Source organism: Robertmurraya siralis, from assembly GCF_005502275.1.
In the GTDB taxonomy this organism is placed as follows: domain Bacteria; phylum Bacillota; class Bacilli; order Bacillales; family Cytobacillaceae; genus Robertmurraya; species Robertmurraya siralis.
Window position 1 is genome coordinate 1 of sequence record NZ_SWLZ01000014.1, and the last position, 115,343, is coordinate 115,343.

Genomic DNA, 115,343 nt, shown 5'->3' on the forward strand with positions numbered 1-115,343 from the left:
AGTAGAAATCATTCATTTAAATGAAGATAGTTATCGTATGAAGCATCGTTCTACCATATTTGGGGAACAAAGTGTTTCAAAATAACGAGCAAAAATTGTTTCATTCTACTTGACGGTCACAGGTGGGTTCAAATGCATTATTATCTTAGGACTTATCGGTTATCTTGATTTCATTGCGTATGTGGAGCAGGACAGCGGATTTGTTGACAGCGAAACTAAATGAGGATATTATAGACAAGTAAAGTCTCTTTTTAAAAGGTGGTGGAACAATGAAATATTCTCGGGCTACAGATTATGCGTTACATACTATGCTTTTCCTCGCTCAGGCTACTCCGAGAGAAACGATTAGTGTTCATAAATTAGCGGAGCGACAAAATGTTTCTCCTACCTATCTTTCGAAAATATTAACGAAACTTGTTAAGGCAGGAATGATTGAGTCCTTGCCAGGGGTGAATGGTGGCTATAAATTGAAAAGCAATTGGGAGAACATTTCGTTTCTAGATGTGATTCATGCTATTGAAGGTTCTGCTTCTTTGTTTGATTGCAGTTTCGACCATGGTCCGCAATGCCCAATTCAAAGGGTAGTTGAGCAAGCAGAAAAGAAGATGGAGGATTACTTAAAAAGTATGACGATAGCTGCTCTTGCAAAAGAAGCTCAATGCTGATAAATTTTTTTACTATCATTAAGGACAAAAGGAGTCTTTAAACTCTTTGAATGGATTAGTTAGATTGTTTGAAATAAAAGGAAGAGGTGTGTAGCAATGTTAAAAGATATTTATAATGAATTCGCTTGGGAAAAAGCTTGGAGAGAGGATCGATCGACAAGTGTAAATACGATGAAAGAAGGGGGGATAGAGCCGACACGCGCTTTTGATTCAATTGCTCAAAGGTACAATGAGCAATCATTTAGCGAAGAGGGTAAAATGCGAACAGAGCGAATTATCGGTTGGCTGGAAGACCAAGGAGTAGATTTTAATGGAGCCTCTGTATTGGACATAGGCGCAGCGTCCGGCGGATTTTCCATTCCCTTTGCGGAAAGGGGAGCGCAAGTGACAGCCGTTGAACCTTGTCTCCCATTTGTGAAACTGTTAGAGGAAAACAGCAAAAAGTGGGCTAAGGATAATGTAGAGATAGTTGAGGGTGCTTTTGAAAATATTGATATAAAACAGCAGGGATGGGAAGGGGCCTTTGATGTAGTATTCGTATCTATGTGTCCAGCGATAGTGGATTGGGAGAGCGTAGAGAAAGTATTGAGTTGCGCCAGGAAGTATTGTTATATTAGTCTGTCAGCAGGTCCAAAGGAGCATAGTCTTATCGATGAATTATTACCGCTTCTAAAAAGTCCTTACAACAAACCCAATAGTGCTGAGATGATGTATTTGATGCAGCTGCTTTTACTGAAAGGGTATGCATTTCATTCGCTTGTCACTCGAGAAATGAAAGTCACTGAGTTGTCTCGAGATGCCGCTATTCAAGAGGTTTTGAACTGGTTAAAAATTTATAAACTTCCTATAAATGAAGAAACACATCGTATCATTGAAGATTATTTGGATCAATATGATTCAAGTAACAAAATAACGATTTACCAGGGAGGACGATTCGGTAAGGTACTTATTAAATTGCAAGATCAAAGCATGAAATTCGCAAAAAAAGATTGAGAAGAAAAAACATGTTTTTTTAGCGAGGAGTTTTTGAGTACATTATAAATTATCTTCTAAATCTAATCGTTATACATTTAATCGCATTTTGGGCCAAGACAAGAAATGAAATGTTTAGAAAACACCTGGCTATGCCGGGGGTTCCAGAGAGCTTAAAGCGTGGTAACAAAAAACCTCACTTCATGGTAGGATAAAGTTGGTTTCTCGACCACTTTATCTCACGCATGAAGGAGGTATGCCCTGATGAAGGACATGAATAGTTTAGCACACACAATATGGAATTGTAAGCATCACATAGTATTTGCACCAAAATACAGAAGGCAAATGATCTATGGAAAATACAGAAAGGGTAACAGAAATACAATAATATGAGTATGAATGGCTTCCTCAAAAAAGGGATAATTAGAATGTGGTAAAATCCTAATTTGAGAAAAAATTTTAAGAACCGCTTTTAATTGTGGTTCTTTTTTTAATTGTTCTATAAGAGTTCATCATAAAGCTAGCAAACTAGACCAGCCCCAATTTATGCCGCTTTTCCATATTTAAGTGAGATGCAATTATATTAAAGAATTCGGGCTACGTGGACAAATTGCACAACATTTTAAAGGATTATTTGATGATTTGTCTAATGTTATGTAAGTGGTATCATTATACTATAAATTTAAAATATTCTGTATATTAAAAATTGAAAGTTCTTTTATTTGAGTTCAGTTGCTGGCAAAGGAGGTTGTGTAGTTTTAATAAGCACAGAAGGCTGTGGAGGAAAACTAATTAGTTTGATCTATTGAATTGAAGGGGGAGAAACGGGAATGAAGCATAGCCAGATTGATCAAAATGATCCAAGGTTTAAAATAGCTAACAAAGAAGCATTAATAGGGGTTGGTCTCGTTGTCATCAATTTTATATGGTGGTATGGCTTCGCATACGGGTTAGGTTCTGTTCCTCCTGAAGAATATACATATGTCTTCGGGTTGCCGGCATGGTTCTTTTACAGTTGTGTTGTGGGGACGCTGTTAATGATTGTCCTTGTAATCATTGTTGTAAAAGGGTTTTTAACGGAAGTAAGTTTTGAGGAAGAGGAGGAGAATAGATGAACTGGCAAGTAATGTTTCCATTAGTTATTTTTGTGATTTCAATATTTGTTGTCGGTTTTTGGTCCTCCCGTTATCTCAAGAATTCTACTAATTTTTTGCAGGAATATTTCCTTGGAAGCAGGGAGTTAGGTGGTTTTATTTTAGCGATGACGATGGTGGCTACATATGGTAGTGCGAGTAGTTTTATCGGTGGTCCGGGTACTGCGTATACTCAAGGATTGGGCTGGGTTTTGCTCGCTATGGCCCAAGTAGCGACAGGTTATTTTACGTTATTAATTCTTGGGAAAAAATTTGCCATATATGCTCGTAAATATAAGGCGATCACGCTTATTGATTTTTTAAGAAGTCGCTATAACAACAATAAATCTGTTTCAATTTTAGCTGCATTTAGCATTATTATCTTTATCTTTTCTGCAATGGCAGCCCAATGGGTTGGCGGGGCTAGATTAATTGAATCGATAACAGGTCTCTCGTATACCTCTGCTCTGTTTATTTTTGCAATCTGTGTCATTATCTATGTCATTATCGGTGGCTTTCGTGCTGTCGCTGTAACCGATACAATCCAAGGGATCGTAATGCTTGTAGGTACATTTATTATTTTAATTGGCACTATTATAGCGGGTGGTGGTATTTCGAATATTATGGCAGAACTTGTTTCGGAAAATCCAAATCTCGTAACTCCGTTCGGACATGATGGTGGTCTCACTCCAGCTTATGTATCTTCCTTCTGGATTTTAGTAGGTGTTGGGGTGGTTGCGTTGCCGCAGGTTACGGTTCGGGCAATGTCGTACAAAAGCTCAAAAGCTATGCATCGTGCACTTGTTACTGGAACGATTGTTGTTGGTTTTATCATGCTTGGGATGCATTTAATCGGGGTATTTGCAAGACCGATTCTTCCTGACATCGAAGTTGGGGATACCGTTATGCCTATGATTACGATGGAAGTACTACCACCATGGCTTGCTGGCGTCGTACTTGCGGCACCACTAGCAGCGATTATGTCCACGGTGGACTCCCTTTTGTTATTAGTAAGCTCCGCGGTAGTAAAGGATGTATATTTAAATTTCATCAAACCGGAAGCAACGAATAAACAAATAAAACAAGTTAGTTTCAGTGTGACCACGGTATTAGGAATCTTAGTGTTTGCGATCGCATTAAGTCCACCGGATTTATTAATTTGGTTGAACCTATTCGCATTTGGCGGCTTACAGTCTGCATTTATATGGCCGGTCATAATGGGGCTCTATTGGCAACGAGGAAATGAACATGGTGCACTTGCCTCAATGATTGTTGGTTCTTCCTCCTATATTATTATTCATAATTTTGCGCCGAATATGATGGGTGTTCATTCTGTTGTATTTCCAATATTATTTTCACTCATTGCATTTGTTCTTGTTAGTTTCTTGACCGAAAATGCCTCATTTAGCAGTACGAATAAATTACATGCTTAAAAATATAGAGGTGGAGAATCTAATTGATATGTGTGAAAAAAGGCATCATCTGTAGCGTGTATCCACCTTTCGAATTTTTTAAAAAGAAAGGAGCATAACATGCCGTCTATTAAACAATCTTATGTAAATAGAAGAGTAAGAGATCGAGAGGATGTGATTGAATTAACGAAAAAACTAGTGCAAATTCCGAGTGTGTACCGGCCCGGTATTGAAGGAGGAAACGAAGAAAAAGTTGCAAAGTTCGTTGCCCAATATTTAAGAGAATTAGGCATTGAAGTACATGTTGAAGAGGTTGAGCCTGGACGACCAAATGTAATTGGAATCGTTGATTCTGGTAAGCCAGGTCCGACGTTGTTATTTGAAGGTCATACAGATGTGGTTACCGAGGGAGATCGAAAGGCATGGTCATATGATCCGTTTGGAGCAGTTATGGAGAACGGGCGCATGTATGGCAGGGGAACGAATGATACGAAAGGAAATCTGGCTTGTATGATCACAGCAACTCATTCCCTTTTAAGAGATCGAGAGGAGTGGTCAGGGAAAATCATCCTTTGTATACCATGTGATGAAGAGGGAATGATGATTGGCATCAAGCATTTTATTAGGCGAGGTTGGGCGGAAAATGTAGATGGAGCGATCATTTGTGAACCGGAGGAAAATCAAGTATGCGTGACTCAGAAAGGTGCGATGCGCATCGTTATCCGTGTCTTTGGAAAAATGGCTCATGGTGCTATCCCACTCAGTGGAATTAATCCGAATACCCGAATGGCTAAGATCATTTGTGCATTGGAAGAGTTTGAACAACGTGAAAAAGAGAGATTAGGCTGTCATCCGCAACTTGGCTGGCCGAGCATTACCCCTACTATTCTCCAAGCACCAGTTAGAGGAGAAGCGCAAATCAATGTAGTTCCTGATCAGTGTATGACAACACTTGATGTCAGAACTGTTCCAGGGCAGGAACATGAAACCATCAAGAAAGAAATCCAAAGTATATTGGACCGGATTGCCAAGGAAGACGAGGACTTTAAGGCAGAGTTCGAGGTCATTGAGGATCGCCCTTGGACGGAAACGAGTAAGGACGAACCTGTAGTTCAGGCTGTTGCAAAAGCTTATGAAACCGTAACAGGGAAAAAACCAATTTACAATGGAGTCCCTGGTGCAACAGATGGAACTTTCCTGCATTTGGCCGGAGTCCCTATTGTGACAACCGGTGCTGGAGATCGGGAAGTTCCTCATCAAATTGATGAATATGTGGATATAGATGAACTGGTAGAAACCACTGAAATCTATCGGACAGCCGCATTGCTGTTTTTAAATCGAGAAGTGAGCAAGTGAGGAGAATATGGGTATGAAGGATTATAAAATTGCGGTTATTCCAGGAGACGGAATTGGACCCGAGGTGATGGAGGAAGCTTTGAAAGTGCTGGAAGTGCTAGAAAAGCAAGATTCCACGTTTACATGTCACACCGATATTTATCAATGGAATGCCGATTATTATTTGCAGCATGGCAGGATGATGCCGAAGGATGGCATTGAAACGTTGAAAAACTATGATGCCATACTATTTGGTGCCATTGGTGATGAACGTGTTCCTGATGAAATTACCATTTGGGATTTAATTATGCCGATTCGTAAACAATTCCAGCAATATATTAATCTTCGTCCAGTAAAAAAACTAGCTGGTATCCAAACAAGATACGATGATGTGAATATAGATTTTGTCATTGTTCGCGAAAATGCTGAAGGGGAATATTCGAACAGCGGTGGACGCCTTTATCAAAGAATGGACCAAGAAATGGCGATTCAAAACACGGTTATAACTCGGAAAGGGACAAAATTAGCTGCTCAGTTTGCCTTTGAATATGCTGTTAAACAAGGAAAGAAAAAGGTAACAAGTGGAACGAAATCAAACGCTGTTATTCACACAATGAAATTATGGGATGAAGCAGTCCAAGAGGTAGCACGGGAGTTTCCTGCAATTAAACTTGAAGAAAATTATATTGACGCTCTTGCCGCATACTTTGTTCAGCGTCCTCATACATTTGAAGTCGTGGTCGCCTCCAATTTATTTGGAGATATTTTATCTGATTTAGGAGCGGCACTCGTTGGTGGGTTAGGGATATCACCATCTGCAAATTTAAATCCAAACGGGGATTTCCCATCAATGTTTGAACCAGTACATGGTTCGGCTCCTGATATTGCTGGTACAGGTAAAGCGAATCCAATCGCTCAAATTTGGTCGACAGCAATGATGTTGGAACATCTAGGGCGTAAGGATCTTTCAGACACGATTATGAATGCTATCGAACAAGTGATAAGGAATGGAGAAGTATTGACTCCAGATTTAGGAGGAACAGCTACAACTGCTGAGATGGGTCAAGCGATTATAGAGAGGATTTCAGCAAATAAACATAGGCGTTCTAAGGAAAGGAGTCTGTGAAGTGGAATGAATATGAAACTTCCATGATCTTTGAACAATAGAATGAAAGGGTGATAGATAATGAGACTTGCTGGAAAAACATTTATGATTACCGGTGCAGCAGGAGGAATGGGGAAGGTAACGGTTGCACGTTTTTTAGAAGAAGGAGCTAATATAGTGGCTTGTGACCTTTCATTTTCTGAGCCTTTTAAGCAGAACAAACAACTTTTGACTGTAGAAGGGGATCTGACGAATGAGAAAGATGTAGACCATGTTACAGCTCAAACCATTGCTACATTTGGCAAATTGGACGGTCTCGTACATATGGCAGGGATTGCTCAAAAATCAACACCAGTTGAGGAAGTAACAATTGATGAGTGGAATCGCATAATCGCTATTAACACGACGGCGGTTTTTTTGATTAATCGTGCAGTGGTTCGAGCATTTGCCGAATGTGAAGGAGTTATCGTAAATGTAGCATCGATCTCAGCAGTCCGGCCCCGACCTGGTTTAAGTTCTTACATAGCATCTAAAGGAGCAACTGTTGCATTTTCTCAAGCATTAGCGATTGAATTGGCACCGAAAAATGTGAGAGTAAATGTTATCCATCCAGGACCAAGTGATACGCAAATGCTTGGACAGTTTGCTGCTGTGGGAGCAGATATAGAAAGAATGAAAGATGATGTATTTAAGCAAAGTGTTCCTTTAGGCAAGCTGATCGAACCTATTGATATTGCTAATGCAGCAGTATATTTATGCTCCGATGAAGCGCGGATGGTCACAGGAACCGTCTTGCATGTAGATGGTGGAAGGGGTCTTTAAACTTGCATGAAACAAAGCCTGATTGGACAAAGTGTTTTTGGAAGGGAGCATGTAGACGTGAAAATGTTAAAAATGTACGTAAATGGGGAGTGGGTAGACAGCATCTCTGGAAAGACGATCACGGTTATAAACCCTTCAACTGGTGATGAAATCGCTAAAGTACCAATGGGGAACAAAGAGGATATTGATCATGCGGTTCGTTCGGCTCGGATGGCTTTTGAATCAGAAGGATGGCTGCAAAACTTTCGTCCACATGAAAGAGGATACGTATTGTTAGAGGTGGCAGCTAAAATACGTGAAATTAAAGATGAATTGGCGCAGTTGGAAGCGATTGATGTGGGAAAACCCCTTTCTCAAGCATATGTGGATGTAGAGGCCGCTGCAAGGTATTTTGAATACTATTCGGGAATGGCAGACAAAATTTTAGGAGAAACGATCCCGATTGAATATGGGATCATCGATTATACAGTTCGGGAGCCAATAGGCGTGACGGCACATATCATCCCGTGGAATTATCCAATCCAGATTATTTCAAGAAGTGTTGCAGCAGCAATCGCAACGGGCAATGCTTGTGTTGTAAAGCCAGCAGAGGATACACCATTAACGGCCCTAAAGCTAGCAGAAATTTTCTCAGAAACGAAGCTGCCGAAAGGGATCTTGAACATTATTACAGGCTATGGATATGAGGCAGGAGCAGCATTGTGTAAACACCATGACATCAATCATATTACTTTTACAGGTTCTGTAGCAACAGGGATGACTGTGATGAAAGCTGCAGCAGAAAACATCGTTCCGGTAACGCTTGAACTTGGCGGAAAATCGCCCAATATCGTTTTTAGCGACTGTGACGAAGAAGCCGCGATTGAATGGGTAGTTAAGTCCATTATTCAAAATGCAGGCCAAACTTGTTCGGCTGGCTCAAGACTTTTGGTAGAAGCGTCAGTTAAAGATCAGTTTGTAGCTAAAGTGGCTCGTCGAATGAAAGAGCTAAAAGTCGGTCCAGGTGTGGCCGATCCAGATATCGGTCCAATCTTATCACAAAAGCAATTTGAGAGAATTGAATCTTTTATTGAAACTGCAAAAGCCGAAGGAATTACGATATTAACAGGGGGAACAGCAGTGGAGATAGAAGGTTGTGAAGGCGGATGGTACTTCGCTCCAACGGTATTGGATCATATCGATCCAGACTGTAAATTGGCTCAGGAAGAGATTTTCGGACCTGTATTATCTGTTTTTAGTTTTGAAACAGAGGAAGAAGCGCTTGAGCTTGCCAATAATACGGAATACGGATTGGTGACGGGGATCTGGACAAATGATGTGAAGCGAGCCCATAGACTAGCCAATAAAGTCCGCAGTGGCCAAGTCTTTATCAATAATTATGGTGCAGGCGGTGGCATCCAAATGCCATTTGGTGGATACAAAAAGAGTGGCTTTGGCAGAGAAAAAGGGCTTGAAGCATTAAGAAATTATACACAATTGAAAAATGTTGCTTTAAGGTATGACAAATAAACAGATGTTCTGTCTTAGATTCTGGCAGTATACCATTTATAAACGTGTTTTAGACGTGAGAAATGATTGAACGCATGCCTGTGGATAAATGGCATGCGTTTAGAGTCAGATTTGGTAGATTACGTCGCTTTACTATGTTGGAAGTAATGCGCTTTTATGGCAACTTCAATCGCTGAGCGACTTGCTGGCTCCAATAGGTCGTTGCCAAGTAATTGCTGAATTTTTTCTAACCGATGGTAAAGGGTTTGTCTAACAATGAATAATTGTTCGGCCGCTTCTTTTTTTGAACCGAGGCAATCTAAATAAGTTGAAAGAGTGCGGAGTAAATCACTGTCATTCTCTTTATCGTAATTAATTAAAGGACCAATATGTTGGTCTATAAAAGCTGTTAATTCGTCTTTATCCTTTAGCTGAAAGAAAAGATGATGAATGCCGATATCTTCATAAAATGGAGAAGAAATGAGGTTGGCCTCTTGCAACCTTATACTTTTCTTTGCGTCTGAAAAAGAGTTTTTAAGTAAGGAAATGTCTGTATCCAATCGGCTAATGCCAAAAGTGTTTCTCTGTTGTTGTTTTCCAGATAGTAGGGAAATGATTTTTTTACTTAGATGCCGTAATTTGTTTTTGTTTTCAGCAATGGTTTCTTTTGTTTGCGAAAAACAAATTATTACAATTTGATTTTTTCTAACAGAAATAATAGGCACGAAATTTTGTTGAGAGAACAACGTTCTAATCGAAAGAGATAATTGTAGTTTTAATTCTTCCCACTCATTTGTCGATGTAACCAACTTCTCGAAATCGGTTTGGATAACAATCGTTCTAAATTGATAATCATTTTTAAAATGATTGGGAAATGGAAAAAGAGTCATTAATTCTTCAATTGGATATTTTTTTTCTTGAATGCAGTTTTGAACCACTTCATCTTCTTGATTAAGTTTTCTTTCCTCTATCGTTCGATTTCGTAATAAAATTTGTGCGATTGCAGAAGCGCAACGATCTAGAACAGATAGGGTGAACTCATTATCATCTTTAGAAGCAACTTCAAGGCATAAATGACCCCATACTTGTCCTAAACCAATACAAGGGTAAATAAGAATATCTTGGTTTTCAATGGTTTTTATCTCAGGCTCTTTCACTTGTTGTAATTTATCATAGTTCGATTGTAAGAGATTGTTGAAATGTTTGGTTTCCGGCGGATAGTGAAAGCTTTGTTCATCTTTAGACATAAAGATGACCTTTTTGTGAAGGTAGTTTGATAATCTTTGCAAAATTTTCAGTGTTCCATTATGAGTGAGTGATAAATTTGTAAATTCTTTTGCGATTTCATTCAGTTGATTTAACATCTGGTAGTGTTGATTGATGATTAATGTATGTAAATCTAGTGTAATGTCGACAAACTTAACGACTTTCTCAAAAATGATAATTGGGAAATCATCTTGATCCGCTAACTGTTTAATTTCTGGAGAAAGGGTATGAAAGTAAGAGCCTTTTTCTATACAAAGACAGCTCACATTCTTTTTCATGAGTAGCTCGTATGTTTTATGATTGCTTGAGGAATCAAGTTCTAGTCCTAAACCGGTAGTAAGTATTAATTCTCCTCCATTTAATAAAGACTCAAAGTCTTTCGTTTCAAGTATATGGGCCCATTTGATTTGTTTATCCAAACCACCTTCCCCTGCAAGTAGCTTCGCATATCGGAATGTTTCTCTGTTTAGTACATCCCGAACAGTAAGACTAAAATTGTTTTTCAACAGCAATCCCTCCCGTTTGTCTAAGGAAAATGGATAAGATTTAACAATGTGTAAAGTGAAAAAAGTACAAATAGTCTGTAAATTTATTATTAAATAGACATTCCTTTGTGTCAATGGAAAGTAGACCGTGTCGTGATAAGAGTCAGTTCATAGAACGGGCGCTACTTAAACACATTACAAAGTGTAAAATCATTCGATTGGAGCTGAAAATGAGATGAGTGATATTGTGAAAGAGAATAGCATGTCATTGGAAGAGAAAGACAAGAAGAACATTTGGCATCATATTACTCCGTATACAGAAAATCATTCACCGCTAATTGCATATGAAGGGCAAGGGTCTTGGATTACCGATCATCATGGCCATAAATATTTAGACGGTATGTCAGGATTATGGTGTGTAAATGTAGGTTATGGAAGGGAAGAATTAGCAATTGCAGCATATGAACAATTAAAAAAAATGGCGTATTTTCCGATGACACAAAGTCATGTACCTGCCATTGAACTAGCTGAAAAATTGAATAAATATTTAGATGATGACTATGTATTCTTCTATGGTAATAGTGGATCGGATGCAAATGAAGTTGCATTTAAACTAGTGCGTCAATATCATGCTGAAAAAGGAACTCCTTCAAAATATAAGTTTATTTCACGGTATCGAGCCTATCATGGTAGTTCAATGGGGGCACTGTCCGCAACTGGTCAAGCGTTGAGAAAATATAAATACGAACCATTATCATCCGGTTTCCTTCACGTTGCTCCTCCCGATAATTTTAGAAGGCCTAAAGAGCTATCTGTAGAAGAATATAATTTGAAATGTGCGGAAGAACTCGAACAGAAAATCATATGGGAGCAAAAAGAGACCATCGCCGGGCTCATTATGGAGCCAATTATAACAGGAGGGGGGATGTTAATCCCACATAAGTGCTATGTTGAGAAAGTATATGAAATTTGCCAAAAGCACGATGTATTACTGATCATGGATGAGGTCATTTGTGGGTTTGGAAGAACAGGTAAAATGTTTGGGTTTATGCATTATGGTATAAAGCCGGATATTATTACGATGGCTAAAGGGATTACAAGTGCATATCTTCCATTGTCAGTCACAGCCGTAAGAAAGGAAATATATGAAGCTTTTAAGTCCAGTAATGAAACCAGCCATTTTAGACATATTAATACATTTGGAGGAAACCCAGCTGCCTGTGCGTTAGCAATAAAGAATATTGAAATTATGGAAAAAGAAAACTTAGTGGCAAGATCGGCAGTGCTTGGAGATAAATTATATAAAGGATTACAAGAGTTAGAGAACCATCCACATGTTGGAGACATTCGCCATAAAGGATTTTTAATGGGAATCGAAATAGTCGAGCATAAAGAAACGAAGGAGCCAGCAAACCCTACAAGGGTAAGTAAAATCATAAAAGAGTGCAGGGATTTAGGATTAATTATCGGAAAGAATGGAGATACCGTTGCAGGCTTTAACAATATTTTAACGATTTGTCCGCCATTATCCAGTACAGATGAGGATCTAAATTTCATCGTCAATGTGTTAAAAAAGGTATTTCAAGCAAACTCGTAATACTCAAGGAAAAGTAAAGAGGTGAAAGTAAATGACGGGTAAATTAAAGAATTTTATTAATGGGGAATGGAAAGAAAGCTGTGCTACACAGTATCTTTCTGTCCCTAACCCTGCAACAGGAGAAGAAATAGCACAAGTACCTATATTTACTAAAGAAGATGTCCATCATGCTGTATCAGCTGCAAAGGAAGCTTTTAAAATTTGGAGCAAGACACCGGTTCCGAAACGAGCAAGAATCCTCTTTAAGTATCAACAATTATTAATGGATAACTGGAGTAATCTTGCAAAACTAATCACTATAGAAAATGGGAAAACCTATAAAGATGCATATGGAGAAGTACAAAGAGGTATCGAATGTGTTGAATTTGCCGCAGGAGCACCGAGCCTGATGATGGGGAAGCAGTTACCTGATATTGCAACGAACATGGAATCTGGAATGTATCGCTATCCAGTTGGAGTGGTAGGAGGAATTACTCCTTTTAATTTTCCAATGATGGTACCATGTTGGATGTTCCCATTAGCGATTGCTTTAGGAAATACATTCGTATTAAAGCCTAGTGAACGTACACCACTATTAGCTAATCGATTAGCGGAATTATTTAAGGAGGCAGGTTTACCAGATGGTGTCCTCAATATTGTACATGGTGCCCATGATGTGGTAAATAGTCTATTACAACATGAAGATGTCCCGGCTATTTCATTTGTAGGGTCACAACCAGTAGCGGAATATGTATATAAAGAAGCAAGTGCGAACGGAAAGAGAGTTCAAGCATTAGCAGGAGCAAAAAATCATTCAATCGTGTTACCTGATGCAGATTTAGATGCAGCTGTGAAGGAGATTATAGGCGCCGCTTATGGATCAGCAGGAGAAAGATGTATGGCTTGTTCAGTCGTTGTAGCGGTAGGTGAAGTGGTGGAGCCACTCGTGAAAAAATTAAAGGATTGTGCAGATGAAATTAGAATAGGTGATGGTTTAGAGGAGGATGTATTTTTAGGACCAGTGATTCGTCCTGAGCATAAAAATCGAACAGAAAATTATATACGATTAGGTGTTTCTGAAGGGGCACAATTAGTCCGCGATGGAAGTAAAGATGAAGCGTACCATCATGATGGCTATTTTATAGGACCAACGATCTTTGATCATGTAACGACTGATATGACTATTTGGAAGGAAGAAATATTTGCACCAGTCCTATCAATTGTTAGAGTGGAAAGTCTAGAGGCAGCCATTGCCTTAACAAACAAATCTGATTTCGGCAATGGGGCATGTATTTTTACGCAAAGTGGTCATAATGTTCGGTATTTTAGGGAGAATATTGAGGTGGGAATGCTCGGAGTAAATATTGGAGTACCTGCACCGATGGCATTCTTCCCATTCTCTGGCTGGAAAAACTCTTTCTATGGAGACCTACATGCTAACGGATCGGATGGGGTAGAATTTTACACAAGAAGAAAAATGGTAACGGCAAGATGGTAATTGCGAGGTGTAGTAGGTTTATATTTAACTAACTTTAGAAATGATTAGGCGATGATGAAAATAATGGCTAATCTTGAAGCGGGTAAAGGGGAGATTCGTAATCTCCTTTTTTTAGTTTGTCATAGTTTCGATTCTACTGATCCATGGAGAACAAGCTGGGGCAGAATAGGATATCGTTTGTCCTCATAGAACGGTTCAAGAGAATAGGGGAAGCTGGTAATGAACGTAGTTTGAGTTCATGAGGACAGAGAAAGCTAAAAAAGAGCGAAGCGTGTCCGCATGAAGGGCTTATGAGGACAAACTCAGGTAGCAGCCGAGTAAAGAATTGCAGAAACTGTTAGCTATGGAGCTGATCAATTCCCATTACGAGTCTCGCCAAGGGCGATGTCGAGTTAGGAATTGTGGAATGAGTTCACAAGATTTTGAAAGTAGTAGCTATCCGCACGCTACTTACTGAATACCTATCAAAAATAATAAAGGAAGTAGAGCAAAACGAACTATTTTGTTCCACTTCCTTTATTTTAGGGGGAATGAGCACGCTGATCGCTAAGTTTAAATTCTTCAGTTTAAGTTCAGAAGGTCTGCGATCCAATTTTTGTAGCATATAAGGTACACATAAAAGTGTCTACTATCATTGTGAGAAAAGATAGAAATATAATTAAGAATAGTATGGCTTTATCGACTCTAGCACTTAAATAAAAGTTAAGAGAGTTCAGGAAAAAGGCTATTGAATGCGAGTGGGATGGTGTAGTTTTGTAGCGTGAAATATAAAAATAGAAAGGATTGATTAACAATATTTCCAGATGACAACTGATAAGAATGAACAAATCAAAAGGTTCAAGGCTGTTTTTATTTAGCGCTTGACTACATAAGGGGAGGGAGAAAAACCTTTTTGGTGTTAAATATCAGAAATTTCTGAGAGGGGTAAAACGTATGCAAGGTAAAGCAGGAAATCATTTTGTAAGTGGTTTTATTAGGTCGCTAGTCTTTTTCCTTATCTTTTTTAGTATGGTACCAGCGGGTTTTGCTACCGATAAGGGAGAGCGTTTTTTTATTGTTGACAGCATTGTGGGTGATGTCTTCATTCAGAAGGCGGCTGGGGTAAAGGAAATATTAGCATATCAAGGAACAGTTTTTCAAGAGGGGGATAGGCTCCGTACTGGTGAGGGTTCCTCGGTGGTAATCAGCAGTACGGATCGTGACGATTCCCTTGTTTTGATTGGAAATACGGAATTGTTTGCTGAAACGCTTTCTGAAAGAAATGGTGTAAAACAAACGAGGTTGCGTGTGCTGGCAGGAGCGGCTTATGCAGAGGTGGAACCGTTATATGAATCGGCCGATACATTTGAAATTGTCAACCCGGCAGCAGCTATTTCTGCGCGGGGAACTCATTTTTCAATCTCTATTGATCCGGTTACGGGGCTTCCATCTGTTTATGTTTATTCAGGAGTGGTTAATACGGGGTCGCCGCGCCAGTCTTCTACGCCACCGTTAAGAGTGCTGCCTGGGCAACAGGTTGACTTGTACACGGACGTTTCACAGGGGACGTCAGGAGTTGTTACACCACTGGATCTTAACGAGCTTACTGGCCAAATGAATGATGAAATTATTCACAAGATGTTAGAGAATAAGGAAAGAATTGAGCAGGAAAATGAACAGATGAGGCAGGAAATATTAAAAGGCTATGCTGCCCAGCAATGGTTTGAGATGAATGAAAACGGAGAGGACCCCGAGGATGTTGACAGAATCCTGCAAAATATAGATAACCTTATCGAGAATATCGTAAAACGAACATTGGAAAGTGGAACAGTAAATAGAGAACGTGCAGAGCAACTGATTGAGGAAATCAATAGGCAAGGAACTGTTCCCAGAATTGATCTCGGTAGCATTCCGCCATTGGAGGACCCTAGAGGCGAAGGGGCAAGGCAGGCGCTGGAAGAACGGGAGCGCCTGAATCAGCAAAAAAGGGAGCAGCAGGAACAACGGGAGCAACAGAAGGCACAGTATGAGCAGCAAAACAGAGAACTATTAGAAAGAGTGCAGGAGCAACTCCGTCAACAGGAGGAAGCAAACCGGCAGGCACTAGAGGAAGCGCAAAATAACGCAGTCAATCGTTACCTCGAACAGTTGTCAGAAGCAGAACGAATGCGCTTTGAAAACTCGCAGCGACAACGTACAGAGGAACGGGAGCAGGCTCAACAGGAGCGGGAGCAACGACAATCGCCAGTGCCACCGCCACCATCAAGCCCGCCAAGTGGTGGTTCAGGGGGAGGAAGCACTCCGCCATCTCCGCCCCCAACTATTGTTGATATTACCCAACCAGAGCCGGTGAAGATTGAAACGGGTGAAATTTTTACTCCTCCTGCGACTGTCGAGGTAAGAATGAGTAATGGCACGACACGTGAGGTATCAGTACAATGGGATGGCGATTTGGATACATCGAAGTATGGTCACTATACACTCAGCGGCACGATTGTTGGCGGAGGAGAAGTCGTACTTGATGTCTTCGTGTATGTCCCGTATGGGGAAGTGATTGAACTGAGTCTTGAGCAGACAGTGATTCCATTGCGTGACGGTTCAATTGAAGTGATAGGGCTCGAAGAGGTGCCGTATGGAAGTGAGACAAATGTTACAGTGTTTGATTTTACAGATGAGGAACGAACAGTGACTGGTCTTGAACCTGCAGGAGCAGTATTGACCTTCAGACAGTTTGAAATAGGAGGAGCGACTGTAAAGCTGAATTTCGATGTAACTGACGGAGCTAATGCAGGTGAAGTAGGGATCTTCCAACAAATTGATGATGGAGAATGGATATATATACCGACGACAGTTGAGAATGGAATAGCAAGTGCAGAGATTGAAGATTTTAACGGAACATATGGGGTTTTCTATGTTGAACAAGTGGAATCTTCTATGCAAGCTGCTCTTTTTCGGTATAAGTAGAGTTAGATGGCTGGGATGAAATGATTAGGGAAGAAAGAAGCTGAAAATGACTTTCACTTGTAAGAAGAGGGACATGACCGGTGAAGAGAGTAGACGAGTTGTGTCGACATTCTAGTCAATTTTCACTTGGACAAATATGACGTACAATTTACGTTTGCAATTAGGTTAATATGTGGCTGAAGAAATTCTATGGAAGTTGGGAGGGAGAACGATGGTAAAGAGAATAAAAATCTTTTTGCTTCTGGCAATCGTATGGCTGGGAAGCGGTGGAAGTGTAGTGGCTGCCCCTAAGGCAATTTATGGTGAGGATGGTGCTCTTCTTTCAGATGTTGCCACCTATCTTGGGAGTGGACAGTATACACATGAAAATGGGCAGTTGCTTGAGGCAGGAGTAAGAATGCCTCAAGGAATAGCTTTCTCGCCCGATGGAACACTGCTTGTTGCTGACACACGCAATCAGTTAATCAAGCGTGTAAAAGGAGAGCAGGTGACAACGTATGCTGGAATTGAAGGATTGCCAGTCGACGGTTTTGGTCTGCCAGTTGGGGCTTTGTTAGATGGGACAGCTAAGGAAGCGGCGTTCCAGCGTCCACAGGGAATCGCTGTCTCAGAAGATGGCTCTGTATATGTAGCTGATACAAATAATCATGCGATCCGGCGTATATCTCCAGAAGGAGAAGTGACGACGTTAGCCGGTGATGGCATTGCTGGTAGTCGTGATGGATCCGGTAAAAAGGCTCGTTTTAATCATCCTGCCGATGTTGCTGTTGCTAAGGATGGAACCATTTATGTAGCTGACAGTGGTAATCATCTCATTAGACGAATCGTCGCAGGAGAAGTGGAAACGTTGACTGCGGCTTCAGCGCGTTATATCGAAGCGGTAGAGGGTGTCCCTTTATTAGCAGGTGATTACGCAGATGGTGCGCTAACGAAGGCAAAATTTAATGAACCATCCGGCTTGGCGTTGGATGCAGCGGGAAATCTTTATGTTAGTGATACAGGTAACCATCTCATTCGTTATCTTAATTTTACAACCAATAAGGTGAGCACTGTTGCCGGTGATATTGCAGCGGTAAAGAAGGCACAAAGAGGACAAGAGCAGTTTGCTGAAGGTGCCTTTGTTGATGGAGCGTCACAGACAGCGCGTTTCAATGGACCAAAAGGGTTAGCAGTGACGGCTGAGGGAGGCGTTGTTATTGCAGATAGTCGCAATCATGCGATCCGCTATTTGTTTAAAGGTACTGTGATGACACTTGCCGGCAGCGAGCGAGGAGAAGCAGGAGATCGGGATGGTATAAATGGTCAGAACCGATTTTATGAGCCGACCGATGTTGCTGTTAATGAGAATGGTGAGGTTTACATTGCCGATTCAGGAAATAATCTTATTAAAAAATGGTCCCTGTATCAATTGCCTGAGCTTCCACGAAATAATGAGATCAAGGTTGTTTACGGTCAGAAGCTGATATTATTTGATACTCAGCCTGAACTGAAAAATAACAGCCGGACGATGGTCCCAGTTCGTGCTGTTGTTGAAGCTTTTGGTTATACGAGTAATTATCAAAAGCAAACTGTTACTCTGGAAAAAGGAAATACCTCAATTGAAATGAGGGTAGGAAGCCGAACGATGAAAGTTGTAAAGGGCAACGAGACATACACGAAAGAGCTTGATATTGCGCCATATATTAAAGATGAGCGTTTTATGGTTCCGATCCGTTTCTTTTCCGAAGAATTTGGGCTTGAAGTCCATTGGTATGGTCCGTTAAGAACAGTTATTTTACGGGATAAGTAACGAGTTGTAGAGAGCCTTTAACGATTATTCTTTGTCTAAAGCCTTTAAAGCGGCCTGTGATGTTTGCATGAGTATGATGCTAACTTCACTCGCCGTCTTTTTTGTTTAGGGAAGATAGCTTCGTTTTTCGACATTAAAGTCAAAGTGAACCATATGTAATGCCTGAAAAGGAAGAAACTATTAAACTAGCAACCGAGTTTTTTGGAACAGGATAATAAACGTTTCTCCTCGTATGATTGTTAACCAGAACCTCCAGCAATTAAAGTTTTCACTTTTATTTCATAAAAAGTATGAATTTTAAAGTAGTTCTTCTCTCACTTTTGTAATAGAATGAAGTTATTGAAAGGGTTTTCATAAAAATGGTAACTTAGCCTGCAGTTATCAAAGGAGAGGATAATAATGAAAAAGATTATTAATGACCCTAATTTGGTAGTACAAGATATGCTGAAAGGATTAGTATCTGCTTATCCAAACAGTTTCAAACAGGTGCCAAATACAACAGTAATTGTGAGGAAGGATGCTCCGACAACTGGAAAAGTTGGTTTGGTTAGTGGTGGAGGCAGTGGACATGAGCCTGCCCATGCAGGTTATGTTGGAAAAGGGATGTTAGATGCAGCGGTGTGTGGGGAAGTATTTACTTCACCGACTCCTGATCAAGTTTATGAAGCGATTAAAGCAGTAGATGGTGGTGCTGGTGTATTTTTAATCATTAAAAACTATACTGGCGACGTTATGAATTTTGAAATGGCTGCTGAATTAGCGCAAGCAGATGGAATTGAAGTGGAACAGGTGATTGTCAATGATGATGTTGCGGTAGAGGATAGTTCCTTTACTACTGGACGCAGAGGGATTGCTGGTACAATTTTTGTTCATAAAATTGCTGGTGCAAAAGCTGAGGCTGGTGGCTCACTGCAAGAGGTAAAGGCTATTGCTGAAAAGGTGGTTGCGAATGTTCGTTCAATGGGGATGGCGTTAAGTCCATGCACAGTTCCTGCCGCTGGAAAGCCAAGCTTTGAACTGGCTGACAATGAAATGGAAGTAGGAATGGGCATCCACGGAGAACCGGGAACAGAGCGAAAAGCGATCACGACAGCAGATGAGATTGCGACAGAGTTAACACAAAAGGTTTTAGATGATATGAACTTACACAGTGGTGATGAAGTAGCGGTGATGATCAATGGCCTTGGCTCAACACCTGAAATGGAGCTTTATATCGTGAACGGAAAAGTAAATGAAATCCTAAAGGAAAAAGGGATCGAAATTTATAAAACCTTTGTTGGTGAATATATGACTTCGTTGGAGATGGCTGGCTGCTCAGTGACCCTCTTAAAACTTGATGATGAATTAAAAGAGCTGCTTAATGCGGAATCACAAGCTCCAGCATTTCGCAACTAGTAAATGGGAGGAAGAGCGATGAAATTAGGCATTCAAGAAGTGATAAACTGGCTGGAAAAAACGAATGAAAAGATTCAAAAAAATAAAGAATACTTAACCTCACTAGATCAAGCAATTGGTGATGGTGATCACGGGATTAACATGTCCCGTGGTTTTCAGGAAGTAATCGGGAAAATCACGAGTACATCTTATAATTCTGTAGAGGATTTATTAAAGGATGTTGCCATGACGCTGTTATCAAAGGTAGGTGGAGCATCAGGTCCATTGTACGGTACCGCTTTCCTAAAAATGTCGGTGTCCGTAAAAGGAAAAGAAGCAATGGATAAACAAGCTTTAGAAAATGCTCTTGAAGATGCGCTTAACGGTATTTTGCAAAGAGGCAAAGCCCAACTAGGTGATAAAACGCTTGTTGACGTATGGACGCCAGTTGTTGAGCTTTTTAAGAATGAAAATGTTGTAGAAAGTTTCTCGTTAGAAGAAATATCCAGAAATGCGATGGAGTCGACAAAAGATGTAATGGCGAAAAAGGGACGTGCAGCATATTTAAAAGAGCGTTCCATCGGTCATCTTGATCCAGGTTCTGTCTCCTCCCATTATTTATTCGCTTCATTAGCAGAGGTCTTAAAAGAAGGGGAGGAATGAGATGGCAAATGTCGGAATTGTTCTTATTTCCCATAGCTCCAAAGTGGTAGCGGGTATACAAGAAATTATCCAGCAGGTCGTTCATAATGTTCCAATTGAAATAGCAGGTGGAACAGAAGATGATGAGATCGGCACTAGTGTAGAGAAGATAAACAATGCAATTGAGCGGGCATATAGTGAAAAAGGGGTACTCTTATTTTATGATTTGGGCAGTGCTAAGATGAATGCGGAGCTAGCGATAGAGCTGTGCGGATATGATCATGTAAAAGTCATTAATGCACCAATATTGGAAGGAGCCTATGTTGCAGCAGTTGAGTCTGGCATTGGCAGGACAATAGAAGAAATTGAAGAGGCAGTGCAAAAAATAACGAAGGAATGAGCGAAAAGAAAGAATCTTCCATTTAGCTTTGTTGATTTTTGGCTCATTTCGTGGGAAATCTTTGTTTCATGGAATAATCCAAAAAAAACTTAATTTAAGAACTGTCTAATAATGAACGAACACTATCATCAAACCATCAGTGTAAACTGGTGGTTTAAATTTTTTCTAACAAACCATTATTGCCAAATTGCTAAAATTTAAAACTGCAAAACGGTATTATTTAAACATATCTATACTTGTTAAAATGAAAAGTAAAACCGCTGTTCCTCACGATAATTAAGTGGCTTTCTATTATGTTCTAAAGAGAGGAAAAGTTGAGATTGAACAACGCTCAATTAGCATAAGTAACTAAAGCCAATCTAGTGCTTGTGATTACGTTAGATAAGCTTCAGTATTTGAATCTAAAAATAGTTAAAAGATGTAAAAAAATCACTGCGGTAATTTTACTTTTTTTTCATAACAATTGTGTTATTTTCGAGACAAAGGGAGCAGATTGATGCAAATTTGTCCTATATAAAAGATTCCTAAAATTTCACATTAATGAGGTGAGTGCTTTGCTGACTATTTATGAACAACTTAAAGAAGCTCTTAGAGAAAGAATGGGAGATACCTTTACGTTTGCAGAGATAAGAGATAGATTAATAACAAAATATAATACAAATCCGAGTAGCATTATTCTTTCAGATTATTGTTACAACCGTTATAACAAAGGGGCAATTTTTAATAAACATCTGTTTGTTTATATCAACAGAAGTACTTATAGGTATGTAGGTGAAAACTATCCATATACAGGACTCATCTTTCACAAGCCAAAAGGAGCAGATTATGAAGCGGTTGTGGGAGAATGGGACAATGGGAAACTAATTCTTTATCCAAACAAACAAATCAGTGAACAAAGAACAATAGGAATTTCGCAAATACAGAAGCTATATGAAAATTACATGGAAATGCTTCGATTTGAAATGAATGTTCTAGGATGCAAGGCAACTGAACTAAGGCATCTTATCGGTCGTTTAGGCGAATTTTACTGTGTTCTTTACACGAATGGTGAGCTTGCAAGAGTGACCAATCAACATGGCTTTGATGTCATTAAGGACGGACGAAGAATTAGTGTTAAAACAACTGCACAGGATAATAGTTTTATATCGATAAATAAAAATACATTTGACCAGTTCGATGATCTTTTTGTTATTCAGTATAAGGATGACGAGTTTAAACTGTTATATTATGGACCAAAGGAAGAAATTCCATCACCAAGAACATATGGAAATAAATATGAAGTTAAAATAAGTTCTTTAAAAAGATGATTTGATAAATCATGGAAGTTTATTTAAGAATTACAAATTTTGCTCTCATTTGCATCTAATAGAAAATCGTTTAATGAGCTTTCACCAATGACGGCGATTTGGTGAGAGATTGAAAGGAACATGAGGAAAGATAGAAGTCTTGATCTTGAACCTTTGCCCGTTTTTGTATAAAATGATATTGATAATCATTATCATTTATGGTTTTATGGAAAGAGGGAAACGTCGATGACAGAGCGAAAAAATGACGATGAGATCGCTTCGGGTGAAGTAGTGCGTCAAACCTTGGTTGAACGGCTTCAGGAAACGGTTGTTTTTATGGAGGAGCATTTTAATGAAGTCATTACTAGAGAACAGCTAGCGACGATAGCTGGATTGCATCCAGATTACTATACTAGAGCTTTTAAAAAGCAGTTTGCATGCAGTCCAATGCGTTATTTGACTAATATTAGGATTCGTTATGCTAAAAGCCGTTTGCTACGTGGAATAGAGCCTGCCAAAATGATTGCCTATGATTTAGGTTTTAGCGATGAATTTTATTTTAGCCGCAGATTTAAATCACAGGTGGGTTTGGCACCTTCTCTATATGTAAAACGTATAAGGAACACCGAAAAAATCGCTTCCTTAAATCATCTTACGACAGGTCATTTGCTAGCGCTCGGTATAACGCCATATGCGGCTGTGCTTAATTGTGCATTTCAAGTAAAAAGGCACTTGGATCAAGTTGTCCCGATTGGTCAATTTAATCCAGAAATGGACAAGCTGAACGACGCAAAGCCAGAGATCATCGTTACGAGAGGAAATCGTGATGAGAAACTGTCTCCGCGTCTGCGGCAATTAAATCAAATTGCCCCGACGCTCAAGCTGGACTTTGCGCAGGAATGGCGTCATCATTTTCAGGAAATTGCCCGTGCTGTGAATAAACAGCATGAAGCTAACAATTGGTTGGACCGTTATGAGGATAAGGCGCTGCAACTGCGCAGCGTGCTTCGCAACAAAGTGGGTTCAGAGCGTATTTTGCTTCTTGGTATAAATGCGGCTGGCGAATTGTACATTTATGGTCAACGTAATCTTGGTTCGGTCCTCTATCATGATTTGGGATTGCAGATGCCAGAAGGTGTAGAGAAGATTTCGCATTATCAACAAGTGTCCCTACAGCAACTTGTAACAACCTATGCTGCTGAACGAATTGTGTTGGTTAGCTTCCAATATGATGGAAAATCATTATCGAAGATTAAGCTTACAAATGAACTTGGAAGGTTGTTGGCAAGACAGCAATGGAGACAATTGCCAGCGGTGCGACAAGGAAAAACATTTAGTTTAATTGCCAGCGGTCATTTATATACGAGTTATAATCCTTGGTCGCATAATTTGCTACTGGATGCCATAAAACGCGGAATTATTTCTTAATTATATTGCTTATTTTGTGTAAACTTTTTTGGCCAACTTTTGCATTGACATAAGTTGGTTTTTTTTCGAAAAAAAATTGGAACATGCAGCATAATGGACCAAAATGTCAGAAATGTTCATGTATTTGAGCTTGACTATGTTTTATCATTAATAATGATTCTCGTTATCATTTAATTTAATGAGAGAAATTAATTAACAAAGGGAGAGTTACCAAAATGCAAAAAATAGGAACGGTATTCATTATGCTGCTAACCATAATCATGCTTGTCGCTTGTGGGGCAGGGGAAACGAATACATCTAAAAATCAGCAAGAAAAGGAAGAGCAAGCAACGGCCGTTAGCCAGGTTGAGGCTACTGAACAAAGTGGTTCACAGGATGGACAGATGCGTACAATCACTCATGCAATGGGGACAACCGATATTGAAGGAACACCACAGCGTGCTGTTACTTTATTTCAGGGAGCAACAGATGCGGCGTTGGCTCTCGGGGTCAAACCGGTTGCTGCCGTTGAATCATGGATTGAACAGCCTTGGTATGAGTACATTCGCGATCAAATGGACGGAGTTGTAAACTTGGGTGATGAAAATCAGCCTGATTTGGAGAAAATTGCTGAACTAAAGCCAGATGTTATCATTGCTTCAAAAACGCGACATGAAAAAATAAGTGAGCAGCTTTCAGCGATTGCCCCGACTGTGATGACCGAGGAGGTTCATATTTGGAAAGATACGCTGCAACTGACGGCTGAAGCACTTAACAAGCAGGAAGAAGAGGCAAGCTTCCTCCAGCAATGGGATGAGAAGGTTGCTGATTTTAAGAAGCAAGTGCGTGAACGTTTGAATGACACGGAGGTGGCTGTGATTGATTTTCGTACTGATCATGTCCGAATTGTTTATACCGGATTTGCCGCTCTCGTATTGGACGAACTGGGTATTCCTCGTCCCGATAATCAGAAGGGAGAGTCTTGGGGTGTAAAATTGACGACGAAGGAAAATATCCCGTCAATGGATGCAGATATATTATTTGACCAGACGAGTACATCACGCGATGATGGAAGACTGGATTTACGTGCATCATGGATGGAGCATCCATTGTGGCAAAATTTGCGTGCCGTAAAAAATAACAAAGTATATGAGGTCGATACGGCAGTTTGGAATAACGGTTCGGGTCCAATAGCCGCTACTTTAATGCTTGAGGATTTATATGAGTATTTTGAACTAGAAAAATAAGGATTTGGTTTGGAGTGGAGGAGAAGTTGTGATTCCGTTTTTGAATCGGTCAATCACGCGGTGGGCAGGTTTGCTGTTCTGTAGTATCCTGCTCATCGTTTCATTTGGTTTGAACTTGAAGCTCGGTACCACCCAAATTACTTGGGAAGCTGTTTGGGATGCCGTGTTTCATTACGATAGCACAGTGATAGAGCAAATGATTGTTCGTACAACGAGATTGCCACGGGCGGTCATTGCATTGCTTGTTGGGGCTGCTTTAGCTGTGGCAGGTGCGCTTATGCAGGGACTAACTCGCAATCCGCTTGCCTCGCCGAGCATTTTTGGGATCAATGCTGGCGCGGTCTTTTTTATTGTACTCGCGCTTCATTTTTTGCAGATCAATTCGATGAGTGCGCTAATTTGGATTGCCTTTCTTGGAGCTGCCGTTGCGGCAATGACCGTTTTTAGCCTTGGTTCCCTTGGTCGCGATGGTATGACGCCAGTAAAAATTGTGCTTGCAGGAGCTGCGGCTACTGCTTTGTTTTCATCGTTTACCCAAGGGATGCTCGTGCTTAATGAATCGGGGCTGCAGGATGTGCTTTTCTGGATGGCCGGCTCGATCGCTGGACGAGAGCTTCAGCATTTGCAGATTGTACTCCCATACTTGCTCGTTGCGTTCTTCGTTGCACAGTTTCTGGCGCGGCCGTTAACCATTCTTAATTCTGGCGATGATATTGCCAAAGGACTTGGTCAAAAAACGGTGCTCATTAAAGGAGTGACCGCAGCCGTGATTGTGGCATTGGCAGGTAGCGCCGTCTCGGTTGCCGGCTCGATCGGTTTTGTTGGCTTAGTTATGCCTCATATTGCCCGTTTTTTATCAGGGGTTGATTATCGCTGGGTTATTCCCTACAGTGCCTTCCTTGGTGCGATTTTATTGCTGCTTGCTGATATTGCGGTACGTTATATTGTAATGCCGGGGGAGGTACCTATCGGAATTATGACGGCATTGATTGGGGCACCTTTCTTTGTCTACATAGCTAGAAAAGGATTGCGTTCAAGGGAGGAAGGACCATGAACGAGAGAGTCTATCGAAGCAAACGAGAGAAAGTAAGCTTTTTGATCAATTTGAGCGAGCTCATGGTGATAGCGGTGCTTATCTTTCTGCTTCTTGTTAGTTTTATCATCAGTTTAAGCGCTGGCGGCAAATGGTTATCTCTTGCAGAACTTTCCAGTGTAGCAGCGGGTTTAGCAAATGCTGAAATGAATCTTGTCGTCTTTGAACTTAGACTACCGCGTATTATCGTAGCAATGCTTGCGGGCGCTTCGCTCAGTGTGGCAGGTTCCATCTTGCAAGGAATTATTAGAAATCCGCTCGCTTCGCCTGATATTATAGGAATTTCTGGAGGAGGATCGCTTGCAGCAATTGCTTATATTACCTTGTTGTCTGGTAAAGCGAGCATCCATTTTCTACCGATAGCTGCCTTTTGTGGAGCTGGACTAATTTCGCTGCTCATCTATATGCTTGCTTGGAAAAAAGGAATTAGTCCCGTGCGTTTAATCTTAATCGGCATCGGAATTTCAGCAATAACTGGAGCGCTAACGATGCTCATGATTACATTAAGCCCAAATGCTTCCGCGAGTCAGGCCTATATTTGGATGACAGGAAGTATTTATGGCTCTTCTTGGGTCAATGTTCTTTCGTTATTGCCGTGGTCATTGGTCTTTATTCCACTGGCATTTATGTACAGCAGGCACTTGAGATTACAAGAGCTAGGAGATGATGTGGCAGCAGCACTTGGTTCATCTGTACAGCAACAGCGGGCAGTGCTTCTTGTTATTAGTGTGGCTTTAGCAGGATCATCGGTTGCAGTAGCAGGGGCAGTAGGTTTTGTCGGGTTGATTGGGCCGCATTTAGCCCGGAAGCTTACGGGAGCATCGAACGGCAGCTTAATGGTATCTTCAGCATTAACGGGTTCGCTTATTGTTTTGTTGGCAGATACTTTGGCCAGAACTGTATTTTTGCCGAAGGACATACCAGTGGGCGTGTTCACCGCCGCAGTTGGAGCCCCTTTCTTTATCTATTTACTGTTTCGCAATCGCAACAATTAAGGAGGCGGTTACATATGACGATGTTGAAAACAAGGGCGTTAACACTTTCCTACGGACAATCACCTATTATTAATGAGTTGGATTTGAAAATTCCATCTCAGAAAATTACGGTGTTTGTTGGACGGAACGGTTGTGGTAAATCCACTTTGCTAAGAGCAATAAGCCGATTATTAAAACCAGACGGCGGAGCAGTCTTATTGGATGGAAAAGCAATATCGAAATGGTCAACAAAGGAGGTAGCCCAGCAGCTTGCGATTTTGCCACAAGCTCCTCTTGCTCCGGAAGGGCTTACTGTAAAGGATCTTGTACGTCAAGGGCGGTATCCTCACCAAAGTTTGTTGTCGCAATGGACGAAAGAGGATGAGCGTTTAGTGAATAAAGCATTAGCAGATACGGGCATGAGTGAGCTGGCGGAGCGCACAGTGGATTCCTTGTCAGGTGGCCAGCGACAACGGGCTTGGATCGCCATGATCCTTGCACAAAATACGAATATATTATTGCTTGATGAACCAACAACTTATTTGGATATGGCTCATCAAGTTGAAATACTTGATTTATTGTATGAATTGAATTTACGGGATCGTTGTACAATTGTTATGGTACTGCATGATTTGAATCTTGCTTGTCGCTATGCTCATCATATTGTCGCCTTAGCAGATCAAACTGTTGTCGCCGAAGGTGCGCCGGAAAAAGTGATGACGCTTAGCACGGTAGAAGCTGTATTTGATATGAAGTGTGAGCTGTTGCGCGATCCAATTTTTGGAACTCCGCTTTTTCTACCTTATGGCAAAGGACGTCATCTGTCGCATTCTATGAGTGGGAGCTGAGGAGGAACGTGATGTCAAATAATCTACTGACCAAACAGGAGTGCGATGAATTGGCCAGTCGTTTTCAGCTTATGGTAGAAAAGAAATCGGCTAGCTGCTTGGAACTCATGAAACAAACTCCTTCATCAAACCGACTTATATGCATAGAGGAATTATTGGAGCAAGAACACTGTACTCAATATTTGCAGTACTTATGTGCAGTTACCGGAGCGCCATCGCTTGCTGTCGCAGCCTCACAATTTGCAAAACGTTACGCAGCGCTTTTAGTTGTGCCAGCTCTATATGCAATGAGCGTCTATGACAAGGCGCTCGATATTTCATTGAAGCATGTGTGGCTTTATAATAATCAGCAGCAGAACTGGAAGCCGAGTCTTATATTGCAAACAAGTAATTTTACTCCTGCAATTGGCAACTCAGTTGAGGAACGGAGGGACTGGTATTTTTGTTCGCTCTCTCAGCTTTTTTTATTACATCTTGCTCCATTGTGGAGGAGTTTGTCATTGGCATCTTCTGTGCCACCTATTATCTTGTGGGAAAATACAGCAGTGCGCATTTATTCGTTATTTGAGAAAAAAATCGCTGAGCTTGAGCTGCCTAACTGTAAAAAGGAACAAGCGCAGGCCGATTATGCTGCACTACTTGCACTAAGTGACGGAGCTAATTTTGGAGAAGCTTATAACCCGGTGGCACGCTTTCATACTCCGCTGAGGCAGAGGAATGATAACAATGGAGCCACGAGAATGCGTCATACGTGCTGCTTTTACTATTTAACAACAGGGTTGCCTAAATATTGTGAAGTTTGTCCGCGCTCAATGAATTGAAAGTAAGAAGGAATGCTGATGCTGTGAACCTTGTTTTTATACAAAACAATCCCTAAATTAAAGACTATTAGCTTCTGTGGTCAGCTATAATACTTTTTTAAATGAAAGTGCTTTGCTAAACCGCATTTTGACCCAATCGTGTAAAGCTCTGGTTTCACACGTCTTTCAATTATGCTCTGTAAGGTTGAAGTAAAGATAACACCGACATATAACAAAGCCTGTGAAAACATTAAACAAATTTCTCGTAATATGAAAACTTAGTACGATTTTGACCAGATTACTAATATTAAATCAAACCTTCTACTGTATCGTAGAAGGTTTTTAAGTTTGGCAGGTATTGGTGATAAGGTTGGCGACAAAACAATATGGAGTTTTTTAAAACGGCTCGAGGGATTGATCCAATATTCAAATTATTTCACTAACGATAGGGAAGTAATTTTGTCTGTTCCCGATTAGAAAATGTCCTTATAATGGAGCTAATAATCGATTATGAAGCACGACTACTAGTAGAGTGGTGAAATGATGCTAAGCGCGAGAGAATTTCAGTTAACGAATAAGCTATTAAATATAAAAGCTCCGATTAGGATTAAAGATTTATCGACGGAGTTTGGAGTCAGTACGCGAACGATCAAGTATGATCTTGAAAATGTACGAAAGTGGTTTAAAATTCAGGGCTTGACCGTAAATTCCCAAACAAGCAAGGGTATTTGGATTCATTGCGATGAACGGAAGCGTGCAGAGCTAAGAAGGGTTTTGAGTCAATTTAAGCGTTTTCAAGTTTATCCGGATCAAGCGATGCGTGTGAAAAGGATTATTCTGTCCTTATTATTAACGAATGGTTATAAGACGGCAGCAGAGCTTTCAGAGTTGCTTCAAGTAAGCAGAAATACAATTTTGAGTGATTTGAACCATGTTGATGAATTTTTAACATCGTCAAATGTTGAATTAGAGCGAAAGCCAAGAATAGGTTACCGGCTGATCGGTAACGAGCTTCAACTGCGACTTGTGCTGGAGCATATTGTTTACAATAGTTTAGATGATTACCAAATTTATAAAATGACTACTCGAATTACAAAACAAGAGCGGCAAATGGAGATTGGTACCGTATTGGAGAGACCACTAAAACAAATTTATGAAACTGCTGAAAAACATATGAGTGGGTTATATTCCCCTTCCTTGGCTCCTTTGCTTCGTCTCTCTGATCTATTAAAGTTTCTGCTGCGCCTTACTTTTTCGGTTGCAAGGTTAAATTTGGGCCATACGATTAACAGCTATCGGGTATTAGAACGCACTCAATATAAAGATGAGCTATCTCTTTTTCTGGTATCTGTGATGGAAAAGCTCTATGCAGAAATGCAGTTGCCATTGCTTGAGGAAGAGTTTCTATATGTGTCTGGAAATATGGAAAAGGCATCGGAACAAACGGATGTAGTTGGGATCACAAAGAAGATCATTGAATATGTGAGCATCCGGGAAGGAATCGACTATAAAAAAGACCCGAAGCTCTATAGCAATTTGCTGTCACATTTGTCATTAAGGCTTCAAAATGGCTCATTATATTTGAACGAAATAAACCCGATGGAGGACGAAGTGAAAAGAAATCATGCTTCTCTTTTTCAAACCGTTCAAGAGGCATGTCGCAAATTTGTGAAGCAGCATACATTGATTGCCCAAGACTCTTTTAGCTCTTTAATCGTTTTGCACTTTCTCGTTTCCTATGAAAATACATTTAAACCGAAAAAGAAAGTAAAGGTTCTGTATGTATGCTCAACAGGCAGAGGTGTTGCCCGTCTGATCAAAAACAAGGTGGAAAAAGAAATCCCAGCGGTCGATATTGTATCATACTGCTCCCTCCTTGAAGTGGAAGAAATTTGTCAGACTGAAGAGGTAGACTTAATCATCAGTGTTTTTCCCGTTGAAGCTACAGTACCTGTTATTGTGGTCGAACCGCTGCCTGTCAAAAGAGATATTGAGGAAATCCGCAAACAAGTGCGGGCAATGATTGGTTCAGATGGTGATCAAATGAACCAGTTGCTTGAGAACAATGATTTTACGAACAGTGAAGATAGTGAAAGTCTCAGCCAAGAGATTATTTTGAAAGGCTTTGAAGTCGCACACGCATTATTGGAAGCCTTTCCAATTGAAAAAGAAGAAAACTGGAAAAACGCTTTTATGATGCATATTTTTCTAATGGTTCATCGCTATTATTTTGATAAGCAATATGACCAATACTTATATGCCCATTATCAAATGCTCGATAGTGATGAGGAAATGTTCCATCGTGTTCAGCAAATTTTAAAAGAGAAAGACTTACATGTGCACGAGGCTGAGATTATTACAGTGATACAGTACTTGAAAAAATGGAAGTGATGGTATGTGTAAGAGAATCATTATTCAAAATGGCTTAGTTGTCGATCCGGAGAGTTCGACAGTTAGCAAAAAAGAGATTGGCATATTAAACGGTGTCTTTGCCACAGTGGAAGAGGTCAGGGAGCAAGGAGAAGCAGGAATTGAATACATAGATGCAACGGATCACTATGTTGCACCTGGATTTATCGATCTGCATGCGCATGTTTTCAAAGATTACACTGAACTTGGAATTGAACCTGATTTAGTCGGCATTGAGCAAGGTGTTACCACTCTTGTCGATGCAGGTAGTGCAGGATACGATCATTACCACGTCTTTAAGGAGAGCATAATCGAAAAAAGTAGAACAGAAATATTGGCTTTTTTAAATATTTCACGGAAAGGTCTATGTAATGGGCTGTCCGAGCTTGCCAGATTAGAAGAGTTAATGACATTGGAAGAAGCAAAAGAGATATTTCAGAAGGAGAAAAGTCTTGTCGGTTTAAAAGCGCGCATGAGCGGTTCGGTAGTGAAGGATAGCGGAATAAAACCGTTAATCCATGCAAGAGAGCTTGCTGATGCACTTGGTAAACCGATTATGGTGCATATCGGAAACCCTCCACCTAATTTGCAAGAGATTTTTCCGCTTCTTCTAAAGGGAGATATCGTCACCCATGCTTTCCACGGAAAGCAGCATGGCATCCTGAATGAAGCGGGAGAATTGATACCGGAAGCAAGAAGTGCTGTTGACAGAGGTGTGCGTTTTGATGTTGGACATGGTACCTCGAGCTTTAGTTATAAAACGATGCGAAAGTTTAAGGGCAATTATAATCTCCCATTTACAATCAGCACAGATATTTATAAAAAGAACTACTCGAATCCAGTTGGCAGCCTGATGACGACGATGACCAAGCTTCTCGCCTTAGGGTATACATTGCCAGATATTGTCACCGCCGTAACGAAAAGAGCTGCTGATACGCTTCATTTAAAGGAGCAGGGGACTTTTAGGATTGGTTCAATCGCTGATGTGACGATATTTGCCCTTAAAGAAGAAGGAATGTCTACCCTTATTGATTCGGAAGGAGAAGAAATGAGTTATCATCAAGTGCTTACACCATATATCACCATCAAGACTGGAAAGGTGGCATACACGAAGGAAAATGGAAGGCAAAATGCTAGAGTTACACCAGAAAAGTGAAAATCCGCAATTATGTATGGAAGTGATGAAATATACGGAAAGGCTGTTATCGGAAGAAAGGATCAAAATGACAGATGCGCAAATGCTTTCATTATTATCGCATATTTCAGCAATGGTCTATCGTTCCAAGTATAAGGAAATGATTCAGCCAGTTGATAAAAATCTTTTTCAGGAAGTGTCAAAACAATCGATTGAAATGGCAGGAAAGGTGTGCAAGAAATTACCGCACTTGCACGAAGATGAGAAATATCTGCTTTCCATCCATTTTGAAACAGCAAAAATTGAAGGTTCAATGAAATAAGGGGGAATGTGAACATGAATCAAGTTGTAGTTGTAATTGGAGATCGCTTAGGAAAAGGACAAAATGTCGCAAAAGGCGTTGAAGCTGCAGGAGGGAGAGCCATTGTTATTTCTGGAGTCGGTGCTGATATGCGCCTCGGTGATGTCATGAAAACAGAGCAAGCAGACTTAGGAATTTCTTTCTGTGGAAGTGGTGGAGCTGGTGCTATCACTGCACAGACAAAATACGGCTATCCGGCACATTATGGCATGCGTTCTATTGAAGAAGGAGTCACAGCGATAAATGAAGGCAAAAAAGTTCTCGGTTTTGGGTTTATGGATACGGAAGAACTAGGCAAGAGGATTACGGAAGCCTATTTAAAGAAAGTGCAAGGGTAAACGAATGGAGAAGATCGTTCAGTTTAAGGTTTCGGTAGAAGGTAAGGGAAAGTCAAAAGAGCTCGCTATTAACACCGCACTCGGGAAAATTCAGAGAAAGGTGATGGACGAGTTTAAAGCAATGATTATCCGTATTGAACCTGTGAGCATCGATGTGATTGAAGCGATTGAACATACGTACACGGAACGCTTTTTGCTATTTTTCTTTCCGAGAAAAAGGAGTGTCTATAAGGTCGTTATCGATGTGGATGTGAAGATTACTCTATTAAAAGTTGAAGACATTGATTTTAAAAAAATCGAATCACCTGATGGTATTGTAAATAATATTTTCCGCAATGGGCAAGTAGCGGATAAATAGCGGAGGAGAAACATATGGAAATGATAGAAGTAGCAATAAAATCAATTATTATTGGTGCTCTTGTCGGTATTGGCGTCGGTGCTGGAGCTGCTCGAATGTTTCATGCACCGAAAGCGCAAGGAATGGGGGCATTTCGGACATTAGGGGAACTGAATGCCTGTGCTGGCGATGCCGCTTCCCACTTTTCTTTTGGGTTAGGTTTCTTTTTTAACGCATGGGCATCCTCTGTTGGGGCGGGTGCTTTTACGCAGGATGTGGACCACCGGATTATTCCGAACTGGGCAGCGGCAGTATTGATGAGAAAAGGCAGACGTCCTGAGGATACGCTTCATGATCCAAAAAAAATGGCGATCTCAGGCGGAATTATCGGAATTTTGGTTGTTTCTTTTTTAAATTTGACGGCGTCAGCCATTCCGGAATCATTGCAAGCAATTGCTGTCCATGTTCTTGTGCCGGCAGCGAATTTATTAATCAATCCAGTTATGCCGGTTATTTTCTGGCTGGCAGCATTAGACGCTGGTAAGCGCTCTGGCTTCTGGGGCACAATTTTCGGTGGTGCTGCCCATTTGATTATGGGGAATGCCGTACCAGGCGTTGTGCTTGGGATCTTAATCGGCAAGGGAGTCGATGATAGCGGCTGGAATAAAGTGACGAAGACATTGCTTATTTCAGTCATCGTTCTCTTCATTTTAAGCGCATTCTTCCGTGGCTTCGATATCCAACTATTGGAAAGCATGTACATCACTCCTCCAGAATGGCTGCTAGATTTCCACAAACTATTAGGACTAGAGGTGAAGTAAATTGACAACGCAAACAGAATCTTTAGAAAAAGATATGTATAAAACATTTTGGTATGCAGATTGGTCATTTCCAATCTTTGTAGCACTTCTATCGGCAGGTATTTTTGCCGGGACTCATATGTATTATGTGTATAAAATTGGCGCTTTTAATGATGTTGCGATTGTTGCCATGCTGGAAGCGGGAATTCAAGGAGCTGGCTACGGTGCAGCAGCAGCTTTTGGAGCAAGTTTTTTATTCGCCCGAGTGTTGGAAGGTGCGCTTGTAGGGATTCTTGATATTGGCGGATCACTGCAAACCGGTATTGGGATCGGTGTGCCTGCGATTTTGCTGGCATCGGGAATTACTGCTCCTGTTGAAAACTTTATTCTTTCTTTAATTACCGGCGCTCTATTAGGGGCACTGGTCGGTTATTCAATTTTAGCGATTCGTAAATTAACAGTCGGACAGTCCAACTCTACTTTTGGAGCAGACATCATGATGGGAGCAGGAAATGCATCGGGCCGCTTTCTTGGACCGCTCATCGTCATCTCAGCGGCAAGCGCGTCGATTCCAATTGGAATCGGTTCAACAATTGGCGCGGCGATCTTTTATATATGGAAAAAGCCGGTAGCAGGTGGAGCGATTTTAGGAGCCATGATTTTTGGTGCAATATTCCCAATATCTTTAGAATAGGAGGAGTAAGCAATGAGTATTTTTGCACAGTTCGGTCTTCGTAAAGTCATTAATGCTAGTGGAAAAATGACAGCGCTGGGGGCTTCTGCCGTCAGTGATGAAGTTGCAGATGCGCTTAAGCGAGCAGCTCAGGACTATGTCGATATTGAAGAAATGATGGAATTTGCCGGCCGAGTCATAGCTGAATATACAGGGGCGGAGGATGGATGTCCGACATGCGGCGCCGCCGCTGGAATCGCGATCTCCACAGCCGCTGTCATCACTGGGAAAAATCTTTCCTTAATTGAAAGAATGCCAGATTCAGAGGGACTCAGGAATGAGATCATTATTCAAAAGGGACAGCAGGTTCATTTTGGAGCAAGCATCGCACAAATGGTTCGACTTGGCGGTGGAAAAGTTGTTGAAATCGGCAATGCGAATAAGGTAGAGGCTGATCATATCAAGCAGGCAATCACAGATAAAACGGCTGCACTTCTTTATGTTAAATCGCATCATGCCGTGCAAAAAGGCATGCAGTCGATTGAAACGATGATGCGGATTGCGAAGGAGCACCAAATACCGTTCATTATCGATGCGGCGGCGGAAGAAGATTTTCAAAAATACATCCGCATGGGAGCAGACATCGTAATATACAGTGGAGGAAAGGCATTGGAAGGTCCAACTTCTGGTTTGATTTGCGGGAAGAAAGAGTGGATGGAAGCCTGCCGCATGCAATATAAAGGAATTGGCCGTCCAATGAAGGTTGGAAAAGAAGGGGTTGCCGGGCTTATCGCCGCTTTAAAACAATATCCGTTTAAAAAGGATAATGCAGAAGAACAAATTGAGCGCATGACGAGGTTGAACGCAGCTTTGGCAGATGTGAAAGGATTGTCTTGTTCCATCAAACAGGACGAAGCCGGAAGAGCAATTTATCGCGCACAAATTCAGGTGGATGCAAGTAAAGCGGGCATGACAGCTGCAGAGCTTCTCAGTCGACTTGAAACAGGAAACCCAGCCATTTTTTTAAGGCATCATTATGTAAACGTGGGGATTTTGGCAGTGGATCCGCGTCCTTTATTGGAGGGGCAGGAAGACATAATCGCAAGTGAAATTAAACGGATATTAAAAGAGGTGCAATCATCATGAAGCAAAAAGTTATTTTCAATGTATTAGCAAAAGATGTAGACAACGCGAAAGAGCTAGCAGATCTAGCTGGTGATCGTGTGCTTATCGGTATTATGGTAAAAAATTATCCTTCGGTCGAAGCGGCGATCGAACAAGTAGAACTCTACAAAGACAATAAAATCCCTGTTTCAGTAGGGCTTGGAGCAGGCGATCCGGCAATGTGGAAAATGGTTGCTGACGTTTCAGCCAAAACAATGCCGAATCATGTAAACCAAGTATTTCCTGCAGCAGGCTATACACTCGGTCGCATACACGAGCTTGGGGCAGTTAATACACTCGTAAATGCCCTTATTGAACCTTCTGGCTCTCCTGGTGAAGTCTACATTTCAACAGGACCAAGCAGTTCTCGTTTCAAAGAAAAGGTATCCTGTGAAATGGCTGCAACCATGCTTGCTGAGCTTGGCGTAGATTCTGTTAAGTTCTATCCGATTGACGGTGATAGACGGCTTGATGAAGTTGCAGCAATGGTGAAGGCTGCTGTCAATGCGGGACTAGCCATTTTTGAACCGACGGGTGGAATCGATGTGGAAAATGTCCAGCGAATTGTTCAGACCTGCCTTGATCATGGTGCGGAAACGGTAATTCCCCATTTGTATACATCATTAATTGATCAAGAAACCGGCAAAACAGAAGTGGAGAAAATGAAACAATTATTGAGGCTGGAATGGAATTAAAAAGATGAAAGTGGAAGACACATATGCAGTCATTTTTGATATGGACGGTGTTATTGTAGACAGTGAGCCAGTATATCGGATATGGAATCGGGAGTTATTTCAACGCTTAAATATTACCGTTCCTGAAGAAATAAGAGCACAGTTAATCGGTGGCAGCACAAAGCGAAAATGGCAGCTGATTAAGGAGCATTGTCGGCTTTCACAAACGGTGGAGGACCTGATTCAGTACCAATACGAATTCTTTCGCGCAAAACCATTTAATTTTAAGGATGTTCTTTTTTCAGGTGTTCTACCTTTAATAGTGGAACTGAAAAGCAATGGAATTAGCGTTGCTTTGGCATCTTCTTCGGATAAAGAACGAATCAATCGAGTGTTAACCGATTGTGGCTTACAGCATGTTTTTGATGCAATTGTGAGCGGTGAAGATTTTGCAGATAGCAAGCCGCACCCAGAAATTTTTCTGCACACGGCAAAACTGCTTGGCAAATCCCCGCAACAATGCATTGTCATTGAAGATTCAACAAACGGCTTATTAGCAGCGACCCGGGCAGCTATGAAAAAAGTGGCTGTAAGGCATCACTCGATCAAAATGGATTTATCACTGGCAGATTTAATTATTGATTCCTTGGAAGAAGTAAATCCAACCATACTAGCAAAAATGCTGTAAATAAACTTAAGGAGAAAGGGGGACAACCCCTTCTCCTTTTTGACTTTCTGCAAATATCTTACTGTCACAAATTGTCTCAGTCAATAAGAAAGCGATTAAAAAAAATAATTGATGATGAATCACTAATTTATAGAAGATTGTTCCTTTTTTACAATGAAAAATGCTTGAATGTTCTTTATTATATGGTATAGTATGGATTAATAACCGATTAAACTGATTGGAATTATAAAAATAGAGTGATTTTGTATATGGGCAAAGCTGGCCATTTCTTTTGATTTCGCTCATTTTCTCCCATCGTTCCATGCAATCAGGAGGCTTTTTAACGAAATTAAAAAGGCGTGTGAAACGAAAGTTTCATATAAGGATCAAAGCTTTTTATTTAGAAATCGATTTCTGAATATTTAAAGTAATGAGTAACCGCAGACGATTCAAAGAAAGAGGAGAAGTGCTTCAAATTTTAAAAGAAAAAATTGTATACAATTATACAAATATTTTAAACTTCATGATTCTCCATTTTACCTGCACCAAAGCATGATTAAAAATGGAAAAGGAAGAGGAGATGAATTTGGTACCAAAGCGCCGATTGACGAAGGATGTTGCTTATTACCAGATCAAGCAAAAAATTATATATGGCGAATTTAACCCGGATGAGGTGGTTCGTGAAGAGCAACTGTCTGAAATGTTGGAGATTAGTCGTACACCGCTGCGTCAGGCACTTCAGATGCTAGAAATGGAAGAATTCCTCATTCGCCAGCCGAATGGAAGATTAAAAGTGGCTTCCATTACGAAAGAGGAAGTGGAAGAAATTTTTCAGATTCGCAGCATGCTGGAAGGAAGTATTGCAAGAAATGCTGCAGCGAACGCTTCTAGTGACGATATTAAAGTTCTTACGGAAATATTGGAGAAATTGCGCCAAGCCTATCACTTTGGCTACACTCAAGAGTTTGTTGCGTATGGAAATGATTTTCATGACTATTTGGCGGAGATTAGTGGTTTAAAAACGTCGGTTAAGCTTCTTAGTATGATAAAAGATCATGCCAATCGCTATTGTCACTTCGTTTCGATGTATGGGAAATGGAGCAATCAGGTTGATGAACATGCTCTGATTCTAGAGGGAATCAAAAATAAGGATGGTGCATTCGCAGAGTTGGCAATGAAAAAACATATTTTAAGCACTTTAAAAGACGTGATTAATAGAATTGAAGATAAAGCAAGCTCTAAAATAGGAAACACTGTAGATTAGAGAAATTGCAGGGGGATATTAAGATGATTGAGATGAAGAGTGTCTATAAAACTTATAAAAGGAAAGATGTGACTACGGAAGCCCTTAAAGGGATTGATTTAAAGGTTGAAGAAGGGGATATTTTTGGGGTTATTGGTTACAGTGGTGCAGGGAAAAGTACATTAGTACGCCTTGTAAATTATTTAGAACGGCCAACAGATGGTGAGGTAATCGTTGATGGGCAGGTGCTCAATCACCTATCGGACAGTCAATTGCGTGCCATGAAGAAACAGATCGGGATGATCTTTCAGCATTTTAATTTACTAGAATCAAAGACTATTTTTGACAATGTCGCGATTCCGCTCGTATTAGCGAAAAAACCGAAAGAAGAGATTAAGCAACGAGTAATGGAACTACTTGACTTCGTTGGCTTACGTGAGAAGGCAAAGAGTTATCCGAGAGAACTGTCGGGAGGGCAGAAACAGCGTGTCGGAATTGCCCGTGCACTTGCATCAAACCCGAAAATATTACTTTGTGATGAGGCGACATCGGCGCTGGATCCGCAAACAACACAATCAATCTTGCAATTGCTGAAACGAGTCAATCAGGAATATAACATAACGATTATGATTATTACTCATGAAATGTCAGTAATTCAGGAAGTTTGTAATCGAGTTGCCGTCATGGAGGCGGGAGAAATCATTGAAGAAGGCTCAGTGCTGGACGTCTTTGGTCATCCGAAGCATCCAACGACGAAAAACTTTGTTAAAACAGTGATTCATAACAGCATTCCAGAGAGTGTCAAGCGTTCTTTGAAGAAGACAGGCGACAGCAAAGTGTTCCGAGTTGAGGTAAAAGGTGAGGTTGCTTCCGAGCCAATTGTTCATCAGGTTATGAAAGCTCATGATATCGAGGTAAATATTTTATTTGCCAATATGACGGAGATTCAGGAAACGACACTCGTTATTATGTACTTGCAAATTGCTGGAGAGGCATCTGCTATTGAAAAAGCAGTGCAATTTTTAAAAGATAAAGGTGCTGGCGTTGAGGAGGTTGTTGAATAATGTTTGAGACCGTCATTACACTAGAGCAATTTTTACAGGCAAGTATAGATACGCTGTATATGGTTGGAATGTCGCTTTTAATTGGTTCATTGGTTGGCATCCCGCTCGGAATAGCGCTCGTTGTAACACGGCCAGGTGGGATATTGGAAAATAAAATTTTCTATTCGATCTTGAATCCGCTTATAAATATCGTTCGTTCATTGCCTTTCATTATTTTAATGGTGGCGATCATTCCATTTACACGAATGATTGTGGGAACGTCGATTGGCACAAATGCAGCAATTGTCCCACTTATTATTTTTATATCGCCTTTTATTGCTAGATTAGTTGAAAATTCATTGCTCGAAGTAAATCCCGGTATTATTGAAGCGGCGGAATCAATGGGAGCGACACCATTTCAAATTATTTGGCATTTTTTATTACCGGAGGCATTTGGTTCACTCATTTTATCGATTACAACTGCAACGATAGGATTAATTGGTGCGACTGCGATGGCAGGAACTGTCGGTGGCGGTGGGGTTGGTGACTTGGCAATTGTCTATGGTTATCAACGTTTTGATACATTCGCCATGGTAACTACTGTTATTATTCTTGTTATTTTTGTACAAATCATTCAATCAACTGGTAATGCATTAGCTCGAAAAGCAAGGAAGGAATAGAGAGGGAGTGTAATGGTTTATGAGTTTTACGAAGAAACAGCGCTTTGAACAAATTTTAACGGGCAAAAAAGCAGATCGCCCCATAGTCAGCAGTTGGCATCATTTTTTAAATAAAGAGCAAACCGCAGTTGATTTAGCAGAAGCAACTATAACGTTTGCGAATAAGTACGATTGGGATTGGATTAAAATCAACCCAAGAGCTACATATTTAGCAGAAGCTTTTGGTAATAAGTATGATTTCGAAGATTATCGTTGGGTCTTTCCAAGACAAACTTATGCGGTTATTAATCAGCCTGCAGATGTTTGGCATGTGGAAGCTGTAGAAGTAGCGACATCCGCTCCCCTTCAGGAACAGCTAGAAGCAATGCGGTTGCTCCGAAAGGGTTTACCGGAAATGCCGCTCATTCAGACTATCTTTTCACCGTTAACGATTTTAATGTTTTTAACTGGAAATTCCTCGTATGTTAATCAGACTATGTATGGAAGTGATGAGCCTGTCGATTTTAAAGAACTTTTAAAATCAGAGCGTTCGGGTGTCCATCAAGCGTTACATGCGATTGCGATTACGATGGCACAATATGTGAAGGAATTGGCAGGTGTCGGGATTGACGGATTGTTTTATGCCGTAACGGGCACGGCACATCCGGATTTATTTGATGAATCGACCTTTAATGAGTTTTCTAGACCTTATGATCTACTCGTTTTAAATGCAATGAAAAAAGGAAAACGGATCCTTCATACGTGCGGCGCACATGCTCAGCCGGCAAGATTTGTTGATTATCCGGTTGAAGGGATTAGTTGGGATACTGAAGCAGAAGGAAACCCTGGTTTGGAGCTGAAAATAAACAAAACAAAGGTGGCAGGTGTTGATCATACCATTTTTGAAGGGGGTGACAATGGATTAATTGAGCAACAAGCAAAAAAAGCGCTAGACCTTATGCACGATGAACCTTTTGTATTGGTGCCGAACTGTGCAGTTTCAGTGAAAGCAGCAGAGGAGGCATTAAATACTTTACGGAAGAGCGTGATGTAATTTACATGTAAGGCTGATGGTTTAATAAAGGAGAAATATGGGGGGACTATTAAAAATGAAGAAATTATTATCCATACTTGTCTTGTTTACACTGTTTGTTTTAACTGCTTGTGGAAACGAGGAATCTCAAGGTGACAGCGGTGAAGAGAAAAAAGATCTCGTCTTTGGTTTTGGGGTAGGGACTTATGAGGAACAGTTCCGCAATGGGATCTTACCAATTTTAGAAGAAAAAGGCTACAATGTTGAAATTAAAGTGTTCTCGCAAAATATGCAAGTAAACCCGGCGATGGCTGAGGGAGCGATTGATGCCAGTGTCTTTCAAAGTACAGCCTACATGGAAGGCATTAATGAGGAATTAGGAATTAAGATGGTTCGCCTTGCATTTTCTCCAGGTGCACCGCAAAGCTTGCGTTCTGTTAACCATGACTCGCTTGATGCTGTTCAGGACGGCTCAACAGTGGCGGTGCCCAATGATCCGGTAAATCAGGAACGTGCTGTACGAATTTTGGAGGATCTTGGTTGGGTGAATGTGGCTGATGGAGCTGGAACGACCGATTTTAATTTAAATAGTGTAACACCGGCATCTTATGATGTTAAATTCCAAGTGCTAGATCCAGCACAAATTTTAGTATCATTGAAGGATGTTGATTTTGGCGTCGTAAACGGAAACTATATTGCTGATGCTGGTATGAAAATATCCGATGCATTAAAAATTGAAAATACACCAGAGGAACACCGCATTATCGTTTCGATATTAGAGGAAGATTTAAATACACAATGGGCGAAGGATGTAAAAGAAGCTTACGAGTCGCCTGAATTCGAGGAATATATTTTATCGCAAGAAAAGTATGATGGATTTATTTTACCAGAGGCTTGGGAGAACAATTAAATTTTACTGGATAAGTAGGGGCTAAGGTCTCTGCTTATTCCATTTACATCGTTGTTAAAAAAGTAATTAATCAGTAGGAGGTATGAGCATGATTCATTTTATTGGTGGCGGACAGATGGCAGAAGCAATCATACGCGCTGTTTTAGCAAATAAAACGGCACGTAAAGAGGAAATTACTGTTGCAGATATATCTGAACAAAGGAATACATATTTAACAAAAAACTATCAGGTTTCAGCTAATGTAGAGCAGTCTGCTGCGTTAAAGCAAGCGGATATTATTGTAATTGGCGTCAGGCCACAAGACGATTTGGCCTCTGTTGGAACACTGATTTGTGAGCATAGTCGCAAGGAGGCGGTTGTCGTTTCCATTGTTGCTGGTGTGACAATCGAAAAACTGACGAACTTTATTGGTGAGGACCGGGCTATTGCGCGAGTGATCCCTAATACGTTGACTGATACTGGATTGGGTTACAGCGGTGTTTCTTTAAATAAATACGCTAGAGAAGAACAAGTGGATCGCTTTTTAAGTGGATTTGGCAAGGTGATGTATGTAGAAGAGCGATTGATTGATATTTTTACTGGTTTTGGCGTTGCTGGACCTAATTATGTTTATTATTTTATCGAATCATTTGCTGATGCGGGTGTTTTGGCCGGATTGCCCCGTCAACAATCGTGGGAGATTGCTTTGGAAAATGTGCAGGGCGCGGTTGAAATGTTGAGGCAAACTGGAAAGCATCCTCGGCAGTTGTTAGATATTAATAATTCTGCTGGTGGGGTTGGCATTAACGCACTTCATGAGTTGAACAATTCAGATTTTGCTGCTGGTTTGCAGCGCAGCGTTTTAAAAGCAGTAAAGCGAACCACTGAATTAGGGCAAGAATAAGGAGGATTCAAATGGCTAGCATAAAATGGGATCATACGGTTCATTATGTCAATGATCTAGAAAAGGCAATGGCAAAATTTAGAGAAGTGGGTTTAAATGCATTTATGGGCGGATCACATAAACTATGGGGAACGTATAATGCGTTAAGTTATTTTGATCTTTGCTATATTGAATTTCTGGCTGTAGAGGATCGTTCATTGGTAGAGAGTGTTAAAGAGCCAAATGACGTGGTGAAGGATTCGATAAAATTGTTACCTCATCGGGAAGAATTGAGCCGAGCTGCTTTAAGGACAGATGATATTGAAGCGGTGAGAGAGCAGTTATCAGCGTTTCAGCTACAAATGTCACCAATTATGGTTGGGAAACGAGTGGATGCACAAGGAAATTTGATTGAGTGGAAGATGATGACGATTGCCGGTGACTTTCAAGGATTGCCATATCCCTTTGTGATTCAATGGACGGGATCTGAGCAAGAACGGAGAGAAAGATTAAAAGAGTCAGGAATCATTCAAGCGCATCCAGCTGGAGATGTGCAGATCGCTGAGGCTGTGTTTGATGTGGAAGACCCAGTTGCTGTGGCCAAGCACTGGCATGAGTTATTTGGGTTTGAATATGAAAAATCCGATTTGCCAGAAGTAAGATTAGCGGTTGAGAAGCAGGCGTTTGTTTTTAAAAAAGGTCCACTCAATCGTATGCAACAACTAGTTTTTCATACTGATGTTCTCGAGTTGAAAGGAAAAACGATGACGATCGGTGAAGGGCAATATAAATTTGATTGAAGGAAATTTAACCATTATCTCGGAATATGTTTATAATTTCTGTGTTTTTGCTTGGTGGAGCCCCTTTGTGTAGGAAGTAATCCTTTTACACAATGGGGTTTATTTTTTTTACAGTAATTTCAGCGTACCAGTGTCTGCATTTTTATGTATACGAGGGGTGTTATTACAAAGCGCAACTTTTGTTTTTGCGTGAAATGAACAAAAATCGTATTATCAATCATAGTGTTTAACAGCGTCTTTTAGTGATTAATAACTAAGTTCATCACAGTGTAAATTAAAGCGCTTTATTTAAATTGTGATTGATCATGATTTTACTCCTATTTTTGGGTGCTACAATTTTAAATGAAGATGAGGAGGAGAGAAAAATGGGAGGTGAGAAAAGAATACTGAAATACTTGATGCTAAAAGATAGTGTTCAAGTAACTGATTTGACATTGGAATTTGAATTAGAAAAATCTGAAGTAGAGGATGCAATTAAAAAGATCAACAGTTCTTTTAAGAAAGATGTCATTTTTTATCAACGAGACGGTGTTTACATGACCGAGAACTCTAAAATGTTATGCTACAAAACACTGTTAAAAGGTGAAAAATTATTTTCCCATTACGAGTTTAGAGAACGATATTATTTACTCATTATTGTATTAGCCGTTGAAAACAAATATTTATCTCTATTGGAATTGGCAGATATTTGTTTAGTTAGCAAAAATACAATTTTAAATGATCTCAAATGTATGAAGAGGGATATAAGCAAGAAAGGGATAGAGATAGATTACTCAAGGAAACATGGCTACTCTATCAAAGGTTCTGAGTTTACGATTAGAAATATACTTGTCTCAGCTGTTAAAAATATCCTTCACTCACAAGCCGGAAGAATTTTGTTGGAAGAAAATAGCCTTATCAAAGAGTCGGAGATTTTCCGCTTGCGCAAAAGGCTGGAGCGTTTAGAAACAAGAATCGGCTTTCGTTTGACTGATGAACAGTTGGATGAATTGCCTTATATCATACAACTTGTTTTAAGAAGAGCCAAAAAGTTTAATCAAAGCTGGTCCTTTAAAATTGAGAAGTATGACATAAAAAATACAATAGAGTTTCCGGAAATTCAAAAAATGTTTTGGGATTTTGATTATTTATCTCAAAGTGATTTATTATATTTATCCTTGCAAGTGTTAGCGTCGAACATGGTGGAGTCAGCTTTAGAAATAACAGACGGTGATCAAGTAGCGATTGCTGCGGAAGAATTTTTGCAGAATATTGAAACGAATTTAGTAATGAAAATTCATAGAAGAAATGAACTAAAAGAAAAAATTCTTTTACATGTAAGACCAGCCATTTATCGAAATTTACTAGGTTTTCAGATAAACAACCCATTAACAGAGGAATTTTTAAGCCAATACCAAGAAATATACGAGGTTGTCAAAAAGTCTGTCACACCTTTTCAAAAAATTACACAAAAGGAACTTTCGAAAGAAGAGATTGTATATTTGTCGATGATTGTTTTAGGGCTGATCTATGAAACTGAAGAAACAGAAGCCATTTATAAAGCAGTCGTACTTTGTCAAAGCGGTACATCGATTTCGAAATTGTTACTAGTAAATTTAAAATCCATGTTTCCGGAAATATACTTTATTGGTGCATATTCGGTTAGACAGTTTGAGCAAAACAATCTAGATGTAGATTTTATTTTTACAACTGTTCCTGTGAAGCATAAAACATCTACCTTTATTATTCCGCCTATACTGGATAAACAAGATCGCCTGGAGCTTAAGGAACGGGTTCAATGTGAAATGTTAGGAAATAACGATAAAATGGTTCAATCTGTAATGAGAGCGATCAAGCCATATATTTCTGAACAGCATATTGAAACCGTTTACAAAAAGGTTGGAGATTTATTATCAAATCCGTATACCTCTTCTTCCAATGAAGATTTGAATAACGAGAAAAAGCTATTTAGATTTTCTATTGACAATATCAGCATTATTAATGAAGAAATATCCTGGGAGCAATTGGTCGACATTTCCATGAAGCCTCTTCTAAGGAGAAAAAGTGTTACCGCAGCTTATATCGAAGAGACGAAAAAAGCGTTTTACGCAAATTATGACAAAATGATCATTGCACAAAATGTATACTTACCCCATTTCTCTCCCGAAAATGGAGTAAATAGGATGGACTTCCAGGTTTTAGTGTTCAAAAATCCAACCTTCACACCAAATGGAGAAAAAGTGAGTATCGTTGTCGCTCTAGCTCCTTCAGTAACAAATGAACATGTTCCAACTTTGATCAAGCTAAATAATATATTTTCAGATGAAAAGACTCTTGCTCAGATAATCAATGAAAAAAGTATCTTTGTCACCGAAAACATCTTGAATGAGAAAGGAGCTGAGCAGAACTGTGAGTTATGACAAGCTTTTCTATAAAGATTTAATGATGTTGAATGCTGATTTTTCAACATCGCAACAAATGTTTGAGTTCGTAAGCAATGAATTGGTCGCACGGGATTTTGTGGAAGAATCATTTAAAGCCTCGATTATTAATAGAGAAAAAAATTTTCCTACTGGTCTAGCAACTGAATATTTACAAATTGCCATCCCACATACAGATGTTGTTCATGTGAAAAAGCCGTTTATTTATGTAATAAAGTTGGAAAAATCTTTACCATTTCTGCAGATGGCAACGACTGATAAGTGGATTGATGTAAATACAGTTTTTATATTGGGCATCAAGAATCCTTCCAAACAGGTGGGATTACTGTCGACAATAATGGATAAATTCAGAGAGAAAATTTTTATAGATAATTTCAGCGCCATATCTAATCAAGATCAAATGATAGATTTCTTACAAAAACAGTTTAGGAGTGAAGAATAATGAAAAAAGTGATAGTGGCATGTGGCTCAGGGGTGGCAACAAGTCAAACAGTAGCATCAAAAGTTGCGAAATTATTAAAAGAAAAAAATGTTAAAGCGGAAGTCGAAGCGATTGATATTAAATCATTGGATAGGTTCATTAAAACCTGTGATGTGTATGTCGCACTGACAAACCCGCAAAAGGATTATGGAGTTCCTGTTGTACAAGGCATCCCTTTTTTAACAGGTATGGGCATGGAGCAAGAACTTGAGAAATTAATAAATGCTTTGAAATAAACCATTTAAGAGGTGATATTTATGGATGTTTTACAAAGTGTAGTCCAATATGTATTAGATATGGGAGCATCTGTATTTGTACCAATAATCATGTTAATGATCGCGTTAATGGCACGAATGAACTTTAAAGAAGCATTGAGTGCATCCATAACATTCGGAGTTGCTTTTGCCGGGATCAATTTGGTTGTCGGTTTTATGTTAGACACAATCAGCCCTGCGGCCCAATCCTTTACAGAACTTACTGGGATTTCATTAACAGCTGTTGATGGTGGTTGGACGACTGCAGCCTCAATTACTTGGGCTTGGCCGCTCGCGTTTCTAGCATTCCCTATTCAAATAGGCATTAATGCTCTTATGTTGATATTTAAAATGACTAAAACATTAAACGTCGATATGTGGAATGTTTGGGGAAAGATTTTCACTGCCGTGTTAGTAACGTATATCTCTGATAGTGTTATTCTTGGTTTTGTTGTAATTGCGATTCAAACGGTTATTGAGCTGAAGGCTGGGGATATTTGGGCTCGTGAAGTAGAAGATCTCACCGGGATTCCTGGTGTTACTGTACCTCATCATATGACGTTAATTGGAACATTACTATACCCAATTGATAAAGTGTTGGATAAAATTCCTTTTATGAATAAAAAAGCTGATGCAGAGGCGTTAAAAGAGAGGCTTGGTGTATTCGCAGAAAATCATGTAATGGGAGCTATTATCGGATTATTACTTGGATTTGCGGGTGGTTACGGAATTCAGGGCTCCTTAATTTTAGCGATTCAGGCAGGAACAGCATTAACTTTATTCCCAATGGTTTCTAAGTTATTTATGCAAGGTCTTGCTCCAATTTCTGATGCTATTTCCGAATTAATGCGAAAAAAATATGGGGGTCAAGAACTTTATATTGGTTTGGACTGGCCAATTCTTGCAGGGAAAAACGAATTATGGGTAACAGCGATTATATTAATCCCGATAGAATTATTATTTGCTATTATTCTACCAGGAAATATCGTATTGCCATTCGCAGGGATAGTGAATCTTTCGATAGTAGTTGCAGTTCTTTTATTGAGCCGTGGGAATTTAATCCGAATGATCTTTTATGGAATTATTACAACCCCGGTATTCTTCTATATTGCAACCTATTTCGCGCCACATATTACGAGGCTGGCAACGGAAACTGGAACTGTTAATGTTGCCCCAGGAACGATGCTTGCTTGGAGCACAATGGAAAATGGGGAATTTCGGTTTGCGTTTGCAAATGCTATGGCAGGTGAATGGTGGGGAATTATATTAGCGATTCTATGGATTGCAGTTTTTATCTGGTTCTACATTGGTCGAAAAAAAGACAATGCAGCTTACTTTCAAGAAAAAGCGAATTGAGGTGAGCAATGATGATTAACAGAATTATTTCCTCAAAATGGTTTTGGAGAGGTATGGTTGTCATTGGAGTACTACTTATGATCTTTGGTTTCTTAAGTAAAGATCTTACAATGTGGATGACAGCTTTTGTGATAGGTTTATTAATTAGATATAACGCATATGATCTTCTTTTCAAAGACTATGATGATCGTTTGAACAGCTTGAGAGAAAAGTACAGAAAAACAAAGGTGGGGAGTTCTTAAAATTGATATATACAGTAACCTTAAATCCTGCAATTGATCGTATAATGCGTGTTCAAGGACAATTGGTGAGAGGCAAAAATAATCGAGTATCCTGTAATATGTTGGATATTGGCGGGAAAGGTACTCATGTATCAGTAGTTTTATCTATTTTGAATACTCCCAATATTGCAACCGGATTTGCCGGTGAGGGGAAAAAGGATATTTTATACAAGTTATTAAAAGAGCAAAACGTAGACCCGCAATTTTATATATTGGAAGGGAAAGAAATTAGAGAAAATTATGTGTTAATGGACGAATCAAATACGGGTAGCTTCATGATTACACATACTGGTCCTGAAGTGACGAAAAAGCAAGTGGAATCTTTTGTTGACGACTTATCGAAAAAACTAACTAAGGATGACTTTGTGGTTTTTGCGGGCAACCCATCTAAGTATATGAGTGCAGGTGAATATTTATATATTCTGAAAGAAGTTAAAAAGACAGGTGCTAAAGTCATTGTTGATGCATCAGGGGATTATTTGAAAGCAGCTTTGAAAATCCAACCAACATTGATAAAACCTAATCAGTTTGAGTTATCTGAACTAACTGGAATGAAAATCCATTCAATAGATGATTGTTTAAAAGCATATCAGCAATTTGATGGTATCGACATGGAGTACTTAGTAGTCACGCTCGGGAAACAGGGAGCGATTCTATTTCATCAAAATGGTGCTTATCATGCCAAAGCACCTAGAGTAGAGACGGTGAATGATACTGGTTGCGGAGATGCTTTTGTAGGTGGTCTCGTTTATGGTCTTTACCACCACCACTCTATTGAAGATATTTTAGTCTTTGCTACTGCGATTAGTGCATCTAAAGCAATGCAAATCACGAGTTCTGGTTTTGAAGTAAAGCGAGCAAATGAATTAAGAAAGCAAGTGGTCCTTCATAAGATGATAGATTAAGCGAAGGATCTATCTATTCATTGCCTGGGGTTCAACGGCTCATTTAAGCTCAGACTAAAATATCTTTCTCTTAACGTTTCATTATAAGAGCAGTCTGTCAGCATAGCTGCAAAACATGAGAATAGAGTGTTCTTACGTTCAAAATTATTGACATGATCATTTTAATTAAAGGAGGATATTATGTTATATCGCAAAGAAAGAGAGGAACTTGTCCAGGTCGTTAAGACGATGTTTGACCGTTTTGAAACGAATACTGCTGGAGGAAATGTCAGTGTTCGTATGAATAAAGAACATATTATTATGACTCCAACTTTAATGTCACAAGAAAAACATTGTGTGTTAAAACCCTATGAAATCCTTGTTGTAGATATGGATGAAAATCTTGTGGAAGGTGAAGGGGAAATAACGCGCGAAATCAACATGCATATGGCATGCTATCGTGAAAGAGAGGACGTCCAATGTGTCATTCATGCTCATCCAAAAGAATCCCTTGTTTTTGCGACAGTCGGAGTAGATATGCCGAACTTAACAGAAGGGACACAAAAAGTTGGAGAAATTCCGGTTTTGCCTTTTGCTCCAGCAACCTCTGAGGAACTTGCTGAAACCGTAAGAGCACATGTGAGAGATTTAGAGGAAAATTTTTCATTGCCAAAAGTCATGCTTTTAAATAAACACGGTATTCTAGTTTTAGATAAAACGCTAAAAAAAGCATACGATATGCTCGAAAGAATTGAATATAATGCATATGTAGCACAAAAAGCATTATTATTTGATGCATTAAATATAAAAAAATTAACGATAGAGAATGAGCTTAAATATAATTTAGAAGAATAACGGCTGATAAAACAAGAATACGGGTTGTATTTGGTATGACTCGTATTCTTCTAGTTTGAAGCTCTTGCTGAGGTTTTTTGCGTATGTTTAAGGCTGGAGGAGAGAGTATGAACCTTATTGCAATAGATTTAGATGGTACGATGTTATCTGGCAAAGGAACGATTAGTCATAACAACAGGGAGGCTGTCCGCCGAGCACAGGCCGAAGGGAATATCGTAGTTATTGTTTCGGGGCGTGCCTTTCAAGATATAATAGAGATTTTAAAAGATGCCAAGCTTGAATGCCCAATCATTGCTGCAAATGGCGCACTAATATATCATGACGGAAGAGTAATCCAAAATCTTTATTTAGATGGTAACACCGTGAAAGACTTATTAAAAATATCAGAGAAGTTAGGAATATATTATGAACTTTATACGAACAAAGGAATCTATCAGTTAGAAAATGAAAAGATGAACATTATGAAGGAAATATCCTCTTTGAGAAAAAAGGACCCAGCATTTTCTGAGCATAAAGCAAATCAAATGATGGTGACTCAATATAAACAAAAAGGGATCATCAATGTGTTAGACAAGCAAGAAATTCTACTGGAAAAATCCCTGGCAGTAACAAAGTTTTTTATGATTTCTTTTGATCTGGAAAAGCATAAATGGCTGGAGAGGGAATTAGAGAAAAGAGCGGACTTAACTGTGATTAAATCGGACATTCAAAAATTTGAAATTGCTCATCCAAAAGTTAGTAAAGGCAATGCCTTACAAGCTTTTGCCAATTTCATAGGAATTCCGCTAAATCGTGTAACAGCGATCGGAGATAATCTAAATGATATTTCTATGTTTTGTGTATCAGGCACGAGTATTGCAATGGGCAATGCAGTGGAAGCAATTAAAAATATCGCAACTTATGTTACAAAATCATGCGATGAAGACGGTGTAGCTTATGGCATTCAACATTATATTATACAAAAAGATAAATAAAATGTATGGCATTAAATGTTTTTTTGTTGGTGGGCAAGGTTTAACTGGATGGACAAGGATGAGATAATAAAGGAGCGAACCGATATGACTTTATTAATGGATGAACGGAAACAACTGGTGAAGTACGGATTAAAATTAGTCGATTCAGGTCTTACTGTGGGAACGGGTGGCAATATAAGTATTTTTAATAAAAATTCCGGCTTTATGGCTATAACACCAAGTGGAATCGAATATGATCAATTGCAGGAAGAAGATATAGTTATTATGGATCTAGAAGGGAATGTAAAGGAGGGTTCGTTGAAACCTTCAAGTGAGCACCAAATGCATTCGATTGTGTATCGAAACAGGGACGATGTTTCTGCAATGATTCATACCCATGCACTTTATGCCACCACGATATCGTGTTTAAATATTGATCTACCGGCGATTGACTATTTAGTTGCACATGCAGGAGGAAAAAATGTAAGATGCGCCAAGTATGCAACATATGGCACAAAAGAGTTAGCTGAAAATGCTCTAGAGGCAATGAAAGATCGAAAAGCGGTACTACTAGCCAATCATGGAATTAATGTTGTTGGGGATAGTTTGGAAGAAACCTTCGCTGTTACAGAGCAAATAGAATTTTGCGCACGGCTATATTGGCAAGCCAGAGCATTTGGAGAACCGGTTATACTCCCTGATGAGGAAATGAATATGATGGTGGGGAGATTTGAGAATTATGGACAGCAGAAAAATTAATTGTTGGTGTTAGTGATTAGGCGGAAATTTGATAATTAGCTTCCATTAAATTAAAGTAAAGAAAATAATTTTTATTATACATCCGTTAAAAATATTTGGAATGGGGAATGTATAAATGTAAGATAGCGGGGCGCTTCCATCGGGAGCGTCTTTTTCTTCTTTATTTTGTAAGCGTAATGTTTAAGTTATGGAATAAGCACACTAATTTTCTACAGAATGATGCGCTTAATTATGGTATGTTTATATTGAAAGTTGTTTGAAAGGGGGAATAAATTATTTAGCAGATGAAAGCAGAATGAATCAGTTATTAAAAAGTAGTTAAGGCATTGATAAAAGTGGATGCACTAATTTATAGGAGGGAATAGAAATGAGTTCGAAGAATGATGACAGCTATTTTGTTGCCAATAATGCTGAAGAACTTCTTCGTGGATTAACGAACAAGGAATCTTATATTTTAATTACGAAGGATTATGTTAAAGAATTTGAAGATAATACAGAACTGCCATTATCTGAGAATGAACAATTAGGATTTAATTTAGGATTTCGTGGTAATGCAGGAATCTTGAGCGAGATTTTTTATCAACTAATTAATAAATTTAGTGATGGAAGTAAGCAACAAAAGCAAATTGACAGTAGGATCAGAAAATATACAGTGAAAAAATTAGCTGATGGTGAGCTTCTTTTGTACTTACGTCAATTAGACTATTAAGCTTGTTATTCCATGACATTGCTTTAAAAGTATTGTGAAACTAATTTTGTGAAGTTAAGCGGCTAATATTAGAAGGTGAATTAATATTAATATCACTGCACAGTAGTGTGCAAGCTCCCAATAATGAGCGTGAGCATTAATCATCGTTGTTATATTGATACCACTCCCATTTGCTCGATTGGCATTTCAAAGACATCAAATACAATAATTCACCATTTAAAAAGTGTGGGTGGGATGAAATCTTCCATTATATTGTATGAGATCATAGGGAAAAATTGGAGTAAATCATAAGAACATTCACAGAGTAATTTACAGTTTGTCTTTTGTACAATGTAATTGATTGAATGAAATTTTGGGCTTTTGAGAAGTCAGGTTATCTGCCTAATAAACTGTCTGATTGCGAAAAATTAATCGATGAGCTTGCATGTAATCTCAGTTACAGTAGATCAGCTTGTTAATAAAATTTAATATCAGAAAATGTTCTTTTTATCGCAAAGCTATATTTTACACTGGGATAACCAAAAATGATCATTAGCCCATTTTTATTTTTTAATGGAATACCATATTTTTTCTTTGTTCTTTTGCCAAAAAAATTTAATATAAATTGAGGCGTACCAATCATGCAACTTCCTAATCCTAATGTTTGAGCAGCCAACATAGCATATGTTGCAGGAATATAAGGATCAATAGGATCAGCATATGGGGATGAATGGAAATACATTGCTAATGGTGCCGAATATGTTAACCAGTTCTGCCCTTCTTCATATTTTTTTAAAAAGGTATCAATTGCAGTTGAAGCAAAACTTTCTATCGATTTATAAGTTTCCCTGCTCATAAAAGGCTTATAAGCTTTTAACATCAGTGGCGAGAAAATCCACTTATTTTTCTTTAAAAGATTAACTAAATCTAATGTGAATTCTTCAACTTTATCATTTCCATCTAAAATTAAAACTTCGACATCAGAACTTCCAAGTCCATTTGGTGCAGTTGCTGCTGCTTCTAAAATTTTTGCTATTTTCTCTCGCTCTATTCGTTGATTTTTAAAGTTTCGCACACTTCTGCGGGAGAGCATTAATGACATTAAATGCTCGTAATTAGCGATCTCTTCCATTTTCGGAAGCTCAATGACATCATCTGGGGTCATGCCCCTGCCGTTTATTTTAATTGCTTTCGTTGGGCAAACTGCCATACATTGACCGCAAGCAATACAGCCAAAGACACGATTTTGGTCAACTTTGATGATTTGATCTTCAACAAATAAAGGCGCCCCTTTACACACCTTTACACACCTTTACACAAAGCCCACAGGTAATGCATTTGTCTCTATCAATCACAACGTCAGCACTTTCATAGAATCGTCCAGTTTTTAATGGCATAATTTGAACTCCTTTAAGGTCCCACTTAAAATATGAAGAGAATGATAATGATGAGGTCCGTTAAGTGAGTGCTTCCAGTATTTAAAACGACAATACATACTTTTTTTTATTATAATCCATTTATTTTGCTACAAGCATTTTTAGAGATAATGTAACAAAAAATTCAAAATGATTCACTTATACTATTTAAAAGGCTCTCTAAAAAGAGAACATTTTTTTCGACGATCTGGTTAATGCGAGGATTTTGCAAAGAATAAAAGGAATTTACTAGTTGGGTGCGGGGATTTTCCAATTAATGTGGTATTTTTGAAGATATTCCGGATTTTCCTAAATCGGAAAACCCGTTTATTTCGTTTACACCCTATCAACGACCAACGATGTTCGTTGCTTTATTCTGCTTTTGAGAGATTAGGGTTTAGTTTTCCCCATGCCTGAAACGGTTAACGTCGATGCAGGATTGGGAAGTGGAAAAAACGAACTTGTTTTTCTCCACTTCCCTCGTTTTAGAGACTATATGCCTTAAAGATTATTCTCCTCTTTGTACATCTCCTCCATCGCCTCTCCGATAGCTGTCAAAAAAGCTTCTTCTTCTTCTGTGAAGAAGTTAGGAAACTTAAAGTCTAATTCTTCGGTTTCCATCGATTGCTGTGCTTTTTCGAGTTGCTCCGCGAATGCTTCATGATCATCGATATGTCGAGTGACCATCTCTGTCAATCTTGTGAGAACATCAAACGCTTCAGGGGATTGAGGAGATGCTCCATTTTTTATTAATTCTTTGATTGTGGATAGCAATTCTAACATTTCTAAATCAATCTGTTTTCGTTGCTCTTTTGAAAGTGAAAAGAAATGGTTTACGATATCCTCGGAAAAATATTCTCTAACCCATTGCTCCTGTTCTTGCTCATGCTCCATTTCATAAAGTAGTGAACGCAATAGTGCCCAAGTGATGGGCTTCCCTTCCGACATTAGCATTTGAATACGTTCTACCGCTTCAATTGCCCGATTTAACTCATTCCTTTTTTCAGTCAATAATTGATGTTGCCACGCTAAAGATTTTTCTAGTTGTGGTAATCCTTTAACATCATCTTCAAGTAAGTTTTTGATTTCCTGTAAAGAGTAGCCGATGAATTTTAATGATTGAATCAGCTGAAGCTTTGCCAATTCCTCCAGCCCATAGAGCCGATGTCCGGCACTATTTTTTTGCGCTGGAATGATTAAACCTAGTTCTTCGTAGAATCGCAGCGTCCGTACCGTAATTCGTGCTTTCTGTCCAAACTCACTAATCGTATAAACAGGTTCCTGTTTTTTCATAGTTAAAAGCCTCCTTTTCGTACTTACATATACAGCGTAGCATATGACGTAACGGCGGGGGCAAGGGGGAATCTGTATAGTGGTGAACTCCTTTAAAAAACCTGTGACTCCATTTAAACTAAGATAAAAATAAATGGGGATCGATTTTTTTGGAATCATGAAACTATGATGATTACTTATTGACAAGTACATCTAAAACTGTATATTCTGTATATGTTGATAGTAATACAGTTTTGGGGTGATAGGTTGAACATTGTTATTTCCAACAGTTCTGGTTTGCCGATTTATGAACAGATTAAAGATCAAATTAAAGATCAGATCTTATCAGGGGAATTAGAGGAAAATGAAATGCTTCCTTCTCTCCGTAAATTGGCCCGGGATTTGAAAATAAGCGTGTTAACAACTACGAGAGCATATAATGAACTTGAACAGGAGGGATACATCACAAGCCAGCACGGCAAGGGCTTCTTTGTAATGTCGAGCGGCTCTGAATTGATTCGTGAACAACTTATTAAGGAAGTGGAGCTTAATTTGAACAATGCTATTCAAGCAGCGCAACGAGCATCAATGACGAATGAAGAAATGCTCGAATTATTACAGCTTTTGCTGGAGGTTGAAAATGACTAATCATTATTTGGAGTTAAATGGTGTGAGTAAGACTTTTTCTGGTTTCAAGTTGGACAACATTAGTTTTTCCTTGCCTAAAGGCTATATCATGGGTCTCGTTGGAACTAATGGAGCTGGTAAGACAACTACAATACAGCTTATCCTTAATATGCTTAAAATGGATAGTGGACAAATACAGATATTTGGTCATGACCACGTGAAATATGAAAATGTTGCCAAACAATATATTGGTGTTGTATTTGACCATGTTTTCTATGTGGATAGTTGGACGGTTAAGGATACGGAAAGAGCTATTTCTTCCTTCTATCATAATTGGAGACATGATGTTTTCAACGAAATGTTAAGACGCTTCGATCTGCCTCTGGAAAAAAAAGTGGGCGAATTATCACGTGGTATGCAGATGAAATTAATGCTTGCTTGCGCGATGTCACATGATCCAAAACTGCTCATACTTGATGAGCCGACTAGTGGGCTAGACCCCGTTTCTCGGGATGAACTTTTGGAAATGCTGCAAGAATACATCCAGGATGGTGAGAGAAGTGTATTGTTTTCTACGCATATCACGTCAGATTTAGAAAGAATCGCCGATTATATTACCTTCATTCATCAAGGGCAGATCGTATGCTCCGGGAAAATGGATGACTTTCTGGGAAGATTTCGACTTATCAAAGGAAGGCATAAAGAGCTGACATCGGCTCTACAGGAAAGGATTATCGGTTTACGTATTACGGATATGGGTTTCGAAGGGCTTATCGATATTAAGGAAGCTACTAAATATAAACATTTGGTCCTTGATGCAGCATCGATTGACGATATTATGATACACATTGGCAAAAGGAAGTGACATGCATGGCAGGATATCTAAAAATGGCAAGACTTGATTATTATACGATGAAGTCTCAAGTCATTATCTATTTGACATTAGCAGCTATTGTCATGATATTTGGATTTATGGGTTCATCCTTTATGATTATGTGCATTACCGGTTCTTGGTTCACAGCTCTGCTATCGTCTAATATATTCGCTATACAGGAAAAGAATGGACTTCATCGTTTATATGGATCAGTGTCCATCAGTTTGAGCAATATTGTCATGGGGAGGTATATTTTTTATATTTTTAGTTTCGTCATATCTTTCATAACTATTTCGATTATATATGTCTTTATGATACTACTAGAAATCAAAGCTTTGGAATTGCTTGACATTCTATTGGGATTCAGCATGTCATTATTGGTCTATTCCCTTATTATAGGAATACAGGTTCCTATGTTTTTCAAGATGGGCTATACAAAAGCGAAAATATGGACAATGATTCCATTTGTAGGAATATTGGCTTTACTGATTATCCCATCTTTTACGTCCGTATTGTCGGGGGTTGTTGAAACGATACTGTCACATCAAGTTTTTCTTGTTATTGGTGGTTTTTTTATAAGTTGTGCAATCCTGTTTTTATCATATCGATTTTCCCTTTTCGCATATAGGAGACGAGAGTGATTGTTAATCAGAGTCACCTCTTTTTATATAGGCCATGTATATGATTTTGGCTCATTTCTCAAAAAAACATGGTTTCTCACGCCTTTCAGCTATGCTGATGGCTCTGTCTAAGATGAAATGAAAGAGAAAGCGAGCCTTCTCCTATCATTTCATCAAATCAGAGTTAAAATGAGCTTGAAAATAGCAGAACATCTATATTTCTTAGGAGCTTGCAGACAAGAAACAATTAAAGTTGAGGTACTAAAGTATTCTTTTTACTGATCTTTCCAAACAATTGAGAATTTGAGTTATACTTTGATTCATCATATAAATGGAAGACGAATTCAGTACCCCGACAAATAAAGCAATTTAATGGAAGAAGGGATTCTTGTATATATAATTCAGTCTAGAACCGAGTCTGCTTAATAGCTCATTCGTAATAGTACCACACTTATTGGCAACCTCTTCGGAAGTTATCCGTTCTGATCCGTCTTTTCCAATAATGGTAACGATGTCATTGGTCTGGACATTGGCTAGATCGGTTACGTCGACAATGAGCTGATCCATACAGATTCTTCCGATAATAGGCGCCTTTTGACCGTGAATGAGAACATGTCCATGATTTAAGTTTCTCGGCAGTCCATCTGCATAACCAATCGTGACAACTGCTGTTATCATCATTTCTTTAGTTTCATATGTTCTGCCATAACTGACAAACTCGCCAGGTGGGACGTGCTTTACCATCGCAACTCTTGCTTTGATAGCTAAAACGGGCTTCAGCTCCACTTTGGAAACGACCTCATCGTTATTGCTTAAGATACCATAAAGCGCGATGCCGGCACGAACATAATCATACTGCAAATCGGGATAATTCAATAAACCATAGCTAGCCTGAATATGTCGTCTGCCGATACGCAGCTGTTGGGATTGCAGCCATTCAATCGTCTGATTATATTTAGCAATCTGTTCGTTAGTTGAGTTAATATCTTCCGGCTCTAAGCTATCGGATACAGATAAATGCGAGTAAATCCCTTTAATTTTTAAATGCTGACAGCGATAAATTTTTTTTAGTTCGGTAAGCTGTGAGGCATCAACACCCAGTCGATGCATGCCCGTGTCCAGTTTCACCTGAACATCTAGCCCGATTCCATATTTGTTTAATTCTCTAGCGTAAGAAAGTCCGATGATTGTTTGCGTTAATCGGTACCTTTTAAGAAAGCGGATATCCTGTGGATTGGTATAACCAAGAACGAGGATTTCCCCTTTGACTCTATTTTTTCTTAACTGAATACCTTCAGCCAAAGTAGCGACTGCAAATGAGTTAATTCCGTTCTTGTTTAATTCTTTTGCTACTTTAACTGCGCCATGACCATAGGCATTCGCTTTTACTACTGCCATCAATTTTGTATTTCCCGGCAGGAGCTTTCTCAAAATCTCTATATTTTCTCGCAATGCCTGTAAATCAATTTCAATCCAAGCCCTACCGGTTGGGGATGGAGTTTGTTTTCTCCACTTAATGCCCCAACTTAAAAAGGCAGCCATAACAAAAGAAAGCACACTAACCGTCAAATAATGCACGAAACTATTAACAATAAATAAGTGCTCCAATTTAAAAAGATCAGCAGTGAATCGTACGACGACAATCATCCAAGGATGAATAATATACATAATAGTTGCAATGTTCCGCAGGTTTTTACTGCTTTTTCCATTTAATTGAAGCAGAATGAGAAATAAATAGTACATGGTTGGAACTAACATGATATACATACTATCATGCCGTTGCAAGGAATGAGCATGAAGCCAAAGCCCTTCAACTACTAACAGGACAAAAGATACAATGAACAATAATAAATTATTTTTTAATGATGAAGATTTGCGCCCTTGATAGATCAGCATTCCCATTGTTAGAAAGATTGGTACCATAAATAAACCGTTTCTTGTATAATCTGTGATAGAAAAAATGCCATCGTAAAACGTGTCAATGAACGTGATTTGTGTTGCTATGCCGTAGTAGCTATCTCCAAATAATCCGAGCAAATAAAGAAAAATTGACAATAGAAAGGTTAATTGGAGCCCAAGCCTTCTCATACATAAACGAACGATCAATATTCCGAGGATCAAGCCTGGGAAATACCACAAATGATAGAAAGTGCCGTCAATGAAAAGATCTTTTATGAAGGTGATCCACCAATTCTCTCCTTTGTAATGCCCAGCATATAGATTAAGCGGTAAAAATAATATAATGGAGAAAGCATATAACAGGGCCATTTTTTTACAAAAGGCAAGAATATACGAGTTGTCTCCATTTTTAATATATTTATAGAGAAAATATCCGCTCACCATAAGGAAAAATGGAACGGCTGTTCTAGCGATGATTCGCGTTAAAATAAAATCAGCATTCTCCCCAAATGAAAGAAGGGGGGAGGTATGGTTTGCGATCACTAGGAAAGCAGCGATTAATCTGAATGGATCCAATGCACCTGTGTCATTTTTCAATCTCATTGCGGTGCACTCCAAGTTGTTAATATAAAGCCATCAACATTATTGCCAGAGAGTTGGTATAAGCTGCGTTCCGGTATCTCTATGGTTGTAAATGGTTCAATTGCCCTAATATAAGAAATATCAAATTGTGTTTCTCTTTCTGAAAATGTATAAGGCTGCCCGCTGAATGGATAATCATAAAGAAACTGAATATATTCTTCAAGGCAAAAATCATGTTGCTTGATAATTTTTGCGTGTGGATAGCCGACATAGCGAAAATGCCACGGTTCGTGAGATATTCCTGTTATTGCTTCTTTTCCTTGTCCATACCTTTCTATAAATCCGTAATCTGGAGCAAGTGTTCGAAATTGCGCAAAAACTCCAGTATAAGGGAAAGAAGGGCGTATAAAATCAATGACATCTTGATTTTCTCCTAAATCAATCGCAAGCCCTGTTTGGTGTTCACTGCAATTCGGATAAGCAACATATTGTTCAGTAAATGTCCTGCCATTTTGTCTGAGAGAATTGGAGAATAGTGCTTCCTGTTCTTCTTTGCTTCTGAATCCGCTGACGGAAACGATTTGTTTTCGACAGCCTACCTCATCGATTAATTGGTTGAGGGAGGCGGCGGCTCTTCTTTCAAGCAAAACCTCATCGTTCATTGCGAGACAAGGTGCGAGAGTGTTTGCACTTTTTAGTCGTGAAGGTTTAATGGGGTGAGCGCGATTGACTAACACTAAATATCCGTTGAAGACATCAGCTTTATGCAATGTTAATGTTCTCATCGCTCTAACCCTAATTGGATCACTTTATCAATGATGGCTGAAAACGTTAATCCAATTCCTTTCATCATATTTGGATAGCGGCTATGGTCTGTGAAGCCAGGAAATGTATTGACCTCGTTAAAGACAATATCTTGATTTTTTGTAATAAACATATCTACCCGCGCTAATCCTCTACATCCAAGAGTGCGATAGATTTTTTTCGCTGTTCTTTTAACTTTTAATGCAGTATCAGCGTCAATGCGGGCGGGCATGTGAATACGGGAAGTTGCAAGCGAGTATTTTTCATTGAAATCAAAATAGCCTTTTTCTAATTCGATTTCATCGACTTCACCAATAAGCAGTTCATCATTTCCTAGGATCGCACACCCAACCTCAAACCCTTCAATCAATTCTTCAACAATAACACGTTCATCATGACAAAATGCGGCCGCGATCGCTTTAGGTAATTCTTTCTCTTCCTTCACAAGGGTGATCCCGATGGAGGAACCAGATTTTACTGGTTTAACAAAAAGTGGATAATGAAGCTTCTTAGTTGCTGTGGCGATCTGCTCTTTTATTTGCCTTTTTGTAAAAACGATGGAGGCTGGTGTGCGAATTCCTTCATGTTCCACTAATTTATGAGCGCTATCCTTGTCCATACATAATGCAGACGAGAAGGTATCACAACCAACGAACGGAATTCCAATTAATTCTAAATATCCTTGTAGTGTACCATCTTCGCCATTTTTACCATGCAGAACTGGAAAAACGATATCGATCGTTGTTTCTATCAATTGCCCTTGCTTATATTCGATTAATTTATTGTCATATCTGTTTGGTGAGAAGGAAACGGATATACAATTTTCTTTATCGCTCCACCATTTATCTTGCTGAATATTATCTAAGCTGCCGTTATATTTGTACCAAGCTCCAGCTTTCGTAATACCGATTAAAGTCAGTTCGTACTTATCAAGATCCATATGGGACAGGACCGAATAGGCAGATTGAAGGGATACTTCGTATTCATTTGAACAGCCGCCAAAAATAACTGCTACACTTATTTTTTCCATTGAATTCATTCCTCCTAATAAAATAAAAACACTTTATGTTTCGCACATTTATCGTACTAAAACATAAAGTGTTATTTTTTCGTTTATTATCAAGGAATTAATACGTTTTTCTGAAAAAAATCTTACGAATTTCTTACGATTCGATAGGCAGTTTTACCATAAATTCAACTTTTTCATCTTCACTGTTGGCCAGGATAGTGCCTCCGTGTAATTCAACAATTTCTTTAGCGATTGCAAGACCAAGCCCCGCTCCTCCCGTTTTTGTGGCGCGGGAAGTATCGAGGCGATAAAATTGTTCGAAGATGCGAGCGAGCTTATCTTGAGGAATTGTTCGCCCATGATTGATAAAATGGAGCTGGACGAACTTCTCATCCTTCGTTGAGCGGATCAAGATCGTGCTATGCTCATAGCTGTAGTTAATCGCATTACGGATTAAATTATCGAAGACCCGCTCCATTTTGTCGATATCACATGCAATTTCAAGATTTGCCTCAATTTCTAATTGATAAGTTAAGTTCTTCTCAGCAAAAAGTGGATTAAATTCATACGTTATTTGTTCAAGCATTCTTGTTAAATTAACTTGACTCATTTCTGGGCTAAGCTCAGTTAAATTGAACCTTGTAATTTCAAAAAACTCATTAATTAAATCTTCCAGTCGCTCAGCTTTGTTTAAAGAAATGGCTAAATATTTTTCTCGAAGCTCTGGAGAGATTTGCTGCTCATCCCTCAGCAATGTGATATAGCCAATAACAGAGGTCAACGGAGTCTTTAGATCATGTGCTAAGTATACAAGTAAATCATTTTTGCGCTGTTCTGCTTCTTTCGCCAATCTGGCATTGCGAATAGACTCCTGTTTAATCGAATTCATTCGTTCTTCAACTTGTCTTAACTCAGCAGGAAGATAGATGTATTCATCATTATTAGAAACGAGCATATTGCTCGCGTTGACAACGGTATCGATATAGGCTAATGTCTTTCTCCAATAATAAAGGAAAATGAACAGAAAACCAATCACCCAAACGGTTAAGATGAATGCAATTCGGTTCTGATTAATAAGGTTAAGAATACGATATAAAAAGTCGTCTTGATACCAAGTAAAGAAGCTTAATACATAAGCTGATCCAATAAAGAGTGAGATCAATCCTACTGTAAAAACGGTAATCGCAATGAAAAAACGCAAAAACATTTTTCCTGTTAATCCTGTGCTTACCTCTTGATTATTCAATGGTATAGCCAACCCCCCAAACAGTTTTAATAAACTTCGGCTTTCTTGATGGTTCTTTCATTTTCTCTCTCAGCCGAGCGATATGGGCCATCACGGTATTATTATTATCAATGTATTTTTCACCCCAAACGGCTTCGAATAGTTCTTCAGAGGATACGACCTTCCCTCTGTTTGCACATAAATACCAAAGAATAGAGAATTCAAGAGGAGTCAATGACAGCGATTCTCCATAGAGGGTGCATTTATGAGTATCTTGATTGATAATTAATCCTGAGAAATCGAATTCATTTGTACTTTCACTAGGCTGGCTCGTTGCAGCGTTGCTCGGGTTATAGCGTGTGTAACGGCGCAGTTGTGCCTTTACTCTAGCAACCATTTCTAGCGGATTAAACGGTTTTGTAATATAATCATCAGCCCCAAGGGTAAGGCCGGTAATTTTATCAATATCTTCAATTTTTGCAGTTAACATGATTACTGGATAATGATAGGTTTCGCGGATTTTTTGGCAAAGTGAAAACCCATCTACTCCTGGCAGCATCACATCTAATATTGCAAGTTCTAATTCATTCTTTTCAATAAATTCTAAAGCAGACTTGCCCTCATAAAAAACTTGAACATCGTATCCTTCATTTGTTAAATAAAACTGAACTAAATCGGCAATCTCTTTTTCGTCATCTACTACTAAAATAGGGTTCATTTTGTCACCTCATATGATTACAACATACTACTTATTATGATTATAGATTAAATCATCTTTAGTTGAATGAGAAGAGCTCATCATAAATAAGATTTTTGGCTCATTTTTTTCCTTGGATTCAGCATAGCTTCATTTCGTGAGAAACCTTGTATTCATACGAAATGAAGCAGAATCGCTTGATTGAACAAATGTTAAGATGGGGGATGGTCAAAGTTGAATTCCTTTGAATATAGTTTAAGAGTTGGCAAGGAATAAAAAAATCTTGACAGGGGGGAGAAATAAGTGCTACGGTATAAAACGTAATAATTACGATTTACATAAATGTTGAGAAAGGGGAAAAAAATGAAAAAACTACTTTTTAGCTTATTTGCCTTGTTGCTATTTAGCTTCCTTCTTACCGCTTGTCAAGGGACAGAAACGGAAAAAGTGGAGAAAGAATCGGAGGACCATGTTGAGGAGGAACATGATCATGATGAACATTCGAATGATCATGATGCTCCAGAGGGGATAAAAATTGAAGGTGTTGCGGATCACTATCATACTGGCGATAAGATTGAATTAACGGCCGTTTTAGATGAAGAATCTGATTCTGATCATTGGCATTGGTATAGTAGAGAAAGTGCTGATGCTCAATGGGAAGCTGTTTCAGGACAGGAAACAGAAACATTTACAGGTGAAGCAACGATAGATGGATTAGAAATAAAAGTTGTTTTATTCGACGACGATCACAAGCCTATTGTTCAATCTGCACCTATTAAAATCGTTATTGATGATCACCATGGACATGATGAAGAAAGTAAAAAAATATATCAAGGCTATTTTGAAGACAGTCAAGTAAAAGATCGTGAATTGTCTGATTGGGAGGGTGATTGGCAGTCCGTTTACCCATATCTATTATCAGGGGATTTAGATGAAGTATTTGAACATAAAGCAGAACATGGTGATATGACAGCAGAAGAATATAAGGAATATTATACAGTTGGATATGAAACAGATGTTGATCGGATCACAATTGAGGATAATATGGTAACCTTTTTCCAAAATAATCAGGAATATTCAGGAGAGTACGCAGAAGACGGCTATGAAATTCTTACGTATGAAAAAGGAAACAGAGGAGTACGCTTTATTTTTAAATTAGTAGATGGATCTGAGAAAATGCCACAATATATTCAGTTTAGTGATCACAATATTTTCCCAGTTAAATCGCATCATTTCCACTTATATTGGGGCGATGACCGTGAAAGATTGCTAGAGGAAGTAACCAATTGGCCAACCTATTACCCTTCCAATTTAGATGCAGAAGGTCTTGTGCGCGATATGTTAGCCCATTAATATCTGATATTTTGATAAGTGCATTATGTAAGTTAAATCGTAAACATTACGCTTTAAGTGGTGTTGATAAAGAGGGGACTAGAAATGAAAAAAAATAGGTTACTAGCCATTTCCTTAATTTTAATAGTGAGTACTTTTCTTTTTGGTTGTCAAAAGGAAGAGAACTCCTCAGATAAAAAGATTTCCGTGGTAACATCGTTTTACCCAATGTATGAATTTGCACAGCAAGTAGGAGGAGAGCGGGCGGACGTAACTTTAATGGTCTCTGCTGGAGAAGATGCCCATCATTATGAACCAAGTGCTAAAGATGTGGCGCGTGTTAATGAAGCAGATGTATTTGTTTATAGCAGTGAAGAAATGGAGCATTGGGTAGACAGTTTATTAAAAACGACTGAGAATGATAAACTTGTAGTTGCTCGTACAGCAGACGGAGTAGATTCCGGTGATGATCATGGTGCTCATGAACACGATGCCCAATTAGAGGGCGTAGAAAATGTGGAGATTCATGGTGTAGCTGACCATTATCATACTGGTGATATCGTTAAATTAACAGCGGAATTAGAGGGAAATGTTGATTACGAGCATTGGCATTGGTATACACGCGCTAACGCTGATGAGGAATGGGTAACGGTACCGAATCAGGGAGGACCTCAGTTTGAATATGAAGCAACAGGTGAAAGTTTCGAGGTTCAAGCGGTTTTATTTGATGATGCCCACAATGAATATGCAAAGTCAGCGCCAGTAGAAATTGTCATCAATGATCATGGTCATGATCATGACGATAAGGCTGATCACGAACATGGTAATGAAGCCGAACACGACGAAAGTCATGATCACGAACATGGCGAAGAAGATGGCCATGATCATGATCACGGTGCTGAAGATGAGCATCATGAGCATGGAAACGATGCTGCAGCTGGCACGATCGAAATTGTAGGCCGCGCTGATCACTATCATACAGGAGATGTTGTTACACTTGTTGCTGAGCTTAAGGAAGAAGTAGACTATGAACATTGGCATTGGTATACACGTACAAGCGAAAATGAAGAATGGGAAGTAGTGTCTGGCCAGGAAAGCGATCATTTTGAATATAAAACGACTGGCGAGAGCTTCGAAATAATGGCAGTTCTTTATGATGATGATCATCATACATTTGCAGAATCCGAACCGATTGCAATTGTCATTGATGACCATGAAAATCACGATCCACATATTTGGTTGGACCCAGTATTGGCACAAGAGCAAGTTAAAGTGATTCGTGATGCTTTCATTGAAGCTGATCCTGACGGAAAAGAAGTTTATGAAAAAAATGCAGAAGCATTTATTAATGAACTGCAAGCATTGCATGAAGAATATGAGGCTGCACTTAAAGATGCTAAAGAGCGTGTCTTTGTCGTGCAACACCAAGCATTTGGTTACCTTGCTAAACGATATGATTTAGAGCAGATTGCTGTTGGCGGCTTATCTACAGAAGTGGAACCAAGTCCATCCAGAATTGCAGAAATTGGAGAGCTGGTAAAAGAATATGGTGTACCAGTCATCTATTATCAACAAGGAGCCAATTCAGCAATTGCGGAAACTGTCGCGAACGAAACAGGTACAAAAACAGCTATTCTCTATGATTTAGAGGTGCTGTCGAAAGAGTTGCAAGAAAAAGACTTAGGCTACGTGGAAGCAATGCGTGAAAATCTGAAGTCTTTACAGTTAAGTGTTCAATAATTAGGGGTCGCTTTGAAAGAATAAAATAAGCAATATTTCCTTAATGAGTAAGTAAGGATTGATTAATAATAGAAGAAAGGTCGCATAATGGTGCATTATATCGAAGTAGAGAAACTTGCCTTTCATTATCAAGATGAGCCAGTATTAGAGAATATTTCGTTTGAGGTTGACCCGGAGGATTTTGTCATGCTGACAGGAGAAAACGGTGCAGCAAAAACAACTCTGTTAAGAAACATTTTGGGTCTACTGAAACCATCGAGAGGAAGCGTCAGGCTCTCACCGGTGAATTGCTCTGGTGAGAAACTGGTGGTTGGCTATGTTTCTCAGCAAATTGCTTCCTTTAATACCGGTTTCCCAAGCACTGTTCTGGAACTGGTGCAATCTGGTCGTTATCAAAGAGGCAAATGGTTTAAAAGATTGGATAAAGATGATAAAGAGCATGTACGTCGTTCGCTAGAATCAGTGGGGATGTGGGAGATGCGTAATAGAAAGATCGGAGAGCTGTCAGGTGGGCAAAAGCAACGCATTGCGATTGCCCGCGTATTTGCAGCAGATCCTGATTTATTTATTCTCGATGAACCTACAACAGGCATGGATGTGCAAGCCCGAGAGGAATTTTATAATTTATTAAGGCACAATTGTATGGAGCATGGTAAGGGAATCTTGATGGTTACACATGATCATGAAGAAATACGCCATTACGCTAGTAAACATATTGAGCTGGTACGGAAGGAGGACTCCCCTTGGAGATGTTTTTCTATGGATTCATGCAAAGAGCTTTCCAAGCCTCATTCCTGATTTCTTTAATAGCACCAATACTGGGCCTGTTTCTGATTTTACGCAGGCAATCTTTAATGGCCGATACATTATCCCATATTTCCTTAGCGGGTGTAGCACTGGGTTTGCTCATTGGTGTTAATCCGACATGGACCAATCTTTTAGTGGTAATCGTGATTGCAACATTGCTTGAATATTTACGGCAAATATATCGCACGTATTCAGAGATTTCAATTGCAATTTTAATGTCTGCTGGAATGGCATTAGCACTTGTATTGATGGGTATAAATGACGGTGGAGTGACACTGAGTATGACGCAGTTTTTATTCGGGTCCATTGTCACCATTAATGAACAACAGATTTGGTTATTGTTGGTATTAACTGCTATTGTTGGCTTACTATATTTGATTTTTCGAAAACCGATGTATGTTCTTACATTTGATGAAGAGACAGCTTTTACGGTAGGTTTACCAATTAAAACGATGTCGATTTTATTTAATGTCTTAACAGGAGTAACAATTGCGGTAATCATGCCAATAGTTGGCGCTTTGCTTGTATCAGCGATTATTATTTTGCCTGCTGCTATCTCGCTGCGATTAAGCAAAAGCTTCAATGGAGTTATTTTGATTGGTATTGTGATTGCACTAGTTGGGATGTTGAGTGGTTTAGCCGTTTCTTATGAAATAGGAACTCCTCCAGGAGCGACAATCACATTAATTTTAATGATCATTTTTGCTGTCATCACCCTTTTAAAATACAGCTTGCGTCATATTCAATTAGAGCGGCTATATAAGAAAACTGATATGTCATGATAGCAGAGATGCATCCTCAATTCATTTTGTAGATAAAACATAGATTTGGTTGCATAATTAACATCAATCGATATTAACAGCTTAATTTATTTATATAACAGTCCCTTTCATTCAGTCGTCCAACTGTAAATGGAGGGGATTTGTTGTGTTTTTAGGAAGAAGTCTGCATTAACTATGTGCCTCACAATTATAAGAGATAGGTGTTTTTTTTATGAAAGAAGGAAACTGTCAGTGGAAAAGGACTTTCTACTGAATAAGTCTTTAGAGAAATATCTTTTGCTTGAGATATTGCAGATTGCTTGAATGGAACTGTTCTTCTTTGACACAATATCACTAAGATGATAGGAAGGAGTGAAGGTACATGAACGTATTTTTAATTGGAGCAAATGGTCAAGTTGGTAAGCATATTGTCCAATTGTTATCAGATAGCAGCGATCATACGGTCAGAGCTATGGTTCGAAATGAGGAACAGGCGATTCAACTTAAGCAATCAGGTGTTGACACAGTTGTGGCAAGTTTGGAAGGCAGTGTTGATGAGCTTGCAGCGGCGATGAGTGGCTCAGATGCTGTCATCTTCACAGCAGGATCTGGAAGCAAGACAGGGTTTGACAAAACACTGCTTGTTGATTTGGACGGTGCAGTCAAATCAATGGAAGCTGCGGAGAAAGTAGGAGCAAAACGTTACATTATGGTCAGCGCCCTCCAAGCGCAGAACAGAGAAAGCTGGAAGAATAGTCCGATTAAGCCTTATATGGTGGCGAAGCATTATGCTGATCGCATGTTAATAGCCAGCGGTCTGAATTACACGATTGTAAAACCTGGCCTCCTAACGAACGATCCTGGTAATGGGAGGGTGCAGGCGAGTGCGACTTTATCTGGTGGCGCTATTCCACGAGAGGATGTGGCAAAGACAGTTGTGGCTACTTTAATTGAGAAAAATACATATCGCCGTTCATTTGATCTATTGTCTGGAGATATGGATGTCCATGAGGCTTTAAAGCTCCTTTAATGAATGATTTTTTTAATGGGTGTATATGTTTTATTTTTAATGGATGAGGCAGAAATTTTATTTGTTTCAAAAAGTGTGCAAGGTGAATTTGAGTATCTTTAAAATTTACCTTGCTTTATTGTTTTAGACTGTAGGCAAACTCTCGATGAAATCAAAGTTTGCCTACAGTTATTTTGATCTCTGGTATTTATTAAGTGTTACGTAGAGGTTATAGAACCATAATGCAAGAGTCACAGTAAGAACCAGTCCTTCAATCTTTACAATCTATGATGAGTAAAGTTCGGGGGGTAGTGCCTATAATTTTCCTAAATCGAAAGAAGAAGACTTTCTATTTGCTCTTCTAAAAGGATAGGAATTTAAAAAGTCTGTAAGAAAATTTAACAAAAATATTTACAATTTAAAAAATATTGATTATTCTATAAAAAGAATAATTTAATTCTCTTTTTTAAATAAAAGAATGATTACATCCTACTTATAAAGGGGGAATATAAATGCGGATAGAGGATTTACTTAGAGAAAATTATCAAAATCTATCAAAGGGACAAAAAAAAGTCGCTGACTTATTATTAAGAGATATAGTCGGGTTCAGTATGTCAACAGCTTCACAAATCGCAAAGCAGGCTGAAGTCAGTGAAACAACTGTCATTCGATTATCTTATGCCCTGGATTTTGAGAGTTTTTCTCAAATGCAAAAACAAATTCAAAAGGAGTATTTGCTGCGAATCGAACAGCACGGGAATTCCGTTGGAGAAGAACCGAAAGATCATCTGGATTTTATCGATACTTTGATAGAGCAAGAAATTGAAATTCTTACAACATTAAGGAGTAAATTGGATATAAGTCAATATTGGCAAGCAATTGATGAAATAATGACAGCGGATGAAGTTCATCTCGTTGGATATAGAGCATCATATCCTGCTGCTTATTGGTTGTACTTAAAATTGAATATGTTAAGAAAAAATGTATATATGATTTCTTCGAAAAATTGTTACCCCGAAGATTTATTAATTGAATCAAATAAAAAAATTGTCTTTATTTTTATCTCGTTTCCAAGATATGTGGCACAAAGTTTAGAAATTGCGGAGACAGTGAAGGAACAAGGGGCAAAACTCATCACGATTACGGATCATCCACTTTCTCCTATTTCCCGCATCTCAAATATTAGCTTCACAACTCAAATACATGCCAACTCAGAGAATTTTATCCCGATCAGCTCAGTTTTGAGTTTGTTGAATATCATTACAACTGGAATTGAAAAAAAGTATGAAAGGGAAGTGATGCAAAGAGTTGAGAATATACAAAACATCTACAAAGAAAAGGACTATTTTCTTGAGTAGTTCTAGAGGTAACTAAAAAGGCTCCACGGTTAGTACAATTACAGCAATTTATAGCTATTCCAGAAACTATAATAATAAAAAATGAAAGAGGGCAAAGAAAATCAAATGGAAGCGATTACAACAAAAAATGCACCACAAGCATTGGGACCTTATTCCCAAGCGATAAAAGTTGGGGAATATTTATTTCTATCTGGGCAAATACCAATTAATCCCGCGAGTAATAAAGTGGAAGCAGTTGGTATAAAAGAACAAACGAGACAAGTAATGGACAATATTCGCTCAATTCTAGAGAGTGACGAATTAGGATTGGAGAATATTGTGAAAACCACGATTTTTATAACCGACATGGAACAATTTTCAATTGTTAATGAGGAGTACGGCGCAATTCTTGGGTCACACCGCCCGGCAAGATCTACTATTGAGGTAAGTCGACTGCCAAAGGATGTATTAATTGAAATTGAAGCAATCGCAACTTATGCTGTTCGCTAGTTTGCTAACTTGATATTTAAAGAACATTTATTAATAGGGGGCGTAAAAATGAAGAAAAAATGGTCTTTTAAGTTAGGATTCATCCTGTTTATTTCCATAATTTTATTAATTGGTTGCAGCTCGGGTAAAGAAACACAATCTGGAGAAAACGATAGTGACAAGACCGCACATGGTGGAACGCTAAAGTTAGCTTGGAATTCTCAGCCGCCGACCCTTGATACACATACAACAAACACAAATGTAGTGCGTGACATTGCCAGACAAATATATGAAAACTTACTGACATTTGATGAAAACTATGAAATCATCCCGATGCTGGCTGAATCATTTGAAGAAAGTGAAGATAGAAAGACAATTACTTTTAAGTTAAGACAAGGCGTTTTATTTCATAATGGGAAAGAAATGAAGGCAGAGGATGTTGTTGCATCGATGACAAAATGGCAGCAAAACGGTACTGCGAAAGCGGAATTGGGGAATTCAAAATGGGAAGCTGTAGACGAATATACAGTTGTGCTACATGTAGAAAACCCTTCTTTATCCGTGCTGTACAGACTTGCTGATGTCACGCAAACTGCTTCTATTATGCCCAAAGAGGTCATAGATGCAGCGGATGCAACCGGTGTCAAAGAATTTATCGGTACTGGTCCTTTTAAATTGGAAGAATGGAAGCATGATTCATATATTAGATTGACTAAATTTGATGATTATAAATCAGTAGATACTCCAACAAGTGGTCTTGGAGGAAAGAAAGAAGCGTTAGTAGATGAAATTGTGATTAATTTTGTTCCAGATATTTCCACTCGAGTAAACGGAGTGATAAGTGGTGAGTATGACTACGCCTTTGAATTGCCTTTTGATAGCTATGAACAACTGAAAAATTCTCCAAATGTAGTGATAGATGTTTGGCCATATGGTTTTGAAACATTAGTGTTTAACAAAAAGGGAATTTTTCAAGATCTTAAACTGAGACAAGCGGTTAATCACGCGATAAATAATGAAGAATTATTATCATTGGCATTTACTGATAAGGAATTTTATGGGCTTGAACCAGCTTATATGCGTCCCGAACAAAAGAATTGGTACACAAAGGCCGGGGAAGAAAATTACAATGTACACGATATTGATAAGGCAAAAATATTATTAGAAGAGGCAGATTATAAAGGTGAAGAAGTGACTATCTTAACAAGCAGTGATTACAAGTATCATTATGATGCTGCTGTTATTGCACAACAATCGCTCGAAGAAATTGGAATGAAGGTAAAACTTGATGTAACGGATTGGGCAACATTACTAGAGCGCAGACAGGAGCCAGAAAGCTGGGACATCTTCTTTACTCAGTTTACGACAGTTGCGACGCCGCTTGCATATCCATTTTTAGAATCTAAAGTTGAATATCCAGGTTGGACGAACAGTCCAGAAATTGATCGATTAATCGGTGAGATTAGAAATGCTCCATCCCAAGAGGAAGCTACTGCAAAATTTGAACAATTGCAAGAGACTATTTGGACTGAATTACCGGTTATTAATATTGGTATGACGAACTTTATTTCAAGCTTTTCGAATAAAGTGAAGGGATACTCTGAATTTATGGGTCCGATTTTTTGGAATACAAGTATAGAATGATAAAAACATAGAATTTTTTGTAAAATTAGTACTCCTCTTATGTAGATGAAGAGGGGTACTAAATTTAGATTTTGAAGGAGGAGTTCCTTTGAAGGCGTATATCATCCAAAGGCTTTTATCTCTGATTCCGGTTATGTTAGTAGTAGCAGTTGTTGTTTTTTTTATCATTCATTTGACTCCTGGAGATCCCGCTGCCGTTATACTTGGGCCGGATGCATCTATCGAAGAAGTCAATCATTTAAGAGAAGAAATGGGCTTGAATTTACCCATTTATGAGCAATTTTTGATTTGGATTACAAAAGTGGTTCAAGGTGATTTAGGTTGGTCCATTTATATGGATAAGCCGGTATTACAAGCGTTTTTGGAAAATTTAGCTCCTACTCTCTCATTAGCCCTTATGGCGCAAATTATTGCTATTTTAATATCCATTCCGGCAGGCATCATCGCTGCGACTAAGAGAGGAACGTTTACGGATCAGACTTTTATGATTATTTCACTGTTAGGAATTTCCGTTCCAAACTTTCTCTTGGCACTTTTGCTAGTGTTGGTATTTGCTATAAACTTTGCTTTGCTTCCCGTAGCAGGATTTCAGCCGTTAAGCAGCGGAATTTTACCGCATATACAATATTTAATTTTGCCCGCATTTGCGCTTGGAGCGATTCAAGCTGCATTAATAGCTAGAGTCACACGCTCTTCTATGCTGGATGTCTTAAATGCTAATTACATTAAAACAGCTCGTTCAAAAGGAGTTAAAAAGAATGTCGTTATTTTTAAACACGCTCTAAAAAATGCTTTCATCCCTATTCTCACCGTAATAGGTCAAACCTTTGGCCAATTGATTGCAGGTGCTGTTGTGATTGAGACCGTGTTCAACATTCCGGGGATCGGCCAGTTAATTATAAATGCCATTATGAGGAGAGACTTTGAAGTAATTCAGGGAACCATCCTGCTTATCGCATTTTCCTACGTAATAATAAACTTAATTGTCGATTTATTGTATGGATTTTTTGATCCACGAGTTCGACTAAGTGCAAAGAATTGATTTCAAGGGGGGATGAAGATGAATGCTAAATCGATTTATAGTGATGAAAAGATAGTATCGAATCAACATCAATATAATAAAGAGCAGCGTTCTCTGCTTATTAAGAGAATTCTATCAAATAGATTAATGATGTTTGGAAGCATTATATTAATTTTGTTAACGATTGTTGCGTTCCTTGCTCCTGTTATCGCAACCCAAGATCCGCTTGCTATTGATGCTTCCTCCAGACTACAAGCTCCTTCATCTGAACATTATTTCGGTACAGATAATCTTGGTAGAGACCTGTTTAGCAGAGTGATTTATGGAACGCAGGCCTCGATGGTTGTTGGAATTTCCGTTGCTCTAATATCAGGTTTTTTTGGAATGGTGATTGGTTTGTATTCTGCCTATAACCGTTACTTGGATCATGTCTTAATGAGAATATGCGATGGACTAATGGCCTTTCCAGCAATTCTTTTAGCCATTGCCATTATGGCGGCACTTGGACCAAAAACTGTTAATGTTATTGCAGCATTAAGTTTTGTTATGATTCCAACGGTTGCCAGGGTTATTCGCTCGGCTGCGCTAGTGGTGAAAGAACAAACCTATATTGAAGCTCTGAAATCCCAAGGTGCAAGTGGAATAAGGATTATTTGGGTGCATATTGCACCAAATACAATATCTCAGTTAATCATCCAGCTTACTTATGTATTCGCGATATCTATTATTATCGAGGCAAGTCTCAGCTTTTTAGGCGTAGGTATTCCTGCTCCAGATCCCAGTTGGGGGAACATTATTTATGAGGGAAAAGCTGTTATATATAACGCATGGTGGATGACTGTTTTCCCAGGAATGTTTATTATTTTAGCTGTTTTAGCATTAAATTTATTCGGTGATGGACTAAGAGATATGTTAGATCCTCATAGCAAAAAATAATGTAAATAGGAGAGGGGGAGAGTGGTTTATATGGAGCCTCTTTTAAAGCTAAATCAATTAAAAACAATCTTTTCTACTGAAAAAGGAAAGGTGACCGCAGTAGATGATGTATCCTTTGAAATTCATGCTGGCGAAATGGTTGGACTTGTCGGCGAGTCAGGTTGCGGGAAAAGTGTTACATCCGAATCTATTCTGCAATTGTTAAATGAAAAGACAACAAATTATGAAGGCAAGATTTTATATAAAGGGAAGAATTTATTAGAGCTTTCTGAAGAACAAATGAGAGGAATACGTGGCAATGAGATCTCTATGATATTTCAGGATCCGATGAGTTCACTCAATCCTGTTTATACGATAGGAAATCAGATTGCAGAGGCAATCATGATTCATCAAAGGGTTGGAAAAAAAGAGGCAAACTTAAGAGCAATTGAAATGCTACGTCTAACAGGTATCCCGTCTCCGGAAAAAAGGATTCATGAATATCCGCATGAACTATCGGGTGGGATGAGACAGAGAGTTATGATCGCACTTGCTCTGTCTTGTAAACCACAGCTTTTAATTGCTGATGAACCGACGACGGCACTTGATGTGACTATCCAATCACAAATATTGGAGCTTATACAGGAATTGAGAGAAGAACTTGATATGGGAGTGATTTTAATTACTCATGATTTAGGCGTTGTCGCAGAAGTATGTACACGCGTCATCGTTATGTATCTGGGTCAAATTATTGAAGAAGCTGATGTAAAGACATTATTTAAGAGTCCTCTTCACCCATATACAAAAGGTCTACTTAAATCTATTCCACATTTGGATGGTGACCGCACACAGAAGCTGAATGTTATAAAGGGGGTTGTTCCTTCTTTACAGGACGTACCGAGCGGATGTCGATTTGCGCCAAGATGCGATTTTGCTACTGAACAGTGTCATGAGAATCCTCCAGAACTATTGGAGTTAGAAAATGGACAAAAGGTTAGATGTTGGAATTATGAACATATTTTGAGGGAGGCAAAAGATCATGCAGTCACTACTTCAGAAAACAAATGACGAACGTCCTCTTTTAGAAGTAAAAGGCCTTAAAAAGCATTTCCCAATTACATCTGCTTTAGGAAAGGTTCAAGGATATGTTCAAGCTGTCAACAATGTAGAATTCACACTAAATAAGAGGGAAACTTTAGGTTTAGTAGGTGAGTCAGGATGCGGGAAAAGTACTACTGGACGTACCATTCTTAGATTAATTGAACCAACATCAGGTCAAGCCTTGTATAAAGGAAAAGATCTTTTTCAGTTAAAGCAAAAAGACTTTCAGAAAATGCGCAGCAAGTTGCAAATGGTTTTTCAAGATCCTCATAGTTCAATCAATCCGAAGCAAAGGATTGGACGAGCTATTGAGGAACCGATGAAAATTCATAAATTATACGATTCAAAAGAACGTTCAGAACGTGCGATGGAGTTATTAAATAAAGTTGGGCTTAGAGGAGATCAATATTATCGATATCCTCATGAATTTTCGGGAGGACAGAGACAGAGAATTGGAATTGCGAGAGCATTGGCCTTAAATCCTGAAATTTTAATATGTGATGAGCCTGTTTCAGCATTGGATGTTTCGATTCAATCCCAAGTTATTAATTTAATGGAAGAACTACAGGAACAATTCGATCTTTCCTATATTTTTATTGCCCATGATTTAAGTGTAGTTAGACATATTTCTGATCAGATTGGAGTCATGTATCTCGGTGAATTGGTTGAGAAAGCGCCAACGGATGAACTGTTTTCTCATCCTCTTCATCCTTACACAAAAGCGCTTTTATCATCTATTCCCGTTGCAAATCCTGAATTTAAACGGGAAAAAATTGTCTTGAAGGGAGATATTCCATCACCTCTCAATCCTCCTGCAGGATGTAAATTCCATACTCGCTGTCCATATGCAATTAAGCGCTGCAAAAATGAAGAACCAGTATTTAAAGAGGTAGCAAAGAACCATTCAGTTGCATGTCATTTAATCGATTAAACTGTTTTTTAGCAGTTATTTCAAAAATAGGAGTGTTATTCAGATGCTTAAGTCATTATTTACTAGATTGGAAGAGATTTATCCAGAATTAGTAGCGATACGTAGAGATTTGCATATGTATCCTGAACTTTCATTTCAAGAAGTGAATACACCTAGAAAAATTGCGGATTTTTTAGAAAATCTCGGTTTAGAAGTTAGAACAGAAGTCGGAGGTAGAGGAGTTGTAGGGAAGTTACGCGGCGGAAAACCAGGAAGGACGATTGCTTTCCGTGCCGATTTTGACGCACTTCCGATTCAAGACGAAAAAGAAGTGGAATATAAATCACGAGTTCCGGGAGTTATGCATGCATGTGGACATGATGTACATACTGCCAGCTTATTAGGGGTGGCAAAAGTTTTAAGTGAGGTAAAAGAAGAAATTAGCGGAACCGTTATTTTTATCCATCAATTTGCAGAAGAGCAAATACCAGGTGGGGCGAAATCGATGATTGAGGATGGCTGCCTTGATGGAGTGGATGCTATTTATGGTGTTCATGTTTGGTCATCCCTTCCTATTGGTACAATTGGCATTATTGAAGGGGACGCTATGGCAGCAGGAGATAAATTCGAAATTGAAATTATTGGAAAAGGAGGGCATGGTGCCAAACCGCAAATCACTATTGATTCTTTAGTGGTCGGAGCCCAATTAGTTAATAATTTACAAAATATTGTAAGCAGAAGAATTGATCCATATAAGCCAGCAGTTGTAACAGTAGGGACATTTCAAGCCGGCCAAGCGTTTAATGTCATTGCTGACAGGGCCAGTTTAACAGGTACGGTTAGAACATTCGATGATGAGGTTCGAGATTCTATTGAAGCAAATATAAATCAAATTGCAAAATCAACATGTGAAAGCTCAGGAGCGAAAGCAAATGTGAATTATATAAGAGGGTATCCATCTTTATGGAATCATCCAGAGCATATTCAAAAAGCAGAAAATGTCGCTATTAATCTTTTAGGGAAGGAAAACATTAAATATCCATTACCTTCAATGGGAATGGAGGACTTTGCTTATTATTTAAAAGAGGTGCCTGGTGCTTTTGTATTTGTTGGAGGTGGAAATAGCGAATTAGAAGCGGAATATCCACAGCATCACCCAAAATTTAATGTTGATGAACGATCCATTTTGATTAGTGCGAAGTTTTTCTTATCCATTTTATTAGAGGAATAGCTATATCCCTGTTTTCTAAAAGGATATCAATATGTTGAGAATAATGTAAAATACTAGGAGGCCTTTTATGCGCTTAAAAAATAAAACGGCGATTATAACCGGTGCTGGCAATGGAATTGGAAAAGAAACAGCACTATTATTTGCAAAGGAAGGAGCAAATGTTGTTGTCACCGATATAAATGAAGAAGCAGTGAATCAGACTTCGGAAGAGATAAAAAAAAGCGGGGGTAAAGCCATTTCCATTTCTCATAATATTAGTTGTGAAAATGACTGGGAAAAGGTTGTTTTAAAAACATTAGATAACTATGCCGAAATCAATATTTTATTTAATAATGCCGGAACATTTTTAATAAAACCATTAATAGAGACGACACTTGAAGAATGGCAAAACCTTATGAATATTAATGTTGCAGGTACTTTTCTTGGCTTGAAGCATGTCATACCAGTGATGATGAAACAAAATGGTGGCTCAATTATCAACAACTCTTCAACTGCCGGCTTAGCAGGTTCAGTAGGGGTTTCTCTTTATGGAGCAAGTAAAGGGGCTATTCGCAGCCTGACCAAGCATGTTGCCATGGAATATGCATCCTATCATATTAGAGCAAATTCAATTTATCCGGGGTTTATTGACACGGATATGATGAAATATAGGGGAGAAATAGACCAATCAAATGAGCAGCAGCAATCAAAAGGGGTTCCATTAGGAAGAATCGGTTATCCGCAAGAGGTAGCTCGAACAGTTCTATTTCTAGCTTCTGAAGATTCAAGTTATACGACCGGAGCAGAATTTGTGATTGATGGGGGAAGATCCGCTGGCAGATCTCCATCGAAAGGTGAGATGTATGAATAAAGGAACCGTATGTTTAACTTTTGATTTTGATGCAATCTCGTTATGGCTTCAACGAGATATGACCACGATGACGTCAATATCTAGAGGAGAGTTTGGCGCTGTTGCAGTCCCAAGAATTCTGCATATGCTGGGAAAGAGAGATATTCAATCCACCTGGTTTGTTCCAGGACACACAATAGAAACCTACCCTGAAGTTTGCAAAGCTATTATAGAGCAGGGGCATGAGATCGCCTTGCATGGGTATGCCCATGAAAATTTTAATATTCTTTCTTTTGAAGAAGAGCGGGAGATTTTACAAAAGTCTATTGATGTAACAGAAAAGGTTCTTGGATTTAGACCAAAAGGATTTCGTTCCCCTTCTTGGGATGTTTCTTCAAGAACAATAAAAAATCTCGAAAGCTTGGGAGTTGTTTATGATAGCAGTCAAATGGGCAATGACTACTCTGTCTATTTTAGCAGATGTGAAGATCAACATTTTAAAGCTCAAGCTTCAAAGTTTGGAGAACAATCAAAAGTTGTTGAGATTCCCGTTTCATGGTCTCTTGATGACTATGTTTATTTTGAATATTTGAAAACATCGACTGCTGTTTTTCCGGGGTTGAAAACACCAGATGAGATGTTTGGAAACTGGAATGGAGATATCGATTATATGCTCCGTGATTTTCAAAACGGTGTTTTAGTTGTCACTTTTCATCCACAGGTATCAGGTCGTGGGCACCGATTATTAGGTATAGAAAATTGGATAGATGGTTTAATGGAAAAAGGGATTGGCTTTTCCAGAATGGATAGCATTGCAGATTCCTTTTTAAAAGGCACCGAATTTGGAATTTATGCTCCGGAGTGACTTTAAGATCTGACCTTAATGATTTACAATCGAATATTGCCAAATTTTTGATGAACTTTTCGAAAAGCGGCTTAATCCTATGAATACATAGGTTTAGGCCGCTTTTTCTATTTTTAAAAAATTTGGCTTTGTTATATGTCGGTGTTGATTTTTGGCTTATTTTCTCTCTGATTTCATGAAGCGATAGAGAACGCTTGTTTTCTCACATCGCTTCATGGAATCAGAAGACCTTTTTTGTATAACTGAAAGGCTAATAAGGTTTTAAGGAATGGGAATGATATTTATTTAGTGGGATGAAAATTGCGGTTATGATAACTGGCATTTTAAGAGAAGGAGTAGTCGGATGAAAGCAAGTTGGAACCTATTTTTAATGGATATGAAAAGTATTGGGAAAAACTGGGCAGCTATCATTGTCATTGTTGGACTAATTATCCTCCCTTCCCTTTATGCGTGGCTGAATATTGAAGCCTCGTGGGATCCGTATGCCAAAACGGATCAAATTCCGATAGGGATCGTTAATGAAGATAAAGGTGCGGCAGTACGTGATCAAGATATCCATGTTGGGGACGAAATAGTTCACACATTAAAAGAAAATAGATCAATGGATTGGCAATTTGTTAATCGTAAAAAGGCGATGAATAAATTAGAATACGGAGATTATTTTGCAGTTCTAATCATTCCAGAAAACTTTTCGGAAAAATTAGGAACAGTCATTAGCGCTCAACCTAAAAAGGCAAATGTTGAATATTATGTAAATGAAAAAATAAATGCGATTGCGCCGAAAATTACAGAAAAAGGGGCAAGTGTGATTGTTGAGCAAATTAGCAGCAATTTTATATCAACAGTTAATGGGATTATCTTTGAAATATTCAATGAGTTAGGAATTGAGATTGAAGAAAATATGCCTGACATTGAAAAATTTGAAGACTATATTTTTAGTTTGGAAGAGAAGCTGCCGGAAATTCATACAATATTGAATAACACAATCGTAGATGCAGATCGTGCAGATGGTTTAATCGATAAGGCACACAGGATGATCGCTAGAGCGGACCAGGCAGCTTCAAATGGATTACAATTAATCGATGAAACGACCCATTTTCTAGCAAATGCCGAGAAACGTTTGGACGAGATTTCACCAAAGGTTAAAGAGGATGTAGAGAAAATTCAGAGGATGTTATCGCAAGTAAAAGAATTTGAAGACAGACTTGATCGAGCAAAGGTGGAATTTACAGAAGAAAGAAACATGAGTGAATCGATAAATAGACAAATAAATGATATGCTTCAAACAATCGGAACGATTGAAGATGCACTTATTCAATTTCAGAAACAGGATGAAGAACCGTCGAATAATCAAGAAATTATTTCCAAATCATTAAGTAGGTTGAAGCAAGTAGAAGGAAATTTAGGTGAACTGCAGGACCAAGTAAATGCAATCGATTTGTTATTGGAAAATAAACAAGAAGAATTAAATAATTTTTTCGCTGACATAAAGAGTCGTACAGCTAACAATATTGGTGAGATCGGTTCATTAATCAAATATTACAATGTATCGATTGAGCCTACTGTGAGAAATGGGGTAACGAGTGCAAAAGAGACGTTAGCTGATGCGAAAGAAATATTATTAAATATTCAGTCAGCTATACCTGATGTGGAGAAAATGCTATCACGAACAGAAAGTAACTTGTCAGAGGCGAAAAAGATTCTTTATTATGTAAGTGGAGAATTTCCATACGTGAATGAAAAAGTAAGAGAATTGGCAAAAAAACTACGATCTATACATGGTGAAACAGATATCAACGAAATTATTGAGCTTTTGCAAAATAATCCAGAAGCAGAACGAGGTTTTTTTGCTGAACCGATTGTGCTTAAAGAGCATCGATTATTTTCTATACCGAACTACGGAACGGGAATGACTCCATTTTATACGGTTCTTGCCATATGGGTTGGGGGGTTGTTGTTGATTTCTCTAATATCAACCGAGAGCCACCAAAAAGAAGATTACACAGAGAGGCAAGTATATATTGGACGTTTGCTTACATTTGTGAGCATAGGATTTTTCCAAACATTGATTGTTACCTTAGGGAATATGTTATTACTTCAAGTTGAAGTAAAAGAACCAATGTGGTTTGTTCTTTTTGGAATACTTTGTAGTTTTGTTTTCATGACGATTGTGTACACGTTCGTATCTGTTTTCGGCAATGTAGGGAAGGCGCTTGCCATCATTCTACTAGTGCTTCAAATAGCTGGTTCAGGGGGCACGTATCCAGTTGTATTGCTGCCAGAATTCTTTCAAGTCATTCATCCATTCTTACCTTTCACCTATGCGATCGATCTTCTTCGTGAAGCTGTTGGAGGGATTGTTAGGGAGAGGGTATGGCATGACGTTTTATCCATTTTAATATTTGGCTTACTAGCACTTGTACTAGGAATATTCTTGAAAGAATCCATTAATAAGCATACAGAAAAATTTAAAAAGAAAACAAAGGAGTCAGGGCTGTTTCATTAAATCGATCCCAAAAAAGTTTTCTATATTCATATGTTTTTTATGGACAGCTTTATAACAACACTTCTTCCTGTTACTTTGAGTAAAAGAATATTTACATCGATAAACATTTCAAAACAAAGTGAGAAGCAGATCGCAGCGATTCCTTTTTTTACACTCATGTTTATAACCAAAAACGAATGCATTCCACACTAAAATACGTCAGTCCCAATTGCGTATAAATGGGCGTAACGTAAGGATGCTGATCATGGGCAGATTACCTCTACATAAAGGAACCATTGGTTTTTTGATAGTATTCCTTTATGCTGAGGCCATCAAGCGAAGCGCGGAAGTAAAAAAGATACTCCACAGCAAAGCGAATAAATATCTACTCTTTTGACAGAATTCCAAAACGTATTTCCAGATATTGTGTAATTATCTAAAGTTGTGTCTATTCTTAAATAAATTAAAAAGAACAGTAAGTATTGTCTAATGTGTTTTTATTATTTATATAAGTGAAATATTTTTTATAAGGTGATATGAAATGAAAAAAGGATTATTAGTATTAATGATCGGCTTTTCTTTGATTTACTTTTCAAGTTGTGGCTCCAAAGTAAACACCATTCCTTCTGAAGTGCACAAAGACTTTTTAATTCCGAGTAATGCAGTGAAATCATCAGATTATGTCTTTACTAATAAAAAATTGGCTAAAAGTGTGGAATATAAGATTTCAGGGGCAGCCAGTCCAAAAAGTTTTTTTAACTCTGCTGAATATATTGAGGACCTTGAAAAAAAAGGTTGGAAGGAAATTAATCAAGAAGGAAGTATGAAAATCTATAGCAATGGAAAAGAAACTGTTTGGTTAGAATTAAATGAAGAAGATGTGACCATTTCTTTATTAAAGTAGCCTTTGAATAAAATCTGTTAGATTTATAAAAAAAGAGGATAGGGTTTGTCAAGAAAAGTGTGTAAGTTATTCCAGATATTTCTTTACACGATCCTTCAGGTGGGCATGAACTAGCAGTTGATTCATGACCATAGCCCATTGTTGGATATGTCCGCTTTCCCATTTCTTTTCTAATTCTTTCGTTTAAAGCAGAGTCCATCTTCAAATACTTGGATTCTTTTGTTCAAAGAACCGACCTAAATCATTAATAACAAAGCTTCTCCAAGGTGTTCCTGGAAATATGGAATATTCCTCTAGTCTTTGAGAAATGTAATACTTTATTTCATTTCTCAAAGACTTTTATTTAAAAATTTGATAAAGTCGCTGGATGGAGGAGGCTTTCGCTTTTATGGTGGGAGTTTGAAGTTTATCTGCAGAATCTTTCTAAACGACTATAAATCAAAAAGAAAAGGGAAGTGAGCATTTTTCTCCCCCTGATTACTTTATCGACAAATAATATGAAGATTTATTATGGCCCTATTCTACATTAATGGAATTGTTACTCGAACCTCTCCTCCACCTTCTTCCGTGTTTCCGAGAGTTAGCTCTCCGTTATGAAGATTGACCGCACTTTTTGCAAAGGTTAGTCCCATTCCATAATGACCTTTAGAATGACGGCTTTTGTCATCCATGTAAAAAAGCTCAGTCGCTTTTTTTAATGCGGCTTCTGAAAATCCTATTCCTGTGTCTTTCACAACAAAAGAAAAGAATTCAGAGTCGCATTCAGCATGCACGGAGACAGTTCCGCCTTCCGGTGTATAATCAACCGCATTTGTTAAGATGTTCATGAATGCCCGATGCAGTAATTGCCAGTCTATCATTGCTTCATCTAGGAGATGTTCAATTGTAAACATAATATCGATTGTTTTATTTCCTTTGTAAGCAATGATGTCTTCTTGCAAGGTTTCAGTTAATGTAGCTATTGATTCTTTCTCGAAATGAACCGTTAAAGAATCCTCCATTTTTGATAAATGAATTAACTGATAAATATACTGTTCAATTTGAATTCCCGCACTGATAATGTATCTTGTATATTCAGCCTGTTCCTCATCTTGTGCAGATAAGCTAAGCAGTTCAGCGTTTCCTTTAATGATGGTAATGGGAATTTTGATGTCATGTGCTAAGGAGCCAATTTGTTCTTTTTTGTTTTTTTCTAAACGCCATTGTGCCTCAAGAGAAGATTGAAGTGCATCTCTCATTTCAATTAAAGAGTTTATGACATCATCGAACTCTTTTATATGTGTAAATGTAGGTGTGAATTGTAAATTTTGCTCCTTAATATTTCGGGTGATTAAACTCAGTGTTTCAAAGTTTTTTCTTAATTTATTGGCAAAATAAGTGGTAATCATGGCAATAGCGAATATGAGCAGAATGATTAAAATACAAATACTTGTTAATTCATAGTTAGGGAGATATTTCCTCAGTAAGGGTGAGCTAAATTCCGCCCGTAATGAATATTGCAAAACACAATATTCATCCCTTCTTTCTATAATCAAATAACCTTTTTGCTTGTAATTCACATATGGTTTCTTTTCAATCTTATTTTTTACCAACTGCAGGTCTTTATCTTTAATAGTCCCGGCTATCTTTTGTTTCGTATCCTTATCAAGGAGGGCATATGACATCGTATCTGGGATCATATCAGGTGTTATTTTTCGAGCAGTTTCAAGCATAGGTATTAGCTTTTCTGCTTCCCGTTCATGATAATTGGCTGGTTGGAAAAAACCAACATTTATGGCTATTGTATTTAAAATAAAATAGAGAACTGTAATAATAAACAAACATAAAGATAATGTAACAATATATTTTATTAATTCCCTGAGGAGGTTTTTTTTTCTTGCAAAAATTATTCCCATTTATATCCTACGCCCCATACTGTTTTAATAGGATCGACACCATGTTCTTTGCACTTCTTCCGAATTGTCCTGATAAATTCGGTAATGGTGGAATAAAGGGCGTCTCCATTTATACCATATACCTCCTCATAAATTTGTTCTCTTGAAAAAGTTCTCCCTTTATGCAGTGCTAAAAATTCACAAATTGTATATTCATTTTTTGTTAAATTGAGACTGTGGTTTTTGATGAAAACTTCCTTACTATCAAAGTGAAATACAAATCCGGAAATGACTCTTTTCGATTGATGCTTTTCTCTTCCTTCCCTTCTTAAATGTGCATTAACTCTGGCACTAAGCTCCTTTACGCCAAAGGGTTTTGTAATATAATCATCTCCACCGGTAATCAGACCTTTCACGATTGCTTCCTCTTCTGTTTTCGCCGTGAGAAAAAGGATCGGACAATCGACAAATGGCCGTATCTGTTTACACAATTCAAAACCGTCTATATCTGGCATCATCACATCAAGCAAAATTAAATCGTAGCCTTGAAATTTATCAGGGGGGTGTCCCTGAACAGTCTCTAATATGTCAATATGATGCTGGTCACGGCGTAGTATATTTTGTATAAGCACAAGAATAGCTTTGTCATCATCGACTGCAAGAATCTTTGCCATTTCTTAATTCTCCTTTCACTACTCGAATGTTCTGTTGCCCTCCCATTTGTGAAACCATATGAGGCAAGCAATAAATATCATTATAATACCAATGGTGGCAAGATATGTACCATTAGTCATTTCATGAATTAATAAAGGCCGTAGCTTTTCACTAAACTCTTTAAAGTGAATGATCCCATTTAATCCAGATAATCTGATTCCCCATGCCCAAGGATTATACTTCCATATAGCATCTCCTAATCCAGTATTCATAAGGGCAGTCATGAGCAAACCGGCACCGCCTAGTAAGACAGATGCTCCCATTCCAAACTTGCAGCTGATAAAAAAATAAAGTAAATAGAGAACGATACAGCTTGCAACAAGCCATGCTCCCCCTGTTATAAAAATACTATAAGATAAATTAGGAACTTCTAATACAAATGTTAGTCCAATTAAATATATGATCATAGCCAGACTTATGGAAAAAATATTTAAGATTATTAACATAAGCACTTTGCTGATAAATGCAGTGATTTTCGGAAACGTGCTCCCAAGCAATACTTGAAATTTCCCTGCACGTTCTTCCAGTGAAGCCGTCATCCCACAAAGAATTCCGATAAGAAATGGTAATGAGATGGCAATGACCTCGGTAAATGTTCTGTATAATTGGTATTGATTTTGCTCTCTTCCATTAAGATACAGGATTAAGATGATTGAACAAATAACTGGAATAAACAAGTGCAACCACATAAATGAAGTCCGTTTCATCTTCTGAAAATCGGCTTGTATGCTCCTAAAAAGTAAGATCAATTTACAGCACCTCCTGTTTTTTCATTTTGTCATTTGTAGAGGAGGCGAATAAGTGACTTGTCAGGAACGATAATATCATAAATAATAGGATAGCTATGATAACGGCAGGCGGTATAACCCACCAGCTGAGTAATGGATCATTAATTTCTAAATAAGTTCCATTAGGATGAATGCCGATTGTCGGACACATCATGCGTATTGGCCAGCTCCAAGGAGAAACCCACCAAAAGGAACTGGATGCAGGCATAATCCCTAAAACAAGTGTTCCAAAAAGATTTAGCATTACTGCAGCAGTACCCCCCAATTTCTTAGCCACCATTAAACAAAGGGGAATTTGCCAAAGACTTGTCACCCATAGCAGTAAACTTGCAGAAATGGTGGAAAGGCTAATAAAGGTAAAATTAGGAATAACGAAGCCCATGCCATACATGAATACTAAAAACGCAAGTTGAGATAGCAAAGAATAAGTCATAATAACCATTATTTTGGCAAACCAAAGCTTTCCTAGATCGATTGGCAATGAATACGTACTATTATAATTGGATGCTTTTTTTTCCTTTTGATGGGATAAAGAGCATAATAAAGCAATCATTACCGGTATGAAAATAATCGACCACCAATTAAAAGTACCCGGGACAAAATATTGAGTATTTAATAGAAAAGAGAGCCCAATATTTAATAGTGGGACGAAAACAATCATTTTTCTTGAAAATGTTCTTTTGAATTTTAGATTTTCTGCTTTAATATAATTTCTCATCTTTTCATTCCTTCTTTTTCTCGGCTTTTCTTGACAACTTCCATAAACAATTGTTCCAAATTCCCCGATTTGTTTATCTCTCCTTCATATCCAAGGTATCCGTCGCTAATAATGCCGATATAGTCGGCTATTTGCTCAACTTCTGAAAGAATATGACTTGATAAGATCACAGTAATCCCTTCTTGAGGAAAGGAACGAATAAGTTCTCTTAGCTCTTGTATACCAATGGGATCAAGTCCATTTGTAGGTTCATCCAGAATTAATAATTTGGGGTGATTTAACAAGGCAATTGCGATTCCAAGTCGTTGTTTCATCCCCATTGAGAATTGTCCTGCTCTTTTTTTACCAACATGCTGCATATCGACAATCTTTAAAACTGTGTGAATCCGTTCTTCTGGAAGGCCAAGCAAAGTGGCATGTACTTTTATATTTTCGAAAGCAGTTAAATTATCATAAAGAGGTGGAGACTCGATTAGTGAACCAATATTTTTTAAATCTGATCTTCTCCATTTGTGCCCATCAAAGAAAATTTCTCCAGACGTATTTCGCAAAATTCCGGTAATAATTTTAAGCGTAGTTGATTTCCCAGCACCATTTGGACCAAGCAAACCATAAATACTATTTTTATACACGGTTAACGAAACATCTGATACTGCTAATTCCTTGCCAAATTTTTTTGTAAGATTTTTTGTTTTTAACAAAACTGTTTCCATGTCAATCTCTCCTTTATTTCGTTATTTCTCTTTAAAGACCGCCTGAACATAGTGGGATTAAATGACCAAGCCACATCTGAAAAAACCTTCTAAATGCCAATTGCTGTTATTCTAAAATATAATTATCAAGTTTTTATCAAAATTTTTGTTTTGTCTTTAAATGACTTGGACTTAAGACGTTGTAGAATTCTGGATGAAAAGGTTGTTCGAAGAAATATTTGCTAATAAGTGAGAATAAAAACTTTAAACATTGGGAGGTTCACTTTAAAGACTTCCTCGGTAACATACAATCTCATCAATTTTTGGCACTCCCCTCGTTTTCTAAAAATGACATGTTATACTAAAAAAAAATGAGAAAGATATAAATTTTAGGGGGAGTATTTGATGGGCATCATTAAAGCAGCGTTAGATACTGTAAAAGGCAGTTTAGCAGATCAATGGTTGGAAGTGATTGTGCCTCAGGAGATGAGCGATACAACGGTTATGTCTGTTGGTGTTAAGATGAGAACGAAAGATAAAAGAAATTCGAATAAGAAAGGGACCGATACGACCATTTCCAACGGGTCGGTTATCCATGTACAGGCCAATCAATTCATGCTATTGGTTGATGGCGGAAGAATTATTGATTATACGGCGGAAGAAGGCTATTACGAAGTAGTTAATTCATCCATGCCATCTTTATTCAATGGTGAACTTGATGAAACGGTCAGAGAGACGTTTAATCGTTTTAAATTTGGCGGCATGCCTTCCTCTTCGCAAAAGGCGTACTTTATTAATCTTCAAGAAATCAAAGGAATTAAATTTGGAACACGAAATCCGATTAATTACTTTGATAATTTTTATAATGCGGAATTATTTTTGCGTACTCACGGCTCGTATTCGATTAAAATTGTTGATCCGTTAAAATTTTATGAAGAAGCGATCCCAAGAAATAAACATGTAGTGGATATTAACGAAATTAATACGCAATATTTATCTGAGTTTATGAATGCCTTGCAAACGGCGATTAACCAAATGTCGAGTGATGGCATTCGCATCTCATTTGTTGCTTCAAGAGGAATGGAATTGGCAAGATACATGTCAAGTGTACTCGACGAGGAATGGACGCGACTTCGTGGAATGCGTGTAGAGTCAGTAGGGATCAATAGCATTTCCTATGATGATCAGTCACAAAAATTGATCAATATGAGAAATCAGGGAGCGATGCTTCAAGACGCATCTGTTCGGGAAGGTTATGTTCAAGGCTCAATTGCTCGTGGACTTGAGGCGGCTGGTTCAAATGAAGGCGGGGCCATGAATGGATTCATCGGAATGGGAATGGGGATGCAGGGAGCCGGAAATTTTTCTCAAAGTGCTTCTGAAACGAATAGGTTTCAAATGCAGCAGCAAGCACAACAGCCTGTTACTCCCGGTAATTCAGCTACTTGGCAATGCGAGTGCGGACAAAAAAATGAAGGAAAGTTTTGTTCAGAATGTGGTTCACCGAAGCCGCAGGTAGATAGCTGGAAATGTCAATGTGGCAGTGAAAACAGCGGCAAGTTTTGCTCCAATTGTGGAAATAAAAAGCCTGAAGCGCTCACTTGCAGTCAATGTGGATTCACTGCTCCAGAAGGGGCAGCAATGAAATTTTGCCCAGAATGTGGAAGCAAATTTTAAGCGGTATAATGAGGTGATTTACGATGGGGGTTATCGTCTATAAATGTATTAATTGTGGCGGACCGCTTGCCTTTAAGGCTGATACGCAAAACTGGACATGCGATTATTGCTTAAGTGAATTTCATGAGCAGGAAGTGCGTTCCTTTATTAATAATGAGCAGGCCGAGGCAGAGAAAAATACAGAAATAGCACATGAGCTTGAACAGGAATTTCAGGAAAATGCTGTTGGGTACAGTTGCGAAAGTTGTGGGGCTGAAATTGTCACAGATGATACAACGGCTGCCACTTTTTGCTATTACTGTCATAACCCAACGATCATCCCAAGAAGACTTGAGGGGGAATATCGTCCAGAAAAAGTGATCCCATTTCAAATTAATCGTGAAAGGGCAACTGAATTATTTATTAACTGGTGTAAGAAAAAACCGCTTCTTTCAAAACAATTTACGGCAACTTCAGAACTTGAGAAGCTGTCGGGGATTTATGTGCCGTTTTGGCTCTTTCATTGCAGCCCGTTTGGAGAAATCAGCGGTGATGCTACAAAGGTTCGTTCCTATACGAGAGGGGATACTCGTTATACTGAAACAAAATATTATCGTGTTCTCCGAGAAGGAAAAGCGATTTTTCGAGATGTGCCTGCAGATGGTTCACGAAAAATGGACGATGAACTGATGAGTGTTTTGGAACCATATCATTACAAGGATTTAACCGATTTTTCCATGTCCTATTTATCGGGATACTTAGCAGAAAAATATGATATGGATCAAAATGATGTCTACCCGAGAGTATCAGAAATCATGAGAAAGAATATGAGTACGCTGCTACGGGAAACAATAAATGGCTACAGTTCAGTGAGCGTAAAAAGGACTGACGTAAAATTAAAAAACGTCGAAGCCACATATGTCCTGCTGCCGGTATGGATGTTTACTTACCAATTTAAGGGGAATACTTATATTTTTGCGATGAACGGGCAAACCGGAAAAATTGCTGGAAAACTGCCAATTAGTAAAGGAAGGGCAAGTGCGTGGTTTGGAGCGGTTTCCGCAGCTTCATTTGCAGCATTAATGATAGGAGGGCAATTTATATGGTGAAAAAAGTATTTTTTGTGCTGCCATTTATGCTCCTTCTTTTCAATTTAGGAACAAATGCACTTGCCGCTTATGAAAAAATTTTTGATCAGGCACAGTTGTTTACAGAGGCAGAAAGAACGGAACTTAATGACAGGGCAATGACACTAAGTGAACAAGCAGAGATGGACATTGTGATAGTAACAACTGATGATAGCGAAGGGAAGTCTTCAAGCGAATATGCCCGTGATTTCTATGAAGAACATGGATTCGGCTATGAAGGGACATTGGATGGTATCCTTTATCTTTTAAATATGGATGAACGTGAAGTTTATATTTTTACAAGAGATAAAGGAACAAAATATATTGACGCCAATAGAGTAGAAGAATTATTAGACGAAGTGTATCCACCTTTAGGAGAAGAGCAATATGGTAAAAGTGCCGATATTTTCCTTAAAGAACTAGAAAGAATGATAGGGGAGGGAGTTCCTATTGATTCCCATCCTGATGACTCGGGTTACTCATACGGAGATACTGAAAATGTTTATCCGGTTGAGCAGCATGAAACTGGTGATTTAAGCTGGTATGAAAAACTAGGTATCTATTTACTAATCTCCTTTGCGATCGGTGGAATTACAATCGGTACGATGGCAATGGGAAACAGGGGCCGTTCAACTGTCAATGCGAGGACCTATTTGCAAGACAATTCCTTCACACTGACGAGAAAACATGATCAGCATTACAATACTATTGTCACCCAGCAAAAAATACCGAAAGCGAATAACAACAGTGGTGGTAGTTCATTCACAGGTGGTAGCGGGGGCGGAATCGGCGGAGGTGGAAGAAAATTTTAAGCTTTCGGTTCCTTTTTGAAAAAAATGAATTGCGACATCTGTCTGCTTCTTGGACTGGGCTTTAAAAGGGCTGTGCCAAACGTATTGCAGTTTCTCTTAAACTTCTAAAGAGGCGCTGAAAAGTTTGACTTTTCAACTTTTAATAACCTGCTAGCTTGGAAGCTCCCAAAAAAGAGTGAGCTCTTGGGTTCATGAGACAAATTTCGGGTGGTAACCAAAAACAAAAAAGCTGTCTAAATTAAGACAGCTTCTTTGTTCTCGTGGATTCAACTCGACTTAGAAAGGTATTATTTATTCGATATTTTCTAGTTATATTGAGTAGACAAAACGTAATCACAAAAAGTGGCGTCATATTCTGTTGCACTTATCGTTTACTTGTGAAAAATGATTTTGGCCTTTTTCTATGAAAGATACCTAACGTATTTTATGTGAAGAGTTACTCCAGTATTAAATAAAAATGGCTGTCAGTGAATCATGCAAAAGAGTGATTTTTTTTAGGAATAAATGTCAGATACTATACAATGGAACCAATCCACAGGCAGTATCTGACATTTTTGCATCTCTTAACAGTGTTCGGATAAAAGATTGCTCCTACTTATTTTGGTCGCGCTATTATCTTTAAGATCTCCATCAATATAAGCGCGCCAAAGGAAAGTCCAAGAACAATCAACCACTCGCTGAAGCCAAATTCAGCAGGAATCGCAAAAACTTCACGGGCAAATGGCAAAAGGGTGATGCCATATAGAACAAAACCCAGCGCTACAGCACCAATTACATACTTATTACTAAAAAGCCCGGCGCCTATAGCTGTTTGTGTGGTGGAACGGGCAGCAAACGTTTGTAGGGTACGTGCCAAAATTAATGTAGAGAATGCCATTCCAACACCTAATTCTTCTGAATGCTGCAATCCAATGTAATGTGCAGTGATGACGGCAATCCCAATTAATATACCTCTCGTTAAAACAGCTCGCATCGTCCCGCCGGCAAAAATTCCTTCATCAATATTACGTGGTTTCTTCTTCATCACACCAGGTTCTGATTTTTCCATTCCCAATGCGATTGCTGGTAATGAATCATTTACTAAGTTAATAAACAACAATTGAAGTGCAGTGAATGGATTGGACCAGCCCACGATAACGGCAAATAATATCGCAATAATCGCACCTAAATTTCCAGCAAATAGATAGCCAATCGCTTTTTTTATATTGTCAAAGACGGTGCGTCCAACGCTAACAGCGTTAACAATTGAGACAAAATTATCGTCTGTTAAAATCATCGCAGATGCGTCTTTGGCAACATCTGTGCCACTCCCCATGGCAATTCCAATATCTGCTTGCTTTAGTGCCGGCGCATCATTCACCCCGTCACCGGTCATCGCTGTAATTCTATTTTTCTTTTGCCAGGCCCGGACGATGCGAATTTTATTTTCTGGTGACACACGTGCATAGACAGAAATAGCTTCTAATTTTTGCTCCAATTCTTCATCAGAAAGGGCATCTAACTCTTGACCTGTGAGAGCGAGATCATTCTTATCCATAAGTCCAATGTTTCTACCGATTGCTTGGGCGGTTGTTTTATGATCTCCTGTGATCATAATAGTGCGAATCCCTGCCTGCTTAGCTTGCTCAATCGCACCATATACTGCTTCACGGGGCGGATCGATCATGGCTGTTAAACCGACTAAAACGAGATCATTTTCATCTTCAGGTCCAATTGCGCTTTTCTCCTTCGGCAGTTGTTTAAATCCATAGGCGAGTACTCGAAGCGCTTCGTTCGAATACTCTTCATTTGTCTTTTGAAATCGCTGTAATGCTTCTTTTGTTAACGGTTCTATTTTTCCATTAATAAGAACATGAGTCGCGCGGCTGAACATGACATCAGGTCCACCCTTGGTCAAAATCATCCTCGAATCATTAATGGTATAAACGGTTGACATTAATTTACGCTCAGAGTCAAACGGAAGCTCTGCTTCTCGGTTGTTTTTATTTCGAATTTCTTCAAAGTTCTCGACGTAGTTGATTAACGCTACTTCTGTCGGGTCACCAATCTCTTTCCCTTCATTATTAATATAGGAATCATTGCAAAGCACCATAATCTTAAAAAGCATTTCCTCTTCGCTGCTCCAATTTTGACGCACCTTTGGAAACTCTGCCTTTTGGCCTTTACTTGTAGTAAAATAGTTTGTTACCGTCATTTTATTCTCAGTCAGAGTCCCAGTTTTATCGGTGCAGATTACACTAGTAGAGCCTAGCGTTTCGACAGCTGGAAGTTTTCGAATGATCGCATGCTGCTTCGCCATTTTATTTGTTCCAACTGATAAAACGATTGTAACGATGGAAGACAGAGCTTCTGGAATCGCGGCAACTGCAACGGCAACTGCAAACATTAATGAATGTAAAATCGCTGTTGTCATATCATCTGTATTGTCACCGAGCCAGATTCGCCCAACCTCTACGATGAATATGAGAATACAAAGGATGAGGATTCCGATACCTAGCTTCTTACTGAATACATCGAGCTTGCGCTGTAATGGCGTTTGTTTCTCTTTTGCTGTAGCAATCAGGCTGGCAATTTTACCGATTTCGGTTTGTTCACCTGTATTTGTTACGACGAAAGAACAGCGACCATAGACGACTAAAGAACTGCTAAAGACCATGTTGCGGCGATCCCCTAAGGCAACTTCTTCACTAATTGCTGCAACATGTTTTTCAACGGCCTCAGACTCACCAGTCAGCATGCCTTCATTTACTCTTAATGATTCGCTTTCTAAAATACGTCCGTCTGCAGGAACTTGATCCCCTGCTTCAAGTAAAACAATATCACCAATGACAAGCTCTTTTGCGGCAATTGTTTGTCTTACACCATTCCGGATTACTTTTGCATTCGGTGCAGACATATTCTGTAATGCCTCAAGCGAGCTTTCAGCTTTTTTTGTTTGCACAACGCTAATAATGGAATTGATAATGAGAACAAGAAAAATGATGATAGATTCAACTATTTCTCCGAGAATGATTTGAACGCCAGCGGCAATTAAAAGTACAATCACCATCGAGTCCTTAAAAGTTTCCAAAAATAACTTCCATGTCGGAACTTTTTCTTTCCCTTTTATTTCGTTATAGCCATTTTTATTTAACCGTGCATGTACTTCTTCAAGAGTTAAACCATTTTCTGATGTTTGCAGATGCTCGAGAACAATATTTTTGCTCTCACGATAGAATTGCATCATTCCATTAACTCCTTTCCTCTATCTTAATATGTGTATTCTATTCCAAATAATGCTTTTTTTAAATAGTAAACCACGCTATCTGTATTCAAAGATCGGGGCTCATCAAGCAATTTGAACGTTTGCAGTGAAAAATTGAAAGTGAACATAAAGTAGGTTTTTAAAAGGGATATTAAGGGGCAAAGAGATTTTACAATTTGGGAAGGAAGAATGGCGTCGAGATCAACATTTTTGAATACATCGATAAAGTATGTGAAGCAAAAGTATTAGCTGGTATACTTGTTATGACTCAGCCTGCAAATCCAAGAAATGATAATGATTTTTCCTATTCTCCTTTAATGAAACATCAGATTGTGGCAATCGTCAATAAAGAGCATCCGAGATCCAGAAAAGATAGCATTACGTTTACCGAGTTTAATAATGAAAAGCTGATTCTAATCGATGACCTTTTTCGATTGTTTAGGATTAGACTTTCTTTGTTAAATATTATTTTTGATTTTCCATGAAACACTGGTTTCGTGGTATTCTGAGAGAGAATGAGCCAAAGATCAACATCGACTAATGTTGAAAAAAAGGGATATTCAATCCCTTTATGTGAAATATTCTAAAATCGCATCAGGAAAAAACTTTTCCATATAGGAATAAAGATGGGATTTAATATCTTCTTCTTCATCCTTTTGATAAATATACTTTCCAATACCATACTTCCCCCATTTATACCTTCGTTTCTCTTCGTTCAATTCTAATTTTGTCATGGGGTAATTTTTTTCAATAACCCGCTTCGCTGGCTTTGTAAAACGATGTTGAATAAATTCAAAAGTGAGATCTTTTTTCGCTTCAGATGGTAACTCAGCATCCAAGCGCTCAAACATGTGATAATAACCTTCTTCCCATCCTTCATGCAAATAAATGGGAGCGACGATAAAGCCAAGTGGATAACCAGCTCTGGCAACTTTTCCGGCTGCTTCAATTCGTTTCTCTAATGGAGATGTTCCTGGCTCAAAGTTTTTAATGACATAATCAGCATTAATACTAAACCGAAACCGTGTTTTTCCATTATGTTTTGCATCCAGTAGATGATCAACATGATGGAATTTCGTGACAAATCTTAATTTTCCCAGCTCTGATTGACCAAAATGTTCAATCGCTCTTTTCAGTGTATGTGTTAAAGCATCAATTCCTACAATATCAGACGTGCATGATGCTTCAAATCTTGTTACCTCAGGAGCCCTTTCCTCCATATATTGATCAGCTGCAGATAAAATCTCCTCAACATTCACATATGTCCGGATATAGGGCTTGCTTCCCATCGTAGTTTGTAAATAACAATAGTGGCAATGCCCCATGCAGCCTGTTGCGAAAGGGATTGCATACTCTGCCGAAGGCAAGGAGGTGTCGAATTTTAGTGTTTTTCTAATTCCAACTACAAGTGTAGACTTTGCTACCCTATATTTTTGAAAATCGCTGTCTCCAGGTAAGTTTCTTATTTGGTTATGTGATGTTGTATATCTTATTTCCACATCCGATTTTTCAAATTTGTCAAAAAGCTCTTTTCCTAAAGGGTAGTCTAAGGCTTTTGGTTCAAAATAGACTAATTTTGGTGTAAATGGTTTATTCATTCCAATACCCCTTCTGTAGCTTCCCCATAGTAGTAATGATAAGCCTGATTAGCTTCTTCCTCTGTTGAATAGATCGCCACTTCATCTGAAAGTGGATAATATGTTTCATACAAAAACAAAGCAAGTTCATTCTCTTTCTCTGGATGATTCACAACGGCTGCTGCTTGAATATTGGCTACATCCTGAGTATGAGGGTTACGATAAAAAACATAAACAATGTCTCCAGCTTGATAATCTTGATTTTGATTTGCCTGTTCCATTTCATCACCTTTTCAAAGAATTAAACCATTATTAAAATTTTGCCTGTTCGTGTGGTTAATTATGAATTCATTATTATGGAAAAACATTGGCAGCCCTGCTAAAAGCTTTGTTAAATACCATTGTTGATAATACGATTTTTGGTTTATTTTGTGTAAAGCCGATGTTTCTACGAAATGAGCTGAAAACAAAACCAACATAAAACAAAGCCTGTTAAAAAAAGAGGATTTTGCCCATAATAACGTTGATTGACATCAATATCGAAATGGAGCTGGTGATACTTGGAAGCAAGAAGTTCGACTGAAGAAGCACTGATAAAGTACAAAGAAGGAATTGGCCAGTTTGCAACAAAAATGCCTGGATTTACAAGACAGTTCAATGCTTTAACTGAAGAGTGCTTTAAAGAAGGGGCATTATCACAGAAGCAAAAACAGTTAATTGCATTAGGGATTAGTATTCATGCACAAGATGAGTATTGCATCATCTATCATACGAAAGGATGTCTTGATCAAGGCTGTTCGGAGCAAGAAATCCTTGAAGCGGTTGGTGTTACTGTAGCATTTGGTGGAGGAGCTTCAATGAGTCAGGGTGTGACCCTTGTTCAGGAATGTATCCATGAAATGAACCAATTAAAACAATAAAATTGCATTGAAAAAAGGTGAAATCAGATTGCTTTCACCTTTTCATTTTTTGAAAAAAGCAAGAACAAGCATATTGTTACATTAGTCGAAAAGTTGAGCCATCAATCGCTTCAATATCCTCCCTATTTTCTATTTCCTTCATTAATGTAAAAAGAGCCTCATCTTTTCTCTTCGCTTCAATCATACAGTCAATCTGAGGGATGCTCCCCTTTATAAATTTAAGAAATTCAACAAACATATCAATATCCACATAATCGGAGTGATGACGGAAAGCTTTATTACTCTTTGGACTGGATATATGCATTTTTATCGGAAGTGGTGAATGCTTCCACGTTTGAACAACTCTTTCCCACTGTTTTTCCCAATCATCATTTTGATGATGAGCAAGATGATGATGATAATCAAAAACAAGAGGAATATTTAATTTTTCACATAAGTAAAGCGTATCTTTTAAAGTGAAGGAAGTATCGTCATTTTCAAGCATAATCATATTTTGAATGGGTCTTGGCACGACCATCCAGTTTTCCACAAATTGCTCAAGCGATTTTTCTGTTTCCTTATAGTTGCCGCCAATATGCATGACACAGCGATGAGTGGGGCTAATCCCCATCTCTTTCAACAATAAATAGTGCATTTTTAAGGTTTTTATTGAGTTTTTTAGGATCTCCTTTTGCTTAGAATTCAGGAGGACGAAGTGGTCAGGATGAAAATCTACTCTCATTTCATGTTTTTTAACGAAATCTCCCACTTCGCGCAGGGAATTTTTTAATGGTTGGAGATAATTCCAATCACGAAGTTCTTCATGGTTTGCTAAAGGAATCAGCCGCGAGGATAAGCGGTAAAAATGAATGTCCGAAGCTGCATTATGTTTTAACACCCTTAACGTATTATGTAAATTTAAAAGGGCAATACGCTCCAGTTTGCGAATGGCTGCTCTTCTGTCGTCAATTTTTTTAAATTGGGTAAATGTCATCGTTTTTGAAGGAGATGCGTTTTTTAGCTCCATACTCATTGCTACATAACCAAGGCGGACAATGGTCATTTCATTCACCTCATCCATATCGTTTTTCATTATTGCCATTCAATCGAAGAAGCTGTTATGCGTTTAACTCCCCGGATAGAAGCAATATCTTCAATTAATTTGTGCATGGCAAGATTCTTCTGTTTCGCTTCGACGATAATATCGAAATCTTGATCCAGATCTTTTGCCATTTTTAAGAAGGGTAACACAAAATCTAATGAGACAAAATCGGCATGAGAACGATAGGCCTGCTCGGACTTTGGGGAAGAAAAGTGGACCTTTGGGATCGTATCTTTCCATGTATTGAAAATGCCCGGTAAGAAATCTGAAAGTTCTTCGTCTCCACTGTTTGCCAAATAATGATGATAATCGAGCACCATAGGAATGTTCTCAGTTTCACATATATCAAGTGTATCCCGGACATTATAAGTTTTATCATCGTTTTCGAGTGTCATATGCTTCTTAATTTCATTTGGCAATTGTCTTAAATTTTGACGAAAACGCTGCAAGGCTGCACTTTTATCACCATAGATACCACCGATATGAATATTAATAATTCCAGTATTAAGTGCATTCATGGCTCGAAGCATATTAAAATGATATTCCATATCGTTAATCGCATTTCTTGTTACCTCTTCTCTTGGACTTGTGAAAAGGGTATATTGACTTGGATGAAAGCTGACCCGAAGATTAAATTGCTGGATGAGTGTTCCAAGCTCATCCCACTTGTCTTTAAAAGGTGTTAAGTAATCCCACATCACTTCAGGGTGGGTAGCAAGGGGGACAAGAGAACTTGAGAAACGATATAATTCGATTTCATGGGCAATATTGTAGTACAAAATTCTTTTTGTATGCTTCAGATTTTGGGCAGTAATTGATTTTAGTTTTTCTAGCCGTTCGTGTTTGGGAAGAGTTGAATAACGTGTAAAGGTTAAAGATTTTGATGGGCTTGCATCCCATAGATCCAAAGCATTTGCTACATATCCGAAACGAATTTTCATCTGTTTTCCCCTTGATTTCACATTTTGATGAACTTTAGTACATAAAGCATCCCCTTTATATGTTCGGAGAGGGTCGGTGATGAACTTGAAATTGCTTTGTCAAAAGTAATGAGACGATTAATAGCAACTCTAACACATTCATAATCGGGAAATTTTTGACCCAGATCTGTAAAATACCGCCCAAGATGATCAGCATTGTGCTGATAAAAAGCCAAGGAAAATGAAATTTTCTCAAAAAAATGAGGCCGATAATTGTTAGTACCAAGGTTACGACTCCAACCATAATTGGGCTGTTTGGGTCTCCAGATGGTTCATAGGTCAGTACACTATTTCTCCAAACGGGTTTCAGTTCCAGTCCTTTAACAGAAGTTAGAAGTTCATAAAGGATTAAAGCGATCGTCAATATGAAAAAAATAACCCTCCAAAAAGCTTTTCTTGCCCAGATCAAGCCAATCTCATGACAAATGTTTAAGACAGAAAGGATGAGAGTCGGAGTGAAAAGAGCGTGGAACCAAAATCGAATATAGCTTAAATTCTCAAGCGTGTTTCCTTCCCCAATTTCTTTTCCTAATCCGATGATAATGTTATCGTAGACCAGTCCGATAATAACGAGAAATAATAAGCTGTAAAGATTGAGTAAGCCATATTTTTTGGATAAAATAATCCCCCATATTAATAACAGGAGATAAGCGAAACCCAGAAAAAAGAATAGAAAGCTATTCACAAAAGCCACATCCTTTTCCCCTATTGTCACCGAATTTTTCTTCGTTAGTCATTATTTAATGAAAATATCCGAAATTTTAGGGGAATATGAAGTAAAGTAGTAACCAATTGTCTAATGCTTTAGTCAATATCGTTTCTTCAAAAATAATATATAGCATCGTCAATTGGTTCATTGATAGGTTGTAAAGGATCGCTTAAACTTAATTTTAAATATGATATTAGGAGAATTTACATATGGACCGAATTATGATTGTTGAAGATGATATAAAAATTGCAAACCATTTATCCGCATATATCGAAAAATATGGATATGAGGTTATCGTTGCTAAAGAATTTGAAAACATAATCGATTTATTTCGCAATGTAAGGCCGCACCTTCTTTTACTAGATATAAATCTTCCTAGTTATGACGGCTATTATTGGTGCAGACAAGTACGCAAAGAATCAATATGCCCAGTTATTTTCATTTCAGCTCGTACAGGTGATATGGATCAAGTAATGGCATTGGAAAATGGAGGCGATGACTTTATCACTAAACCATTCCATCCCGATATCGTTATGGCGAAAATACGAAGTCATTTACGAAGAGCGTACGGGGAATATGCAGCTAAATTTGAGGAAAGGATGCTTATCCACAATGGTCTAAGTTTATATCCGGAGCGTTTAGAGCTTAGATTTGGAAAGAAAGTGGCCCAATTAACTAAAAGGGAATCAGATATTATCGAAAGTCTGTTTGAACGATATCCCCGTGTAGCCGGCAGGCAGGATCTATTGGAGAAATTATGGGATGATCAAGCATATGTTGATGAGAATACTTTAAATGTAAATATTACTCGTGTTCGCAAAAAATTTTCTGAGTTGGGAATTGAGGATGCAATTGAAACAGTGCGAGGAGCTGGCTATCGTCTACGTATTACATGGAATGGGGAAGAACGATGAAATTATTTCTTCGTGAGCATTTGCTGCTTATTGGGATTCAATTGCTTCAATGTATTCTTATTCCCACTCTATTTTGGCTTGATGGTTATCGGGGTGTAGGGGTGTTTTTTTATGCAACTTTTCTTTCAGTTGTCATCTTAATGGCATATCTCATTTATCAATATGTTAGCAGAAGAAGCTTTTACCATAGGTTACAAAATTCATTGGAAACATTAGATGGATCAATGGAAACTACGGAGCAGGCACCCATATCTGAAGCGCTTGATCAGTTGCTAGTCTCTCAGTATCGTTTGTATCTAGAAGAAATCCAAAAGGCAGAAGAGAGGCAGGATGAACATTTGTTATTTATGGATCGCTGGGTCCATCAAATGAAGACGCCACTATCTGTTATTGAATTAACAGCACAAACCCTTGATGAGCCGGAATCCTCCAGCATTCGTGAGGAAACAGAGCGGGTGAGAAACGGTCTAAATACAGTTCTTTATATGGCTAGATTACGTACAATTGCGGAAGATTTTCAGATTAAGCCAATCCTGTTATCTAAGCTCGTTCATGAGGTGAATCAGGAGAATAAGCGATTTTTCATTCGAAACGAAGTGTATCCCCAATTAATCGAGAAAAAGAAAAACATCATAGTAGAAAGTGATGAAAAATGGCTTTTCTTTTTATTGTCACAATTAGTACATAATGCGGTTAAATATTCTACAGGAAAGACAAATCAACTAGTTATTTCTCTCTTTGAAAAAGCGGGAGAAGCTGTATTAGAAGTGAAGGACTTTGGAATCGGTATTCCTGCCTCCGATCAGAAACGAGTTTTTAACAAGTTTTATACAGGGGAAAATGGCCGTAAGTACCGGGAATCAACCGGGATGGGACTTTATTTAGTAAAAGAGGTGAGCGCAAGACTAGAGCATCGGATTGAATTAGAATCGAAGGTTGGGGAAGGCACAACCATTAGGATTATTTTTTCTCAAACACAAAACATTACATCAATGTAAGGTTCATGAAAGTATAATCGATAGTTTATGATTTGATATTCAGGCTATACTTTTTCTAGAAGATCATGAGAGGAGAAAAAATAATGCTTAAAGTTTCAAAAGTAAGTAAAATTTACGAGGGAAAAATTGCTTACCGTGCCCTTACTGATATTAATCTTGAAATCGAAAAAGGTGAATTTGTTTCCATTATGGGTCCATCCGGAAGTGGAAAAACGACACTATTAAATATCATCTCTACAAACGATGCACCCACAACGGGAGAAATCGAAATTGAAGGAACGAATCCACATAAGCTGAAGAAAAATGCTTTAGCACGCTTTCGCAGAAACGAATTAGGCTTTATTTTTCAGGATTTCAACTTACTTCATACGTTAACGGTTGAAGAAAATATTGTCCTTCCGCTGACATTAGAAGGTACGAGTGTGAGCGTAATGAAAGAAAAAGCTCATAAAATAGCCGAAAGTCTTGGCATTGCTTCCATTATGAACAAACGGACGTACGAAATTTCAGGAGGGCAGGCTCAGAGGGTTGCCATTGCCAGAGCAATGATTCATGAGCCGAAGCTTTTGTTAGCGGATGAGCCGACAGGGAATCTTGATTCGAAAGCATCAAAGGATGTTATGAAAATGCTTGTATCCATCAATGAAAGGGAAGAAACGAGTCTGCTTATGGTAACACATGATCCGCAAGCAGCAAGTTATTCGGACCGAGTTATTTTTATCCGTGATGGTAAACTTCATTCTGAAATTAATCGCGGGGAAAGCAGACAAGCATTTTTTCAAAAAATCATTGACATGCTTTCGTTGATGGGAGGAGAAGGCCATGACCTTTCGTCAGTTCGCGTTTAACAATGTATTGCGCAATAAGCGATTGTATATTGCTTATTTTCTAAGCAGTATGTTCACCGTGATGGTATTCTTCACCTTTGCAATCTTTGCTTTTCATCCCGCTTTTTCAGGTGGAACCGTAAATGTAAACGCACTTTTTGGAATGGGAGTTGCAGGTGGAATCATCTATGTTTTCTCCTTCTTTTTTGTCCTATATTCAATGAGCTCTTTCTTACAGTCAAGGAAGAAGGAATTTGGATTGTTGATGATGTTAGGAGCATCAAATAGACAAATTCGCTTGATGGTATTTTTGGAAAATATCTTAATTGGCTTCGCAGCAACGGTCGGAGGAATCCTCGCAGGCCTTGTATTTGCAAAAGCAATTCTCTTAATTGCTGAAAATGTGTTAATTGTAAATGAATCATTAGATTTTTATTTTCCAACTCTAGCTATTGTTGTAACTTTTGTTAGCTTTGTTATTCTCTTTTTCTGTATATCTATTTTTGTTTCATTTGTTCTTCGTACAAAGAAATTAATTGATTTAATAAAAGGTGATAAACAATCGAAAGGAGAGCCAAAAGCATCCATTATTCTGTCAATATTTGCTGCATTGCTTCTCATTGCTGGATATGGAATTGCTCTATACGTTAAGGGAATTCAAGTGGTCTTTGCGATGATTCCGGTTATTATCGTAGTCATATTGGGAACCTATCTCCTTTTTACCCAATTGAGTGTATTTGTTATTAGGAAGTTAAAAAATAACCGATCGATCTTTTGGCGAAAAACAAATATGTTGTTGTTTTCTGACTTATCCTTTCGAATGAAAGATAATGCAAGGACATTTTTTATGGTGTCCATCATATCAACGGTTGCTTTTAGCGCAATTGGAACATTATATGGATTTCAATCGTACCTCACAAAAGGGGTAAAAGAAGCTAATCCATATACGATCACTTATAGCCCAAATCATAATGATAGTAAAGAAATCATTGAAAGTGATATTCAAAAAATCAACGCTATCTTGGAGGAAGAACGTGTTGATGCGAAGATGGAGGCTCTGGAGTTAAACTATTTTGAGACTTCCTTACGAAATAATGGAGTATTAATTGCCAAGGCTTCTGATTATAATCGTTTTGCCGCCTTATTAGGGGAAGAAGAGCTTCAGCCAAAGGAAAATGAGGCCATTGTAGTTGAACAAAGTGATGTTATGCTACTGGAGGGGCAAAAAGCAAGCAAAACATTAATGGGAACAAATATTCAACTTGATAACGGACAAGAAATTAAACCGATTCGTGTTGTCGAAACGGAAGTAATTCGAGAGCTAAGTGGCTATTATGTTGTGAACGACAAGGTTTATGAGAAGCTAGGATCTCCAGTAAGAAATGCATTAACTGTTGTATGGGAAGCTAAGGAACCAGATATGGAACACATAACTGAAGCAGGAAAAAAAATAGTAGAACAATTAGAGAATAAAGCATTTTCTATCGATTATACTCTTTATGAAATTAATAAGGCATATGGCCCTATATTATTTATCGGCTTGTTTATTGGCCTCGTATTCTTCGTTTCTGCTGGAAGCTTTCTTTATTTCCGATTATTTACCGATTTAGAGGAAGAAAAGCGTAAATTCAGTTCTATATCCAAAATTGGCTTGACCCAATCCGAGTTAAATAAAGTTGTCAGCAGACAAGTCGCCCTTTTATTTTTCTCACCGATTGTTGTCGCTTTAATTCACGGTGCTGTTGCCCTTACTTCATTATCCCGCATGTTTAATTACAATCTAATGCTTGAATCAACGATCGTATTAGGAAGCTTTGCCTTTATTCAAATGATTTACTTTTTGATTGTTCGCTATGTTTATGTAAGACAAGTAAAAAGAATGATCGTTTAAAGGAGAATGATTTTTAGAAAGGATAAAATCGCTCGTTGAAATAAAGAGGGTGTCCAAAATGAAAATGGTAGATGGAAAAAATAAGCGATTTAAATTTGAAGACTGGATTAGAGAAAATGGTTCCTCCTTATCTCGGTTCATATATAAACAAGTACAAAATAAGGAATTAGCAGAGGATTTATATCAGGAAGTATTAATTTCAGCCTATTTAAATTTAGAGCAGTTTGAGGCGCGGGCTAATTTCAAGAGCTGGATATACAGGATTGCGGTCAATAAATGCCGTGATTTTTGGAGAAAACAAAAAACAGTGCAAAAGTTTTGGGAGGAAAAGGTTTTTCATTATGAAATGGAGTGTTCAATCCCGGAGCCTGAGGATTATGTGTTAACTAGATGTTCAATGGAGGAAATGCTTGATACAATAAACGAGTTGCCAACCATTTATCGGGAGCCCATTCTTTTATATTATTTTAAGAATAACTCGTTATTAGAAATAAGCTCAGCAAAAAAATTACCGATATCAACAGTGAAAACAAGGATGAGAAGAGCAAGAAATCAATTAAAAGAAAAGCCACAATTGACGGAAATGGTAGCTAATTAACGTAGCTTGAAAAAGGGGGCTAACTTTCGGTTATTAAAAAAGGTGTTTTTTCGTTCCCGCTCACCCGTTTTTCTCAACCGATCTGTGAGCTTACAGATATAAACAAAATTTTTAAGTTCCAAACTCTCAAAGAATAATTCAAAAGGAAGTGGAGAAAAACGGTTTGTTTTCTCCACTTCCTTTATTTTGCTTTAGGGAATTTTGGACTTCGCTGTTGTTTGGAAGTGGTTATACACCTAGCATAAGCCGATGAAGCCTAATAAATCAGGGGGAGTATGGAACTGCATGCTTAACTTCGTTTCCCACCATTTCCAATCATAATCAACAAATAGGTACATACAATGTCATATGCTGAATCTTAACCTAAATGAATGATAATACCTTGAAGACTTTCACCAAAAAATTTAGGAGGGATTTTGTGATTAATCTACCGATCGATGAGCCTGTAATGATATTTGCCTTGGCAATGGTTATTTTCTTTTTCACGCCAATATTGATGAAAAAAATGAAAATACCAGGTATCATTGGTCCGATCTTAGCAGGTGTTATCATTGGTCCACATGGATTCCATCTGTTAGAAAGGGATCAAACAATTGTTTTGTTAGGGACGATAGGCCTGTTGTTTATCATTTTTATTGCAGGTCTGGAATTAGATATTGATGGATTTAAAAAATATCGGAGGCGAAGTATTCTTTTTGGCACACTTTCTTTTACGATTCCATTTATTTTAGGAACGGCTGTCGGAATTGTTTTTGACTATAGTTTAACAGCGTCAATCCTTTTAGGATCTATTCTGGGCTCGCACACGTTGTTAGCTTATCCGATTGCAAGCAGATTCGGGATTGCCAAAAATAAAGCGGTCACAGCGGCGGTTGGAGGGACGCTGCTAACGGATATGTTCGCTTTATTAATTTTAGCAATCGTTACGGGTGCAGCCGCAGGCCAGCTATCATTCATTTTTTGGCTAAAAATGATTATCTCTCTCGTTGTTTTTGTGGCATTAATCTTGTGGGGAACCCCAAAATTATCAAGCTGGTTTTTCCGAAATGCAGATAATGAAGGAGTAACCAATTTTACGTATGTAATGGTAGTTCTTTTTGTTTCAGGTTTTTTAGCTATTGTTGCTGGGATGCAACCGATTATCGGAGCGTTTTTGGCAGGGTTGGCACTGAATCGTTTTGTACTTGAGCATGGAACTTTAATGAACCGGATTCGTTTCTTAGGTAATGCCCTCTTTATTCCCTTCTTTTTGTTATCAGTAGGGATGCTAATGGATTTAAGCGTACTCTTTCATGATCCGAAGTCATGGATCATTACAATTACCATTGTGGTGTCAGTAATTATAGGGAAAGCATCTGCCCCCTTCATTATCAGGAGAATTTATAATTATTCAAAAACAGAACAGAATGTAATGGTTGGTTTAACAATACCGCAAGCTGCTGCAACACTTGCATCCACATTGGTTGGCTATGAGGTGGGATTGCTTGATCAAGCCACTGTGAACGCAGTCATCATCATGATTCTTTTAACATGTATCGTTGGCCCATACTTAGTTGAAAAATACGGAAGGAAATTGGCATTAAAGGAGGAGCAGCAGCCTAGCGAAAGAAGCGAAGGGCCGGAGCGAATTCTCATTCCATTAGCAAATCCGCAGACTATGGAGTCTTTAATCGATTTGGCAAATTTATTGAAACAGACCAATACAGCAGACCAACCTTTATATACGCTTACGGTTGTCCAAAAAGATATAAAGGCAGCACAGAATGAAGTAGCGCATGCAGAAAAGATGTTGGACCATGCTGTCATGTACGCCTCAGGTGCTGAAATTCCAGTTCGTCCTATTACGAGAGTTGAACATAATGTTGCGAATGGGATTATAAGAGCGATTACAGAAGAAAGAATTAATATGGTTGTGATTGGCTGGGATGCGGAAAGGAAATCAAATAAATTATTTGGAAGTATTATTGACCGTTTTGTCGACCAAACCAATCAAACCATATTAGTCTCAAAATTAAGTCAGCCGCTTCAAACAACCAGGCGAATGATCTTAATCATTCCATATGGAGCCGATCATAAGCCTGGATTTATTGAAGCATTGTTTCGGATAAAATTATTGACCAGTCGATTAAGTGCTTCCCTTTGCGTTCTAGTAATCAATGATTCTATCGAAACCTATGAAAAATATTTACAGAGGACGAAGCCAGATCCACCTACTGAATTAATAAAATTATATAGTTGGCACAGCTTACAAACAGAGTATGTTTCGATGTTTAAACCGGACGATCTAATTGTCATTATGAGTGCCAGAAAAGGAACAATTGCGTGGCACCCTGAACTGGAAGTGCTGCCGAAACGCTTGGCAAAAATCAATCAACAGAGTTTTATTGTCTATTATCCAGCTGAAGAAAAGGAAGTTGATATAAGAGGTTCAAGAGGAATTGAAATTCCAAAGGAAATGTTATTTAAAAAAGACTATGAGGATTATGAATAATGAATGGATACAAACAAAGAAGAGCGGATAGGGAGCATGGAAATGAATCACCTGCGTTTTTAGTTTTTATTATGATTTTCTGCTTAGGAGATGCTCACTCTTTTCAGAATGAATAATTGGTTTAAATCCACCTAACTCAATCCAGTTGATTTGACCATTTTCTAATATTGATCAGCCTACAGTACTTTGCAGCTCTCCTAGAAAGAAATAGTTGTCGGGACTTGTCCCGTGTAGTAACCCTGATACAGCACTAAAAAGGATTATCATAACCCCACAATAAATAATGCATTCGTAACAGGGTTATTTTTTTTTGTCATTTGCTTTCCTCCTTTATCTATTTAAGGGTATTGTAGCATGTCTCCATTTTTACAGGTATTTTGAATTCGGTTATAAAACGTTTTCATTTTTTAACGAAAGAAATTAGAATAATGGTTGGCAATTTAATAGTTATATCACAAGGAGCATTATTCATGGGTTAACGGAAAGGCAAGCGGTCTTCATTAATGGGGAGAACAAGTGAACAGCAAGTTAGAACAAGAAAATGTTGATCCGTGGCAAGCGTCAAAATTGTTTCAAATAATTGAATATGAGCAGGCGGGATAAGGCAGGTAGTTATAGGCTGACCCACCTTTTTTCTTTGTGTCTAAAAATTCTTAATTTATATAAAATTTATATTTGCTGACCTGATCTTGTGCTATATTAAAGAAGTATCCGGGTTTACTCAGCAAGCCTCAAAATTCTTTATTTTAACGAGCGAGGAGCATATTGCCAATGGGGAAAATTATCGAAGTTTCTGCCTTAAAGAAATCGTATGGAAGGATTGAGGCGGTTAAAGGAATTGATTTTTATGTGGAAGAAGGGGCGCTATTCGCATTTTTGGGTCCGAATGGAGCTGGGAAATCTACGACGATTGATATTCTTAGCACATTATTAAAGCCGGATGGAGGGCATGTCAGCATCAATCAACATCAGCTTGGTTTGAATGATAGCGATATTCGTTCTGAATTGGGAATTGTCTTTCAAACAAGTCTTTTAGACGATTTATTAACAGTGAAAGAAAATCTCATATGCCGTGGCAGTCTATATGGATTGTCAGGTCAGGAATTGAAAGAAAGAATGGAGTATGCCATTGATTATACAGAGGTTCGGGGTTTTCTAAATCAGCCCTATGGCAAGTTATCTGGCGGACAAAGAAGAAGGGCAGATATCGCAAGGGCACTGATTAACAAACCGAAAATCCTAATATTAGATGAACCGACTACGGGACTTGACCCTCAAACAAGACAGAGAGTTTGGGAAACGATTCGCCAAATTCAAAGAGAAACGGGGATGACGGTTTTTCTTACCACCCATTATATGGAGGAAGCCGCGCAAGCTGACTATGTTGTTGTGATTGATAATGGTGAGGTTGTAGCAAAGGGAACACCATCAGAACTGAAGGAAAAATATAGTTCGGACTATTTGGAGATTCATGGCTCTGATATAGAGAAATTAATTACCTTGATGGAAAAGGAAGGATATGAATATGAACGAAAAGTGGATACGTTAACGATAAAATTGAATGCGACGATAGAAGCTTTGCCAATTTTAGAGCAATGCAAAGAAGATATCATTGGTTTTCAAGTAGTAAAAGGAACGATGGATGATGTGTTTATCACGATTACAGGAAAAGGATTAAGAGAATGAGGCATTTAGTGAAACGGAATTTGTTGATGTTTTTTCGCGATAAGGCCGGTGTGTTTTTCTCCCTATTGAGTGTACTTATTGTAATAGGATTGTATTTATTATTTTTGGGAGATGTGATGAAAAGTAATTTCGATGGTGTAAAAGGAGCAGGAACATTAATAGATTCTTGGTTGATGGCAGGTGTCATCGCAATTGCGCCAATTACGACTGGAATAAGTGCATTGAGTAATATGGTAGAGGATCGGAAACTGAAGATTGATAAAGATTTCTTCGCTTCACCTATTAAAAGAAGTAGTTTAGCTGGCAGCTATATTTTAAGCTGTTTTGTGATCAGTTTGCTATTGACAATGATCACTCTGATTTTTGCACAGCTTTATATTGTCATAAATGGGGGGGATTTCCTTACTTGGTCTGCTTTAGCAAAAGTATTGGCTATAATCATTTTATATGATTTCCTCTCTGTCTTCATGCTTTACTATTTTGTCTCTTTTTTCAAAAGCAGCAATGCTTTTTCTGCTGCAGCAACCATTATTGGAACGTTAATCGGTTTTTTAACGGGAATTTATATTCCCATTGGTAGTTTACCTGAGGCAGTACAATGGCTTGTAAAAATATTTCCACCTTCCCATGCTGCTATGATGCTTCGTGATACCATGATGGGCCCATCCGAACAACTTGTCTTTGATGGTGCTCCGGCAGCGGCAATGGAGGAATTCCGTTTATTGATGGGCTCTGTATTTGAAATTGGTGGATTTACCGTCCAATGGTGGCATAGTATTTTATATTTATTGATAATCGGGCTAATGTTCTTTGTATTAACTTTATGGAAAATGTCTAAGAAAAAAGGATAGTTACCGATGGTACTGATTGCCCTTTGATCCAGTCAGTACCACCAGTTCTTCTAGAACATTCCGTATTCATTAGGTGAATCCTTTGGAATTGCTTGACCTATATCCCATAACTCAACAATTTGCTCGCCGTCAAAGCAAAAGATATGTACCACTGCCCCGCCGATGTCCTCTGAATCTTGCTGTACATGAGAATGCACAGCAACGATTTCTCCTTCTGCGATCACCCGTTTTATCTCGAATTTTTTGTTAGGTGCCGATGCTGAACTTTCTTCCATTGCATGCATAAGTGATGGAGCATCACCGCAAAAATATGGATTGTGGTGAGTGAAATTAGCGCTTATATACTGCTCGTACGCTGTTCGCACTTTCCCAGCAGCAACTAATTGTAAAAAAGAGACTGCTATTTCTTTGTAAGAGGATTCTAGTTTTTTTTGTTCTGCACTCATTTTATCACTCCCACTCCTTTATAACTAAAATTAATGAAAGTTTATGGTATGTGGTCAGCAATGTCAATTCGTAAAGCAAGTTTTATGTTACGTGCTGTTGAAAGCAGGTGTTCTAGCACTTTTCATTTATGTAGAAAGAGATAGGCTGACGAAAGGAAGAATTAAAGGGGTGAGTGGGTTATGCTCGATTCTGCCTATTGTTGAAATTATGGATCGTATGATTTAATAAAAGGACTTGATAAAATGTTGATGGACACCTTTTAAAGATTGTGAAAATGATTACGTGAATGAATATATGAGAAAACAAGAAGGAGTCGATATGATGATTAAAGATAAATTGAATTTAAGTAAATATAAAAATATGGCTGTCTTAAATCAACCAGGTGATTATGATATTTTTACTGACAATAAGGCGGCGCTTTCTGGAGAGCATGACGCGATCTTTATTTTTGTCGAATCACTTGAGGAAATGGTTGAGTATACGCAGAAAATAATCAATGAGCAGCAGCTGCTAGAAAAAGGATATTTATTTTTTGCCTATCCAAAAAAAGGGAATAAAAAGTATGAAACATTTGTCCACAGAGATGAGATCTTTCCAGCAATGAAAGTTGGGGAAGATGGCTATGTAAATGACAGTGATATGAAGTTTTCAAGGATGGTGAGTATGGATGAAGTATTCACAGTTGTTGGATTGAAGCGTGAGAAAAAGAAAGCTAAAAAATCTCCGGCTGCGAGCCAGTCTGTTGCCGCTTATGAGGACAAAATTGAAGACGTTGAGAAGCTATTAACGGACCATCCTGTTGAACTGGATTTCTATCGGAGTTTAACACCTGGTTATCAAAGAGATTGGGCTCGTTATATTTTCTCTGCCAAACAACAGAAGACGCGGGAAAAACGCCAGGAGCAAATGGTCGAGATATTATCACAGGGATATAAATCCTTTGATTTATTTCGGCAAAAGAAGAAGTAGGTTATAGTTCTGATAGAAAGGTAATAAAATACATCTTTTTCTTTATTCCATGCCATGAATGAAATGATAATAATTTTAGTTGGATATTTTTCGTATACTCCTTTTTACATGATTGATATTCATATGTTAATGAAAGAATGGGATAGTTATACGGAAATTTTAAGGCGTTCTTTTTATAAAGAGGAGGAGCAATAGGTAAATGACAGGAAATATCATTCCTTTTGCTCCAGATTGTTTAATACCTAGGGGAAATTATTGAAACAATTAGTATTTACAATGTTTGTGCTTTCATATTTGCAGCTGTATTGTATAATGAGACCGCTTTTTAGGATGATGTTATTAAAGGATGCGGTTTGCCTAAATAATACCCTTGGCCATAGGGAACTCCCAAAGATTTCGCCATCATCAAATCCTCAATCGTTTCAACTCCTTCTAAAATAACAGTGGTATCACGTTTAAGAAACTGTAACAGAAGTTTGATGATCTCTTGTTTTTTTACAGAAGTTGCTAAATCAATAGAGAAATATTTATCAATCTTGGCGATTGCTGGTTCAACTTCAAGGAGTGCCATCACAGTTGAATCACCTTTGCCAACATCATCAAGGGCAATGGTAAAACCGTGCTTTTTATAAATGGTTACGGTTTCTTTTAATTTCGCGATATTCATCCCTTTTGCGGATTCATTTATCTCCAAAACGATGGAGTTTGCCTTAATAACCGTTTTGGAGATGATGTTTAATAACCCTTGCAGGAAGTTGCTTTCCATTAATGTCGTTGGAAAAACATTAATAAATAGTAGCATGTTTTCAAAGTATGTAAAATGAGAATTTATTGTCTCTATGGCTTGGAAGATCGATTTCATATCCAGTTCAAATAGTTGATTCGTTTGAGAAGCTTTTTTAAATAGTAATTCTGGGTTGTTTATGTTTTCAGAACGGAGCAAGAACTCATAACCAATTACGTGATTATTGGAAAGATCGATAATAGGTTGAATGTAATGCTTGATTTTCAAATTATGTAATGACAACTGATTGCTGTTTTTCATTTTTTTCACCTCATCATTTATGATAAATTCCGTGAAAAAAAATTACCCTAATAAAACCATCTATGTCTAAAAGCTTTAATAACAGCGTTTGTTCGATCTTTAACCCCTAGTTTTTTTAAAATAGAATTAACATGGTTTTTAACAGTCTTTACAGATAAGGATAATTTTTGTGCAATTTCATCATTTTTATACCCTTGAGTTAATAGTTCAAGGATTTCCCATTCCCGAGTAGTTAATAGTTTAGCAGGTTTTTTAAATTGAATATTAACAAATTGATAATAATCATTTAAAAGAATAAATGCTAATTGAGGATGAACATATTTTTCATCTTTTAATACCATTTTAATGGCATTAATCAATTCTTCTTCCTCCATTTTGTGATATAAATAGGCATCTAGGTTTAAACGAAAAAAATCGATTAATTTATAATTGTAGATGCTTCCGGTCCATATCATTACCTTTCGATTCAAATTTTTGTAGTGTTGGATAAGAAAGGTTATATCCTTGTCTATATCAACATCAATTAAAATGATATCGGTAATATTTTCATTTTTTATTAGCATCTCTAGAAAATGGGGGTCATATATTTTTAAAATAAAGTTTGGAAAGTGATCCTGAATGATGTAAATAAGTATATCTGTAATTAAAGAAGGTTTTTTAACAATTGTTACGGTCATGACCACACACTCCTAATAAGCTATTGGAGATCAAGGAAAATAGTTCATAATTACACTCCCTTTATCATCATTTTATTGTAGTATAAATTTTAAGATTCATATACTCTGTTACCGTATTACCGAGGAAAGGGTAGTAAAGAACTATATTTCTTTACTACCCTCAAGTTAATTACGTTTGAAATCTTCTTATTAAAGCATTCAATTCTTCTGCTAATTTTGAAAGTTCATCCGAGCTTGATGCAACTTCTTCCATTGAACTGCTTGTTTGCTGCGCAGAAGCTGAAGTTTGTTCTACACTTGCTGCTGACTCTTGAGAAATAGATGCAATCTCTTCTATTGAAGTATTCATCTCAACGCTTGTCGACTTGATCATGGTTAAATTGTCACGGACGGTTTGAGCATTTGTAACTACCGTTTTAACCGCATCATTGATTTTTTCAAATGTTTCTCCAGTTGTCGTAATTTGTTTCGTACCTTTTTCTACTTCTATATACCCACTTTGTAAAGAGTGGACAACTTCAGAGGTGTCGGTTTGAATGTTATCCACGATTTCTGTAATTTCACTGACCGAATTTGCTGCTTGTTCAGCTAGTTTTCTTACTTCATCGGCCACGACTGCAAATCCTTTTCCTTGTTCCCCAGCCCGAGCCGCTTCAATTGCCGCGTTGAGTGCTAATAAATTGGTTTGCTCTGCGACATCGCTGATGACTGTTACTAGTTTTGAAATTTCATTCGATTGAGTTGCTAATTGCTGTACCTTTGATACGGAGTCTTGCACGAGCTGATCGATATTACTCATCTGCTTAACAGATTGGGACATCAATTGGGAGCCATTATCGGTTAATTTTAAGACTTCATTTGAGGATTGGTAAATTTTCAACCCATTTTCATTAGCTTCATCGATACTTTCCACATAGGTTCCCATCGTATTGGAAAGTGAGCTTGCATGATGTGCTTGTGATTCGGTTCCAGCGGCAATTTCTTCCATCGCTTTTGCGATTTGGTCAGCACCCACTTGCACCTCATTGGCAGACTGTGTCAGCTCTTCGCTGTGACCTGACAACGATTGGGAGGCGATAGAGATATTTTGGATAATCTCTTTTAATTTTCTTTGTAACTCATTTATACCATTGGCAAGCTTTCCTGTTTCGTCATTTGCAGTAATATGCAATTGTTCGAGCGTTAAATCGCCATCCCCAATATGGAGCATATGGTCTGTTACTTTCCTGATCGGGTTTGTTAATTGATTCGTAAAGAGCCAAATGATTAAGATTCCGATAATGAGAGACACTCCAATAACAATCATATTTAATGTTAATATTTCATCTGCAGGTTCGTTAAAGTCAGATAAATATGTACTGGAAACGACAATCCAATCCCATTCCGGATAGGCCTCTGAGTATGTTACTTTTTCTTCGATTGCATCTTCATTTTGTGGGAGCGGGTAAAAGTAATAAGTAAATCCTCCACCATTTAACCCTTTTTCAATATATTCTTGGGCATATTTATTGCCATGTATATCTTCACTATCCCAAGAATTGTTTCCTTCGACAGAGGGATGGGCGACGACAGTGCCTTTGCTGTCAGCAATAAATAAATAGCCATTTTCACCTAAATAGATACTATCGTTAATTGGACGCGTTCCATCAGCTTGCTTTTCACCTAAAATCGCTATTTTTACCCGTTCTTGGGCATCCTCTAATGGAAGGCTTCCATTTTTCACTTGGTCATTTAGAGCATCGATTAATTCGAGTGTTTGTTCAACACTATTTCTTAAATTTGTTTTTCCGATTTCATCTAAACTGCTGCTACTTTTTTGATAGCTAATAATGCCTAATACGATCAAGGGGATCGATAATTAAAGAATGGAAACGGTTATTAACTTCCTTTTAATCGTTTTAGTGAAGAAATCTGTAACAAAGTTCATCTTCATTAACATCACTTTCCTTTTTATGAGTGTATGGTCCTAGGGTTTATTGACAATATTCAATCTAGTTAAAAATGATATAGCATGTTTCGACAATTTCCAATGCTTTCTCTCTATATTAAATGTG

The 115,343-nt window shown here is 38.3% G+C and carries 107 protein-coding genes and 3 pseudogenes; 85 read left to right on the forward strand and 25 right to left on the reverse strand.

The window, feature by feature from the left end; all coding sequences use genetic code 11:
* Window positions 1-269: 269 nt before the first annotated feature.
* The 9 genes and pseudogenes from FCJ93_RS15390 to FCJ93_RS15430 all read left to right on the forward strand — a co-directional run bounded on the left by FCJ93_RS15390 (window position 270) and on the right by FCJ93_RS15430 (window position 8,953).
* Window positions 270-665, forward strand: coding sequence for an Rrf2 family transcriptional regulator (locus FCJ93_RS15390; RefSeq protein WP_095309233.1), 396 nt, complete (start codon window positions 270-272; stop codon window positions 663-665).
* 96 nt (window positions 666-761) lie between these two features.
* On the forward strand, window positions 762-1,658 hold the full coding sequence (locus tag FCJ93_RS15395; protein ID WP_095309235.1) for a class I SAM-dependent methyltransferase: 897 nt from the start codon (window positions 762-764) through the stop codon (window positions 1,656-1,658).
* 243 nt (window positions 1,659-1,901) lie between these two features.
* Window positions 1,902-2,006: pseudogene (locus FCJ93_RS15400) on the forward strand (IS200/IS605 family transposase); the annotation flags it as partial.
* A 461-nt stretch (window positions 2,007-2,467) separates the two neighbouring features.
* Window positions 2,468-2,752 (forward strand): YhdT family protein, encoded by a 285-nt coding sequence (locus tag FCJ93_RS15405; protein WP_137744088.1) that lies wholly within the window; start codon window positions 2,468-2,470, stop codon window positions 2,750-2,752.
* Window positions 2,749-4,203, forward strand: coding sequence for a sodium/pantothenate symporter (gene panF / locus FCJ93_RS15410; RefSeq protein ID WP_137744089.1), 1,455 nt, complete (start codon window positions 2,749-2,751; stop codon window positions 4,201-4,203). The genes FCJ93_RS15405 and panF overlap by 4 nt, the downstream gene beginning before the upstream one ends.
* 99 nt (window positions 4,204-4,302) lie before the next feature.
* Window positions 4,303-5,538 carry a M20 family metallopeptidase gene (locus FCJ93_RS15415; RefSeq protein WP_137744090.1) on the forward strand — a complete coding sequence of 412 codons (1,236 nt, stop codon included), beginning with the start codon at window positions 4,303-4,305 and terminating at the stop codon, window positions 5,536-5,538.
* A 13-nt stretch (window positions 5,539-5,551) separates the two neighbouring features.
* Window positions 5,552-6,643 carry a tartrate dehydrogenase gene (locus FCJ93_RS15420; RefSeq protein WP_137744091.1) on the forward strand — a complete coding sequence of 364 codons (1,092 nt, stop codon included), beginning with the start codon at window positions 5,552-5,554 and terminating at the stop codon, window positions 6,641-6,643.
* 60 nt (window positions 6,644-6,703) lie between these two features.
* A complete protein-coding gene (locus FCJ93_RS15425) occupies window positions 6,704-7,444 on the forward strand; it encodes an SDR family NAD(P)-dependent oxidoreductase (RefSeq protein WP_137744092.1) in 741 nt (246 codons plus the stop codon).
* A gap of 6 nt (window positions 7,445-7,450) precedes the next feature.
* Complete coding sequence (locus FCJ93_RS15430) at window positions 7,451-8,953, forward strand: aldehyde dehydrogenase family protein (RefSeq protein ID WP_235879506.1); 1,503 nt, start codon at window positions 7,451-7,453, stop codon at window positions 8,951-8,953.
* 119 nt (window positions 8,954-9,072) lie between these two features.
* Here the strand turns inward: FCJ93_RS15430 and FCJ93_RS15435 are convergent, their stop codons facing one another.
* Window positions 9,073-10,704, reverse strand: coding sequence for a PucR family transcriptional regulator (locus FCJ93_RS15435; protein ID WP_170211327.1), 1,632 nt, complete (start codon window positions 10,702-10,704; stop codon window positions 9,073-9,075).
* 214 nt (window positions 10,705-10,918) lie between these two features.
* Here FCJ93_RS15435 and FCJ93_RS15440 point away from each other — a divergent pair, with 214 nt between their 5' ends.
* The 41 genes from FCJ93_RS15440 to FCJ93_RS15640 all read left to right on the forward strand — a co-directional run bounded on the left by FCJ93_RS15440 (window position 10,919) and on the right by FCJ93_RS15640 (window position 52,620).
* Window positions 10,919-12,280, forward strand: a complete 1,362-nt coding sequence (locus FCJ93_RS15440; protein WP_137744094.1) for an aspartate aminotransferase family protein — start codon at window positions 10,919-10,921, stop codon at window positions 12,278-12,280.
* Window positions 12,281-12,311: 31 nt separating this feature from the next.
* A complete protein-coding gene (locus FCJ93_RS15445; RefSeq protein WP_137744095.1) occupies window positions 12,312-13,757 on the forward strand; it encodes a CoA-acylating methylmalonate-semialdehyde dehydrogenase in 1,446 nt (481 codons plus the stop codon).
* A gap of 933 nt (window positions 13,758-14,690) precedes the next feature.
* Entirely contained in the window at window positions 14,691-16,700 is a 2,010-nt protein-coding gene (locus tag FCJ93_RS15450; protein WP_095309252.1) for an Ig-like domain-containing protein, read from the forward strand.
* Between the two features lie 211 nt (window positions 16,701-16,911).
* Window positions 16,912-18,489, forward strand: coding sequence for a stalk domain-containing protein (locus tag FCJ93_RS15455; protein WP_095309254.1), 1,578 nt, complete (start codon window positions 16,912-16,914; stop codon window positions 18,487-18,489).
* Window positions 18,490-18,888: 399 nt separating this feature from the next.
* Complete coding sequence (gene dhaK / locus FCJ93_RS15460; RefSeq protein ID WP_095309256.1) at window positions 18,889-19,884, forward strand: dihydroxyacetone kinase subunit DhaK; 996 nt, start codon at window positions 18,889-18,891, stop codon at window positions 19,882-19,884.
* Between the two features lie 18 nt (window positions 19,885-19,902).
* On the forward strand, window positions 19,903-20,526 hold the full coding sequence (gene dhaL / locus FCJ93_RS15465; protein ID WP_095309258.1) for a dihydroxyacetone kinase subunit DhaL: 624 nt from the start codon (window positions 19,903-19,905) through the stop codon (window positions 20,524-20,526).
* 1 nt (window position 20,527) lies between these two features.
* Complete coding sequence (gene dhaM, locus FCJ93_RS15470) at window positions 20,528-20,905, forward strand: dihydroxyacetone kinase phosphoryl donor subunit DhaM (RefSeq protein ID WP_095309260.1); 378 nt, start codon at window positions 20,528-20,530, stop codon at window positions 20,903-20,905.
* A gap of 557 nt (window positions 20,906-21,462) precedes the next feature.
* The gene (locus tag FCJ93_RS15475; protein ID WP_095309422.1) at window positions 21,463-22,212 is read left to right on the forward strand and encodes a DUF7225 domain-containing protein; all 750 of its coding nucleotides are present in this window, start codon (window positions 21,463-21,465) and stop codon (window positions 22,210-22,212) included.
* 225 nt (window positions 22,213-22,437) lie between these two features.
* Window positions 22,438-23,619: a helix-turn-helix domain-containing protein gene (locus FCJ93_RS15480; RefSeq protein ID WP_137744096.1), complete on the forward strand. Its 1,182-nt coding sequence runs from the start codon at window positions 22,438-22,440 to the stop codon at window positions 23,617-23,619.
* Between the two features lie 215 nt (window positions 23,620-23,834).
* Window positions 23,835-24,845, forward strand: coding sequence for an ABC transporter substrate-binding protein (locus FCJ93_RS15485; protein WP_137744097.1), 1,011 nt, complete (start codon window positions 23,835-23,837; stop codon window positions 24,843-24,845).
* A 70-nt stretch (window positions 24,846-24,915) separates the two neighbouring features.
* Window positions 24,916-25,899, forward strand: a complete 984-nt coding sequence (locus FCJ93_RS15490; protein WP_235879507.1) for a FecCD family ABC transporter permease — start codon at window positions 24,916-24,918, stop codon at window positions 25,897-25,899.
* A complete protein-coding gene (locus FCJ93_RS15495) occupies window positions 25,896-26,933 on the forward strand; it encodes a FecCD family ABC transporter permease (protein ID WP_137744098.1) in 1,038 nt (345 codons plus the stop codon). The genes FCJ93_RS15490 and FCJ93_RS15495 overlap by 4 nt, the downstream gene beginning before the upstream one ends.
* A gap of 14 nt (window positions 26,934-26,947) precedes the next feature.
* Window positions 26,948-27,760: an ABC transporter ATP-binding protein gene (locus FCJ93_RS15500; RefSeq protein WP_137744099.1), complete on the forward strand. Its 813-nt coding sequence runs from the start codon at window positions 26,948-26,950 to the stop codon at window positions 27,758-27,760.
* An 11-nt stretch (window positions 27,761-27,771) separates the two neighbouring features.
* Window positions 27,772-28,581, forward strand: a complete 810-nt coding sequence (locus FCJ93_RS15505; protein ID WP_137744100.1) for an IucA/IucC family C-terminal-domain containing protein — start codon at window positions 27,772-27,774, stop codon at window positions 28,579-28,581.
* A gap of 519 nt (window positions 28,582-29,100) precedes the next feature.
* Window positions 29,101-30,951 carry a BglG family transcription antiterminator gene (locus tag FCJ93_RS15510; protein WP_137744101.1) on the forward strand — a complete coding sequence of 617 codons (1,851 nt, stop codon included), beginning with the start codon at window positions 29,101-29,103 and terminating at the stop codon, window positions 30,949-30,951.
* Window positions 30,952-30,955: 4 nt separating this feature from the next.
* Window positions 30,956-32,125, forward strand: a complete 1,170-nt coding sequence (locus tag FCJ93_RS15515; protein ID WP_137744102.1) for an amidohydrolase/deacetylase family metallohydrolase — start codon at window positions 30,956-30,958, stop codon at window positions 32,123-32,125.
* Window positions 32,100-32,426 (forward strand): PRD domain-containing protein, encoded by a 327-nt coding sequence (locus FCJ93_RS15520; protein WP_170211328.1) that lies wholly within the window; start codon window positions 32,100-32,102, stop codon window positions 32,424-32,426. The genes FCJ93_RS15515 and FCJ93_RS15520 overlap by 26 nt, the downstream gene beginning before the upstream one ends.
* Window positions 32,427-32,440: 14 nt before the next feature.
* Window positions 32,441-32,803 (forward strand): glycine-rich SFCGS family protein, encoded by a 363-nt coding sequence (locus FCJ93_RS15525; protein ID WP_137744104.1) that lies wholly within the window; start codon window positions 32,441-32,443, stop codon window positions 32,801-32,803.
* Window positions 32,804-32,807: 4 nt separating this feature from the next.
* Entirely contained in the window at window positions 32,808-33,161 is a 354-nt protein-coding gene (locus FCJ93_RS15530; RefSeq protein ID WP_137744105.1) for a DUF4312 family protein, read from the forward strand.
* A gap of 14 nt (window positions 33,162-33,175) precedes the next feature.
* A complete protein-coding gene (locus FCJ93_RS15535) occupies window positions 33,176-33,961 on the forward strand; it encodes a DUF4311 domain-containing protein (protein ID WP_211344123.1) in 786 nt (261 codons plus the stop codon).
* A gap of 34 nt (window positions 33,962-33,995) precedes the next feature.
* The gene (locus FCJ93_RS15540; protein WP_137744153.1) at window positions 33,996-34,634 is read left to right on the forward strand and encodes a DUF4310 family protein; all 639 of its coding nucleotides are present in this window, start codon (window positions 33,996-33,998) and stop codon (window positions 34,632-34,634) included.
* A gap of 12 nt (window positions 34,635-34,646) precedes the next feature.
* Entirely contained in the window at window positions 34,647-35,759 is a 1,113-nt protein-coding gene (locus FCJ93_RS15545; RefSeq protein ID WP_137744106.1) for a DgaE family pyridoxal phosphate-dependent ammonia lyase, read from the forward strand.
* Window positions 35,756-36,472, forward strand: coding sequence for a KDGP aldolase (locus FCJ93_RS15550; protein ID WP_137744107.1), 717 nt, complete (start codon window positions 35,756-35,758; stop codon window positions 36,470-36,472). The genes FCJ93_RS15545 and FCJ93_RS15550 overlap by 4 nt, the downstream gene beginning before the upstream one ends.
* 4 nt (window positions 36,473-36,476) lie before the next feature.
* Window positions 36,477-37,139 (forward strand): HAD family hydrolase, encoded by a 663-nt coding sequence (locus tag FCJ93_RS15555; RefSeq protein WP_137744108.1) that lies wholly within the window; start codon window positions 36,477-36,479, stop codon window positions 37,137-37,139.
* Window positions 37,140-37,698: 559 nt separating this feature from the next.
* A complete protein-coding gene (locus tag FCJ93_RS15560; RefSeq protein ID WP_137744109.1) occupies window positions 37,699-38,382 on the forward strand; it encodes a GntR family transcriptional regulator in 684 nt (227 codons plus the stop codon).
* Window positions 38,383-38,405: 23 nt separating this feature from the next.
* A complete protein-coding gene (locus FCJ93_RS15565; protein WP_137744110.1) occupies window positions 38,406-39,425 on the forward strand; it encodes a methionine ABC transporter ATP-binding protein in 1,020 nt (339 codons plus the stop codon).
* A complete protein-coding gene (locus FCJ93_RS15570; protein ID WP_170211329.1) occupies window positions 39,425-40,084 on the forward strand; it encodes a methionine ABC transporter permease in 660 nt (219 codons plus the stop codon). Before FCJ93_RS15565 ends, FCJ93_RS15570 begins: the two co-directional genes overlap by 1 nt.
* A 19-nt stretch (window positions 40,085-40,103) precedes the next feature.
* A complete protein-coding gene (locus tag FCJ93_RS15575; RefSeq protein ID WP_137744112.1) occupies window positions 40,104-41,117 on the forward strand; it encodes a uroporphyrinogen decarboxylase family protein in 1,014 nt (337 codons plus the stop codon).
* A 55-nt stretch (window positions 41,118-41,172) separates the two neighbouring features.
* Complete coding sequence (locus FCJ93_RS15580; RefSeq protein ID WP_137744113.1) at window positions 41,173-42,006, forward strand: MetQ/NlpA family ABC transporter substrate-binding protein; 834 nt, start codon at window positions 41,173-41,175, stop codon at window positions 42,004-42,006.
* A gap of 88 nt (window positions 42,007-42,094) precedes the next feature.
* Window positions 42,095-42,889, forward strand: a complete 795-nt coding sequence (proC, locus tag FCJ93_RS15585; RefSeq protein ID WP_211344124.1) for a pyrroline-5-carboxylate reductase — start codon at window positions 42,095-42,097, stop codon at window positions 42,887-42,889.
* An 11-nt stretch (window positions 42,890-42,900) separates the two neighbouring features.
* Window positions 42,901-43,668, forward strand: coding sequence for a VOC family protein (locus FCJ93_RS15590; protein ID WP_137744115.1), 768 nt, complete (start codon window positions 42,901-42,903; stop codon window positions 43,666-43,668).
* A gap of 365 nt (window positions 43,669-44,033) precedes the next feature.
* Window positions 44,034-46,067, forward strand: coding sequence for a BglG family transcription antiterminator (locus FCJ93_RS15595; RefSeq protein WP_170211330.1), 2,034 nt, complete (start codon window positions 44,034-44,036; stop codon window positions 46,065-46,067).
* Complete coding sequence (locus tag FCJ93_RS15600; RefSeq protein WP_170211331.1) at window positions 46,057-46,530, forward strand: PTS sugar transporter subunit IIA; 474 nt, start codon at window positions 46,057-46,059, stop codon at window positions 46,528-46,530. The genes FCJ93_RS15595 and FCJ93_RS15600 overlap by 11 nt, the downstream gene beginning before the upstream one ends.
* Window positions 46,530-46,805 carry a PTS sugar transporter subunit IIB gene (locus FCJ93_RS15605; protein WP_137744118.1) on the forward strand — a complete coding sequence of 92 codons (276 nt, stop codon included), beginning with the start codon at window positions 46,530-46,532 and terminating at the stop codon, window positions 46,803-46,805. Before FCJ93_RS15600 ends, FCJ93_RS15605 begins: the two co-directional genes overlap by 1 nt.
* Before the next feature lie 21 nt (window positions 46,806-46,826).
* On the forward strand, window positions 46,827-48,179 hold the full coding sequence (locus FCJ93_RS15610) for a PTS galactitol transporter subunit IIC (protein WP_137744119.1): 1,353 nt from the start codon (window positions 46,827-46,829) through the stop codon (window positions 48,177-48,179).
* 11 nt (window positions 48,180-48,190) lie between these two features.
* A complete protein-coding gene (locus FCJ93_RS15615; RefSeq protein WP_170211332.1) occupies window positions 48,191-48,421 on the forward strand; it encodes a hypothetical protein in 231 nt (76 codons plus the stop codon).
* A gap of 2 nt (window positions 48,422-48,423) precedes the next feature.
* Window positions 48,424-49,365 carry a 1-phosphofructokinase family hexose kinase gene (locus FCJ93_RS15620; RefSeq protein WP_137744121.1) on the forward strand — a complete coding sequence of 314 codons (942 nt, stop codon included), beginning with the start codon at window positions 48,424-48,426 and terminating at the stop codon, window positions 49,363-49,365.
* 180 nt (window positions 49,366-49,545) lie between these two features.
* The gene (locus tag FCJ93_RS15625) at window positions 49,546-50,199 is read left to right on the forward strand and encodes a class II aldolase/adducin family protein (protein WP_137744122.1); all 654 of its coding nucleotides are present in this window, start codon (window positions 49,546-49,548) and stop codon (window positions 50,197-50,199) included.
* 107 nt (window positions 50,200-50,306) lie between these two features.
* The gene (locus FCJ93_RS15630; RefSeq protein WP_170211333.1) at window positions 50,307-51,173 is read left to right on the forward strand and encodes a Cof-type HAD-IIB family hydrolase; all 867 of its coding nucleotides are present in this window, start codon (window positions 50,307-50,309) and stop codon (window positions 51,171-51,173) included.
* 84 nt (window positions 51,174-51,257) lie between these two features.
* A complete protein-coding gene (locus FCJ93_RS15635) occupies window positions 51,258-51,911 on the forward strand; it encodes an L-fuculose-phosphate aldolase (RefSeq protein WP_137744124.1) in 654 nt (217 codons plus the stop codon).
* A 367-nt stretch (window positions 51,912-52,278) separates the two neighbouring features.
* A complete protein-coding gene (locus FCJ93_RS15640; RefSeq protein WP_137744125.1) occupies window positions 52,279-52,620 on the forward strand; it encodes a hypothetical protein in 342 nt (113 codons plus the stop codon).
* Between the two features lie 454 nt (window positions 52,621-53,074).
* Here FCJ93_RS15640 and FCJ93_RS15645 read toward each other — a convergent pair whose 3' ends face one another.
* The 4 genes and pseudogenes from FCJ93_RS15645 to FCJ93_RS15650 form a co-directional block, all read right to left on the reverse strand.
* Window positions 53,075-53,731 carry a nitroreductase family protein gene (locus tag FCJ93_RS15645; RefSeq protein ID WP_235879508.1) on the reverse strand — a complete coding sequence of 219 codons (657 nt, stop codon included), beginning with the start codon at window positions 53,729-53,731 and terminating at the stop codon, window positions 53,075-53,077.
* A 48-nt stretch (window positions 53,732-53,779) separates the two neighbouring features.
* Window positions 53,780-53,899, reverse strand: a pseudogene (locus FCJ93_RS25930) (4Fe-4S binding protein); the annotation flags it as partial.
* Entirely contained in the window at window positions 53,892-53,996 is a 105-nt protein-coding gene (locus FCJ93_RS25935) for a 4Fe-4S binding protein (protein WP_211344126.1), read from the reverse strand. The pseudogene FCJ93_RS25930 and the gene FCJ93_RS25935, both read right to left, overlap by 8 nt.
* 519 nt (window positions 53,997-54,515) lie before the next feature.
* Window positions 54,516-55,307: a MerR family transcriptional regulator gene (locus FCJ93_RS15650; RefSeq protein WP_137744126.1), complete on the reverse strand. Its 792-nt coding sequence runs from the start codon at window positions 55,305-55,307 to the stop codon at window positions 54,516-54,518.
* Window positions 55,308-55,553: 246 nt separating this feature from the next.
* Here FCJ93_RS15650 and FCJ93_RS15655 point away from each other — a divergent pair, with 246 nt between their 5' ends.
* Genes FCJ93_RS15655 through FCJ93_RS15665 form a run of 3 tightly spaced genes read left to right on the forward strand, consistent with a single transcriptional unit; the run spans window position 55,554 to window position 57,428 of the window.
* A complete protein-coding gene (locus FCJ93_RS15655) occupies window positions 55,554-55,934 on the forward strand; it encodes a GntR family transcriptional regulator (RefSeq protein ID WP_137744127.1) in 381 nt (126 codons plus the stop codon).
* The gene (locus FCJ93_RS15660) at window positions 55,927-56,778 is read left to right on the forward strand and encodes an ABC transporter ATP-binding protein (protein WP_137744128.1); all 852 of its coding nucleotides are present in this window, start codon (window positions 55,927-55,929) and stop codon (window positions 56,776-56,778) included. The genes FCJ93_RS15655 and FCJ93_RS15660 overlap by 8 nt, the downstream gene beginning before the upstream one ends.
* Before the next feature lie 5 nt (window positions 56,779-56,783).
* Window positions 56,784-57,428 carry an ABC-2 transporter permease gene (locus FCJ93_RS15665; protein WP_137744129.1) on the forward strand — a complete coding sequence of 215 codons (645 nt, stop codon included), beginning with the start codon at window positions 56,784-56,786 and terminating at the stop codon, window positions 57,426-57,428.
* 348 nt (window positions 57,429-57,776) lie between these two features.
* Here FCJ93_RS15665 and vanT read toward each other — a convergent pair whose 3' ends face one another.
* The 5 genes from vanT to vanR all read right to left on the reverse strand — a co-directional run bounded on the left by vanT (window position 57,777) and on the right by vanR (window position 63,644).
* Complete coding sequence (vanT, locus tag FCJ93_RS15670; RefSeq protein ID WP_137744130.1) at window positions 57,777-59,909, reverse strand: serine racemase VanT catalytic subunit; 2,133 nt, start codon at window positions 59,907-59,909, stop codon at window positions 57,777-57,779.
* Window positions 59,906-60,673, reverse strand: a complete 768-nt coding sequence (locus tag FCJ93_RS15675; protein WP_137744131.1) for a D-alanyl-D-alanine carboxypeptidase family protein — start codon at window positions 60,671-60,673, stop codon at window positions 59,906-59,908. Before FCJ93_RS15675 ends, vanT begins: the two co-directional genes overlap by 4 nt.
* The gene (vanG, locus tag FCJ93_RS15680; protein WP_095309313.1) at window positions 60,670-61,722 is read right to left on the reverse strand and encodes a D-alanine--D-serine ligase VanG; all 1,053 of its coding nucleotides are present in this window, start codon (window positions 61,720-61,722) and stop codon (window positions 60,670-60,672) included. The genes FCJ93_RS15675 and vanG overlap by 4 nt, the downstream gene beginning before the upstream one ends.
* A 133-nt stretch (window positions 61,723-61,855) precedes the next feature.
* Window positions 61,856-62,908, reverse strand: a complete 1,053-nt coding sequence (gene vanS, locus FCJ93_RS15685) for a vancomycin resistance histidine kinase VanS (protein WP_137744154.1) — start codon at window positions 62,906-62,908, stop codon at window positions 61,856-61,858.
* A 31-nt stretch (window positions 62,909-62,939) separates the two neighbouring features.
* Window positions 62,940-63,644, reverse strand: a complete 705-nt coding sequence (vanR, locus tag FCJ93_RS15690; protein ID WP_137744132.1) for a VanR-ABDEGLN family response regulator transcription factor — start codon at window positions 63,642-63,644, stop codon at window positions 62,940-62,942.
* Window positions 63,645-63,986: 342 nt separating this feature from the next.
* Between vanR and FCJ93_RS15695 the strand changes: the two genes are divergently transcribed.
* The 18 genes and pseudogenes from FCJ93_RS15695 (at window position 63,987) to FCJ93_RS15775 (ending at window position 83,003) form a co-directional block, all read left to right on the forward strand.
* Window positions 63,987-64,976: a metal-binding protein ZinT gene (locus tag FCJ93_RS15695; RefSeq protein ID WP_137744133.1), complete on the forward strand. Its 990-nt coding sequence runs from the start codon at window positions 63,987-63,989 to the stop codon at window positions 64,974-64,976.
* 84 nt (window positions 64,977-65,060) lie between these two features.
* Window positions 65,061-66,695, forward strand: coding sequence for a metal ABC transporter solute-binding protein, Zn/Mn family (locus FCJ93_RS15700; protein ID WP_137744134.1), 1,635 nt, complete (start codon window positions 65,061-65,063; stop codon window positions 66,693-66,695).
* 87 nt (window positions 66,696-66,782) lie between these two features.
* Complete coding sequence (locus FCJ93_RS15705; RefSeq protein ID WP_408014804.1) at window positions 66,783-67,493, forward strand: metal ABC transporter ATP-binding protein; 711 nt, start codon at window positions 66,783-66,785, stop codon at window positions 67,491-67,493.
* Entirely contained in the window at window positions 67,439-68,284 is an 846-nt protein-coding gene (locus tag FCJ93_RS15710; RefSeq protein WP_095309323.1) for a metal ABC transporter permease, read from the forward strand. Before FCJ93_RS15705 ends, FCJ93_RS15710 begins: the two co-directional genes overlap by 55 nt.
* Before the next feature lie 361 nt (window positions 68,285-68,645).
* Window positions 68,646-69,293 (forward strand): SDR family oxidoreductase, encoded by a 648-nt coding sequence (locus tag FCJ93_RS15715; protein WP_137744135.1) that lies wholly within the window; start codon window positions 68,646-68,648, stop codon window positions 69,291-69,293.
* 491 nt (window positions 69,294-69,784) lie between these two features.
* Window positions 69,785-70,630, forward strand: a complete 846-nt coding sequence (locus tag FCJ93_RS15720; RefSeq protein WP_095309327.1) for a MurR/RpiR family transcriptional regulator — start codon at window positions 69,785-69,787, stop codon at window positions 70,628-70,630.
* A gap of 105 nt (window positions 70,631-70,735) precedes the next feature.
* A complete protein-coding gene (locus FCJ93_RS15725) occupies window positions 70,736-71,119 on the forward strand; it encodes a RidA family protein (protein WP_095309329.1) in 384 nt (127 codons plus the stop codon).
* 48 nt (window positions 71,120-71,167) lie between these two features.
* Window positions 71,168-72,742: an ABC transporter substrate-binding protein gene (locus FCJ93_RS15730; RefSeq protein ID WP_095309331.1), complete on the forward strand. Its 1,575-nt coding sequence runs from the start codon at window positions 71,168-71,170 to the stop codon at window positions 72,740-72,742.
* An 88-nt stretch (window positions 72,743-72,830) separates the two neighbouring features.
* Window positions 72,831-73,784, forward strand: coding sequence for an ABC transporter permease (locus FCJ93_RS15735; RefSeq protein WP_095309333.1), 954 nt, complete (start codon window positions 72,831-72,833; stop codon window positions 73,782-73,784).
* 18 nt (window positions 73,785-73,802) lie between these two features.
* A complete protein-coding gene (locus FCJ93_RS15740) occupies window positions 73,803-74,699 on the forward strand; it encodes an ABC transporter permease (protein ID WP_235879509.1) in 897 nt (298 codons plus the stop codon).
* A gap of 30 nt (window positions 74,700-74,729) precedes the next feature.
* Entirely contained in the window at window positions 74,730-75,746 is a 1,017-nt protein-coding gene (locus FCJ93_RS15745; protein ID WP_095309431.1) for an ABC transporter ATP-binding protein, read from the forward strand.
* Window positions 75,718-76,710 (forward strand): ABC transporter ATP-binding protein, encoded by a 993-nt coding sequence (locus tag FCJ93_RS15750; protein WP_095309337.1) that lies wholly within the window; start codon window positions 75,718-75,720, stop codon window positions 76,708-76,710. The genes FCJ93_RS15745 and FCJ93_RS15750 overlap by 29 nt, the downstream gene beginning before the upstream one ends.
* Before the next feature lie 43 nt (window positions 76,711-76,753).
* Window positions 76,754-77,920: a M20 metallopeptidase family protein gene (locus tag FCJ93_RS15755; protein WP_095309339.1), complete on the forward strand. Its 1,167-nt coding sequence runs from the start codon at window positions 76,754-76,756 to the stop codon at window positions 77,918-77,920.
* 67 nt (window positions 77,921-77,987) lie between these two features.
* On the forward strand, window positions 77,988-78,770 hold the full coding sequence (locus FCJ93_RS15760; protein WP_095309341.1) for an SDR family NAD(P)-dependent oxidoreductase: 783 nt from the start codon (window positions 77,988-77,990) through the stop codon (window positions 78,768-78,770).
* On the forward strand, window positions 78,763-79,614 hold the full coding sequence (locus tag FCJ93_RS15765; RefSeq protein ID WP_170211334.1) for a polysaccharide deacetylase family protein: 852 nt from the start codon (window positions 78,763-78,765) through the stop codon (window positions 79,612-79,614). The genes FCJ93_RS15760 and FCJ93_RS15765 overlap by 8 nt, the downstream gene beginning before the upstream one ends.
* 343 nt (window positions 79,615-79,957) lie before the next feature.
* A complete protein-coding gene (locus FCJ93_RS15770; protein WP_137744138.1) occupies window positions 79,958-82,120 on the forward strand; it encodes a YhgE/Pip domain-containing protein in 2,163 nt (720 codons plus the stop codon).
* 149 nt (window positions 82,121-82,269) lie between these two features.
* Window positions 82,270-82,338: pseudogene (locus FCJ93_RS25940) on the forward strand (IS3 family transposase); the annotation flags it as partial.
* 302 nt (window positions 82,339-82,640) lie between these two features.
* Complete coding sequence (locus FCJ93_RS15775; RefSeq protein ID WP_095309345.1) at window positions 82,641-83,003, forward strand: hypothetical protein; 363 nt, start codon at window positions 82,641-82,643, stop codon at window positions 83,001-83,003.
* Window positions 83,004-83,524: 521 nt separating this feature from the next.
* Here the strand turns inward: FCJ93_RS15775 and FCJ93_RS15780 are convergent.
* The 5 genes from FCJ93_RS15780 to FCJ93_RS15800 are packed head-to-tail and all read right to left on the reverse strand — an operon-like array spanning window position 83,525 to window position 87,810.
* Window positions 83,525-84,898, reverse strand: coding sequence for a HAMP domain-containing histidine kinase (locus tag FCJ93_RS15780; RefSeq protein WP_095309347.1), 1,374 nt, complete (start codon window positions 84,896-84,898; stop codon window positions 83,525-83,527).
* Window positions 84,889-85,551, reverse strand: a complete 663-nt coding sequence (locus FCJ93_RS15785; protein WP_095309349.1) for a response regulator transcription factor — start codon at window positions 85,549-85,551, stop codon at window positions 84,889-84,891. The genes FCJ93_RS15780 and FCJ93_RS15785 overlap by 10 nt, the downstream gene beginning before the upstream one ends.
* An 18-nt stretch (window positions 85,552-85,569) precedes the next feature.
* Entirely contained in the window at window positions 85,570-86,340 is a 771-nt protein-coding gene (locus tag FCJ93_RS15790; protein ID WP_095309351.1) for a lantibiotic immunity ABC transporter MutG family permease subunit, read from the reverse strand.
* A gap of 1 nt (window position 86,341) precedes the next feature.
* Complete coding sequence (locus FCJ93_RS15795) at window positions 86,342-87,097, reverse strand: lantibiotic immunity ABC transporter MutE/EpiE family permease subunit (RefSeq protein WP_095309353.1); 756 nt, start codon at window positions 87,095-87,097, stop codon at window positions 86,342-86,344.
* On the reverse strand, window positions 87,094-87,810 hold the full coding sequence (locus tag FCJ93_RS15800) for a lantibiotic protection ABC transporter ATP-binding protein (protein WP_095309355.1): 717 nt from the start codon (window positions 87,808-87,810) through the stop codon (window positions 87,094-87,096). The genes FCJ93_RS15795 and FCJ93_RS15800 overlap by 4 nt, the downstream gene beginning before the upstream one ends.
* A gap of 384 nt (window positions 87,811-88,194) precedes the next feature.
* Between FCJ93_RS15800 and FCJ93_RS15805 the strand changes: the two genes are divergently transcribed.
* Genes FCJ93_RS15805 through FCJ93_RS15815 form a run of 3 tightly spaced genes read left to right on the forward strand, consistent with a single transcriptional unit; the run spans window position 88,195 to window position 91,384 of the window.
* Window positions 88,195-89,466 carry an SPFH domain-containing protein gene (locus FCJ93_RS15805; protein WP_095309357.1) on the forward strand — a complete coding sequence of 424 codons (1,272 nt, stop codon included), beginning with the start codon at window positions 88,195-88,197 and terminating at the stop codon, window positions 89,464-89,466.
* A gap of 23 nt (window positions 89,467-89,489) precedes the next feature.
* Window positions 89,490-90,554, forward strand: a complete 1,065-nt coding sequence (locus FCJ93_RS15810; protein WP_095309359.1) for a hypothetical protein — start codon at window positions 89,490-89,492, stop codon at window positions 90,552-90,554.
* Window positions 90,548-91,384, forward strand: a complete 837-nt coding sequence (locus tag FCJ93_RS15815) for a TPM domain-containing protein (protein WP_095309361.1) — start codon at window positions 90,548-90,550, stop codon at window positions 91,382-91,384. The genes FCJ93_RS15810 and FCJ93_RS15815 overlap by 7 nt, the downstream gene beginning before the upstream one ends.
* 595 nt (window positions 91,385-91,979) lie before the next feature.
* Here FCJ93_RS15815 and FCJ93_RS15820 read toward each other — a convergent pair.
* A complete protein-coding gene (locus tag FCJ93_RS15820; RefSeq protein ID WP_137744156.1) occupies window positions 91,980-94,607 on the reverse strand; it encodes a cation-translocating P-type ATPase in 2,628 nt (875 codons plus the stop codon).
* A 197-nt stretch (window positions 94,608-94,804) separates the two neighbouring features.
* Between FCJ93_RS15820 and FCJ93_RS15825 the strand changes: the two genes are divergently transcribed.
* Entirely contained in the window at window positions 94,805-95,113 is a 309-nt protein-coding gene (locus tag FCJ93_RS15825; protein WP_095309363.1) for a LysR substrate-binding domain-containing protein, read from the forward strand.
* An 84-nt stretch (window positions 95,114-95,197) separates the two neighbouring features.
* Here the strand turns inward: FCJ93_RS15825 and splB are convergent, their stop codons facing one another.
* Window positions 95,198-96,226, reverse strand: coding sequence for a spore photoproduct lyase (gene splB / locus FCJ93_RS15830; protein ID WP_095309365.1), 1,029 nt, complete (start codon window positions 96,224-96,226; stop codon window positions 95,198-95,200).
* Complete coding sequence (locus tag FCJ93_RS15835; RefSeq protein ID WP_095309367.1) at window positions 96,223-96,486, reverse strand: transcriptional regulator SplA domain-containing protein; 264 nt, start codon at window positions 96,484-96,486, stop codon at window positions 96,223-96,225. The genes splB and FCJ93_RS15835 overlap by 4 nt, the downstream gene beginning before the upstream one ends.
* Window positions 96,487-96,765: 279 nt before the next feature.
* On the opposite strand from FCJ93_RS15835, the gene FCJ93_RS15840 reads away from it, so the two are divergent.
* On the forward strand, window positions 96,766-97,125 hold the full coding sequence (locus FCJ93_RS15840; RefSeq protein ID WP_235879510.1) for a carboxymuconolactone decarboxylase family protein: 360 nt from the start codon (window positions 96,766-96,768) through the stop codon (window positions 97,123-97,125).
* A gap of 76 nt (window positions 97,126-97,201) precedes the next feature.
* On the opposite strand, the gene uvsE (FCJ93_RS15845) is transcribed toward FCJ93_RS15840, so the two are convergent.
* The 3 genes from uvsE (FCJ93_RS15845) to FCJ93_RS15855 are packed head-to-tail and all read right to left on the reverse strand — an operon-like array spanning window position 97,202 to window position 99,880.
* The gene (uvsE, locus tag FCJ93_RS15845) at window positions 97,202-98,167 is read right to left on the reverse strand and encodes a UV DNA damage repair endonuclease UvsE (protein WP_137744157.1); all 966 of its coding nucleotides are present in this window, start codon (window positions 98,165-98,167) and stop codon (window positions 97,202-97,204) included.
* Between the two features lie 29 nt (window positions 98,168-98,196).
* Entirely contained in the window at window positions 98,197-99,147 is a 951-nt protein-coding gene (uvsE, locus tag FCJ93_RS15850) for a UV DNA damage repair endonuclease UvsE (RefSeq protein WP_137744139.1), read from the reverse strand.
* A gap of 55 nt (window positions 99,148-99,202) precedes the next feature.
* Entirely contained in the window at window positions 99,203-99,880 is a 678-nt protein-coding gene (locus FCJ93_RS15855; RefSeq protein ID WP_137744140.1) for a hypothetical protein, read from the reverse strand.
* Between the two features lie 224 nt (window positions 99,881-100,104).
* On the opposite strand from FCJ93_RS15855, the gene FCJ93_RS15860 reads away from it, so the two are divergent.
* The 8 genes from FCJ93_RS15860 (at window position 100,105) to FCJ93_RS15895 (ending at window position 110,151) form a co-directional block, all read left to right on the forward strand.
* Window positions 100,105-100,809, forward strand: coding sequence for a response regulator transcription factor (locus FCJ93_RS15860; protein WP_137744141.1), 705 nt, complete (start codon window positions 100,105-100,107; stop codon window positions 100,807-100,809).
* A complete protein-coding gene (locus tag FCJ93_RS15865; protein WP_137744142.1) occupies window positions 100,806-101,807 on the forward strand; it encodes a sensor histidine kinase in 1,002 nt (333 codons plus the stop codon). The genes FCJ93_RS15860 and FCJ93_RS15865 overlap by 4 nt, the downstream gene beginning before the upstream one ends.
* Before the next feature lie 83 nt (window positions 101,808-101,890).
* On the forward strand, window positions 101,891-102,655 hold the full coding sequence (locus FCJ93_RS15870) for an ABC transporter ATP-binding protein (RefSeq protein WP_137744143.1): 765 nt from the start codon (window positions 101,891-101,893) through the stop codon (window positions 102,653-102,655).
* Window positions 102,630-104,525: an ABC transporter permease gene (locus FCJ93_RS15875; protein ID WP_137744144.1), complete on the forward strand. Its 1,896-nt coding sequence runs from the start codon at window positions 102,630-102,632 to the stop codon at window positions 104,523-104,525. The genes FCJ93_RS15870 and FCJ93_RS15875 overlap by 26 nt, the downstream gene beginning before the upstream one ends.
* A 58-nt stretch (window positions 104,526-104,583) precedes the next feature.
* Window positions 104,584-105,123 (forward strand): RNA polymerase sigma factor, encoded by a 540-nt coding sequence (locus FCJ93_RS15880; protein WP_235879511.1) that lies wholly within the window; start codon window positions 104,584-104,586, stop codon window positions 105,121-105,123.
* Window positions 105,124-105,541: 418 nt separating this feature from the next.
* Window positions 105,542-107,614, forward strand: a complete 2,073-nt coding sequence (locus tag FCJ93_RS15885; RefSeq protein ID WP_137744145.1) for a cation:proton antiporter — start codon at window positions 105,542-105,544, stop codon at window positions 107,612-107,614.
* Between the two features lie 771 nt (window positions 107,615-108,385).
* A complete protein-coding gene (locus tag FCJ93_RS15890; protein ID WP_137744146.1) occupies window positions 108,386-109,300 on the forward strand; it encodes an ABC transporter ATP-binding protein in 915 nt (304 codons plus the stop codon).
* Window positions 109,297-110,151, forward strand: coding sequence for an ABC transporter permease (locus FCJ93_RS15895; RefSeq protein WP_137744147.1), 855 nt, complete (start codon window positions 109,297-109,299; stop codon window positions 110,149-110,151). Before FCJ93_RS15890 ends, FCJ93_RS15895 begins: the two co-directional genes overlap by 4 nt.
* 50 nt (window positions 110,152-110,201) lie before the next feature.
* Here FCJ93_RS15895 and FCJ93_RS15900 read toward each other — a convergent pair whose 3' ends face one another.
* Complete coding sequence (locus FCJ93_RS15900; RefSeq protein ID WP_137744148.1) at window positions 110,202-110,597, reverse strand: nuclear transport factor 2 family protein; 396 nt, start codon at window positions 110,595-110,597, stop codon at window positions 110,202-110,204.
* Between the two features lie 319 nt (window positions 110,598-110,916).
* Here FCJ93_RS15900 and FCJ93_RS15905 point away from each other — a divergent pair, with 319 nt between their 5' ends.
* A complete protein-coding gene (locus FCJ93_RS15905) occupies window positions 110,917-111,567 on the forward strand; it encodes a YdeI/OmpD-associated family protein (RefSeq protein WP_137744159.1) in 651 nt (216 codons plus the stop codon).
* 325 nt (window positions 111,568-111,892) lie between these two features.
* Here FCJ93_RS15905 and FCJ93_RS15910 read toward each other — a convergent pair whose 3' ends face one another.
* The 3 genes from FCJ93_RS15910 to FCJ93_RS15920 all read right to left on the reverse strand — a co-directional run bounded on the left by FCJ93_RS15910 (window position 111,893) and on the right by FCJ93_RS15920 (window position 115,135).
* A complete protein-coding gene (locus FCJ93_RS15910) occupies window positions 111,893-112,612 on the reverse strand; it encodes an EAL domain-containing protein (protein WP_137744149.1) in 720 nt (239 codons plus the stop codon).
* Window positions 112,613-112,659: 47 nt separating this feature from the next.
* Complete coding sequence (locus tag FCJ93_RS25780) at window positions 112,660-113,289, reverse strand: response regulator transcription factor (protein WP_095309404.1); 630 nt, start codon at window positions 113,287-113,289, stop codon at window positions 112,660-112,662.
* Between the two features lie 169 nt (window positions 113,290-113,458).
* Window positions 113,459-115,135 carry a methyl-accepting chemotaxis protein gene (locus FCJ93_RS15920; RefSeq protein WP_328592008.1) on the reverse strand — a complete coding sequence of 559 codons (1,677 nt, stop codon included), beginning with the start codon at window positions 115,133-115,135 and terminating at the stop codon, window positions 113,459-113,461.
* Window positions 115,136-115,343 lie beyond the last annotated feature (208 nt).

What these genes read in the sequence shown, in the direction of transcription:
- FCJ93_RS25780 (WP_095309404.1), bottom strand. Translation starts at nt 113,289, where the DNA reads ATGACCGTAACAATTGTTAAAAAACCTTCTTTAATTACAGATATACTT.
- FCJ93_RS15865 (WP_137744142.1), top strand. Translation starts at nt 100,806, where the DNA reads ATGAAATTATTTCTTCGTGAGCATTTGCTGCTTATTGGGATTCAATTG.
- uvsE (WP_137744139.1), bottom strand. Translation starts at nt 99,147, where the DNA reads ATGAAAATTCGTTTCGGATATGTAGCAAATGCTTTGGATCTATGGGAT.
- FCJ93_RS15425 (WP_137744092.1), top strand. Translation starts at nt 6,704, where the DNA reads ATGAGACTTGCTGGAAAAACATTTATGATTACCGGTGCAGCAGGAGGA.
- FCJ93_RS15730 (WP_095309331.1), top strand. Translation starts at nt 71,168, where the DNA reads ATGAAGAAAAAATGGTCTTTTAAGTTAGGATTCATCCTGTTTATTTCC.
- FCJ93_RS15590 (WP_137744115.1), top strand. Translation starts at nt 42,901, where the DNA reads ATGGCTAGCATAAAATGGGATCATACGGTTCATTATGTCAATGATCTA.
- splB (WP_095309365.1), bottom strand. Translation starts at nt 96,226, where the DNA reads ATGAATAAACCATTTACACCAAAATTAGTCTATTTTGAACCAAAAGCC.
- FCJ93_RS15505 (WP_137744100.1), top strand. Translation starts at nt 27,772, where the DNA reads ATGTCAAATAATCTACTGACCAAACAGGAGTGCGATGAATTGGCCAGT.
- FCJ93_RS15450 (WP_095309252.1), top strand. Translation starts at nt 14,691, where the DNA reads ATGCAAGGTAAAGCAGGAAATCATTTTGTAAGTGGTTTTATTAGGTCG.
- FCJ93_RS15675 (WP_137744131.1), bottom strand. Translation starts at nt 60,673, where the DNA reads ATGAGAACATTAACATTGCATAAAGCTGATGTCTTCAACGGATATTTA.
- FCJ93_RS15550 (WP_137744107.1), top strand. Translation starts at nt 35,756, where the DNA reads ATGAAGCAAAAAGTTATTTTCAATGTATTAGCAAAAGATGTAGACAAC.
- FCJ93_RS15565 (WP_137744110.1), top strand. Translation starts at nt 38,406, where the DNA reads ATGATTGAGATGAAGAGTGTCTATAAAACTTATAAAAGGAAAGATGTG.
- FCJ93_RS15835 (WP_095309367.1), bottom strand. Translation starts at nt 96,486, where the DNA reads ATGGAACAGGCAAATCAAAATCAAGATTATCAAGCTGGAGACATTGTT.
- FCJ93_RS15630 (WP_170211333.1), top strand. Translation starts at nt 50,307, where the DNA reads ATGAACCTTATTGCAATAGATTTAGATGGTACGATGTTATCTGGCAAA.
- FCJ93_RS15715 (WP_137744135.1), top strand. Translation starts at nt 68,646, where the DNA reads ATGAACGTATTTTTAATTGGAGCAAATGGTCAAGTTGGTAAGCATATT.
- panF (WP_137744089.1), top strand. Translation starts at nt 2,749, where the DNA reads ATGAACTGGCAAGTAATGTTTCCATTAGTTATTTTTGTGATTTCAATA.
- FCJ93_RS15895 (WP_137744147.1), top strand. Translation starts at nt 109,297, where the DNA reads ATGAGGCATTTAGTGAAACGGAATTTGTTGATGTTTTTTCGCGATAAG.
- FCJ93_RS15745 (WP_095309431.1), top strand. Translation starts at nt 74,730, where the DNA reads ATGGAGCCTCTTTTAAAGCTAAATCAATTAAAAACAATCTTTTCTACT.
- FCJ93_RS15575 (WP_137744112.1), top strand. Translation starts at nt 40,104, where the DNA reads ATGAGTTTTACGAAGAAACAGCGCTTTGAACAAATTTTAACGGGCAAA.
- FCJ93_RS15455 (WP_095309254.1), top strand. Translation starts at nt 16,912, where the DNA reads ATGGTAAAGAGAATAAAAATCTTTTTGCTTCTGGCAATCGTATGGCTG.
- FCJ93_RS15800 (WP_095309355.1), bottom strand. Translation starts at nt 87,810, where the DNA reads ATGGAAACAGTTTTGTTAAAAACAAAAAATCTTACAAAAAAATTTGGC.
- FCJ93_RS15395 (WP_095309235.1), top strand. Translation starts at nt 762, where the DNA reads ATGTTAAAAGATATTTATAATGAATTCGCTTGGGAAAAAGCTTGGAGA.
- FCJ93_RS15615 (WP_170211332.1), top strand. Translation starts at nt 48,191, where the DNA reads ATGATTAACAGAATTATTTCCTCAAAATGGTTTTGGAGAGGTATGGTT.
- FCJ93_RS15820 (WP_137744156.1), bottom strand. Translation starts at nt 94,607, where the DNA reads ATGCAATTCTATCGTGAGAGCAAAAATATTGTTCTCGAGCATCTGCAA.
- FCJ93_RS15640 (WP_137744125.1), top strand. Translation starts at nt 52,279, where the DNA reads ATGAGTTCGAAGAATGATGACAGCTATTTTGTTGCCAATAATGCTGAA.
- vanS (WP_137744154.1), bottom strand. Translation starts at nt 62,908, where the DNA reads ATGTTTTTGCGTTTTTTCATTGCGATTACCGTTTTTACAGTAGGATTG.
- FCJ93_RS15760 (WP_095309341.1), top strand. Translation starts at nt 77,988, where the DNA reads ATGCGCTTAAAAAATAAAACGGCGATTATAACCGGTGCTGGCAATGGA.
- FCJ93_RS15445 (WP_137744095.1), top strand. Translation starts at nt 12,312, where the DNA reads ATGACGGGTAAATTAAAGAATTTTATTAATGGGGAATGGAAAGAAAGC.
- dhaL (WP_095309258.1), top strand. Translation starts at nt 19,903, where the DNA reads ATGAAATTAGGCATTCAAGAAGTGATAAACTGGCTGGAAAAAACGAAT.
- FCJ93_RS15795 (WP_095309353.1), bottom strand. Translation starts at nt 87,097, where the DNA reads ATGAGAAATTATATTAAAGCAGAAAATCTAAAATTCAAAAGAACATTT.
- dhaM (WP_095309260.1), top strand. Translation starts at nt 20,528, where the DNA reads ATGGCAAATGTCGGAATTGTTCTTATTTCCCATAGCTCCAAAGTGGTA.
- FCJ93_RS15405 (WP_137744088.1), top strand. Translation starts at nt 2,468, where the DNA reads ATGAAGCATAGCCAGATTGATCAAAATGATCCAAGGTTTAAAATAGCT.
- FCJ93_RS15870 (WP_137744143.1), top strand. Translation starts at nt 101,891, where the DNA reads ATGCTTAAAGTTTCAAAAGTAAGTAAAATTTACGAGGGAAAAATTGCT.
- FCJ93_RS15635 (WP_137744124.1), top strand. Translation starts at nt 51,258, where the DNA reads ATGACTTTATTAATGGATGAACGGAAACAACTGGTGAAGTACGGATTA.
- FCJ93_RS15495 (WP_137744098.1), top strand. Translation starts at nt 25,896, where the DNA reads ATGAACGAGAGAGTCTATCGAAGCAAACGAGAGAAAGTAAGCTTTTTG.
- FCJ93_RS15725 (WP_095309329.1), top strand. Translation starts at nt 70,736, where the DNA reads ATGGAAGCGATTACAACAAAAAATGCACCACAAGCATTGGGACCTTAT.
- FCJ93_RS15560 (WP_137744109.1), top strand. Translation starts at nt 37,699, where the DNA reads ATGAATTTGGTACCAAAGCGCCGATTGACGAAGGATGTTGCTTATTAC.
- FCJ93_RS15720 (WP_095309327.1), top strand. Translation starts at nt 69,785, where the DNA reads ATGCGGATAGAGGATTTACTTAGAGAAAATTATCAAAATCTATCAAAG.
- FCJ93_RS15815 (WP_095309361.1), top strand. Translation starts at nt 90,548, where the DNA reads ATGGTGAAAAAAGTATTTTTTGTGCTGCCATTTATGCTCCTTCTTTTC.
- FCJ93_RS15875 (WP_137744144.1), top strand. Translation starts at nt 102,630, where the DNA reads ATGACCTTTCGTCAGTTCGCGTTTAACAATGTATTGCGCAATAAGCGA.
- FCJ93_RS15860 (WP_137744141.1), top strand. Translation starts at nt 100,105, where the DNA reads ATGGACCGAATTATGATTGTTGAAGATGATATAAAAATTGCAAACCAT.
- FCJ93_RS15580 (WP_137744113.1), top strand. Translation starts at nt 41,173, where the DNA reads ATGAAGAAATTATTATCCATACTTGTCTTGTTTACACTGTTTGTTTTA.
- FCJ93_RS15780 (WP_095309347.1), bottom strand. Translation starts at nt 84,898, where the DNA reads ATGGGAATAATTTTTGCAAGAAAAAAAAACCTCCTCAGGGAATTAATA.
- FCJ93_RS15700 (WP_137744134.1), top strand. Translation starts at nt 65,061, where the DNA reads ATGAAAAAAAATAGGTTACTAGCCATTTCCTTAATTTTAATAGTGAGT.
- FCJ93_RS15890 (WP_137744146.1), top strand. Translation starts at nt 108,386, where the DNA reads ATGGGGAAAATTATCGAAGTTTCTGCCTTAAAGAAATCGTATGGAAGG.
- vanR (WP_137744132.1), bottom strand. Translation starts at nt 63,644, where the DNA reads ATGAACCCTATTTTAGTAGTAGATGACGAAAAAGAGATTGCCGATTTA.
- FCJ93_RS15805 (WP_095309357.1), top strand. Translation starts at nt 88,195, where the DNA reads ATGGGCATCATTAAAGCAGCGTTAGATACTGTAAAAGGCAGTTTAGCA.
- FCJ93_RS15740 (WP_235879509.1), top strand. Translation starts at nt 73,803, where the DNA reads ATGAATGCTAAATCGATTTATAGTGATGAAAAGATAGTATCGAATCAA.
- FCJ93_RS15695 (WP_137744133.1), top strand. Translation starts at nt 63,987, where the DNA reads ATGAAAAAACTACTTTTTAGCTTATTTGCCTTGTTGCTATTTAGCTTC.
- FCJ93_RS15750 (WP_095309337.1), top strand. Translation starts at nt 75,718, where the DNA reads ATGCAGTCACTACTTCAGAAAACAAATGACGAACGTCCTCTTTTAGAA.
- FCJ93_RS15540 (WP_137744153.1), top strand. Translation starts at nt 33,996, where the DNA reads ATGTATAAAACATTTTGGTATGCAGATTGGTCATTTCCAATCTTTGTA.
- FCJ93_RS15645 (WP_235879508.1), bottom strand. Translation starts at nt 53,731, where the DNA reads ATGGAAGAGATCGCTAATTACGAGCATTTAATGTCATTAATGCTCTCC.
- FCJ93_RS15535 (WP_211344123.1), top strand. Translation starts at nt 33,176, where the DNA reads ATGGAAATGATAGAAGTAGCAATAAAATCAATTATTATTGGTGCTCTT.
- FCJ93_RS15605 (WP_137744118.1), top strand. Translation starts at nt 46,530, where the DNA reads ATGAAAAAAGTGATAGTGGCATGTGGCTCAGGGGTGGCAACAAGTCAA.
- FCJ93_RS15910 (WP_137744149.1), bottom strand. Translation starts at nt 112,612, where the DNA reads ATGAAAAACAGCAATCAGTTGTCATTACATAATTTGAAAATCAAGCAT.
- vanG (WP_095309313.1), bottom strand. Translation starts at nt 61,722, where the DNA reads ATGGAAAAAATAAGTGTAGCAGTTATTTTTGGCGGCTGTTCAAATGAA.
- FCJ93_RS15900 (WP_137744148.1), bottom strand. Translation starts at nt 110,597, where the DNA reads ATGAGTGCAGAACAAAAAAAACTAGAATCCTCTTACAAAGAAATAGCA.
- FCJ93_RS15755 (WP_095309339.1), top strand. Translation starts at nt 76,754, where the DNA reads ATGCTTAAGTCATTATTTACTAGATTGGAAGAGATTTATCCAGAATTA.
- FCJ93_RS15610 (WP_137744119.1), top strand. Translation starts at nt 46,827, where the DNA reads ATGGATGTTTTACAAAGTGTAGTCCAATATGTATTAGATATGGGAGCA.
- FCJ93_RS15770 (WP_137744138.1), top strand. Translation starts at nt 79,958, where the DNA reads ATGAAAGCAAGTTGGAACCTATTTTTAATGGATATGAAAAGTATTGGG.
- FCJ93_RS15625 (WP_137744122.1), top strand. Translation starts at nt 49,546, where the DNA reads ATGTTATATCGCAAAGAAAGAGAGGAACTTGTCCAGGTCGTTAAGACG.
- dhaK (WP_095309256.1), top strand. Translation starts at nt 18,889, where the DNA reads ATGAAAAAGATTATTAATGACCCTAATTTGGTAGTACAAGATATGCTG.
- FCJ93_RS15500 (WP_137744099.1), top strand. Translation starts at nt 26,948, where the DNA reads ATGACGATGTTGAAAACAAGGGCGTTAACACTTTCCTACGGACAATCA.
- FCJ93_RS15880 (WP_235879511.1), top strand. Translation starts at nt 104,584, where the DNA reads ATGAAAATGGTAGATGGAAAAAATAAGCGATTTAAATTTGAAGACTGG.
- FCJ93_RS15665 (WP_137744129.1), top strand. Translation starts at nt 56,784, where the DNA reads ATGGCAGGATATCTAAAAATGGCAAGACTTGATTATTATACGATGAAG.
- FCJ93_RS15525 (WP_137744104.1), top strand. Translation starts at nt 32,441, where the DNA reads ATGAATCAAGTTGTAGTTGTAATTGGAGATCGCTTAGGAAAAGGACAA.
- FCJ93_RS15555 (WP_137744108.1), top strand. Translation starts at nt 36,477, where the DNA reads ATGAAAGTGGAAGACACATATGCAGTCATTTTTGATATGGACGGTGTT.
- vanT (WP_137744130.1), bottom strand. Translation starts at nt 59,909, where the DNA reads ATGAGATTGAAAAATGACACAGGTGCATTGGATCCATTCAGATTAATC.
- FCJ93_RS15905 (WP_137744159.1), top strand. Translation starts at nt 110,917, where the DNA reads ATGATGATTAAAGATAAATTGAATTTAAGTAAATATAAAAATATGGCT.
- FCJ93_RS15775 (WP_095309345.1), top strand. Translation starts at nt 82,641, where the DNA reads ATGAAAAAAGGATTATTAGTATTAATGATCGGCTTTTCTTTGATTTAC.
- FCJ93_RS15390 (WP_095309233.1), top strand. Translation starts at nt 270, where the DNA reads ATGAAATATTCTCGGGCTACAGATTATGCGTTACATACTATGCTTTTC.
- FCJ93_RS15515 (WP_137744102.1), top strand. Translation starts at nt 30,956, where the DNA reads ATGTGTAAGAGAATCATTATTCAAAATGGCTTAGTTGTCGATCCGGAG.
- FCJ93_RS15570 (WP_170211329.1), top strand. Translation starts at nt 39,425, where the DNA reads ATGTTTGAGACCGTCATTACACTAGAGCAATTTTTACAGGCAAGTATA.
- FCJ93_RS15485 (WP_137744097.1), top strand. Translation starts at nt 23,835, where the DNA reads ATGCAAAAAATAGGAACGGTATTCATTATGCTGCTAACCATAATCATG.
- FCJ93_RS15595 (WP_170211330.1), top strand. Translation starts at nt 44,034, where the DNA reads ATGGGAGGTGAGAAAAGAATACTGAAATACTTGATGCTAAAAGATAGT.
- FCJ93_RS15705 (WP_408014804.1), top strand. Translation starts at nt 66,783, where the DNA reads ATGGTGCATTATATCGAAGTAGAGAAACTTGCCTTTCATTATCAAGAT.
- FCJ93_RS15545 (WP_137744106.1), top strand. Translation starts at nt 34,647, where the DNA reads ATGAGTATTTTTGCACAGTTCGGTCTTCGTAAAGTCATTAATGCTAGT.
- FCJ93_RS15530 (WP_137744105.1), top strand. Translation starts at nt 32,808, where the DNA reads ATGGAGAAGATCGTTCAGTTTAAGGTTTCGGTAGAAGGTAAGGGAAAG.
- FCJ93_RS15510 (WP_137744101.1), top strand. Translation starts at nt 29,101, where the DNA reads ATGATGCTAAGCGCGAGAGAATTTCAGTTAACGAATAAGCTATTAAAT.
- FCJ93_RS25935 (WP_211344126.1), bottom strand. Translation starts at nt 53,996, where the DNA reads ATGCCATTAAAAACTGGACGATTCTATGAAAGTGCTGACGTTGTGATT.
- proC (WP_211344124.1), top strand. Translation starts at nt 42,095, where the DNA reads ATGATTCATTTTATTGGTGGCGGACAGATGGCAGAAGCAATCATACGC.
- uvsE (WP_137744157.1), bottom strand. Translation starts at nt 98,167, where the DNA reads ATGACCATTGTCCGCCTTGGTTATGTAGCAATGAGTATGGAGCTAAAA.
- FCJ93_RS15440 (WP_137744094.1), top strand. Translation starts at nt 10,919, where the DNA reads ATGAGTGATATTGTGAAAGAGAATAGCATGTCATTGGAAGAGAAAGAC.
- FCJ93_RS15785 (WP_095309349.1), bottom strand. Translation starts at nt 85,551, where the DNA reads ATGGCAAAGATTCTTGCAGTCGATGATGACAAAGCTATTCTTGTGCTT.
- FCJ93_RS15660 (WP_137744128.1), top strand. Translation starts at nt 55,927, where the DNA reads ATGACTAATCATTATTTGGAGTTAAATGGTGTGAGTAAGACTTTTTCT.
- FCJ93_RS15415 (WP_137744090.1), top strand. Translation starts at nt 4,303, where the DNA reads ATGCCGTCTATTAAACAATCTTATGTAAATAGAAGAGTAAGAGATCGA.
- FCJ93_RS15480 (WP_137744096.1), top strand. Translation starts at nt 22,438, where the DNA reads ATGACAGAGCGAAAAAATGACGATGAGATCGCTTCGGGTGAAGTAGTG.
- FCJ93_RS15650 (WP_137744126.1), bottom strand. Translation starts at nt 55,307, where the DNA reads ATGAAAAAACAGGAACCTGTTTATACGATTAGTGAGTTTGGACAGAAA.
- FCJ93_RS15810 (WP_095309359.1), top strand. Translation starts at nt 89,490, where the DNA reads ATGGGGGTTATCGTCTATAAATGTATTAATTGTGGCGGACCGCTTGCC.
- FCJ93_RS15430 (WP_235879506.1), top strand. Translation starts at nt 7,451, where the DNA reads ATGAAACAAAGCCTGATTGGACAAAGTGTTTTTGGAAGGGAGCATGTA.
- FCJ93_RS15765 (WP_170211334.1), top strand. Translation starts at nt 78,763, where the DNA reads ATGAATAAAGGAACCGTATGTTTAACTTTTGATTTTGATGCAATCTCG.
- FCJ93_RS15520 (WP_170211328.1), top strand. Translation starts at nt 32,100, where the DNA reads ATGCTAGAGTTACACCAGAAAAGTGAAAATCCGCAATTATGTATGGAA.
- FCJ93_RS15420 (WP_137744091.1), top strand. Translation starts at nt 5,552, where the DNA reads ATGAAGGATTATAAAATTGCGGTTATTCCAGGAGACGGAATTGGACCC.